Annotated in this window: 96 protein-coding genes, 1 other RNA gene and 2 pseudogenes (1 of these 99 running past the window's edge); 50 read left to right on the forward strand and 49 right to left on the reverse strand. The window is 65.3% G+C overall.

Translation table 11 applies throughout. The annotated features are described in order from the left end of the window. Positions 1-364: 364 nt before the first annotated feature. From EO174_RS10305 to EO174_RS10345, 9 genes are all read left to right on the forward strand, one after another. Entirely contained in the window at positions 365-877 is a 513-nt protein-coding gene (locus EO174_RS10305) for an SgcJ/EcaC family oxidoreductase (RefSeq protein ID WP_115677302.1), read from the forward strand. 287 nt (positions 878-1,164) lie between these two features. Next, positions 1,165-1,788, forward strand: a complete 624-nt coding sequence (locus EO174_RS10310; RefSeq protein ID WP_119127524.1) for an OmpW family outer membrane protein — start codon at positions 1,165-1,167, stop codon at positions 1,786-1,788. 119 nt (positions 1,789-1,907) lie between these two features. Continuing rightward, positions 1,908-2,522 (forward strand): OmpW family outer membrane protein, encoded by a 615-nt coding sequence (locus tag EO174_RS10315; RefSeq protein WP_126944315.1) that lies wholly within the window; start codon positions 1,908-1,910, stop codon positions 2,520-2,522. Then, a complete protein-coding gene (locus EO174_RS10320) occupies positions 2,494-3,426 on the forward strand; it encodes a S1/P1 nuclease (protein WP_241240003.1) in 933 nt (310 codons plus the stop codon). Before EO174_RS10315 ends, EO174_RS10320 begins: the two co-directional genes overlap by 29 nt. A 13-nt stretch (positions 3,427-3,439) precedes the next feature. Continuing rightward, the gene (locus EO174_RS10325; RefSeq protein ID WP_119127986.1) at positions 3,440-4,264 is read left to right on the forward strand and encodes an MBL fold metallo-hydrolase; all 825 of its coding nucleotides are present in this window, start codon (positions 3,440-3,442) and stop codon (positions 4,262-4,264) included. A 75-nt stretch (positions 4,265-4,339) separates the two neighbouring features. Then, on the forward strand, positions 4,340-5,116 hold the full coding sequence (modA, locus tag EO174_RS10330; RefSeq protein ID WP_126944321.1) for a molybdate ABC transporter substrate-binding protein: 777 nt from the start codon (positions 4,340-4,342) through the stop codon (positions 5,114-5,116). Between the two features lie 15 nt (positions 5,117-5,131). Beyond that, positions 5,132-5,818, forward strand: a complete 687-nt coding sequence (gene modB, locus EO174_RS10335) for a molybdate ABC transporter permease subunit (protein WP_172454204.1) — start codon at positions 5,132-5,134, stop codon at positions 5,816-5,818. Next, on the forward strand, positions 5,818-6,432 hold the full coding sequence (gene modC, locus EO174_RS10340) for a molybdenum ABC transporter ATP-binding protein (protein WP_115677306.1): 615 nt from the start codon (positions 5,818-5,820) through the stop codon (positions 6,430-6,432). Before modB ends, modC begins: the two co-directional genes overlap by 1 nt. Before the next feature lie 46 nt (positions 6,433-6,478). Next, entirely contained in the window at positions 6,479-7,036 is a 558-nt protein-coding gene (locus EO174_RS10345; protein ID WP_119127520.1) for a flavin reductase family protein, read from the forward strand. Positions 7,037-7,054: 18 nt separating this feature from the next. Here the strand turns inward: EO174_RS10345 and EO174_RS10350 are convergent, their stop codons facing one another. The 3 genes from EO174_RS10350 to EO174_RS10360 are packed head-to-tail and all read right to left on the reverse strand — an operon-like array spanning position 7,055 to position 9,295. Further along, positions 7,055-7,639, reverse strand: coding sequence for a hypothetical protein (locus EO174_RS10350; RefSeq protein ID WP_126944341.1), 585 nt, complete (start codon positions 7,637-7,639; stop codon positions 7,055-7,057). Next, positions 7,639-8,937 carry a TonB family protein gene (locus EO174_RS10355; protein ID WP_126944344.1) on the reverse strand — a complete coding sequence of 433 codons (1,299 nt, stop codon included), beginning with the start codon at positions 8,935-8,937 and terminating at the stop codon, positions 7,639-7,641. Before EO174_RS10355 ends, EO174_RS10350 begins: the two co-directional genes overlap by 1 nt. Further along, positions 8,927-9,295 carry a BlaI/MecI/CopY family transcriptional regulator gene (locus EO174_RS10360; RefSeq protein WP_164740166.1) on the reverse strand — a complete coding sequence of 123 codons (369 nt, stop codon included), beginning with the start codon at positions 9,293-9,295 and terminating at the stop codon, positions 8,927-8,929. Before EO174_RS10360 ends, EO174_RS10355 begins: the two co-directional genes overlap by 11 nt. A 150-nt stretch (positions 9,296-9,445) precedes the next feature. Between EO174_RS10360 and EO174_RS10365 the strand changes: the two genes are divergently transcribed. The 5 genes from EO174_RS10365 to EO174_RS10385 all read left to right on the forward strand — a co-directional run bounded on the left by EO174_RS10365 (position 9,446) and on the right by EO174_RS10385 (position 17,586). Further along, the gene (locus EO174_RS10365; protein WP_164740167.1) at positions 9,446-11,404 is read left to right on the forward strand and encodes an acetyl-CoA hydrolase/transferase C-terminal domain-containing protein; all 1,959 of its coding nucleotides are present in this window, start codon (positions 9,446-9,448) and stop codon (positions 11,402-11,404) included. Between the two features lie 245 nt (positions 11,405-11,649). Further along, entirely contained in the window at positions 11,650-12,711 is a 1,062-nt protein-coding gene (locus EO174_RS10370; protein WP_126944350.1) for a phosphatidylinositol-specific phospholipase C1-like protein, read from the forward strand. A 136-nt stretch (positions 12,712-12,847) separates the two neighbouring features. Beyond that, positions 12,848-15,562 (forward strand): TonB-dependent receptor, encoded by a 2,715-nt coding sequence (locus tag EO174_RS10375; protein ID WP_126944353.1) that lies wholly within the window; start codon positions 12,848-12,850, stop codon positions 15,560-15,562. Positions 15,563-15,931: 369 nt separating this feature from the next. Beyond that, entirely contained in the window at positions 15,932-16,855 is a 924-nt protein-coding gene (locus EO174_RS10380) for a L,D-transpeptidase (RefSeq protein ID WP_184650477.1), read from the forward strand. Positions 16,856-16,857: 2 nt separating this feature from the next. Continuing rightward, positions 16,858-17,586: a M23 family metallopeptidase gene (locus EO174_RS10385; protein WP_126944359.1), complete on the forward strand. Its 729-nt coding sequence runs from the start codon at positions 16,858-16,860 to the stop codon at positions 17,584-17,586. Between the two features lie 55 nt (positions 17,587-17,641). On the opposite strand, the gene EO174_RS10390 is transcribed toward EO174_RS10385, so the two are convergent. Further along, a complete protein-coding gene (locus tag EO174_RS10390; RefSeq protein WP_126944362.1) occupies positions 17,642-18,403 on the reverse strand; it encodes an SDR family oxidoreductase in 762 nt (253 codons plus the stop codon). A gap of 98 nt (positions 18,404-18,501) precedes the next feature. Between EO174_RS10390 and EO174_RS10395 the strand changes: the two genes are divergently transcribed. Then, positions 18,502-19,479 (forward strand): LysR family transcriptional regulator, encoded by a 978-nt coding sequence (locus EO174_RS10395; protein WP_164740176.1) that lies wholly within the window; start codon positions 18,502-18,504, stop codon positions 19,477-19,479. A 281-nt stretch (positions 19,480-19,760) separates the two neighbouring features. On the opposite strand, the gene fhuE is transcribed toward EO174_RS10395, so the two are convergent. The 14 genes from fhuE to EO174_RS10470 form a co-directional block, all read right to left on the reverse strand. Then, the gene (gene fhuE / locus EO174_RS10400; RefSeq protein ID WP_126944368.1) at positions 19,761-21,953 is read right to left on the reverse strand and encodes a ferric-rhodotorulic acid/ferric-coprogen receptor FhuE; all 2,193 of its coding nucleotides are present in this window, start codon (positions 21,951-21,953) and stop codon (positions 19,761-19,763) included. A gap of 530 nt (positions 21,954-22,483) precedes the next feature. Then, positions 22,484-24,484 (reverse strand): transketolase, encoded by a 2,001-nt coding sequence (gene tkt / locus EO174_RS10405; protein WP_126944371.1) that lies wholly within the window; start codon positions 24,482-24,484, stop codon positions 22,484-22,486. A 239-nt stretch (positions 24,485-24,723) separates the two neighbouring features. Beyond that, positions 24,724-26,004 (reverse strand): dicarboxylate/amino acid:cation symporter, encoded by a 1,281-nt coding sequence (locus EO174_RS10410; RefSeq protein ID WP_206515066.1) that lies wholly within the window; start codon positions 26,002-26,004, stop codon positions 24,724-24,726. Positions 26,005-26,990: 986 nt separating this feature from the next. Beyond that, a complete protein-coding gene (locus tag EO174_RS10420; RefSeq protein WP_126944377.1) occupies positions 26,991-28,724 on the reverse strand; it encodes a BatD family protein in 1,734 nt (577 codons plus the stop codon). Further along, positions 28,721-30,589 carry a tetratricopeptide repeat protein gene (locus EO174_RS10425; protein WP_164740168.1) on the reverse strand — a complete coding sequence of 623 codons (1,869 nt, stop codon included), beginning with the start codon at positions 30,587-30,589 and terminating at the stop codon, positions 28,721-28,723. The genes EO174_RS10420 and EO174_RS10425 overlap by 4 nt, the downstream gene beginning before the upstream one ends. After that, positions 30,586-31,593 carry a VWA domain-containing protein gene (locus tag EO174_RS10430; protein WP_119127495.1) on the reverse strand — a complete coding sequence of 336 codons (1,008 nt, stop codon included), beginning with the start codon at positions 31,591-31,593 and terminating at the stop codon, positions 30,586-30,588. Before EO174_RS10430 ends, EO174_RS10425 begins: the two co-directional genes overlap by 4 nt. Then, positions 31,590-32,051 carry a DUF4381 domain-containing protein gene (locus tag EO174_RS10435; RefSeq protein ID WP_115677317.1) on the reverse strand — a complete coding sequence of 154 codons (462 nt, stop codon included), beginning with the start codon at positions 32,049-32,051 and terminating at the stop codon, positions 31,590-31,592. The genes EO174_RS10430 and EO174_RS10435 overlap by 4 nt, the downstream gene beginning before the upstream one ends. A 2-nt stretch (positions 32,052-32,053) precedes the next feature. Continuing rightward, a complete protein-coding gene (locus EO174_RS10440; protein WP_164740169.1) occupies positions 32,054-33,016 on the reverse strand; it encodes a DUF58 domain-containing protein in 963 nt (320 codons plus the stop codon). Positions 33,017-33,038: 22 nt separating this feature from the next. Next, on the reverse strand, positions 33,039-34,058 hold the full coding sequence (locus EO174_RS10445) for a MoxR family ATPase (RefSeq protein ID WP_104584784.1): 1,020 nt from the start codon (positions 34,056-34,058) through the stop codon (positions 33,039-33,041). Between the two features lie 284 nt (positions 34,059-34,342). Next, a complete protein-coding gene (locus EO174_RS10450; RefSeq protein ID WP_126944386.1) occupies positions 34,343-36,241 on the reverse strand; it encodes a type IV pilus secretin PilQ family protein in 1,899 nt (632 codons plus the stop codon). A gap of 19 nt (positions 36,242-36,260) precedes the next feature. After that, positions 36,261-36,794 carry a pilus assembly protein PilP gene (locus EO174_RS10455; protein ID WP_104584778.1) on the reverse strand — a complete coding sequence of 178 codons (534 nt, stop codon included), beginning with the start codon at positions 36,792-36,794 and terminating at the stop codon, positions 36,261-36,263. Beyond that, positions 36,791-37,456, reverse strand: a complete 666-nt coding sequence (locus EO174_RS10460) for a type 4a pilus biogenesis protein PilO (RefSeq protein WP_104584775.1) — start codon at positions 37,454-37,456, stop codon at positions 36,791-36,793. Before EO174_RS10460 ends, EO174_RS10455 begins: the two co-directional genes overlap by 4 nt. Next, on the reverse strand, positions 37,453-38,220 hold the full coding sequence (locus EO174_RS10465; protein ID WP_104648860.1) for a PilN domain-containing protein: 768 nt from the start codon (positions 38,218-38,220) through the stop codon (positions 37,453-37,455). The genes EO174_RS10460 and EO174_RS10465 overlap by 4 nt, the downstream gene beginning before the upstream one ends. After that, the gene (locus EO174_RS10470; RefSeq protein ID WP_119131024.1) at positions 38,220-39,278 is read right to left on the reverse strand and encodes a pilus assembly protein PilM; all 1,059 of its coding nucleotides are present in this window, start codon (positions 39,276-39,278) and stop codon (positions 38,220-38,222) included. Before EO174_RS10470 ends, EO174_RS10465 begins: the two co-directional genes overlap by 1 nt. A gap of 215 nt (positions 39,279-39,493) precedes the next feature. On the opposite strand from EO174_RS10470, the gene EO174_RS10475 reads away from it, so the two are divergent. Together EO174_RS10475 and EO174_RS10480 are read left to right on the forward strand one after the other, a co-directional pair. Next, a complete protein-coding gene (locus EO174_RS10475) occupies positions 39,494-41,911 on the forward strand; it encodes a penicillin-binding protein 1A (protein ID WP_126944389.1) in 2,418 nt (805 codons plus the stop codon). 228 nt (positions 41,912-42,139) lie between these two features. Continuing rightward, a complete protein-coding gene (locus EO174_RS10480; RefSeq protein WP_126944392.1) occupies positions 42,140-42,790 on the forward strand; it encodes a hypothetical protein in 651 nt (216 codons plus the stop codon). Positions 42,791-42,892: 102 nt separating this feature from the next. Here EO174_RS10480 and EO174_RS10485 read toward each other — a convergent pair whose 3' ends face one another. From EO174_RS10485 to EO174_RS10525, 9 genes are all read right to left on the reverse strand, one after another. Beyond that, positions 42,893-44,182, reverse strand: coding sequence for a citrate synthase (locus EO174_RS10485; RefSeq protein WP_039409911.1), 1,290 nt, complete (start codon positions 44,180-44,182; stop codon positions 42,893-42,895). Between the two features lie 231 nt (positions 44,183-44,413). Then, positions 44,414-44,656, reverse strand: coding sequence for a type B 50S ribosomal protein L31 (locus EO174_RS10490; RefSeq protein WP_024938126.1), 243 nt, complete (start codon positions 44,654-44,656; stop codon positions 44,414-44,416). A 71-nt stretch (positions 44,657-44,727) separates the two neighbouring features. Next, a complete protein-coding gene (locus EO174_RS10495; RefSeq protein WP_119131021.1) occupies positions 44,728-45,666 on the reverse strand; it encodes a nucleoside hydrolase in 939 nt (312 codons plus the stop codon). 159 nt (positions 45,667-45,825) lie between these two features. Next, positions 45,826-47,970, reverse strand: coding sequence for an ATP-dependent DNA helicase RecG (gene recG / locus EO174_RS10500; protein WP_126944395.1), 2,145 nt, complete (start codon positions 47,968-47,970; stop codon positions 45,826-45,828). 29 nt (positions 47,971-47,999) lie between these two features. Further along, the gene (locus EO174_RS10505) at positions 48,000-48,380 is read right to left on the reverse strand and encodes a RidA family protein (RefSeq protein WP_042597620.1); all 381 of its coding nucleotides are present in this window, start codon (positions 48,378-48,380) and stop codon (positions 48,000-48,002) included. Between the two features lie 279 nt (positions 48,381-48,659). After that, positions 48,660-50,831, reverse strand: coding sequence for a bifunctional (p)ppGpp synthetase/guanosine-3',5'-bis(diphosphate) 3'-pyrophosphohydrolase (locus EO174_RS10510; RefSeq protein ID WP_104584756.1), 2,172 nt, complete (start codon positions 50,829-50,831; stop codon positions 48,660-48,662). A gap of 127 nt (positions 50,832-50,958) precedes the next feature. Beyond that, a complete protein-coding gene (rpoZ, locus tag EO174_RS10515) occupies positions 50,959-51,258 on the reverse strand; it encodes a DNA-directed RNA polymerase subunit omega (RefSeq protein WP_002812428.1) in 300 nt (99 codons plus the stop codon). Positions 51,259-51,385: 127 nt separating this feature from the next. After that, the gene (gene gmk, locus EO174_RS10520; RefSeq protein ID WP_104584754.1) at positions 51,386-51,997 is read right to left on the reverse strand and encodes a guanylate kinase; all 612 of its coding nucleotides are present in this window, start codon (positions 51,995-51,997) and stop codon (positions 51,386-51,388) included. A 112-nt stretch (positions 51,998-52,109) separates the two neighbouring features. After that, positions 52,110-52,970, reverse strand: coding sequence for a YicC/YloC family endoribonuclease (locus EO174_RS10525; RefSeq protein WP_024938120.1), 861 nt, complete (start codon positions 52,968-52,970; stop codon positions 52,110-52,112). A 109-nt stretch (positions 52,971-53,079) separates the two neighbouring features. Here EO174_RS10525 and rph point away from each other — a divergent pair, with 109 nt between their 5' ends. The 8 genes from rph (at position 53,080) to EO174_RS10565 (ending at position 60,772) form a co-directional block, all read left to right on the forward strand. Further along, entirely contained in the window at positions 53,080-53,805 is a 726-nt protein-coding gene (gene rph / locus EO174_RS10530) for a ribonuclease PH (protein ID WP_126944398.1), read from the forward strand. Then, positions 53,802-54,194: a VOC family protein gene (locus EO174_RS10535; protein ID WP_126944401.1), complete on the forward strand. Its 393-nt coding sequence runs from the start codon at positions 53,802-53,804 to the stop codon at positions 54,192-54,194. Before rph ends, EO174_RS10535 begins: the two co-directional genes overlap by 4 nt. Continuing rightward, on the forward strand, positions 54,191-54,790 hold the full coding sequence (gene rdgB / locus EO174_RS10540; protein WP_164739757.1) for an RdgB/HAM1 family non-canonical purine NTP pyrophosphatase: 600 nt from the start codon (positions 54,191-54,193) through the stop codon (positions 54,788-54,790). The genes EO174_RS10535 and rdgB overlap by 4 nt, the downstream gene beginning before the upstream one ends. A 16-nt stretch (positions 54,791-54,806) precedes the next feature. Beyond that, entirely contained in the window at positions 54,807-55,964 is a 1,158-nt protein-coding gene (gene hemW / locus EO174_RS10545) for a radical SAM family heme chaperone HemW (protein WP_126944404.1), read from the forward strand. 213 nt (positions 55,965-56,177) lie between these two features. Then, positions 56,178-58,610 (forward strand): DUF1631 domain-containing protein, encoded by a 2,433-nt coding sequence (locus EO174_RS10550; RefSeq protein WP_126944407.1) that lies wholly within the window; start codon positions 56,178-56,180, stop codon positions 58,608-58,610. Next, positions 58,607-58,954, forward strand: coding sequence for a PilZ domain-containing protein (locus EO174_RS10555; RefSeq protein WP_104584744.1), 348 nt, complete (start codon positions 58,607-58,609; stop codon positions 58,952-58,954). Before EO174_RS10550 ends, EO174_RS10555 begins: the two co-directional genes overlap by 4 nt. Positions 58,955-59,019: 65 nt before the next feature. Next, positions 59,020-60,345 carry a Xaa-Pro dipeptidase gene (gene pepQ / locus EO174_RS10560; RefSeq protein ID WP_126944410.1) on the forward strand — a complete coding sequence of 442 codons (1,326 nt, stop codon included), beginning with the start codon at positions 59,020-59,022 and terminating at the stop codon, positions 60,343-60,345. A gap of 28 nt (positions 60,346-60,373) precedes the next feature. After that, positions 60,374-60,772 carry an XVIPCD domain-containing protein gene (locus EO174_RS10565; protein WP_126944413.1) on the forward strand — a complete coding sequence of 133 codons (399 nt, stop codon included), beginning with the start codon at positions 60,374-60,376 and terminating at the stop codon, positions 60,770-60,772. Between the two features lie 159 nt (positions 60,773-60,931). Here the strand turns inward: EO174_RS10565 and EO174_RS10570 are convergent, their stop codons facing one another. Together EO174_RS10570 and EO174_RS10575 are read right to left on the reverse strand one after the other, a co-directional pair. Then, positions 60,932-62,302: an aminopeptidase P N-terminal domain-containing protein gene (locus tag EO174_RS10570; protein WP_104648850.1), complete on the reverse strand. Its 1,371-nt coding sequence runs from the start codon at positions 62,300-62,302 to the stop codon at positions 60,932-60,934. 13 nt (positions 62,303-62,315) lie between these two features. Further along, the gene (locus tag EO174_RS10575; protein WP_024938111.1) at positions 62,316-62,858 is read right to left on the reverse strand and encodes a YecA family protein; all 543 of its coding nucleotides are present in this window, start codon (positions 62,856-62,858) and stop codon (positions 62,316-62,318) included. Between the two features lie 237 nt (positions 62,859-63,095). On the opposite strand from EO174_RS10575, the gene EO174_RS10580 reads away from it, so the two are divergent. From EO174_RS10580 to EO174_RS10615, 8 genes are all read left to right on the forward strand, one after another. Next, the gene (locus tag EO174_RS10580) at positions 63,096-63,317 is read left to right on the forward strand and encodes a TIGR02449 family protein (RefSeq protein WP_024938110.1); all 222 of its coding nucleotides are present in this window, start codon (positions 63,096-63,098) and stop codon (positions 63,315-63,317) included. Next, complete coding sequence (locus EO174_RS10585) at positions 63,314-63,613, forward strand: cell division protein ZapA (RefSeq protein ID WP_104584736.1); 300 nt, start codon at positions 63,314-63,316, stop codon at positions 63,611-63,613. Before EO174_RS10580 ends, EO174_RS10585 begins: the two co-directional genes overlap by 4 nt. Positions 63,614-63,709: 96 nt before the next feature. Further along, a non-coding RNA gene (gene ssrS / locus EO174_RS10590) (6S RNA) lies at positions 63,710-63,894 on the forward strand. A gap of 270 nt (positions 63,895-64,164) precedes the next feature. Then, a complete protein-coding gene (locus EO174_RS10595; protein ID WP_126944416.1) occupies positions 64,165-64,755 on the forward strand; it encodes a 5-formyltetrahydrofolate cyclo-ligase in 591 nt (196 codons plus the stop codon). Then, positions 64,752-65,222, forward strand: coding sequence for an EVE domain-containing protein (locus tag EO174_RS10600; RefSeq protein WP_164740170.1), 471 nt, complete (start codon positions 64,752-64,754; stop codon positions 65,220-65,222). The genes EO174_RS10595 and EO174_RS10600 overlap by 4 nt, the downstream gene beginning before the upstream one ends. Before the next feature lie 97 nt (positions 65,223-65,319). Next, positions 65,320-65,967, forward strand: coding sequence for a ribose-5-phosphate isomerase RpiA (rpiA, locus tag EO174_RS10605; protein WP_104648848.1), 648 nt, complete (start codon positions 65,320-65,322; stop codon positions 65,965-65,967). Positions 65,968-66,130: 163 nt separating this feature from the next. Next, on the forward strand, positions 66,131-66,580 hold the full coding sequence (locus EO174_RS10610; RefSeq protein WP_026064588.1) for a DUF192 domain-containing protein: 450 nt from the start codon (positions 66,131-66,133) through the stop codon (positions 66,578-66,580). Between the two features lie 40 nt (positions 66,581-66,620). Further along, positions 66,621-67,502: a SirB1 family protein gene (locus tag EO174_RS10615; RefSeq protein ID WP_104584728.1), complete on the forward strand. Its 882-nt coding sequence runs from the start codon at positions 66,621-66,623 to the stop codon at positions 67,500-67,502. Between the two features lie 98 nt (positions 67,503-67,600). Here the strand turns inward: EO174_RS10615 and EO174_RS10620 are convergent, their stop codons facing one another. Next, a complete protein-coding gene (locus EO174_RS10620) occupies positions 67,601-67,840 on the reverse strand; it encodes a rubredoxin (RefSeq protein WP_047124717.1) in 240 nt (79 codons plus the stop codon). Between the two features lie 23 nt (positions 67,841-67,863). Here EO174_RS10620 and thiE point away from each other — a divergent pair, with 23 nt between their 5' ends. Further along, positions 67,864-68,487 carry a thiamine phosphate synthase gene (gene thiE, locus EO174_RS10625; protein ID WP_126944419.1) on the forward strand — a complete coding sequence of 208 codons (624 nt, stop codon included), beginning with the start codon at positions 67,864-67,866 and terminating at the stop codon, positions 68,485-68,487. Positions 68,488-69,544: 1,057 nt separating this feature from the next. On the opposite strand, the gene EO174_RS22910 is transcribed toward thiE, so the two are convergent. Continuing rightward, the gene (locus EO174_RS22910) at positions 69,545-72,721 is read right to left on the reverse strand and encodes a TonB-dependent receptor plug domain-containing protein (RefSeq protein WP_164739758.1); all 3,177 of its coding nucleotides are present in this window, start codon (positions 72,719-72,721) and stop codon (positions 69,545-69,547) included. Between the two features lie 307 nt (positions 72,722-73,028). Between EO174_RS22910 and hemL the strand changes: the two genes are divergently transcribed. Both hemL and EO174_RS10650 read left to right on the forward strand, forming a co-directional pair. After that, a complete protein-coding gene (gene hemL, locus EO174_RS10645) occupies positions 73,029-74,318 on the forward strand; it encodes a glutamate-1-semialdehyde 2,1-aminomutase (protein WP_104584063.1) in 1,290 nt (429 codons plus the stop codon). Between the two features lie 487 nt (positions 74,319-74,805). Continuing rightward, the gene (locus tag EO174_RS10650; protein WP_126944425.1) at positions 74,806-77,574 is read left to right on the forward strand and encodes a LuxR C-terminal-related transcriptional regulator; all 2,769 of its coding nucleotides are present in this window, start codon (positions 74,806-74,808) and stop codon (positions 77,572-77,574) included. A 319-nt stretch (positions 77,575-77,893) separates the two neighbouring features. On the opposite strand, the gene azu is transcribed toward EO174_RS10650, so the two are convergent. The 6 genes from azu to EO174_RS10680 form a co-directional block, all read right to left on the reverse strand. Continuing rightward, positions 77,894-78,343 (reverse strand): azurin, encoded by a 450-nt coding sequence (gene azu, locus EO174_RS10655; protein ID WP_126944428.1) that lies wholly within the window; start codon positions 78,341-78,343, stop codon positions 77,894-77,896. Positions 78,344-78,434: 91 nt separating this feature from the next. Then, complete coding sequence (locus EO174_RS10660) at positions 78,435-79,637, reverse strand: pyridoxal phosphate-dependent aminotransferase (protein ID WP_126944431.1); 1,203 nt, start codon at positions 79,635-79,637, stop codon at positions 78,435-78,437. A gap of 30 nt (positions 79,638-79,667) precedes the next feature. After that, the gene (locus EO174_RS10665; RefSeq protein ID WP_126944434.1) at positions 79,668-80,171 is read right to left on the reverse strand and encodes a RidA family protein; all 504 of its coding nucleotides are present in this window, start codon (positions 80,169-80,171) and stop codon (positions 79,668-79,670) included. 32 nt (positions 80,172-80,203) lie between these two features. Next, complete coding sequence (locus EO174_RS10670; protein WP_104584058.1) at positions 80,204-80,629, reverse strand: cytochrome c; 426 nt, start codon at positions 80,627-80,629, stop codon at positions 80,204-80,206. Beyond that, positions 80,626-82,233, reverse strand: a complete 1,608-nt coding sequence (locus tag EO174_RS10675; protein WP_164740178.1) for a flavin monoamine oxidase family protein — start codon at positions 82,231-82,233, stop codon at positions 80,626-80,628. The genes EO174_RS10670 and EO174_RS10675 overlap by 4 nt, the downstream gene beginning before the upstream one ends. 87 nt (positions 82,234-82,320) lie before the next feature. Beyond that, the gene (locus tag EO174_RS10680; RefSeq protein ID WP_184630676.1) at positions 82,321-84,603 is read right to left on the reverse strand and encodes a TonB-dependent receptor; all 2,283 of its coding nucleotides are present in this window, start codon (positions 84,601-84,603) and stop codon (positions 82,321-82,323) included. 296 nt (positions 84,604-84,899) lie between these two features. On the opposite strand from EO174_RS10680, the gene EO174_RS10685 reads away from it, so the two are divergent. Continuing rightward, on the forward strand, positions 84,900-85,517 hold the full coding sequence (locus tag EO174_RS10685; RefSeq protein ID WP_126944440.1) for an HAD-IA family hydrolase: 618 nt from the start codon (positions 84,900-84,902) through the stop codon (positions 85,515-85,517). A 522-nt stretch (positions 85,518-86,039) separates the two neighbouring features. Here EO174_RS10685 and EO174_RS10690 read toward each other — a convergent pair. Beyond that, positions 86,040-87,266 (reverse strand): acetylornithine transaminase, encoded by a 1,227-nt coding sequence (locus tag EO174_RS10690; RefSeq protein ID WP_126944443.1) that lies wholly within the window; start codon positions 87,264-87,266, stop codon positions 86,040-86,042. Between the two features lie 72 nt (positions 87,267-87,338). Between EO174_RS10690 and EO174_RS10695 the strand changes: the two genes are divergently transcribed. Next, complete coding sequence (locus EO174_RS10695; protein ID WP_104584053.1) at positions 87,339-88,211, forward strand: ion transporter; 873 nt, start codon at positions 87,339-87,341, stop codon at positions 88,209-88,211. A gap of 586 nt (positions 88,212-88,797) precedes the next feature. Here EO174_RS10695 and EO174_RS10705 read toward each other — a convergent pair. From EO174_RS10705 to EO174_RS10720, 4 genes are all read right to left on the reverse strand, one after another. Further along, positions 88,798-89,739 (reverse strand): YiiG family protein, encoded by a 942-nt coding sequence (locus tag EO174_RS10705; protein WP_241240004.1) that lies wholly within the window; start codon positions 89,737-89,739, stop codon positions 88,798-88,800. 109 nt (positions 89,740-89,848) lie between these two features. Next, entirely contained in the window at positions 89,849-90,838 is a 990-nt protein-coding gene (locus EO174_RS10710; protein ID WP_126944452.1) for a YiiG family protein, read from the reverse strand. 218 nt (positions 90,839-91,056) lie between these two features. Next, positions 91,057-91,872 carry an NAD(P)-dependent oxidoreductase gene (locus tag EO174_RS10715; protein WP_104584049.1) on the reverse strand — a complete coding sequence of 272 codons (816 nt, stop codon included), beginning with the start codon at positions 91,870-91,872 and terminating at the stop codon, positions 91,057-91,059. Between the two features lie 178 nt (positions 91,873-92,050). Beyond that, positions 92,051-92,710, reverse strand: a complete 660-nt coding sequence (locus tag EO174_RS10720; RefSeq protein WP_115677351.1) for a serine/threonine-protein kinase — start codon at positions 92,708-92,710, stop codon at positions 92,051-92,053. Positions 92,711-92,853: 143 nt separating this feature from the next. On the opposite strand from EO174_RS10720, the gene EO174_RS10725 reads away from it, so the two are divergent. After that, entirely contained in the window at positions 92,854-94,941 is a 2,088-nt protein-coding gene (locus tag EO174_RS10725; protein WP_126944455.1) for a bifunctional DedA family/phosphatase PAP2 family protein, read from the forward strand. Between the two features lie 226 nt (positions 94,942-95,167). Here the strand turns inward: EO174_RS10725 and EO174_RS10730 are convergent, their stop codons facing one another. From EO174_RS10730 to EO174_RS10745, 4 genes are all read right to left on the reverse strand, one after another. Next, positions 95,168-96,052 carry a bestrophin family ion channel gene (locus EO174_RS10730; RefSeq protein WP_126944458.1) on the reverse strand — a complete coding sequence of 295 codons (885 nt, stop codon included), beginning with the start codon at positions 96,050-96,052 and terminating at the stop codon, positions 95,168-95,170. 144 nt (positions 96,053-96,196) lie between these two features. Further along, positions 96,197-96,793, reverse strand: coding sequence for an LON peptidase substrate-binding domain-containing protein (locus EO174_RS10735; RefSeq protein WP_104584045.1), 597 nt, complete (start codon positions 96,791-96,793; stop codon positions 96,197-96,199). Further along, positions 96,790-98,160 (reverse strand): UDP-N-acetylmuramate:L-alanyl-gamma-D-glutamyl-meso-diaminopimelate ligase, encoded by a 1,371-nt coding sequence (gene mpl, locus EO174_RS10740; protein WP_206515067.1) that lies wholly within the window; start codon positions 98,158-98,160, stop codon positions 96,790-96,792. The genes EO174_RS10735 and mpl overlap by 4 nt, the downstream gene beginning before the upstream one ends. Positions 98,161-98,508: 348 nt before the next feature. Further along, positions 98,509-99,072 (reverse strand): adenylate kinase, encoded by a 564-nt coding sequence (locus tag EO174_RS10745; protein WP_104648828.1) that lies wholly within the window; start codon positions 99,070-99,072, stop codon positions 98,509-98,511. Positions 99,073-99,229: 157 nt separating this feature from the next. Between EO174_RS10745 and EO174_RS10750 the strand changes: the two genes are divergently transcribed. The 8 genes and pseudogenes from EO174_RS10750 (at position 99,230) to EO174_RS10785 (ending at position 106,923) form a co-directional block, all read left to right on the forward strand. Beyond that, entirely contained in the window at positions 99,230-100,486 is a 1,257-nt protein-coding gene (locus EO174_RS10750) for a 6-phosphofructokinase (protein ID WP_126944464.1), read from the forward strand. A 561-nt stretch (positions 100,487-101,047) separates the two neighbouring features. Then, a complete protein-coding gene (locus EO174_RS10755) occupies positions 101,048-101,803 on the forward strand; it encodes a hypothetical protein (RefSeq protein ID WP_126944467.1) in 756 nt (251 codons plus the stop codon). A 50-nt stretch (positions 101,804-101,853) separates the two neighbouring features. Beyond that, complete coding sequence (locus tag EO174_RS10760; RefSeq protein WP_126944470.1) at positions 101,854-102,969, forward strand: type IV secretion system protein; 1,116 nt, start codon at positions 101,854-101,856, stop codon at positions 102,967-102,969. A 69-nt stretch (positions 102,970-103,038) separates the two neighbouring features. Further along, entirely contained in the window at positions 103,039-103,539 is a 501-nt protein-coding gene (locus tag EO174_RS10765) for a DUF4189 domain-containing protein (RefSeq protein ID WP_126944473.1), read from the forward strand. 534 nt (positions 103,540-104,073) lie between these two features. Continuing rightward, positions 104,074-104,658, forward strand: a complete 585-nt coding sequence (locus tag EO174_RS10770) for a hypothetical protein (RefSeq protein ID WP_119127975.1) — start codon at positions 104,074-104,076, stop codon at positions 104,656-104,658. Further along, a complete protein-coding gene (locus EO174_RS10775; protein WP_119127420.1) occupies positions 104,655-106,001 on the forward strand; it encodes a hypothetical protein in 1,347 nt (448 codons plus the stop codon). Before EO174_RS10770 ends, EO174_RS10775 begins: the two co-directional genes overlap by 4 nt. A 92-nt stretch (positions 106,002-106,093) precedes the next feature. Further along, positions 106,094-106,210 (forward strand): annotated as a pseudogene (locus EO174_RS22915) (Type IV secretion system protein virB6); the annotation flags it as partial. A 140-nt stretch (positions 106,211-106,350) separates the two neighbouring features. Continuing rightward, a pseudogene (locus EO174_RS10785) lies at positions 106,351-106,923 on the forward strand (hypothetical protein). A 354-nt stretch (positions 106,924-107,277) separates the two neighbouring features. Here EO174_RS10785 and EO174_RS10790 read toward each other — a convergent pair. Next, entirely contained in the window at positions 107,278-107,799 is a 522-nt protein-coding gene (locus EO174_RS10790; protein ID WP_119127417.1) for a hypothetical protein, read from the reverse strand. 248 nt (positions 107,800-108,047) lie between these two features. On the opposite strand from EO174_RS10790, the gene EO174_RS10795 reads away from it, so the two are divergent. Then, entirely contained in the window at positions 108,048-110,075 is a 2,028-nt protein-coding gene (locus EO174_RS10795) for a sodium-translocating pyrophosphatase (RefSeq protein WP_126944479.1), read from the forward strand. A gap of 272 nt (positions 110,076-110,347) precedes the next feature. On the opposite strand, the gene EO174_RS10800 is transcribed toward EO174_RS10795, so the two are convergent. Next, complete coding sequence (locus tag EO174_RS10800; protein ID WP_119127413.1) at positions 110,348-110,836, reverse strand: hypothetical protein; 489 nt, start codon at positions 110,834-110,836, stop codon at positions 110,348-110,350. A 198-nt stretch (positions 110,837-111,034) separates the two neighbouring features. Here EO174_RS10800 and ppa point away from each other — a divergent pair, with 198 nt between their 5' ends. Beyond that, a complete protein-coding gene (gene ppa / locus EO174_RS10805; RefSeq protein ID WP_002804918.1) occupies positions 111,035-111,571 on the forward strand; it encodes an inorganic diphosphatase in 537 nt (178 codons plus the stop codon). A 113-nt stretch (positions 111,572-111,684) separates the two neighbouring features. After that, positions 111,685-112,833: an HDOD domain-containing protein gene (locus EO174_RS10810; protein WP_164739760.1), complete on the forward strand. Its 1,149-nt coding sequence runs from the start codon at positions 111,685-111,687 to the stop codon at positions 112,831-112,833. A gap of 341 nt (positions 112,834-113,174) precedes the next feature. On the opposite strand, the gene EO174_RS10815 is transcribed toward EO174_RS10810, so the two are convergent. After that, positions 113,175-115,343, reverse strand: partial view of a TonB-dependent receptor gene (locus EO174_RS10815; protein ID WP_164739257.1) — the 3' portion only. Its footprint extends 720 nt past the window's final position; only the last 2,169 of its 2,889 coding nucleotides appear in the window; its start codon lies off the right edge, out of view; the stop codon is at positions 113,175-113,177.

Here is a 115,343-nt window from a genome sequence, read left to right on the forward strand (position 1 = left end):
GGGGATTGGGGAATCGGGAATCGGGAATCGGGAATCGGGAATCGGGAATCGAAAGGTGGGCACGCTGTGTGGGTGGCGTCAATCGACAAGGTGATGGGCTCGGCGCTGCAAGCACGACGCGGTATGGGCTGACGCCTGCCTGACTTGAGGGCCCGTGACGATCTGAGGTGCGGCACGAACGCGGCAATCGGGAATACGCTTTTTTCTTGGATATTTCCAATTTATTTCAATTACTTAAGTTCCACATCGATACGCTGAAAGGCGTATCGATGCATATGCCGAACAGCAGCATTTCGGCGCTCCGTGGATTTCGATACTGGCCGTGCCTGCTGAGGCACCCATCCATCACAACGGAGATTCCCCCATGCGTCGCACCTTTCTCTCTCTGGTCCTGGCACTGGCCGCCACCCCGGCGCTGGCTGGCGGCGTGATGCACTACACCGACAAGGCCACCTTGCCCACCGATGGCGAAGCGCGCGAAGTCGCTGCGCTGTTCGACACCTGGAACGCGGCGCTGGCCACTGGCAACCCGCACAAGGTGGCCGATCTGTACGCGCCGGACGGTGTGTTGTTGCCGACCGTGTCCAACGAGGTGCGCGCCTCGCGCGCGCAGATCGAAAAATACTTCGCGATGTTCCTGACCAAGAAGCCGCAGGGCGTCGTCAACTACCGCACCGTGCGCGTGCTCGATGACGACAGCGCAGTGGATGCCGGCGTCTATACCTTCACGCTGACCGACAAGGACGGCAAGAAGAGCAAGGTGCAGGCGCGTTACACCTTCGTGTACGAAAAGCGCGACGACAAGTGGCTGATCATCAACCACCACAGCTCGGCGATGCCGGAAGTGGATGCGCCCAAGCTCGCCAAGGCCAGGTAAGTGCGCGATCCCTGCCGCCATCCGCTCGCTGCCGGCTCCCCCGCGCATGCAGGCGTCGGAGTTCCTTCCCCGCCGCCGCTGGCGTCAGGCGCCTGGCATCGCAGCGCAGAAGCGATGCGCCGGTGCGATCACCGGCACGGCGCAGATCGCTGCTGCCGGTGCCTGTCCCTGCTCACCTCCGCGCATGACCTGTCGCGGCAGCGCGCGCAGCGATTGATCAGGATCAAGGCATCCATCGGGCAAAGCCCCAAGACTTCTTCCATCCTCTGCACACAACGGGAATTTCCATGCGCATGCGCTCTACCCTTCTGCTCGCCGGCCTGGCCGCCGCCTTCGCCAGCGTCCCCGCACTGGCTCAATCCAAAGGCGACTGGACCGTTGCCGTCGGTGCCCACCAGGTCGCTCCCAAATCCGATAACGGCCGCCTGGTCGGCGGTACGCTCGAAGCGGACGTCGGCAAGGACATCAAGCCCACCTTCACTGCGGAATACTTCATTGCCGACAACCTGGGCATCGAAGTACTGGCTGCGCTGCCGTTCGAGCACGACATCGCGCTGCGCGGCCTGGGACGTGTCGCCAGCACCAAGCATCTGCCGCCGGTGATTTCGCTGCAGTACCACTTCAACAGCCAGGGCAAGCTCTCGCCGTTCGTTGGCGCGGGTATCAACTACACCCGTTTCTTCAGCACCGACACGCGTGGCGCGCTGGCCGGCAGCGAACTGGAACTGGACGACTCCTGGGGCCTGGCCCTGCACGCAGGCGTGGACTACAAGCTCAGCGAGCGCGGCGCACTGCGGGTGAACCTGCGCTGGATCGACATCGATACCGAAGCGCGCCTCGACGGCAGCCGCATCGGCACGGTCAACATCGACCCGCTGGTCTACGGCCTGGCCTACGTGCACCGGTTCTGAGCCCGGCAGCGTGCGCGATGCATCTCTGGCACACTTGGCGTCCAGGGACGTGAATCCACCGCCGGAGTTGCGGACAGGTTGGCCACGTCGACCGCCTGTCCGACCTATCCGGGGATTCCATGAGCATGCTGATCCGTACCGCCCTCGCCATCGCACTGGCCGCCTCGGCCGCATCTGCCCTTGCACAATCGGCCGGCCACTGGACCACGGGCTACGGCGCCGGCTATGTCTCGCCCAAGTCCGACAGCGGCAGCTTCGGCGGCACGCGTGCCGAGATCAAGGGCGCCCCGACGCTGTCGTTCACCTACGAATACTTCCTGCGCAACAACCTCGGCATCGAGGTGCATGCCGCGGTGGCGGGCAAGCACGATCTGGAGCTTGAGGGCGTCGGCAAGGTGGGCAGCTACTGGTCGGTACCGCCGAGCGTGCTGTTGCAGTACCACATCAACGGCTACGGCACGGTGTCGCCGTTCGTGGGTGTCGGCATCAACTACACCACGTTTGTCGGCGAGGACGTCGATGACGCCTTCGGCAACGGCGATCTGCGCTTCGACGATTCGGTGGGCGCCACCGCACATATCGGTGTGGACTACATCTTCAACGAGCGCAGCGGCCTGCGCGTGGATGCGCGCTGGACCGATTCGCGCAGCAATGTCGATTTCAATGGCAGCCGGCTGGGCAAGGCGCGGATCGATCCGCTGACCTATGGCGTGTCGTACCTGGTCTATTTCTAAGCCTGCCGCAGACGCCGCGCTGAGCCGTGGCTGTGGTCGGACCGGGACGGCCATCAAACCGTCCCGGACCGATGCGTACAATTGCCGGATGAAGACCTTCTCCCCTCGCCTCCTCCTTCTTGCCGCAACCGTTGCCGCGGCATTCCAGCCCATCAGCGCCTTCGCCTGGGGGCCGCAAGGCCACCGCCTGGTGGCGCGCATTGCCGAGACCGAGCTGAGCCCGCAGGCGCGGGCACAAGTGGCGCAATTGCTGAAAGGCGACGCCAATCCGACACTGGCCGGTGTCGCCACCTGGGCCGACGAATTGCGCGAGCACGATCCGGACCTGGGCAAGCGCTCCGGCCCGTGGCATTACGTCAATCTCGGCGAGCACGACTGTACGTACGAGCCGCCGCGCGACTGCCCGGACGGCAACTGCGTGATCGCCGCGCTGGATCGGCAGACCGCGCTGCTTGCCGACCGCAGCCAGCCCCTGGACGTGCGTCGGCAGGCCCTGAAGTTCGTGGTGCATTTTGTCGGCGACATCCACCAGCCGATGCATGCCGGCTACGCGCACGACAAGGGCGGCAATGCATTCCAGCTGCAGGTCGCTGGCAAGGGCAGCAACCTGCATGCGCTATGGGACAGCGGCATGCTCAACGACCGCCAGCTTGATGACGACGCGTATCTGCAACGCCTGCTGGCGTTGCCGGCGACCGCGGCAACATCGCCGGTGCTGCCACCCCCGGCCGCGGCCTGGGCGCAGGCCTCCTGCAGGATCGCGATCACGCTCGGCGTCTATCCGGACAAGCACGTGTTGCCGGACGACTACATCGCGACCTATCGTCCGGTTGCCGAGACCCAATTGCGCGAGGCTGGCGACCGACTGGCCGCCGTGCTCAACGCGGCGCTGGCCACGCCCTGAGATGGAGACGCCGATGCAGCCCGAGGTGCTTGCGTTCTTCCACGCCGACAGCAACACCTTCACCTATGTGGCCGCCGACGCGGCGACCGGGGCGGCAGCGGTGATCGACCCGGCGCTGGACTATGCGGCCGACAGCGGCGCGGTCGGCACGCGCGCCGCGCAGGCGATCGTCGATGCCATCGCCCACCGCGGCTGGCAGGTGCAGTGGCTGCTGGAAACCCATGCGCATGCCGATCACCTGTCTGCCGCGCAGTGGCTGAAACAGCACTGGCCGCAGGCACGCATCGGCATCGGCGACGGCATCCGGGACGTGCAGCAGACGCTCGCGCCACGCTATGCGCTGCCGGAGGACTTCCGTGCCGATGGCTCGCAGTTCGATCACCTGTTCGCCGATGACGAGCGCTTCGCCCTGGGCAGGCTGCAGGTGCGTGTCATCGCGGTGCCCGGGCATACCAGCGACAGCATCGCGTATCTGATCGGCGATGCGCTGTTCCCCGGCGATTCGTTGTTCATGCCCGACGCCGGCACCGCGCGCTGCGATTTCCCCGGTGGCGATGCACGGCAACTGTTTGCCTCGATCCAGCGCATGTACGCGCTGCCGGAGGACACGCGCGTGTTCGTCTGCCATGACTACGGCCCGGGCGGCCGCGACGTGGCCTACCAGACCAGCATCGGCGAACAGCGGCGCAGCAATATCCATGTGCGCGATGGCGTGGAGGTCGATGCGTTCGTGGCGCAGCGCCAGGCCCGCGATGCCACGCTGCCCGAGCCCAGGCTGATCCGGCCGGCATTGCAGACCAATCTGCAGGCCGGCCGCTGTGACGGGGTGGTTCGCTGACGCGTCAGCGTGGCCGCCACGCGGCGCATCGCGCGCAGCCGCTATGATCGGTGCCTGACCCTGCTGGAGCCCCCCATGCGCACGATCGGTTTTTGGCAGCGCGCGTTCTGCGTGCTGATGCTTGCCCTGCCCGTCCAGGCCATGGCGCAGACCGCGCCGGTGACGGTGTTTGCTGCGGCAAGCCTGAAGGAATCCATGGACGAGGCCGCGGCCGCCTACCAGAAGGCGACCGGCACGCCCGTGCGCGTCTCCTATGCCGCCAGCTCTGCACTGGCACGCCAGATCGAGCAAGGCGCACCGGCAGACGTGTTCTTTTCGGCCGACCTGGAATGGATGGACTATCTGCAGCAGCGCGGCCTGGTGCTGCCGGCGCAGCGTCACAACCTGCTCGGCAATACCCTGGTGCTGATCGCCCCGGCCAGCAGCAGGCTGCGCGTGGATCCGCGCCAGCCGGGCGCGATTGCCAGGGCGCTCGGCGAGCGCGGTCGGCTGGCGGTGGGCCAGACCAACAGCGTGCCGGCCGGCAAGTATGCCGCCGCAGCGCTGCGCAAGCTCGGCCACTGGGACGGCGTGAGCAATCGCCTGGCCGAGTCGGAAAGCGTGCGCGCCGCGTTGATGCTGGTCTCGCGCGGGGAGGCGCCGCTGGGCATCGTGTACGGCTCGGATGCACGCGCCGACCCCAAGGTCCGCGTGGTTGCCACCTTCCCCGACGATAGCCACGAGGCCATCGTGTATCCGGTTGCCGCGTTGAAGAACAGCAGCAATGCCGGCACCGCCGCGTTCGTGCAGTGGCTGGGCAGCAAGCCGGCCGGGGCGATCTTCGTGCGCCGTGGTTTTTCGTTGCAGGATTGAGGCGCGCCGTTGTCGATGTTCACCCCGCAGGAGCTGACCGCGATCGGCCTGAGTCTCAAGGTCGCCATCGTTGCGGCCATCGCCAGCCTGCCGCCGGGCATCGCCTGCGGCTGGCTGCTGGCGCGGCGGCGCTTCCCGGGCAAGGCGCTGCTGGACGCCCTGCTGCATTTGCCGCTGGTGATGCCACCGGTGGTGACCGGCTACGCGCTGCTGGTGGTGCTGGGCACGCAGGGGCCGGTCGGCAGCTGGCTGCTGGAGCACCTCGGCATCCAGTTCGCATTCCGCTGGACCGGTGCGGCGCTGGCATGCGCGGTGATGGGGTTCCCGTTGATGGTGCGCGCGATCCGCCTGTCCATCGAAGCGACCGATCGTCGCCTGGAAGCGGCCGCCGCCACGCTCGGCGCGGGCCCGTGGCGGGTGTTCTTCAGCATCACCTTGCCGTTGGCCTGGCCTGGCCTGGTGGCCGGCATGGTGCTGGCGTTCGCCAAGGCCCTGGGCGAATTCGGCGCGACCATCACCTTCGTGTCCAATATCCCTGGCGAAACCCAGACCTTGTCGTCGGCCATCTACGGGCTGATGCAGGTGCCGGGCATGGAATCGGGCGTGTGGCGGCTGGCCGGCGTTGCCTTGGCGATCTCGCTGGCGGCGCTGCTGCTGTCCGAGTGGCTGGTGCGCAGACCGCATCCACGCGAGGACGGCTGATGCTCGATATCGACCTGCACCTGCAGCGCGGCAATTTCCAACGGCATGTCCACATCCAGGACCAGGCCCGTGTGGTGGCCCTGGTCGGCCCCTCCGGCGCGGGCAAGAGCACGGTGCTCAACGCAATCGCCGGGCTGGTGCGGCCGCAGGCCGGGCATATCCGCATCGACGGGCGCTGCCTGTACGACGCCCGGCAAGGCGTGGACCTGCCCACGCACAAGCGCAGGATCGGCTACGTGTTTCAGGATGCGCGGCTGTTTCCGCATCTGGATGTGCGCCGCAACCTGCGTTATGGCCGGCACGCCCGAGGCGCGGCGCCATTCGGCTTCGACGACGTGGTGGCACTGCTGGGTATCGCGCCCTTGCTGCAACGCCGGCCGCGCAACCTCTCCGGGGGCGAAGCGCAGCGTGTGGCGATCGGCCGCGCCTTGTTGTCGCAACCGGCGATCCTGCTGTTCGACGAGCCCTTGTCGGCGCTGGATCAGGCGCGCCGCGAAGAACTGATTCCCTACCTGCAGCGCGTGCGCGACGAGATCCGCCTGCCGATGTTGTACGTCAGCCACAATCCCGATGAAGTGCAGCGCATCGCCGATAGCGTGCATGTGCTGGAATGAGCGCATCGGCACCGTCGATCGCCACATCCAATCAGCTGGTGTGTCCATGAAACAGTATCGGAAACATGCATTCCCGGTGGAGCAGGTGCGCCGCTTCCTCGAACCCGGGCCGGTGGTGCTGGTGAGCTCGGCCCACAAGGGCCAACGCGACATCATGACCATGGGCTGGCATATGGTGCTGGAGTTTTCGCCCTCGCTGATTGCCTGCTGCATCGCTCCCGGCAACCACAGTTTCGAACTGGTCCGGCGCAGCAAACAATGCGTGATCAATCTGCCGACCGCCGAGCTGCTCGACACCGTGATCGGCATTGGCAACAGCAGCGGTGCCCAGATCGACAAGTTCGACCACTTCGGGCTGACTGCCGTCCCCGGCCAACAGGTCGCGGCGCCAGCCATCGCCGAGTGCTACGCCAGTTTCGAATGCCGCCTGCACGATGGTCGGCAGATCAACCGCCACGCCCTCTTCGTCTGGGAAGTGGTGAGCGCGCAGGTGGCCAGGCGGCCTGCGCTGCCCAGGACGGTGCATTACCGCGGCGATGGCCGCTTCATGCTGTCCGGCAAAGAAGTCTCGCGGCGGCGCCTTTTCGCACCTGAAATGCTCTGATGACAGCGATGCGCATGCTCATTGCGCCACCTTGCCCTGCCGCACGCTGACCTTGCCCTGCCGTACTTCGAAGGTGAACGCGAACGACAGCGTCACCGGTACCGGTTCCTCGCTGATCGCGCCGCTGCAGTCGTCAAGCGCCGCCGGCTGCGCCACGCCGGCGGCAAACGTGCACAGGGCGGCCGGCACGAACCGCCATTGCTGCACCGTGGTACGCACCGCCTGCAGCAGATCGGCGTTGTCCGGCAGCAGACCGGCCGCGCATTCGTCGCGATCGGACATGGGGGCGACGCGCTGCACCGCGCCGTCGGCGGCCAGGATCACATGCGCGCATACGGTGGTCGGCGGCAGGGTCTGCCGTGGCGAGTCGGCCGGCAGCACCGGCGCATCGCTGCGCAGTGCGCGCGGCATCCGGAAACGCTGTGCCGGCGCCAGCGTGTAAGACCGGATGGATGAGGCGCCGTCACCGCCCGACTGCGCGCTCAGCATGCGCTGGTCCACCGAATCTTCGCGCTGGCTGCGCTGCTGTTCCTGCACGCCCTGCGTTGCACATGCGCCGAGCGACAGCGCCAGGGCTGCAGTGCATATCGGAGTAAATCGCATCACGGCTTCTCCTGCATTGCGCAGCCTGCCGAGGCACAACCGGCAAGACGGCTGGACGCTGGTGCATCCGGGCGCGCTGCGCCGGCATCGGCAGCCGTGGACGTTTGCTCCGGCGCATCCAGTTCGAACTTCACCGGCACGCGCACCGTGGAAGCAATCGCCCTGCCATGTGCAGACGCAGGTGTCAGCCGCCACTGACGCGCTGCCTCCAGCACCGCTTGATCGAACACACCGGCCGGGCTGCTCTGCACGACGGCAATCTGCTCCGGTATGCCGCCCGGGCTGACCTGGATCTGCAGTTCGACAAAACCTTCGATGCCCTTGTCGACCGCGGCTGCCGGATACCTCGGCGGTTGCATCGTGGAAAAATCCACCGCGTTGCCCGCCGCCAGCGCCGGCTGTGCCGGCAACGCAATGCGCGCCGGCTGCACGGCCCAGGCAGCGGTGCTGATCGTCGCCGCCAGCAGCAGCACCATCACCACGCGCCAGTGCGCATGCCCGGCAGCTGCGGGTAAACCGCGCAGTGCCGCGATCCGTTGCGCCAACGGAGGCGACGCAGCCCAATGACAGGCCAGTTGCGTGCAACCGGCATCAAGCTGGGTCTTGAGCATGGCCTTGGCGTAACTGCGGCGCTTGCCCGGATGTTGCGCCAGCACGGCCGCATCGCAGGCCAGCTCCTGATCCAGCCGGAACGCACGCCAGGCCAGATGCATCAGCGGGTTGAACCAGCCGATGCAGAGCATCAGCGCTGCCAGCAGATTCGCATGCAGATCGCCGCGCCGCAGATGCATGCGCTCATGCGCCAGGATCAGCGCACGCTCATCGGCGTCGTAGCGCACGCTGAAATCCGCCGGTACCACGATGCGCGGACGCCAGAGTCCCAGCGATGCGGGAAGGCCGACATCGTGCGTGGCCGACCAGAGCCGGTGGTCGAGCCGATGCAACGGCCCCAGGCGGCGCAGGAAGCGCCGTTGCCGCGTCCACACTCCGAACGCCATCACCACCGCGCCGCCCAGCCACGCTGCCGCCAGCCAGCATGCCCACGCCTGACCTTGGCCCTGCACGCTGGACAGCGCCGGCAGGGCAGTCAGCGCCGGTAACCTCGGCACCGCCACGCCGAGAGACGGGCCTGGCAACACGGCCGCCACCAGGGCCAGCGGGACGCAGGACCAGATCGCATACGCCGCGGTGGCACCCGACAGCTTGCGCAGCGGGCGACGCAGGAACAGGCAGACCAGCAGCGCGACGGTGATGTACAGCGTCGCCCGCGACACCAGGACCCAGGCCTCAGGGTTCATCGTCCAGCTCCTTGATCAGTTGTTTCAGCTCCGCGATATCGGACGCGCTGAGTATTCCGCGCTCGCTGAAATGCGCCACCAGTGGCGCCACCCGCCCACCGAACAGGCGTTGCAGCAATCCCTCGCTCTGCTGCTGCACCCACTGCTCGCGCGTCAGCACCGGCGAGTAGAGATAGCGCCGCCCATCTTTCACCGCGCGGATGGCGCCCTTGCCAAGCAGGCGGTTGAGCAGGGTCTTCACCGTCGGCTCGGCCCAGTTGCTGTGGGCAGCCAGCGCGGCGACCACGTCGTCGGCGCTGCGCGGCGCCGCATCCCAGAGCACCTGCATCACCACTGCTTCGGCTTCGCTGATCGGCATGCGATTACATCCGTAATTTTTATCGATTACGCATGTAAAACTTTGGCCTGTCAAGCCCGTCCCAACAGCCTTGCGGCAACGGGTGCATCAACCCGGCCTTGTCGGCAGTCCGGGTAACCACCCCGCCATCGCCTCGGCTACCCTGCACCGATGACTGACCACCTGACCGACCTGCCCAGCGCTGTTGCGCACATCCTGCAACGCCTCGACGGCCCGCTGCGTGTCGGCGCGCCGCTGGGCATCGGCAAGCCGCACCGGCTATTGAACGCGCTATATGCGCAGCTCAAGCACACGCCCACGCGGCCACTGGCGCTGTATACCGCGTTGTCGCTCAACCCGCCCAAGCCGGGCACGGGGCTGGAGGCGCGCTTTGCGGCCCCGTTCATCGCGCGCCATTTCGGCGAGGACTTCCCGCGCCTTGCCTATGTCGATGACATGCTGCGCGATGCACTGCCGGCGCATGTGCAGGTGGAAGAGTTCTACATGCAGTCCGGCGGGCTGCTGCACTCCACCCAGGCGCAGGCCGACTACACCAGTCTCAACTACACCCACGCTGCTGCCGCAGTGGCGCAGCGCGCACCGAACCTGATCGTGCAGAAAGTAGCGCGCGAACCGGGCGGCACGCGGCTGTCGTTGTCGTGCAACAACGACATCACCCAGGACACGCTGGATGCGGTGCAGGCACTTGGCCTGCCGCGCCCCATGCTGGTGGCGGAAGTGGACACGCAACTGCCGTGGATCGGTGGCACCGCGGCGGTGGAGGAGGCCTTCTTCGACCTGGTCATCGACCTGCCCGGTCCGTCGCCGCGCCTGTTCGGCCTGCCCAGGCAACCGGTGAACAGCGTCGACTACGCCATCGGTCTGTATGCCAGCACGCTGGTCCGCGATGGCGGCACCTTGCAGATCGGCATCGGCACCCTGGCCGATGCGCTGAGCCATGCCTTGGTCTTGCGACACACCGACAACGCCACCTATCGGCGTGTGCTGCATGCGCTGGACCCGGAACTGGAACAACACCCTGCCGTGCGCGCCAGCGGTGGCCTGGCGCCGTTCGAGACCGGCCTGTATGGCTGCAGCGAAATGCTCAATGAAGGTTTCAAGCAGCTCGTGGATTGCGGCGTGATCCGCCGCAAGGTGCACGATGATCTGCCGCTGATGCAGCGCATCGCCGACGGTGGCGCCGACGCGGCCGATCACGCGCGCCTGGCACGCGAAGGCGAGTTTCTGCACGGCGCGTTCTATCTCGGCTCGCCGGATTTCTACCGCTGGCTGCGCGATCTGGACGCGGACACGCGCGATGCCATCGGCATGCGCCGCATCAGCCAGATCAACCAGCTGTATGGCGGCAACGAAACGCTGGAGCGCCTGCAACGCCGCGATGCGCGCTTCTTCAACTCCTGCATGATGGCCACCGCGCTCGGCGCGGCGGTGTCCGACGGGCTGGAAGATGGCCGTGTGGTCTCCGGTGTCGGCGGCCAATACAACTTCGTGGCGATGGCGCATGCCTTGCCGCAGGCGCGCAGCGCGTTGATGCTGCGGGCCACGCGCGATGCCGGTGCGCACGCAGCGAGCAATGTGCGCTGGAACTACGGGCACACCACCATCCCGCGCCATCTGCGCGACCTGTACATCACCGAGTACGGCATCGCCGACCTGCGCCACCAGACCGACCAGGACTGCGTGTTGGCGATGGCCGGCATCTGCGATGCACGCTTCCAGGACGCATTGCTGGCGAGCGCCAAGGCATCGCGCAAGCTACGTGGCAACCCTGCATTGCCTGCGCGTGCACGACGCAACACGCCGCAGGCGCTGGAACAGGCGCTGGCGCCGTTCCGTCGCGATGGCAGCCTGCCCGACTACCCGCTCGGCAGCGACTTCAGCGAGGTCGAGCAGCGCGTGCTGTGCGCCCTGACCTGGCTCAAACGCGCAACGGTTGGCAACAGCGCCAAGCTGATGACCCTCTGCCGCGCACTGCTGTCACGCGATACCGCCGATGCAAGCGGTGCCGCCGCTCTGCAGCGGATGGCACTGGATGCACCACGCAGCAGTGCCGAGCGCGTGCAGGCACGGCTGCTGGCATATGCCTTGCGGAAAACCGCAGTGCACTGAGCCGTCCGTGTCGCGAGACGCGAGGCCATGGCGCGTTTTCCGCAATATGACGCACGACGGCAACACGGCGGAAAGCCTTGCGTCAGATTTGGCCTCGATGATGGCGGGTACCTTCTTTCCGGCCTGGCTGCATGCGCTTGCTCCCCGCTGTTTCGGCGTTGAATCCACGCAATGACCGCAGAACGAAGCCATCGCGTGCGAAGCGAAGCAACATACGCAACGCTGCATGTCTTGGCTTGCTGCTGATGGCCGGCGCGACCGCGCACGCCGCTCCCCGCCTCACCGACCTGCAATACATCGGCAGCCATAACAGCTACCACGCCGGCTTCGCCCCCAGCGAAGCGACGCTGCTGCAACAACTGAGTCCGGAGCTGTTCGCGGCGCTGGATTACCGCCATCCGCCGCTGACCCAACAACTGGACGATGGTGTCCGGCAACTCGAACTGGATGTCTTCGCCGACGCCAACGGCGGCCTCTACGCGCACCCGGCCATCGTCGCGCAGCTCGCCAAGGCCGGCTTGCCACCCGCAGCGCCAAGCGCACCGGCCGGGGTCATGGACAAACCGGGCTTCAAGGTCATGCATGTGCAGGATGTGGACCAGCGCAGTACCTGCCAGCCGTTGATCGCCTGCCTGCAGGAAGTGCGCGCGTGGTCGATGCAGCATCCCGGGCATGTTCCGATCTTCATCCTGCTGGAAACCAAGCAGGCGCTGATGCAACTGGCCTTTCCGACCGTGCAGCCGGAGCCGTTCGATGCGGCGGCGATGGATGCATTGGATGCCGAACTGCGCTCGGTGTTTCGACCCGGCGAGTACCTCAGCCCCGATCAGGTGCGTGGCAGCGCAGCCACGCTCAACGCCGCGGTGCGCACGCACGGCTGGCCGTCGTTGGACCAGGCACGCGGCAAGGTGGTGTTCCTGCTGGACCAACGTGCGGCCGGCGCGAGCTACCTGCCCGGGCATCCGTCGCTGCGCGGGCGTGTGTGCTTCACCAATGCCGTGCCTGGCCACGACGATGCCGCGTTCACCGAACTCAACGACGGCCCCGCCGAGACGATCACCCAGCTGGTGAAAGCCGGCTATCTGGTACGCGCGCGGACCGACGCAGACCTGAAGGAAGCGCTGCGACACGACACCACCCGCCGCGACCGCATGCTGGCCAGTGGCGCGCAGTTGCTCAGCACCGACTTCCCCGCACACGAGCCGGCCGGCAACGGTTATGTGGTGCGTTTCGACGGCGATGCCGTCGCACGCTGCAATCCGCAGCTGGCGCAGGCGCGCTGCACGGGCGTCGACCTCAGGCATTGAGTCGCGATCGCGATCGTCGTCGCAATCCCGGCCCCAAGCACAGCGCTGTCGCAAAGGAAGGCGTCGGCGACGCACGCCCGTACCCGCGTCACGAGGGCCGGGCACCCCACGTTCTCCAACCACGCGAGCCAACTGCATGCAGCCCCCCCGCACCATCCATCGCCTGACCTGCGCCATCGCGCTGGCGCTGTCAGCCCCTGCGTTTGCCGAGACGCCGGAGCCCGCCACCACCACGCTGGATTCGGTGAACGTGCAGGCCAAGCACGCCGCCACACCGGGATCGCTCAACGAACAGCGCCTGTCCAGCAGCGTCAACAGCGTGATGAGCAAGCAGCAGATCGATGCGATCCCCTCGGGCGGCATCGCCGATGTGGTCTCGCATATGCCGGGCCTGTCGGCATACAGCGACATGCATCTGGGCCAGGCCACCACCGGCGAAAACGCCTACGTCAGCATTCGCGGCATGGACGCCAGCTACAACGCCTACACGCTCAACGGCTTCGGCATGCCGGAAACCGATTCGTCGACACGTGCGATCTCCTTGAACATGCTGGCGCCGTTCGGCATCCAGTCGGTGCAGGTGTCCAAATCCCCCACGCCCGACATGCCCGGCGATTCGATCGGCGGCGCGATCGACATGCGCACGCCCAATGCCTTCGACTTCGGCCAGGATCTCTACGCCAAGAGCACCGCGCAGGGCCAGTTCAACGCGCTGGCTTCGAAGCTGGGCGGCAAGCACACCGGCGGCACCTTCCAGCAGGAGCTGGCCTGGAAATTCGGCGATGGCCATGCCTTCGGCCTCTACGCATCGGCGTATTACGGCAAGAACAACAACATGGCGCAGGCGCCGGCGCCCAATAGCAAATACCTGCCGGCCGATCCCGCATTGGCCGCTGCAACCGACCTGCGCGATGTCGGGCCGTTGATCAGCACCCGCTACAAGTACAGCCTCTACACCAGCCAGATCGAGCGCTACGGCGGCAATCTCTCGCTGGATTGGCAAGGCGACAACAGCGCGCTGTATGCGCGTGCCATCTACGGCAGCTACGGCGTCACCGGACAACAGGACCAATCCAGCGCGCGCCTGGAAACCTATCGCAACCAGCCCACCGCGGTGCGCGGCGGCTATTTCAACACGCACGATATCGACGAAAAACTGGCGACGCTGCAGCTGGGAGGCCAGACCACGCTGGAGCGCTTGCGCTTCGACTACGGCAGCTCGGTCGGTCGCGGCACCCGCAGCCGTCCGGACTACGTGTCGGCCAGTCTGTATGGCTTTACGCCCGGCAGCTTCGCCTTCGATCTCAGTAACCCGCGCTATCCCAGCATCGCGCCGAGCACGCCTGCCCTGCAGGACTTCTTCTACAACCTGGATTCCTCGTTGTTGTGGAAGGTGCAGGGGCATGACGCCGGCAGCCACGACAACCGCATCAACGCGCACACCGATATCACCTACCAGGCCGATGGCGATGTGCTGGACAGCGTCAAGCTCGGCCTGTCTGCCGACCACTCCGATCGCGGCGCCTACGATCACCCGTTCTTCCACAAGGACGGCAACTTCGTCACCAACGGGCCTTACTTTGGTGGTCCCAACTACGCCTTCCCCACCGCCGGCGGGCCAGCGCTGAGCGCGATCCCGGGCCGCGTCACCTATAACGCCTTCGATGGCCGCTACGCCGGCCCGTTCAAGCTGCTGGACCGCAACTGGATGCTCGCGCAGGCACTGCCCTACAAGTACGTCAACGATCCCAACGGCGCCGGTGTCTATACCGCCAACGACTACAACGCCAACACCACCTCCAGCACCGAGGCGATCTATTCCGGTTATGCGATGGCCGCGCTGCATGTGGGCTCGGTGAGCGTGCTGCCCGGCGTGCGCTACGAGCTGACACGCTATTCGGCACAATCGTGGCAGTCCAGCGGCGACGGCAGCACCGGCAGCTTCGTCGGCACCGGCAGCACCTACGGACAGGTGTTGCCGGGCATCAGCGTCAACTATCGCCCGGATGATCTCACCGTCTACCGCGCCTCGTTGCGCCGCAGTTTCAGCCGCCCGGCATTCGGCCTGATTTCCGGCGAAACGGTGTACACCATCGACGACACCCAGCAGGTGGTGGGCATCTCCAAGCCCAACCCCGACCTGCATCCGAGCAAGGCCGACAACGCCGATCTCTCTGCCGAATTCTACGACCACAGCGGCGGCGTGCTCAGCGCATCGACCTATTACAAGCGCATCACCGGCTTCATCTACACCTCGCAATCGGCCACCAGCAACGACAACACGCTGGGCGGGCTGGTACCGACCGGCACCACCTTCGAAAACGGCGTGCCGGTGACCATGCCGCAGAACGGCGGCACCGCAACCCTCTACGGACTGGAGCTGGCAGCGAACAAACGCCTGCAGGGACTGCCGGGACTGTGGAGCAACGTTGGCGTCAGCGCCAACCTCACGCTGCAGCACAGCCAGGCGGACAGCAAACGCAGCGATCAACCGGAAAAGACCTGGCTGCCGCGTGCACCCGAGCGCATCTACAACCTGGATCTGTTCTACGACGATACGCATCTGCGCACCGACCTGAGCTACAACTACACCGGTCTGCAATTGCTTGGGCTGACCAGCGACCGGCTCAACTATTACCTGCAACCGGTCAAATCGCTGGACTTCACTGCGACCTATCACCTGCCGCACCATGTCGATGTGGGGGTGTCGGCCAAGAACCTGCTCAATGCCGCCACGTTCTACGAAACCCAGGGCAGGTCCAAGCGCTACATGGCCTACGACCCCGGTGCCGACGGCGCCTATGTGCAGACCGGACGGGTGTACATGCTGACCTTGGGCTACACCTACTGACGGCGGATCGGCGGACAGCTGCGGCGCGATGTCTGCCGCTGCAGGGACCGGGTTTGCACTGCTCTCGAATCGATCGCCTGACTGACACCCGGGCGATCGATTGCTGCATCGTGCACGACGCACGCCATCGCCCGGGAAGAAACCCAGCCAGGCGGACGCATCGCATCGACAGCTGCGCGGAAGAGAAATCACAGATATCCACGCACGCTTCGCATCGGAACTGCGTCGTCAGTCAGTCCCGGTGCAGCCATTTCACACAGACCACGCAGGCGGCTCGGGCAAGGTGCGCGCATGCCTCTTTCGGACCTGCTCATGCCACCACGCATCCACGCTCGCGCCTGCTTGCTCGCCCTTGCTCTGGGCACCTCCCTGTCCGCACTGGCGCAAGCGCCGCAGCCCGCCGCCGCACCTGCCCCGGCAGCAACGCCCGCTGCGACCGTCGTGCCGACTGGTCCGCGCTCGGATCTGCATGCACAGGTGTTGCTGGATCGCGCACATTTCTCGCCGGGACAGATCGATGGCGAGCGTGGCTCCAATCAACAGCGCGCCGTGTCGGGATTTCAGGCTGCGCACAAGATCAAGGTGACCGGCGAGCTGGATGACGCCACCTGGCAGGCCTTGCAGGCCGACAGCACGCCGGCGCTGGTGCAATACACGCTCACCGATGCCGATGTGGCCGGACCGTTCCAGCCGATTCCGAAGGGACCGGCCGAACAGGCCAAGCTGACGTCACTGGGCTATACCTCTGTGGACGAGGCGCTGGGCGAACGGTTCCATGCCGCGCCGGAGCTGCTGCGCCAACTCAACCCCGGCGTGGACTTGAACAAGGCCGGCGGCGTGATCCAGGTGCCGAACATCGACGGTGTCCCGCCGTTGGCCAAGCCGGCCAAGCTGGTGGTCGACAAGTCCGAATCGACGCTGCGCCTGTTCGATGCCGACGGTAAGGTATACGCGCAGTTCCCGGTGTCTTCCGGCAGCAAGCACGATCCGCTGCCGATCGGCCGCTGGAAGGTGCTGGGCGTCGCGCGCGATCCGGTGTTCAAGTACAACCCCAAGCTGTTCTGGGACGCGAAGAAGGGGGACCAGAAGGCCACCCTGCCCTCCGGCCCGAACAATCCGGTTGGCCGCGTGTGGATCGATCTGTCCAAACCGCATTACGGCCTGCATGGCACGCCGGAACCGGGCCATGTCGGCAAGACCGAATCGCATGGCTGCGTGCGCCTGACCAACTGGGACGTGGTCAACCTGGCCAGCGTGGTTGGCCCGTCCATGCCGGTGGTGATGCAGGAGTAAGCATGAAACTGCTGATGATGCTGGTAGTGGGCGTCTTGCTCGGTGCGGCCGGCTATTGGTGGCTGGAACGCGAGGCCCCGCAGGCGGCGGTGGCACCCACTTCTGCCACTGCGTCTGCGGTGGCAGCGCAGGCCCAAACGGCAGGCGCCGGGCCGGCGGCATCCTCCGCTGCTGCTCCGGCTGCCGCTGCTCCCGCCGTTGCCGCGTCGCCCTCCACCGGAACGGCAGGTGCGGCAGACGCACCAACCGTGGCGGCATCCGCACCCTCGCCTGACGCTGCAAGTGCAGACAGCGGCCTGCTGATTCCGGTGCAAGGCATCAGCAGCGGCCAGCTGCAGAATACGTTTACCGACGCACGCAGCGAAGGCCGCGTGCACGACGCCATCGACATTCTTGCGCCGACCGGCACGCCGGTGATTGCGGTGGCAGACGGTACGGTCGAGAAACTGTTCAACAGCGAACGCGGCGGCCTGACCATCTATCAATTCGACCCGGCCGGGACGTACTGCTACTACTATGCGCACCTGGAGCGCTATGCCGACGGTCTGGCGGAAAAGCAGTCGATCAGGCGCGGCCAGATCATCGGCTACGTCGGCAGCACCGGCAATGCCGATCCTGCCGCGCCGCATCTGCACTTCGAGATCCATCGCCTGGGACCGGAAAAACAATGGTGGAAGGGAGAGGTCTTGAATCCCTATCCCGTGTTGCATGGCGATCAACCCCTGCAGTGATGCACGACGTGGCGATGCAGTCAGAGGCCTGCGCGTGATGCGCAGGCCTTCGCATTCAGATCAACATCCCGCCCGATACCTCGATGCGCTGCGCATTGATCCACCCCGTCCCCGGCGCAAGTAACGCAGCAACCACCGGCCCGATATCGTCCGGCAGTCCTGGCCGTCCCAGCGCCGTGACCGACGACACCATCGCGTTGACCTGGGCGTTATCGCGCACGGTCCCGCCGTTGAAGTCCGTTTCGATCGCGCCCGGCGCCAGCGTATTGGCACGAATGCCACGCGCCCCCAGTTCCTTGGCCAGATAACGGGTGAACACTTCCACGCCGCCTTTCATCATCGCGTAAGCCGATGCACCGGGCAGCGCGAAGCGTGCCAGGCCACTGGACACATTGAGGATGCGTCCGCCATCGGCGATCAGCGGCAACAGCGCCTGGGTCAGGAAATACGGCCCCTTGAGATGGAGGTTGACCAGTGCGTCGAACTGCGCCGGGGTGGTGTCGGCGATGGCCGCATGCAACCCGGCGCCCGCGTTGTTGACCAGCGCATCGAACTGCGTGCGATCCCAACCGGCCAGCACCTGCTTCAACTGCGCGGCGAATGCCGCAAACGACGCGGTGTCGGCAACATCCAGCGGCAATGCCTGCGCGCGGCGGCCGAGCTGGTGGATCTGCGCGACCACCGCAGCCGCCTCATCTGCCTGGCTGCGGTAGGTCAGCACGATATCGCTGCCGTCTGCAGCGAGCGCAAGCGCGGCATTGCGGCCCAGGCCGCGGCTGCCGCCGGTAATCAGGGTGATCGGTGTGGTGGTCGACATGGATGGACTCCGGTGCGTGTTGCATGCGATGTGGAGCGATCAACAAACCAGCCGTGACCGCGAGATGGGCGTGACAGCGCCTGACCGTGCCAAGACTATTGCGCTTGCCATGCCGCATAAATCGGTCCAACCTGATTGCACCGTTCAAGAACCTCGACCAATCGATGGACACCCTGGAGTCGCTGCGCGCCTTCCTGCGCGTGGCCGAGCTCGGCAGCTTTACGCGTGCCGCCGACACGCTGGGGCTACCCAAAGCCAGCGTCTCCACCGCCGTACAGCGGCTCGAGGCCTCGCTCGGCACGCAACTCCTGCATCGCACGACGCGCCGCGTGCAACTCACCGGCGACGGCACCGCGTTCTACCAGCGCAGCCGCGACCTGCTCGACGACATGGACGAGTTGCAGAGCATGTTTCAGCGCGAACGCAGCCAGCTGCGTGGGCGCCTGCGGGTGGATATGTCCTCCGGCATCGCGCGCACATTCGCGATTCCCGCATTGCCCGGGTTCCTGGCGCAGCACCCGCAGCTGGAAGTGGAAATCAGCGGCACTGACCGGCGCGTGGATGTGGTGCGCGAAGGCTTCGATTGCGTGGTGCGCGTAGGCACGCTCGAAGACACCAACCTGGTCGCACGGCCGCTCGGCGCGTTTCGCATCATTAGCTGCGCCAGTGCCGGCTACCTCGCACGACGGGGCATGCCGCAGCGCCTGGACGAGCTGGCACACCACGACCTGGTGCATTACGTGCCGACACTGGGCCAGCGCTCGCCCGGCTTCGAGTACCACGACGGACACGCCTACCAGCTGCTGCCGATGCGCGGGCCGGTCACGGTCAACAACGGCGATGCCTATCTCGCTGCGGCATTGGCGGGCCTGGGCATCATCCAGGCGCCGGCCAGCCCGCTGCGTCCGTATCTGGACAGCGGCGCGCTGATCGAAGTGCTTGCCGACCTTGCACCGGAACCGATGCCGGTCACGCTGCTCTACGCGCAGCGTCGCCATCTGCCGCAACGCGTGCGTGCGTTCATGGACTGGGTTGCAGAGGTGATGGCGCCGCATCTGGAGCCGTTGCAGCCCTAGCCCGCCGTGGATGCGATTGCGGCACGTCGGCGCGCATGCGCGTGTGGAAGCGGCCCTGCAGCACGCCGACGCCGGCGGGACAGGCCATCAGCGCCTTGCGCACCAGATCGATTCCACTGAAGCACACCAATCCCCGCATGCAGCGCAGGCAATGCAATACGCGCAACAGACCTAGGATCGGCCCGCAGGCTACAGACAAGAAAACAGGCACCTGTTGCGAGGTGCCTGCATCGTTGCAGTGGCAGGCCAGGCGCTGAAAGCGCGCCCGGCCTGGTCAGCGATCAGAACGTGTAGTTGAAGGTCAGCATGCCGTTGCGCGATGCGCCCCATGCGCCATAGCCACCGTTGAACTGCGCGTAGTAACGCTTGTCGAGCAGGTTGTCGACGTTGAGCTGCACCGAGAACTGCGGCGACAGCCGGTAGCGCGCGAAGGCGCTGACCAGTGCGTAGGCGCCTTGCTGGAAGGTGCCGTAGGCCGGATCCACGTAGTACGAGCGGTTCTGCCAGTTGACGCCGCCGCCCACGGTCAGATCGCTCCACGCACCCTGCGGGGTGTAGCTGTTGAACAGCTTGAGGGTGGTGCGCGGCAGATGCGTGTTGATCGAGGTGCCGTTGTCATCGCGGGCGGTGTAGTGCGAGGCGCCGAAGGTGGTGTTCCAGCCCTCGGTCACCCGCCCGGACACCTCGAAATCGAAGCCTTCGCTGACCACGCCGTTGGCGGCCTCATATGCAAATTCGCTGCTACCGGGGACGAAGCCGCCGGTGGCCACGCCCAGGTTGTCCTGCTCGATACGGAACACCGCCAGCGAGGCATTGAGCCTGTCGTCGAACCACGCGGCCTTGACGCCAGCCTCGTAGCCCTTGCCGCTCAACGGATCCAGGTAGCCGCCATTGGCATCGCGCAGCGTCTGCGGATTGAAGATTTCGGTGTAGCTGACGTAGGTCGACCACACGTCGTTGATATCGTAGACCAGGCCGGCGTACGGGGTGACTTCAGTCTGGGTGTCGGAGAACGGCACCAGGCGTTGCGTGGTCGAATCGAAGTTGCGGCCATCGATCTGCCAATCGGTATAGCGCGCACCCACCAGCAGCGTCAGCGGATCTGCCAGCGAGAAGCGTGCAGCCACATAGGCGGCCTTCTGCTTGATGGTGCCGTCGCTCTGCACCGTGCGTGGGCTCCAGTTGGGTTCCGGGTACGCGCCGGTCCAGCCGAAGTAGCTGTCAAGTGCCGCCGGGAAATCGAAGGTGCCGTTGTTGACGTACTCGCGGCGGTTGTAGCTGGCACCGGCGACCAGCTGATGCTCGCGGCCGAACAGCTGGAACGGGCCTTCGGCATAGACGTCGGCACCATCGGCCTTGCGCTCGGTCAGGTAGTTGCCCGAGTACGGCACCACGCCGCCGCCGGTGGCACGGTCGAACCCGAAGATCGTATAGAACGGATAGAACAGGTGATTGGCCGCTTCGGTCTTCTCGTGGCTCAGATTGGCCTTGAGGGTCCAACCGTTGTCGAAGCTCTGCTGCAGGCTGGCGAAGGTGCGCTGCAGGCGCGTGTCCCAGAACGTCCAGTCGGTCGCCGGGTTGAACGAACGATCGTAGCTCGTGCGGGTGCCATCGCTGTAGAACAGCGGGAAGCCGCCCCAGGTGACATCGTCCGATTCCTTCTTCTGGTACTCGTAACCCACGCTCAGCAAGGTGCTGTCGGTGAGGTCGGCGTCGATGATGGCCGAGCCGATCTTCTTGCGCAGGTTGTAGCGGTCCATGTCCGACTCGCCGTCCTGGTACACGCCGATCACCCGTGCGCGCACGTTGCCGCTGGGGCTGAGCGGCACGGTGACATCGGCCACGCTGCGGGTCTTGTTGAAATCGCCGCCACCCACCGACACTGTGCCGGTGAAGTCGCGGCTGAGCGCATGCTTGCGCACCAGGTTGATCGAGGCCGACGGATTGCCCGAGCCGGTGAGCAGGCCGGTGGCGCCACGCACCACTTCGACGCGGTCGTACAGCGCCACGTCCAGCGCCGAGTCACCGTAGCTCCAGGCCTGCTCCATGTAGGCCGGGATGCCGTCGAACTGGTAGTTGTCGATGTAGAAGCCGCGTGCGTAGAACTCCAGCCGCTCGCTGTCGCTCTGCGCCACCGAGATGCCGGTGACATTGTTGAGCACGTCGGTGATGCTCTGCAGGTTCTGGTCGTCCATGCGGTCGCGGGTGATCACGGTCACCGACTGCGGAATCTCCCGCAACGACAGGTCCATGCGCGTGCCGGCGGTGGTCTTCTCCACCGTGTAGCCCTTGGCCTGTTCCCCCTGCACGATCAGCCGGTCCAGCGTGGTGACCTCGGCATCGGGGGCGGCAGCAGGCGTCTCGGCCAGCACCTGACCGGCGGCCATGGTGCACAGCGCGGCCAGCAGCGCGCGCGGCAGGACATGGCGACGCGCGCCCACGGAAGCAAGACGCAATTCGGTACTACGGATCATCGGGGACTCCAACGCAGACGGGTCAGACCACGCGCTGCGAAGACGCCGCGCCGGCAACAGGGGGGAGGAACGCTGTGCCGGACCACCGGCAGCGCGCCATTTTAATGGGAATGATTCACATTTTAAACAGCCGGATTGACATTTTTTTAGCATCGGCTTGACACAAGCGAGCGCTACCTGGCTGTGGGGCCCGCAGATCAATCTGCATCCCCGCCGTCCGCCATCGCCATAGCAATAGCAATCCACCAGCGCAGACCGGATCCGGCCGTCCCGAAGGAGAGCAACACGACCTGTTTCGATGGACTGTCTGCCCAGACCAGGCAACCTCGTGCTACCACGCATCGGGCACGATCCCAATCCGCCGATGCGGGATGCGCAGTTACAGGCGCTGACAAGGATCGCGCATCAGCGCTGGCCGACGACGCGCACTGACGCGTGCAATGGGTCCGTTGCACGATGCCCCCCTTCGCGCACGAGCCCCACAAAAAAAGCCGGCTTTCGCCGGCTTTCTTCAGGCAATACGCAAGGCCTTACAGCGCCTTGGCCGCCGCAACCACATGCTCGGCCGTGATCTTGAAGTACGCGTACAGCTGATCCGCCGGTGCCGAGGCGCCGAAGGTATCGATGCCGACCACGTCGCCATCCAGGCCCACGTACTTGCGCCAGAAACCGGTCACGCCCGCTTCCACCGCCACGCGCTTGCGCACCGCATTCGGCAGCACCGACTCGCGATAGGCCGCATCCTGGCGATCGAATACATCGGTCGACGGCATCGACACCACGCGCGTCTTCAGGCCGGCCGCGTCCAGGGTCTGCTTGGCTTCCACCGCCAGCCCGACTTCCGACCCGGTGGCGATCAGGATCACGTCGGGCGTACCGCCTTCGGCATCGGCCAGCACATAGCCACCGCGTTCGATCAGCTTGAGCTGCTCGTCGCTGCGCGGCTGGTGCTGCAGGTTCTGGCGGCTGAACACCAGGCAGCTCGGGCCGTCCTTGCGGGTGATGGCGGCCTTCCAGCTCACCGCCGACTCCACCGCATCGCCCGGGCGCCACACATCGTTGTTGGGGATGTAGCGCAGCGAGGCCAGGTGTTCCACCGGCTGATGGGTCGGGCCGTCTTCGCCCAGGCCGATCGAGTCGTGCGTGTACACATGGATGGCGTGGGCCGGATTCAGCGCACTCATGCGCACGCCGTTGCGGGCGTAATCGCTGAACACCAGGAAGGTGGCGTCGAACGGAATGAAGCCGCCGTGCAGCGCCAGGCCGTTGGCAATGGCGGTCATGCCGAACTCGCGCACGCCGTAGTAGACGTAGTTGGCATTCGGGTCATCGGTGGCCACCGACTTGCTGGCCTTCCACAAGGTCAGGTTGGAATGCGCCAGATCGGCCGAGCCGCCGATCAGTTCCGGCAGCAACGGCGCGAACGCTTCGATCGCCAGCTGCGAGGCCTTGCGCGAGGCGATGGTCTGGCCGTCCTGCTGTGCCTTGGCGATATAGGCATCGGCCTGGGCGATGAAGTCGGCCGGCAGCTCGGCATGCGAGCGGCGGGTCAGCTCGGCAGCTTCGGCCGCATACTGCTTGCCGTACTTGTCGAACAGCTGCTCCCACTCGGCCTGACGCAGCGTGCCGGTGCCGTTGGCGCGCCAGCCAGCATAGATCTCCTCGGGAATCTCGAACGGGCCGTACGGCCATTCCAGCGCCTTGCGTGCGCCCTCGAGTTCTTCCTTGCCCAGCGGTGCGCCATGCGAGGATTCCTTGCCGGCCTTGCTCGGCGCACCGAAGCCGATCTTGGTGCGGCAGCAGATCAGCGTGGGCTTGTCGGTATTGCCCAGCGCAGTCTCGATGGCGGCCTTGATCTTCTCGGCGTCATGTCCGTCCACATCGCGGATCACATGCCAGCCATAGGCCTCGAAACGCTCCGGGGTGTTGTCGCTGAACCAGCCGGCGGTGTTGCCGTCGATGGAGATCTGGTTGTTGTCCCAGAACGCGACCAGCTTGCCCAGGCCCCAGGTGCCGGCCAGCGAGGCGGCTTCGTGGGAAATGCCTTCCATCATGCAGCCATCGCCCATGAACACCCAGGTGCGGTGGTCGACGATTTCCAGCTCCGGGCGGTTGTAGCGCTGCGCCAGCAACTTTTCGGCCAGCGCGAACCCGACCGCATTGGCAAAGCCCTGCCCGAGCGGACCGGTGGTGGTCTCCACCCCGGGGGTTTCGCTGCGCTCGGGATGGCCAGCGGTTTTGCTGTGCAGCTGGCGGAACTGCTTGAGCTGCTCGATCGGCAGGTCGTAGCCGGACAGGTGCAGCAGCGCGTACTGCAGCATCGAGCCGTGGCCGTTGGACAGCACGAAACGGTCGCGGTTGAACCACTGCGGGTTGTTCGGGTTGTGCCGGAAGAAATCGTTCCACAGCACTTCGGCAATATCGGCCATGCCCATCGGCATGCCGGGATGGCCGGATTTGGCGGCTTCGACCGCATCGGCGGCGAGAAAACGGATGGCGTTGGCCAGCTGGCGGCGGGTGGGCTGGGTCATGGGCGTCTATGGAAGCGGAGGGGAACACCGCTGGAAGCGGAGACGCTTATTCTCCCACAGAGCGCGTTAGGGGGATGGGGAGTCGGGAATGGAGAATTGGGAATGGGGAATCGGATGCAGTGTTGCAGGTTGGCCGCTATCGCTGCTCGCACCGCAACTCTCCCCCCGGTGTGGCATGACCTCCCATTACACGTACCGATCGCAACAGCCGGCTTTACCCATTCCCGATTCCCAATTCCCTATTCCTCGCCCTTGGCGACCAGGGTCGTCAGCGCCAGATCGCCGGTCACGTTCAGCGCCGTCCGGCACATATCCAGGAAGTGATTGACGCCCAGGATCATGCCGATGCCGACCGGGTTGACCCCGACCATCGCGCAGATCAACGCCACCACCGGCAGCGAGCCGGAGGGCACGCCGGCGGTGCCGATGCCGCCCAGGATGCACACCAGCATCACCATGAACTGCTGGCCCAGGCTCAAGTCCACGTTGAAGAACTGCGCCAGGAAGATCACCGTCACCCCTTCGAACAAGGCGGTGCCGTTCTGGTTGGCAGTCGCGCCCACGGTCAGCACGAAGCGCGACACCCGCGGCGGCAGGCCCATCTCGTCGGCCACGCGCAGGGCGGTCGGCAGGGTGGCGTTGCTGGAGGCGGTGGAGAAGGCCATCATCGTGGCCTCCTGGGTCTGCCGGAAGAAGCCGATCGGCGAGCGCCCGGCGAACTTCACCGCCAGCCCGTAGCTGACCACCATGTGCAGGCCCAGCGCCAGCACCACCACGCCCACGTAAGCGCCCAGACGGATCAACAGATCGAAGCCGAACAGCGCGGCCAGGTTGAACATGAAACAGGCCACCGCATACGGCGCCAGCCGGATCACCAGGCCGATCAGGGTCATCGAGATTTCGAAGATGCCTTCGATGCCGCGCTTGAGCGTGGCCACTTTTTCATCGGCGGTCAGCACCATGCCCACGCCGAACATCACCGCAAAGAACATCAGCGACAGGATCGCACCGTTGCTGGACGCCGCAGCGATCACGTTGCTGGGCACGATCGACAGCAGCATGTCCATGCCCTGCGGCTGGGTGCCGGAGCTGGAGATGATTTCGCGGGTGCGCTCAGCGTTCTGCTGGATCAACTGGTTGGCCAGCTGCGGATCCACGCCCGCACCAGGCTTGAGCACATTGACCAACACCAGCCCCAGCAACACCGCCACGCCGGACAACACGATGGTGTAACCCAGGGTGCGCCACCCCACCCGCCCGAGCGCGCGGATGTCGCCCATTTCGGAAATGCCCATCACCAATGCCGAAAACAGCAACGGCACGATCAGCATGAAGATCAGATTGAGGAAGATCTGCGAGAACGGAGTGGTGACGTACCTGGTCACCATACGCACCCAGTCGGCATCGCTGCCGGCCAGGTAGTAGACCGCCAGACCCAGCAGCAGACCGACGGCGAAGCCAATGCCCATCTTCCAATGCAGGGGCAGGCCCAGGCGGCGCGCGGCGGGGGATGCAGTCATCTGGTCAGGCCTTGATCTGGACACAAGCCCCGGAGCTTAACAAACGCCATCGACGCGGCCACCTACCCGGCCGGCCGCCATGCGCCCCCCCGAGGGTAGGTATTCCTCACGACATCCGGTGATGCAGCCGTTGGAGCGGGCGAGGCCCCTGCGACCAGCCCGCGGATCAGCCGTGCTGCAAGTGCTCTGTCCGCAGTGCCTAGGCCTCATCGGGACGCAATGTAGAGCAACGAATCCATAGGCCCAGGGCGTCATCTAGTCGCGACAGGATGCGTGAATCAAAAGCCCGGTGAATCGAGGGCGCGGTGCCCTCATCGCACCAGGAAGTTAGTCGGCCGCTTTATTGAAAGCGTTTCGCTCGGCTTGCGCGGGGAACTGGTCGGACGCAACGTGATTCGAACAACGCACGCCATGCCCTGCTTGTAACTGCGCACACCGACCATCTGAACTGATCATTGCCCGCCTACCGTCGCGGGACCTTACGCGGCATGGATGCCGCGTAAGAGCCTACAAGGACGTACTTGCGGCGTGTCCCGCGATGGTGGGCGGGCAATGGCCCCGCAGCCAACTCGCAGTGTCGAGGGCGCGGGTGCCCTCACCAGACAATTGGTCGGGGCTCATCTAAAAAGCTGTCTGTCGTGCGGCAAGCATCGGACGTGGTGTCGACGCTTCATGTCGAACGAGGTGCATCCAGCACCGCTCTTCCATGCACACAGACCAACTCGACAGGTCCTTGCCCGCCTACCGTCGCGGGACCTTACGCGGCATGGATGCCGCGTAAGAGCTTACAAGGACGTACTTGCAGCGTGTCCCGCGATGGTGGGCGGGCAAGGGCCCTGCAGCCACGCCGCAGACCAAACGCCTTGCCTTGAAAAACGCCTTGCTTTAAGCAGCACAGTCAAAGAACCGCAGTCAGCGCGTCAAAACGAGGTGCAGCACGCCGGCTAACCAAGATCTGTCCACCGCTGCCGATGCAGCGACACCGATCAAGGCGCCGGCGGATACAGCGGCGCCAATACCTCCGGCTCCGCAGCGGTGGCGTGCCGCCAACGCGGCCCCTTGGCGAAGGCCTCACGCAATGCCGAACGTGCACTGCCCACGTCACCATCGCCGCCCCAGCGAGCGCGCTGCATCTGCGCCACCGCCGCGCGCTGCGCCGGGTCGCTCAACGCGGCCAGCACGCTGTCGATGTCGGCAACGCCGGCCATGCCACATAGCACCGCGGCCACATCGTCCATGCCGCCGGTGTCGAGCGCGCGTCGCAATTCGGCCACACCGTGGGTCACACGCCGGCCGGGCGCAGCTGCATCGCCGGCATTGAGCACCGGCGCGCCGTGCGAACCGCCGCGACGCCGTGACAGGGCCCACACCAGGGTGGCAATCCACAGCAGCGCAAAACCCATCGCCGCAGCGATCCAGCCCCACGGCCGTTGCGTGGCCGCCGATTGCTGCAGGCTCAGCGTGCTGGCTGCAGGCGTGGTCGCAGGGTTCTCCGGTGACGAATTGGCTGACGGCGCAGGTGCCGGCGCCGCAAACGCACCGGTACCGGCCGCCACATCCAGCGTCAGATCCGGCAGCGAGGCCGTCTTGGCCGCCGCCGCGCCCACATCCCACCATGCCACCTGCAAGCCGGGCACCACCAGCGGACCGGCGCGGTTGGGCACGATCGAATAGCGGCGGGTCAGCCGCAGCTGCGGCGAGCCATCCACGAAGCGTTCTTCGTACTGCGCCGGCTCGGCAAACACCTGCGCGTCGGGCACGCTCGGGGTCGGCAAATCGGGGAACTGCGCCTGGGTGGCGCCGCGCGCGCTGGCCTCCACCACGATCTGCGCCGCTTCGCCGGCGGTGGCGCGCTGCGGCGTGGTCGTATATCGCAGCTGCAGGCTGCGCAACGGCAACCACGGCTGCGGCGCATTGGCCGGTTGTGCACGGACCTGCAGCGGGATGCTGGCGCTGCGCGCGCTCAGCTCGCCATTGCCGCGACCGAAGTAATCGTCGAAGAAGCCCCCGACCGACCGACCGTTGAAGCGCGCCGACGGCAACACCAGGCGACCGCTGCGCTCGGGCACCAGCAGGTAACGTCGTTCGACCACGTTGTATTGACGATTGTTGAGCACCTTGACCGAACTGACGTCATCGCCGATGCGCTGCAGCGATGCACCATCGGGCGCTTCCAGATCCAGCTCGCCGGACGCCAGCTGCGTGGCGAAATACAGCCGCACCACCACGCCCACACTTTGCTGCACATAGGGCTGCGGATCGTCCACCTGCGTCTGGACAAACGCATCCTCATTGCCTTGCGCCGCAGCTGCTGCGCCGGGCGCGCTGCTGCCGGCATCGCTTGCCGAAGCGCCCACCTGCAACCGCAACGGTTCGGTGCGCTCGTTACCGACGCGGATCGCCGGCACGATCAGCTCGCCGCTCTTGCGCGGCGTCAGCACCACACCGAACAGTGCGCGCACCGTCACCGACCCATTGGTCACCTGCATCTGCTGGTTGGCGCTCTTGGCCCCCAGGGTGAAGTCGTTGCGCAAGGGCGTGTAATCCGGATCGACACCGCGTTGATCGGTTTCGATGTTCAACATCACCACGTCGCCGGCATTGGCGCTGTCGCGGTCCAGCCACGCGCGCGTGACGGCGCCCACCGGTGCACAGGTGAGCAGCATCACGCCGGTCAACATGCCGATCGCCGCGCGGCGCAAATGGTGTGTGCCGATCATCGTCCGTCCCGTTGCCTGCGTTCGTGTTCCAGCCTGAATTTGGTGCGCAACAAACTGCCCGGATCATCCGGCACCCGCCGCAGCCAGGCATCCACCGCCTGGCGCTGTTCGCGTTGCTCCGGCGTCTCATCCGCCGCCGCTGCGGCGGCCTGCTTGCCGTCCGCAGCGGCGCTCTTGTCACCGGCCTGCGCCATCGCATGCTGCATCTTTTGCCGCTGCGCGGCATCGGCCTGCTGCTGCGCCTTGGCATCGGCCGATTGTGGCGCTGCGTCCTGCTTGCTCTGCTCGCCCTGGCCGTTTTTGGACTGCTGGTTCTGCGAGGCTGCGTCCTGCGGCGTCTGCGCAGACGGCTGGTCCTTGCCATCCTGCTTGCCTTGCGAATCCTGCTTGCCTTGCCCGTCCTGGCCAGGCGTCGGGTCGTCCTGCGCGTTCTTCCCGGACTGATTCTGGCCGGCGCTGTTCTTGTCGGCGTGCTTCTGGTCCTTGGACTGGCCCTTGCCGTCCTGGCCCTTGCCGTCCTGGTCTTTCCCATCCTTGTTGTTCTGCTGCTGACGCTTGCGCGCCGCATCCACCGCCGCACGATTGGCGATGGCGTCGGGCTGATCCGGGTGTTGCTTGAGCGCGCGATCGTAAGCCGCAATCGCTTCGTCGTACTGGCCCTGCCTGGCCAGCGCATTGCCGAGGTTGTACAGCCCCTCATCGGTGGGCACCTCCTCGAATGCTTTTTGTGCCGCGGCGAAATCGCCCTTGCGATAGGCCTGCACGCCGGCATCCAGGCGTTGCTGCTGCACCTGGTCGGCGCGTTGCCACAAGGTACCCTCGGCAGCATGTGCGGGCTGGGCCAACGGCAACACGCACACCAGGGCCAGGACCGCCACAACCGCACGCCGCCGGAACGCCAGCAGTGTCAGCAGCATCACCGGCAACAGCAGCCAGTAACCTTCGTCCAGCCAGGTCTTGCCGCCAGTGGATTCGGCGGTTTCATCGGCCAGCGGCTGTTGCGCCGGATCGAGCACGCCCAGCGCACGCAGGTCCGCATCGTCGGCAGTGATACGCGCATAGCGACCACCGCCCTGCCCGGCAAGGTCGCGCAGGCTGCCCTCATCCAGCCGTGTCTGCGCAATCTCACCGGTCATGGTGCGATAGGCGGCGCCGCGCTCGCTCCCCACGCCGAGCGCAGACACGCTGAATCCACGCGAGCGCGCCAGCCGCGCAGAACTCGAGGCCGCACGGTCGGCACTGTCGCTGACCAGCAGGATCTCGCCTTGCTTGAAGCCGGCCTGCAGCAGCAACTGCGTGGCCGCATCGATTGCCGCATCGGCGCGCTTGCCGTCCACCGGCATCACCGATGGCGACAGCGCATCCAGGAACAACGCCACGTTGGCCGTGTCATCGGTCAACGGTGCAACGGTGAAGCTCTCGCCCGCATAGACCAGCAGTGCGACTTCGCCACCGGCCCGCTTGCGCAACAACGTGGCCAACTTGGCACGCGCCTGCAGCAGGCGCGAGGGCGGCAAATCGTTGGCAGTGATGCTGGACGACAGGTCCAGCGCCACCACCAACGGCATGCTGGAGTGATACACCGGCCGCTCGGTCTGCCGCCAGCTCGGCCCGGTCATCGCCAGCACCGCCAGCGTATAGGTCAGCGCAGCCAGCACGAATCCCAGCCATCCACGCCGGCTGCCGGACACCAGCAGGGTCGGCAGCAGGTGTGCATCCACACTTTGCCGCCAGACATCGGCATCGCGTCGACGCAGCTGCCACAGCACCGCCGCCGGCACGATCGCCAGCAGCGCCCAGAGCAGACGCGGGCGCAACAGATGCAGCGACTGCAGCCAGCCAGCCAGTTCGGTCAGCGCGTTCATCGCCATCTCCGCGGCAACACGTAGGCCAGCAGCGCGATCACGATCGCAGCACCCAACGGCCAGTAGTAACGTTCCACGCGCGGCTGCACCGACGGGCCGAGCGCCTTGACCGGTTCCAGCCGATCCAGCTCGGCATAGATGCCGGCCAGCTCTTCGGTATCGCGCGCACGGAAGAAGCGCCCACCGGTTTGCGCGGCGATCTTGCGCAAGCCGTCTTCGTCGATATCGTCATTGCCCGTGGCCGGAATCGGCACACCGAACAACGAATAGCCGCCATTGCCGCCAAAGGCAATCGTGTGCACCCGCACGCCCTGGGCCTTGGCAAGCTCGGCGGCCTTGAGCGGATTGAGCACGCCTGCGGTGTTGACACCATCGGTGAGCAACACCACCACGCGCTGGCCCTGCTTCTGCTCGCGCAGCCGCTTGACCGACAATGCGATCGCATCGCCGATCGCCGTTTCGCGCCCGGCCAATCCCACCACGCTGTCGGCCAGCTGGTCGCGCACGGAGGTCAGGTCGGCGGTCAACGGCGTCAACGCGTACGCCCGCTGACCAAATACCAGCAGACCGACCCGGTCGCCGTCGCGACGATCCAGAAAGTCCGACAACACCGCCTTGGCGGCGGTCAGGCGGTCCACCACCTTGCCGCCGAGCACCATGTCCGGCTCGCTCATGCTGCCGGACAGATCCACCGCCAGCATCATCTGGCGTGCCTCGCGCGGCGGCTGGATCACATCGCCCAATTGTTGCGGGCGCGCCAGCGCAGCGCACAGGAAGAACCAGCCCAGCCACGCCAGCCAGCGCGGCACCCGCAGCACCGGTGCACTCTTAGCCTGCGCGACCGCCTGCAATTGGTCGGCGTAAGGCACGCGCAGTGCCGCCGTATCGGCGCGGCGCTGCGGCCAGAACCACATCAGCAACGGCAGCGGCATCAACCACCATGCCCACGGCCATGCGCAGTGCGCCAGCGCATCCTGCCATTGCGACCACTGCAGCCAGTTCATCGCCGGCCTCGCATCAAACCCAGAAAGCGCTGCCGTGCCAGTGCCTGCACCGTATCCAGATCGGTCACCGTCGGCGTACGTTGAAAACCACCGTCCAGCAGCGCGCGACCCGGTCCCTGCGAAAAGGCCCGCGTCTTACTTTTGCGCCCATCCAGAAACTGCAGCCATGCCTCGCCCTGCAGGCGGTCGGCCTGCGCATCGACGCTGCGCGCTGCGCGCCGCAGTAATATCGACAACGCTGCCAGGCGCTGTGCGGAAGTCGTTGCGCGCTGCAGTTCGGCATCGAATGCCGCCAGCCACAGACGCTGCCGCTGACGGCGGCGCCACCACCACCAGCCGACCGTGCCAAGCACCAGCACCACCGCCGTAATCACCAGCCACCAGCCCGGCGCCAGCGGCCACCACGACGGTGACGGCGGCAGATGGACATCGCGCAGCGGCAGCGATTGCGGTGCCATCGTCACAGGCTCCGCGCGGCAGCGCCGCCGCCCAGCCAGGCATCGCTGGCATCGTCGGTGGACAGGCGATGCAGGCGCACACCGCGTGCCTGCAAGACCGAGGTCAACTGCTCCAGCGGCGCCACGAATTCGGCCTGCCAGCGCGCCCGTCCGGCCTGCGAGGACAGATCGATCGCAATACGCTCGCCGCGCACATCGAAGCTCAGTGCGCGGGCCGGTGGCGCCAGCTCCAGGGGGTCGACCAGCACGATCACCACCACCTCGTGATGCAGGGCCAGCCCCGACCAGCGCGTGGCAGAAATCCTGCTGGCGCTGCGCGCATCGGCCAGCACGGTCAGCCGCGCGCCCGGGCGCAGTAGCCGCGCGGCATGGTCCAGCGCCACCTCCAGGCCCGCGTCGCCGGACGGCGGCTGCGCATACCAGCGCGCCAAGGCATCCAGTACCGGCAATACGCCGCGTTGCCCCGAGCGCGGCGCAATCGGCGCCTCGCTGGCAGTGCCGCGCAGGGCGGCGATGCGGTCGCCCTGCCGCTGCGCCAGCCACGCCGCAACCGCACCGGCACGTGCGGCCTGCACCGATTTGTAGCGCACCCGCGTGCCGAAGAAGAGTGCCGGCGAGGTATCGGCCACAATCAGACTCAAGCGTTCGCGCTCGGCCTGAAACAATTTCGTATGCGCACGCCCGGTACGCGCAGTGACGCGCCAGTCGATATGCCGCGCATCGTCACCCGCCACGTACTCGCGCGACTCGGCGTATTCCATCCCGCGCCCGCGCGTTGCCGCGGGCACCGGCCCGACCAGTCCATGGCGGCCACGCCCCGGCTGCCCGCGATGGACCGTGGTGCCGCGCAGCGCGATCAACTCCGCCAGCGTCGGCCGCAGTCCATCGCCGGCGATCGACGACGGCGCGGTGACAGGGGAAGAAGACGGCATCGAAGACATCGGATTCTGGTCAGAGGACGGCATACCTCAGCGACACGCTACCCGATCAGGGCAGCGGAATCTTTTCCAGCAGGGCGGCGACCAGGCGTTCGCCATCCCAGCCTTCGGCAGTGGCCTCGTAGCTGGGCAGCACGCGATGACGCAGCACGTCCGGGGCGATTGCGCGGATATCGTCCGGGGTCACGTAGTCGCGCCCGGCCAGCCATGCACGCGCACGTGCGCAGCGCTCCAGCGCGATCGACCCACGCGGGCTCGCGCCCCAGGCGATCCGCCGCGCCAATGCCGGGTCGTAGCGCTGGGCATCGCGCGACGCGAGCACGATCTCGATCAGGTAGCGCTCCAGCTGCGGAGCCAGATGCACGTCCAGCACGACACGCCGCGCGGCAAAGACATCTTCCAGCGGGATCTTGTCGGGCACCGTTTCATGCTTTTCCAGGGTATCGCGCGCGGCTTCACGTGCCAGACGCAGGATCTCGGCCTCGGCATCGGCCTGTGGATAGCCGATACGGACATGCATCAGGAAGCGATCCAGCTGCGCCTCGGGCAACGGGAAGGTGCCCTCCTGCTCGATCGGGTTCTGCGTTGCCATCACCAGGAACAGCTGCGGCAGCGCATAGGTGTGCCGCCCGACGGTAACCTGGCGCTCGCCCATCGCTTCCAGCAGCGCCGACTGCACCTTGGCCGGTGCTCGATTGATCTCGTCGGCCAGCAGGATCGGATGGAAGATCGGCCCGGGCATGAACTCGAACCGGCTGTCCTGCGGCCGCCAGATCTCGGTGCCGGTCAGATCAGAAGGCAGCAGATCCGGGGTGAACTGCACCCGCGCAAAATCGGCTTCCAGCCGCGAGGCCAGTGCACGGATCGCGGTGGTCTTGGCCAGACCCGGTGCGCCCTCGACCAGCAAATGCCCATCGGCCAGCAAGGCGATCAGCAAGCGTTCGACCAGCGCAGACTGGCCCACGATGCGCTGCGTCAGCGACTCGCGCAGCAAGGTGAATTGACGATGCAACCGGTCCTCGGCGGGCGCGGCAGCGGCTTCGGGGGGCAAGAGCGGCGGTGCGTTCATAGGCCCAGTGTGACCGATTCGAGCGCGATTGGTTCACTGAACGGCTTTGAGTTGTTCACTGAGTGAACCCAAGTATGACGCGCGTCACCCGCATCGCGACTTGGCAGGGAGGCAAGCTAATTGAACCAAAAGCCAGGACAGCAATAAGCTCTCGGGCCTGTTCAAGCTTGAGATCGCAGTAGCTATTTATAGCCGGAGCACGGCAAATCGCGCGCAATGGACAACTACCCACATCCAACACCGAAAAAAAGGCCGCTTTCGCAGCCTTTTATATTTATGCTATCTCAGGGAGTAGCGCTCGCCACACGCAGTACCTTTGGAGTTACGAAAACCAACAATTCGGCCTTCTCCTTGCTTCGCCCACGCTTCTTAAACAAATTTCCAAGGAACGGAATGTCGCCCAAGAATGGAACCTTTGCAATGCTCTCACGATCGGTAAACTCATAAACGCCACCAATGACTACAGTCTCGCCATCCCCAACCAGAACAGCAGTATTAACTTCGCGCCTATTTATTTCAGGGACCGTACCATAGCCCTGAAGCACGATGAACCTGGCAACTTCATCTTTTTTCACATTCATGTTCAAAAACACACGATTATCATTAGTGATCGTAGGTGTAACCTTGAGCTCTAACAACACTTCCTTGAATTGAACATTTGCCTGTGCCTGACCGCCATTGCTCGAGCCACTGATTGTCACATAACCGATTTCACGCCCCTGTTTAATCACGCCCTCACGCTGATTCGCTGTCACGATCCGAGGATTGGAAACAACCTCACCGCGTCCCTCTTCCTGCATTGCCGACAACTCCATGTCGAGAGCAAAGTTCCGCCCCAGCAAGGTGTAAGCAATTGAACCTGCAGTGCTAGTAGTGAATGTCCCAGCAGGCAGATTAAAGTTCAGTCCCGCAGGAACGTTATGTAATCCATTGTTAATAATAGATACATTATTCGTTGTGCTACCGCTGATAACGCTAGTGTTGTCGCCATACTGACGACGCCCGGCGATACCAAAGCGCGCCCCCAAGTCACGGGCAAATGTATCGGTCGCGATCACGATACGGCTCTCGATCAACACCTGATCCACTGGCCTATCGATATGCGAAATCAGCTCGCGCATCTGCGCAACCTTCTTCGGAATATCGCTGATCATCAAAGTATTGGTGCGCTCATCAGCAACCAGACGACCACGCGGTGACAAAAATCCGTTGTCTTGTTGCCCAGCACCGCCGCCACCGCCCTGACCGCCACCACCGCCACCAATCCCCTTGGCCTCCGTCAGCGCCTTGAAGATCACAGCCGCGTTGTGGTAATTGATCTGCACGTAATCGGTGATCAGATCCTCGCGATTCTCGATCGCGATGCGGGCGTCTTCCTTATCCTGCTCGAACTTGGCCAGCTCAGGCTGCGGGGCGACCCACACCACGCCGCCGTCGCGGCGCTTGTCCAGGCCCTTGGCGCGCAGCACGATGTCCAGCGCCTGGTCCCACGGCACGTTCATCAGCCGCAGCGTGACATTGCCCTGCACGGTGTCGGAGGCGACGATGTTGAGGTTGGATTCCTCGGCGATCAGCTGCAGCACGGTGCGTACCGGCACGTCCTGGAAGTTGAACGTCACCGGGCGGCCGCTGTAACCGCGCGCGGCGATCTGCGCCGCTGCCTGGGTGACGGCTGCGGCGCTGACGCCACCGACCGCGGGCTGGCCCTTGCGCGGAGTGATTTCGACCACGTATTCGTTGCCGGTCTGGTAGGCCAGCGAATCGAACGCGCCCTTGGTCGACAGCACCAGCTGCGAACCCGAGCCGGACGGCTTGACCTCGACACGTTGCACTGGCGTTGCGAAATCGGTGACGTTGAGTGGGCGCTGCAGTTCGGCGGGCAACCGCGCGTTGCTGATGTCGACCAGCACGTTGTCGCCCTGCGTACGCAGGTCCGGGCTGGCGCCCTGGCCGTCGAACTGCAGGATCAGACGACCCGTGCCATCCTCGCCCCGTTTGAAATCGATCTTGGACACCGCCAGGCTCGCCGGAGCGGTCCTGGCCGGATCCTGCGCGGGCTGCTTCAGTGCCGCCGCCGCGACCGCGCCACCACTCGCCAGCGCCAGCGCGAACCCCAACGCGCAGGCCCGAAGTGCCACGTGGCGTCGAACCGGACGCAGCCGCTGGGCATTGGAAAACGTCATCGTGCTATCCCCTATCACTTTATTGATCATCCAGCGCGAGCGCGGCCGGCCGTTCAAGCCATCCACCCGCACCGTCCGGCACAAGTTCAATCAGCTCGATGCGGTCTTCGTAGACCCCGGTGACCCGGCCATCGCTCTGTCCCAGATACACACCCGGCCGTACCCGGTAGGTCACCTTGTCCGGTGCCATGACCAGGGCGACCAGGCCCGCGCCGCCACCAATGGTCCCCACCATGTCGAGGGCGTCGAGCGGATAGGCTTCCAGCGGCTCCTTGCGCCGGTTCGGATCCGGACGCGTGCCATTGCCGCCTTCGGCACTGACCCAGGCATCGCTGAACGGGTCGCGCATCGACTGCGCCGCATATTCGAACGTCTCGAACTGCTGCATCACCGGCAATGGCTCCAACGGCGGCGCCGGACGTGCGCGCACCTCGGCAACCCAGGCTTCCAGATTCGGCGCATCGCCCGGGGTGCTGGTCACACCGCGCGTACACGCCGGCAATACAGCCATTAGCGCCACGCAGGACAGGATCTTGAGCAGTCTCATGGTCATTGGCCGCCCTTCTTCGCAGCGTCGGCCGCTGCCTTCTCCTGCTCGGCCATTTCCTCATCGTCCAGATAACGATAGGTCTTGACCGTGCCGGACAGTTCCAGCGCCCCGCGCGGCGTGATGCCGGCCTTGGGATCCTTCGGCTTGAGGTTGATGTCGTGCATGGTCAGGATCACCACGCGCGGCAGCGACGCCACGCCGCTGACGAAGGCACCGAACTGGTGGTAACTGCCCACCATGCGCAAGGCGATCGGCTTTTCGGCGTAGAACTCCTTCGGCGACTCCGGACCCGGCTGGAACAACTCGTTGGACAGGCCGCTGGACAACGCGGTCTGCGAGATGTCGATGATCAGATCCGGCATTTCGGTCTTGCTGGGCAGCTGGCGCAGCATCTGCTGCAGCACCTGCTCCATCTGCGCGAGCTGCTGCTTGAGCGGCTCCAGATTCACCGCACGGCCCTGCTGGGTCTCGAACTCGGTGCGCAGCTGCGTTTCGGTGCCTTCCAGGCTTTCGAGTTCATCGCGCTTGCCGCTGATCAGCAGGAACCAGGCCAGCACCATGATGAACAGGCCGACCACCACGCAGAACACGATGCGTGCCTGCTGCGGCCAGCCGCCGATGTTGTTGAAATCCAGATCGCTGAGCTTGAATGCTTTCTTACTCATGACGCCGCCCCCTCCTGCGGCCGATTGGCTGGCACCGGCGCTGGCTGCACAGGCGCAGCGGCCGGCGGCGTGGCAGGTGCAGGCGCTGCAGGTGTCGCCGCTGGCGCGCCCGCGGGTGCGGTCCCGGCCGGCGTTGCGCCCGGCGCTTGCGCGTCGACCGGTGCGGTGCCGTTCTTGTCAGCCTCGTTCGGATTGGCCAGCTTGACCTTGAGCGTGAATACGTACGGCAGCGCCGTGGTGTCCGTCGCAGATGCGGCAGGCTGCCCGGTCTTGTCCTGGCTCTTGGCCTCGATGATCGACAGGTCCGGATTGGTCATCCAGCCCGAGCCTTCCAGGTTGCGCATGTAGGCACTGACGCGCGCATTGGACTGCGAGCGACCTTCCAGGGTGAGGATGTCGCCGTCCTGCTTGATGTTGGTCAAGGCCACGCCATCGGGAATGGTGCGCACCAGCGAGTCGAACAGGTGCACCATCTGCGAGCGATTGGCCTGTAGTTCCTCGATCACCTTCTTGCGGGCGAGCAGACGGTCCTTTTTCTTGTCGAGCTCCTTGATCTCTTCGTTCTGCGCCTTGACCTTGTCGATTTCGGTGGTCAGGAACGCATTGCGCTCGGTCTGGCCGCTAATCTGCGCGTCGTAGTAGAACCAGATCAGTGCAGACAGCAGCACTCCGCCCAGCGCGGCGAAGCCCAGCATCGAATAGAACTCGCGCTCGCGCGCCTTCCGGCGCTCGGCGCGCCAGGGCAATAGATTGATTCTTGCCATCAGTCAAAGCTCCTCAGGGCCAGGCCGGTGGCAATCATCAATGCAGGTGCATCCAGCGCCAGCGCATGGGCCTGGACCTTCGGGCCCAGCGTCATCTGCGCAAGCGGGTTGGCGACCACGGTGGTCACGCCGAGCTGCTCTTCCACCATCTCCGGCAGGCGCGACAGCGCCGCGCAACCACCGGCCAACACGATGCAGTCGACGCGATTGAATTCGCTGCCTGCGTAGAAGAACTGCAGCAAACGGCTGATCTGCTGCACCGTCGCCTCCTTGAACGGCTCCAGCACTTCGACCTCGTAGCTTTCCGGCAAACCGCCCTGACGCTTGGCCAGGCCGGCTTCTTCGTAGGTCAGCCCGTACCGGCGCATCACCTCGTCGGTGAGCTGCTTGCCGCCGAACACCTGCTCGCGGCTATACAGGCTGCGACCGGCGCGCAGCACGCTCAACGTGGTCATGGTCGCGCCGATGTCCACCAGCGCCACCACCGCATCGGCAGCCACCGGCAGCTCGCTGGCGACCAGGGCAAAGGCGTTCTCGACCGCGAAGGCCTCCACGTCCATGACCTTGGCGACCAGGCCACCCAGTTCCAGCGCGGACTGGCGCAGTTCCACATTCTCCGAACGCGAGGCCGCCAGCAGCACCTGGACCATGTCCGGGCTGTTGGGCATCGGGCCGAGCACCTCGAAGTCGAGATTCACTTCCTCGATCGGGTACGGGATGTAATTGGTGGCTTCCAGTTCGACCTGCGCTTCCAGATCGCTGTCGTCCAGATCGGCCGGCATCGGGATCAGCTTGGTGATCACCGCCGACCCGGCCACCGCGGCTGCGGCATTCTTGGCCTTGCTGCCGGAACGGTTGATGGCGCGGCGGATGGCCTCGCCCACCGCCTCGACTTCGACGATGTTCTTTTCCACGACCGCATTCGGCGGCAACGGCTCTACGGCGTAATGTTCCACGCGGAAACGATTCCCGCTGCGCGACAGCTGCAGGAGCTTGACCGCAGTGGAACTGATATCGACACCAATAAGTGGCGACTGACTCTTGGGTAGAAGCCCCACGGAAACTCCCCTGCCGATGGGCACTTGGACGCAGTCTGCGCCCTCGTATTAATAATCAAATTTTAACAGTAGACAAGCCCTTCACGCGCGAGGCAATGGCCCCGCGACCGTGACCCCAGTGCTGTCTGCTGCGATCCCCAGAGTTCGGCCCCAGCCAAACCCGGCGTCATCTATACTCTGTGACCAAGAAATCTGCAATCGGAATCTCTCTCAACATGCCCCGTATTCGTCGTTGGCTGGGCTGGATCCTGGCCGCGTTCGTGGTGCTCGCCCTGCTTGGCGCTATTGCTGCCGGCGGCCTGTATTACGCCGTTTCCTCCAAGCTGCCGGACGTGCAGTCGCTCAAGCAGGTCGAACTGCAGGAGCCGATGTATGTCTACTCCAGCGATGGCCGCCTGATGGCCGTCTATGGCGAGACCCGGCGCTATCCCATCCAGATGAAGGACGTGCCGCTGCGCCTGAAGCAGGCCTTCCTGGCCACCGAGGATGCGCGCTTCTACGAGCACGGCGGCGTGGATTACAAGGGCATCGCCCGCGCGGTGTGGCTGCTGGCCAGCACCGACGCCAAGCGGGTGCCGGGTGGTTCGACCATCACCCAGCAGGTGGCGCGGCAGTTCTTCCTCAGTTCCGAGTACAGCTACACCCGCAAGCTGGCCGAGATCCTGCTGGCACGCAAGATCGAAAGTGAGCTGAGCAAGGACGAGATCTTCGAGCTGTATCTCAACAAGAGCTTCTTCGGCAACCGCGCCTACGGCGTGGGTGCTGCGGCCGAGTACTACTACGGCAAGAAGATGAGCGAACTGAGCCTGGACGAGATGGCCTCGCTGGCCGGTATCCCCAAGTTCCCGTCCAGCGGCAACCCGATCAGCAATCCGGAGCGTGCCCAGGAACGTCGCGATTACTACGTGCTGCAACGCATGGCCGACCTGGGCTTTGTCAGCCAGGCCGAAGCCAATGCGGCCAAGGCGGTGCCGATGCACGCCAAGCCGCATGAGCCGCCGGTCGAGGTCTACGCCCCGTACGTGGCCGAGCTGGTGCGCCAGGAAATGATCGCCAAGTACGGCGGCGATGTGCTCAACAAGGGTTACCACGTCACCACCACCATCGATGCCACACTGCAGACCGGCGCCGATGCAGCGGTTGCCGACGGCCTGCGCCTGTACGACCACCGGCATGGCTGGCATGGCGTCGAACAGCATTTCGATGTCCCCGCCGACGCGGATGCAGCGGCACTGGCCAAGCATCTGTCCGGCGTGTTCACCCAGGGCGGCCTGCGCGCGGTGATCGTGGCGCGCACCAATGCCGACGGCGGCGTGACCGTCGTGCAGAGTGACAAGACCGAGCTGACCCTGCCGGCCAGCGCCAGCCGCTGGACCAACAAGACCCCGGCCAAGTTGCTGACGCGCGGCGACCTGACCCGCATCCGCGCCGGCGAAAAAGACGGCGAATGGATCATCGACCAATTGCCGCGCGGCCAGGCCGCGCTGGTGTCGCTGGATGCCAACAGCGGTGCGCTGCGCGCGCTGGTCGGCGGTTTCAGCTTCGCCGGCAACAAGTTCAACCGTGCCACCCAGGCACGCCGTCAGCCGGGCTCCAGCTTCAAGCCGTTCGTGTATGCGGCTGCGTTCGAAAAGGGCTTCAACCCCGCCTCGATCGTGCTCGATGCCCCGGTGGTGTTCCGCGACCGCCGCGGCAAGACCTGGTCGCCGCAGAACGACGGCGGCGGCTTCCGCGGCCCGATGCGGCTGCGCGAGGCGTTGGTGCAATCGCGCAACCTGGTGTCGGTACGCCTGCTGGACGCGATCAGCGTCGATTTCGCACGTAAATACATCAGCCAGTTCGGCTTCCAGGAGGCCGAGCTGCCGCCCAACCTGTCGATGTCACTGGGTACCGCGTCGCTGACGCCATTGTCGGTCGCGCGTGGCTATGCGGTGTTCGCCAACGGCGGCTCGCGCGTGGACACCTGGATCGTGGACGAGGTCAAGGACCGCGACGGCAATGTCGTCTTCAAGGAAGTGCCGGCAGTGGCCTGCCGTACCTGCGCGTTGCAGGGCGGCAATGTCGCACCAGTGAGCCAGGTGGTGGACGGTTTCAACTTCGGCGCCCCGGCGCTGCCCAAGTCGATCGAGCCGACCACGGCCACGCCGGCGGAGACCGCCCCGGCAGCCACTGCCGAAACCAAGATCGCGCCGCGCGCCATCGACGAGCGCACTGCCTACCAGCTGGTGTCGATGATGCGCGACGTGGTCCAGCGCGGCACCGGCACCGCGGCCAAGGTACTGGGGCGCGAGGACGTCGGCGGCAAGACCGGCTCGACCAACGATCACCGTGACGCCTGGTTCTCCGGCTTCGGCGGTCCCTATGCCACCACGGTGTGGGTGGGCCGCGACGACTTCCGCTCGCTCGGCTATCGCGAATACGGCGGCAAGGCCGCATTGCCGATCTGGATCGAGTACATGCGCGTGGCCCTGAAAGACAAGCCGATCGCCGCCAACGACCCGCCCGACGGCATGACCCAGGCCACCATCAATGGCGCGGTGGAATGGGTGAAGAACGAGGACCTGGATCGCCTGCAGGATTACGACTACGGCCTGCAGGAGCAGCAGGACGAGAAGGCGTTCGATATTTTCTGAGTGCCGGGAATCGGGAATCGGGAATCGGGAATCGAGAATGGGGAATCGGAACGGCGCAGGCCGGCCGATTCCCTGGGTTCGGCACGTAGCGGCAGCGATGGTGCAACGCATGCCAGCGCGTGCTTGCGGTCATCGAGCACGGTCCATCGGGCCTGCGCCCTGTGACCTTCGCCACACCGTCATGCCGCTGTTGTAGAGTCGAACCAGGTTCATGAGGGGAGCCCGGTCATGCATCACGCGCGCGAACACGCCGATACGCGAACCCGAGAACGGCGCCACCGCCTGGCGCACGAAGCGGCCCGGTTGATGGCCGAAGGCGGCATCCGCGATTTTCATCAGGCCAAGCTCAAGGCGGCCAGCCGGCTGGGCATCCACGACGACGCATCGCTGCCGCGCAATCGCGAGATCGAAGACGCCCTGCGCGAGCACCAACGCCTGTTCGCCGGACCTGCGCACGGGCTGCGCTTGCGCCGGCGCCGCGAAGCGGCGTTGCGCGCGCTGGAGTTTCTCGGCCCGTTCCAGCCGCGCCTGGCCGGCCCGGTGCTCGATGGCACGGCCGACGCCAATGCGCCGGTGCAGTTGCAGCTGCACAGCGACGATGCCGATGCCGTGCAGCGGTTTCTGGAAGAACACCGCATTCCTGCCGAATTGCGGACGCGCCGGCTGCGCCTGGACCGCGAGCGGACTGGCGAGTTTCCAGTCTGGTTGTTCAGTGCCGAAGAACTGACCTTCGACCTGACCGTGCTGCCGTACGACGCCCTACGCCAGGCGCCGTTGTCGCAGCTGGACGAAAAGCCGATGCAGCGCGCCTCGGCCGCCCAGCTGCGTCAGTTGTTGGCAGAAGAGGACGGTGGCGACGCCCTGCCGCGCACGCGCTGATCGCAGCGCGCCATGACGCGTGACCACTGACCACAACGCCAACCCGCAAAAGCAAACGCCCCGCAATGCGGGGCGTTCGTTCAAGCAGACAACCGCAAGCGTTTAGCGCTTGGCGCTGTCGGTGTAATCGCGCTTGTCGTAGCCGGTGTAGATCTGGCGCGGACGGCCGATCTTCATTTCCGGGTCGACCTGCTGCTCCAGCCAATGCGACACCCAGCCGGCGGTGCGTGCAATGGCGAACATCACGGTGAACATCTCCACCGGAATATTCAGCGCCTTGTAGATCAGGCCGGAATAGAAGTCGACGTTCGGGTACAGCTTGCGCTGCACGAAATAGTCGTCCTTCAGCGCGGCTTCTTCCAGCTTCAACGCCACTTCCAGCAGCGGATCGTTGACGCCCAGCTCGCCCAGCACCTTGTGGGTCATCTCGCGGATGATCTTGGCGCGTGGGTCGAAGTTCTTGTAGACGCGGTGACCGAAGCCCATCAAACGGAACGAGGAGTTCTTGTCCTTGGCCTTGGCCACGGCGGACTCGACGTTGTCGGCGGTGCCGATCTCTTCCAGCATCTTCAGCACGGCTTCGTTGGCGCCGCCGTGTGCCGGGCCCCACAGCGCGGTGATGCCCGCTGCGACCGAGGCGTACGGATTGGCACCGGTCGAACCGACCAGCCGCACGGTCGAGGTCGAGGCGTTCTGCTCGTGATCGGCATGCAGGATGAACAGCAGATCCAGCGCCTTGGCCACCACCGGATTGATCTCCAGCGGCTCGCTCGGCACTTCGAACATCATGTGCAGGAAGCGGTCGACGTAGTTGAGGTTGTTGCGCGGGTAGCGGATCGGCCAGCCGATCGAATAGCGGTACGCGGCAGCAGCCAGGGTCGGCACCTTGGCGATCAGACGGATGGCGGCCTGACGGCGCTGCTCCGGATCGTTGAGGTCCAGGGTGTCGTGATAGAACGCCGACAGCGAGGCGACCGAACCGGCCAGCATGGCCATCGGATGGGCGTCATGGCGGAAACCACCGAGGAAGTTCTTCAGCGACTCGTGCATCATCGTGTGATGCGTCACTTCGTGGTCGAACTTCTTGAACTCGTCCGCGGTCGGCAGCTCGCCGTTCATCAGCAGGTACGAGACTTCGAGGAAGCTGGACTTCTCGGCCAACTGTTCGATCGGGTAGCCGCGATACAGCAACACGCCGTTGTCGCCATCGATGTAGGTGATGGCCGACTTGCAGCTGGCGGTGGCGGTGAAGCCCGAGTCGTAGGTGAACAGACCGGTTTCTTTGGTCAGCTTTGAGATATCGACGCAATCATTGCCAAGCGTGGGCTTGAGAACCGGCAGAACGACCGACTTGTCGCCGGCGTTGAGCGTGACCTGATCAAGATCGGACACTGTGTACGCTCCTTCAGTGGAAGGCGCCTGTCACCGGATGGGCAGGCACGTGATGGAAGTCCAGGGCATCGCCCCGGATCACATCATTATCGCACAGCAGCATTTTGGCCGTCGCTTGGACAGAAGTCGTAGACGCCCCTGCCGAAGGCGTGAAAACGAAGTTGCCAAGGCCCCAAAAAAACAACGGCCGCGCAATGCGCGGCCGCTGCCGGTACAGCCCGTCCTGCAAGCTCAGCGCGCGTAGCGCTTCTGGAACTTGTCGATCCGGCCGCCGGTGTCGATCACCTTGTGCTTGCCGGTATAGAACGGGTGCGATGCCGAGGAGATATCCACCTTGATCAGCGGGTATTCCTGGCCGTCTTCCCACTTCACGGTCTCTTTCGAGCTCATGGTGGAACGGGTCAGAATCTTGAAATCGGACGTCACGTCGTGGAAGACGACGTCGTTGTAGCTGGGATGAACGTTATCTTTCATGGACTTGGCGCCGGGCTGCCTGGATAAGCCGGGCATTATAGCGGCATCCAGACGCTCGGCGCAAGATCACCCTAACCCGCCGCCAGCGCCGCCCCGACCAGACCGTAGAACTGCCGGCGGTCGTACTCCAGCAGCAGGTTGGCATTGTCGGGCGCGCCACCCTGCCGGTTCCAGTCCACCAGGGTCATCCCGCGGGTATGCGTACCGGTCAGCTCGACATGGACCGGACGCTGCTCCAGCCGCTGGGCACCTTCCGGGTGCAGCGCGAACGCCATCGCCAGTGCGTCGGCGGCGTACCAGTACTCGCCGCGGCTGTCTTCGGACCACAGGCGGGTCTTGCGCGAGATTTCCTCGTAGAACCGCGCCTGCGCCGAATCGGCCGCCAGCCATTGCTCGACATCGCGATGCAGCAGGCCGTGGGCGATGGTGGCTTCCCAGTCGGCCACGTCGAACTGTGGAAAGCCGCGGAACACGATGTGCGCCGCTTCCGGGTCGAAGCCGATATTGAATTCGGCCGCCGCGGTGATGTTGCCGTGCCCGGTCAGCGCCCCGCCCATCACCACCAGCCGCGCCACCCGCTGCGGCAAGGTCGGATCCAGCGTCAGCGCCAGCGCCAGATTGGTCAGCGGACCGAGCGCCACCAGCAGCAGCTCGCCAGCGTATTCGTGCGACAGGCGCAGGATGGCCAGCGCGGCGTGCTCGGTCTCGGCAGTACGCCTGGCCGGCGCCAGGCCGACATCGCCGAAACCGTCGATGCCATGCACATGCGCCGCGTCCACCGACGGATGCAGCAGCGGCTGCGGGCAGCCCGCGTAGACCGGCACATCCTCACGCCCGGCAATCTCGCAAACCTTCAAGGCATTGCGCACGGTGTGCTCCAGGCCGACGTTGCCGGCGGCGATGGTCAGGCCAACGACCTCATGCCGGGGGTCGTTGAAGGCCATCAGCAAGGCCAGCGCGTCGTCCACGCCCGGGTCGGTGTCGATCAGCAGCGGTATCTTTTTGGTCATGGGATTGGAGATTCGGGATTCGGGATTCGTTGCCGCATCTTCGCAAGGATCAGCGAGGCGCGCGAATCACCGGGACGCCAAGGCGGCAGCAGCCTTGCCTTTACGATTCCCGATTCCCCAATCCCGATTCCCGATTCCCGATTCCCCAATCCCCGCCGCTCAAGCCGCGGCGTAGCGCACCGCGCTGCCGATCCAGCGCGCGACCACACGGTCGGCAATCTCCGGCGCGTCGGCCAGCAGCCGCTCGGCAAGCACCTGCACGCGCGGCAGCAACCCGGCATCGCGGGTGAGATCGGCGATGCGGAAGCTGGCCAGGCCGGTCTGGCGGGTGCCCAGCAATTCGCCGGGGCCGCGCAGCTCCAGATCCTTTTCCGCGATCACGAAGCCGTCGTTGGTCTGGCGCATGGTTTCCAGGCGTTGCCGCGCCATCATCGATAGCGGCGCCTGATACAGCAGCACGCAACTGGACGCGGCCGCGCCGCGCCCGACCCGGCCGCGCAACTGGTGCAACTGCGCCAGGCCCAGGCGCTCGGCGTTTTCGATGATCATCAGTGAGGCGTTGGGCACGTCCACGCCGACCTCGATCACCGTGGTGGCGACCAGCAGGTCGGTGCGGCCCTGCTTGAAATCCAGCATGGCTTTCTGTTTTTCGGCCGCTTTCATGCGCCCGTGCACCAGCGCCACACGCACCCCGGGCAACTGCGCGGACAGGGCTTGGAAGGTGACCTCCGCCGCCTGCGCTTCGATCCTTGGCGGGCCGCTGGGCGCGTCCTTGCCGGGCTCCTCGCTTTCTTCGATCAGGGTGCAGACCCAGTAGGCCTGACGCCCTTCGGCGCAGGCGGCGCGGATGCGCTCGACCAGCTCCGGCCGACGCTCGGCACTGAGCACGATGGTCTGCACCGGCGTGCGCCCGGGCGGGAGTTCGTCGATCGCCGAAACATCCAGGTCCGCATAGGTGGACATCGCCAGGGTGCGCGGAATCGGCGTGGCGGTCATCACCAACTGATGCGGCACGCTGCCGGCAGCTGCGCCCTTGTCGCGCAAGGCCAGGCGCTGATGCACGCCGAAGCGGTGCTGCTCGTCGATGATGGCCAGCGCCAGATCGTGGAAGACCACCGCGTCCTGCATCAAGGCATGCGTGCCGACCACCACCTGCGCCTGGCCGGAGGCCACCTCGGCCATCGCCGCGGCGCGCGCCTTGCCGGTGACCTTGCCGGCCAGCCAGACGATGCGCACGCCCAGCGGTTCCAGCCAGCCACGCAGATTGGTGAGGTGCTGCTCGGCCAGCAGCTCGGTCGGCGCGGCCAGTGCGACCTGCTTGCCCTGCTCCACCGCCAGCATCGCCGCCAATGCCGCAACCACGGTCTTGCCGCTGCCGACATCGCCCTGCACCAGCCGCAGCATCGGCGATGGCTTGGCCAGGTCGCGGGCAATCTGTGCGAACACGCGCTGCTGCGCGCCGGTGAGCTGGAACGGCAATGCCGCACGCAGTTGCTGCACCAGGGTGCCGTTGCCCGGCAGCAGCGGCGCGCGGAAGCGCTGCAGGGCGATGCGCTGGCGGCGCAGGCTGAGCTGATGCGCCAGCAGTTCTTCGATCGCCAGACGCTGCTGGGCCGGATGCCCACCGGCGAGCAGTTGCTGCGGGTCGGTGTTCACCGGCGGGCGATGCATGGTCAGCAGCGCGGCGCGCAGCGAGGGCAGTTGTTGGTCCTGCAACCAGTGCGGCGGCAGTAGTTCCAGCGCGGCCTCTTCCGGCAACCGCTCCAGCGCCTGGCCGATGAACTTGCGCAGCGTGGCCGGGCCCACGCCTTCCAGGACCGGATAGACCGGGTCCAGGCTGTCACCCAGCACGGCATCCTCGCCAGGTGCCAGCACACGGTAGCTGGGATGCACGATTTCCCAGCCATTCTGTCCCGGCTTGGGCGTGCCGAACACCCGCAACCGCGTGCCCGGTGCGAACTGCGCCACCTGCGCGGCGCGGAAATGGAAGAAGCGCAGCACCACGCTGCCGTGCGACTCGTCCGAGACCGCCACGCGCAACACCGGGCGAAAGCGGAAGCCGCGCTCCACCGCGTCCACGCGCCCCTCGATCTGCGCCGGCACACCGCTCTGCAACTGCGCGATCGTGGTCAGCCGCGTGCGGTCCTCGTAGCGCAAGGGCAGATGCAGCCACAGATCCTGCAGCGTCAAAATGCCGCGCGCAGCAAATTTCTCGACCACTTTCGGGCCGACGCCGGGCAGGCTGGCAAGCGAGGCCTGGCCTGCGACGGCCAGGCGCGGGGTGAGGGTCGCTGCGCGCGGCACGGCAGGGCGCTCGGGTCAGCCGAGCTGGATCAGTCGAGCACCATCACCGCATCGACCTCGAAGCCGGCGCCCTTGGGCAGGCCGGAGACCTCGATGGTCGAACGCGCGGGGAACGGCGCCTGGAAATACTCCTGCATCACCGCATTGACGGCGGCGAACTGGCCAAGATCGGTGAGGTACAGGCCCAGTCGCACGATCCTGTCCAGCGAGCCGCCGGCCGCCTCCGCAACTGCCTTGAGGTTGTCGAACGCGCGGCGTGCCTGCGCGCCGATGTCGCCAGGCACGATCTCGCCGGTGGCCGGGTCCAGCGGGATCTGCCCGGAGAAATACACGGTGTTGCCGGCGCGCACGGCCTGGGAATACGGACCGATGGCGGCAGGCGCCTGATCGGTATGGATGATCTGGGACATGGAAGCTCCACTGCAAAAGTGTGTGCTGCAGTTTAGGCGTTTGTGCGGATTTGCTCGACTGTTGCGCACGATCTTGTTGCCACGCATCTTGCGAAGATCGCCAGGCACCGTGCTGGCGTACCGGACAGATCGCGCTGCACGGGCGGCGTGGAGCCTGACCGAGCACGCGCGCGGCGCTCGCCACCTGTCGCCGCGGCAGACCTGAGACCCGGCGTCGGCGCATCAATGCACGCTATTGCGCAGGCGGCCTCAGCGCCGCCTCTCGACAGGACCTGGCCGCTACTGCCGCCCCACGCTCTGCACCACATGCAGGCGCCTCAACCGGCGCATCACTTCGGCCAGATGGCGGCGGTCGCGGACCTGGATGTTGAAGCGCAGCACCGCGGCGTTGAAATCGCGGTCCAGGTAATCCACCCGCTCGATATTGGACTGGCTTTGCGCGATCGCCGCGGCCAGCTGGGCCAGCACGCCGGTGCGGTTTTCCACCTCGACGATCAGGGCGGTGTCGTAGTCGCCACTGACGCTGGAATCCCAGTCGATCGGCACCCAGCGCTCGGGCGACTTGCGCAGCTCGGCCAGGTTCGGGCAATCCAGGCGGTGCACCACGATGCCCTTGCCGGCGGTGTGGTAGCCCATGATTTCGTCGCCGGGAATCGGCTGGCAACAGTTGGCGAAGCTGATCACGCCACGCTCGCTGCCGTCGATCAGGATCTTTTCGTGCGAATGCTTGGAGTGGCCGCCACCGCGCAATTCGGCGTAGGCCATCAGCGCCTGCGCGGCCTGGGTCGGCATCCAGTTGCCCAGCGCCACATCGGCCAGCAGCGCTTCCAGGCGTGGATAGCGATGCTCGGTGAGGAAGGCATCCAGGCGCCCCTTGGGCAAGCGTTCCAGCGAGCTGTCCATCGCTTCCAGCGCGCGATCGAGCATGCGGTGGCCGAGCTGCACGGCATCTTCGTGTTCGAGTTGCTTGAGCTGGTGGCGGATCGCGGTACGCGCCTTGCTGCTGACCACGAACTCCAGCCACTGCGGCTTGGGCGTGGCCGAGCGCGCGGTGATGATCTCCACCGCCTGGCCGCTGACCAACTTGGTACGCAGCGGCACCAGTTTCTTGTCCACCCGCGAGGCGACCGCGCGGTTGCCCACGTCGGTGTGCACCGCATAGGCGAAATCCAGCGCGGTGGAGTTGCGCGGCAACGCCAGGATCTTGCCCTTGGGCGTGAACAGGTAGACCTCGTCCGGGAACAGGTCGACCTTGACGTTATCCAGGAACTCCAGCGACGAGCCTGCGGCGCGCTGCGAATCGATCAGCTCCACGATCCAGTCGTGCGCACGGCTCTGCGCGCTGTTGGGCGAGGCCGAGCCGACCTTGTAGGTCCAGTGCGCGGCCACGCCGCGTTCGGCGATCAGGTCCATCTCCTCGGTGCGGATCTGCACCTCGATCGGCGAGCCGTACGGGCCGAACAACACGGTGTGCAGCGACTGATAGCCGTTGGCCTTGGGAATGGCGATGAAATCGCGGAAGCGCCCGTCCAGCGGCTTGAAGGTGGCATGCACTGCGCCCAGCGCGTGATAGCAGTCGGCCACCGAGCGCACCACCAGGCGGAAGCCGAACACATCCATCACCTGGTCGAAGGACTTGTTCTCTTCGTGCATCTTGGAATAGATGCTCCAGGGCGTCTTGATGCGGCTGACCAGGCGATGTTCCAGCCCTTCCTTGGCCAGCCGCTGCGACAGCTGCACTTCCACCTGCGCCATCGATTCGCGCCGCACCACCGGCTGGCTGCGGATATGTTTTTCGATGATGGCGTGACGCCACGGATACAGCGCGCGGAAGCCCAGGTTCTGCAGCTCGGACTTGATCAGGCTCATGCCCAGGCGCTGGGCGATCGGCGCGTAGATCTCCAGCGTTTCGCGCGCGATGCGGCCGCGCGCTTCGCTGCTCTGCGCGCCCAGGGTGCGCATGTTGTGCAGGCGGTCGGCCAGCTTGATCATGATCACGCGCAGGTCGCGCGACATCGCCAGCAGCATTTTGCGGAAGCTTTCGGCCGCCGCCTCCTGGCGATCGCGGAACTTGAGCTTGTCCAGCTTGGTGACGCCATCGACCAGCTCGGCCACCGCCTCGCCGAATTCCGAGGCCAGCTCTTCGCGGGTCAGCGGGGTGTCTTCGATGGTGTCGTGCAGGATCGCGGCGATCAGCGATTCCATGTCCAGGCCGAGCTCGGCGAGCACGCCGGCCACCGCGACCGGATGGGTGATGTAGGGCTCGCCCGACTTGCGGGTCTGGCCGGCATGCGCGCTGGCGCCCACTTCCCAGGCACGGCGCAGGATCGGCAGCTGCTCCTTGGGAAGGTAGCTGGCCGCGCGTTCGAGGTGCAGGACGTAGTCGGGGATGGCCTGGTCGGAAGACGGAGACGTCACGACGGTCGCCTGGGCAGTGGGGCCTGGGTTCATGCCGGAAGACTATGCCAGCAACGCAGTCACGGCAAACGTTTGCACGCTGCACGCAGCAACGCGGGCCTGAAACGGAAACAGCCCGCACGTGGCGGGCTGTTCAGATCGATCACAGCGATGCGGACGATCAATCGTCGTTCTTGGACATGTCTTCGTCGGCGACGACTTCGGCAGCGGCCCATTCCAGCGCTTCGCGCTCGGCACGCTCGCGCTCGGCCTTCTCGACCTCGTCGATCAGTGCGTTGTCGATCCGGCGTGCGGCGATTTCGCGCAGTGCCATCACGGTGGGCTTGTCGCTGGCGTCGGCATTTTCAATCAACGGCTGCACGCCGTTGGCGAGCTGACGGGCGCGCTTGGACGCCATCATGACCAGCTCGAAACGGTTGTTCACGACTTCCAGGCAATCTTCTACGGTAATGCGGGCCATGCGGGCTCCCGGCGACCAGCAACGGCCGCGCATCGAATGAGGGAAAGGGGGCGGAGTGTACGCCCCGGCCGCCGTCACGGCAACCTGGGCCTATTCAGTTTCCTTTGGAATCAGGGGTTTGAGCCGCTCAGTCCAGCAGGGCCCGGATCAGCTCCGCATGCCGCTGCTGTTGCGCCTGCCGGCGCAGCCGGCTGGCGGTGAAGATCGCGCACATCTCCGAGACAGCCGTCTCGAACGTCTCGTTGATGATGACGTAATCGAATTCCTCGAAGTGCAGCATCTCTTCGCGGGCGGCAGCCAGGCGCTGCGCCATCACGTCCTCGCTGTCCTGGCCGCGCTTGCGCATGCGCTCGTCCAGCGCCTGGCGCGACGGCGGCAGGATGAACACGCTGACCGCGTCGGGCACCTTCTGGCGCACCTGGCGCGCGCCCTGCCAGTCGATCTCCAGCAACACGTCGTGCCCGGCGGCCAGCTGGGGCTCCACCGATTGGCGCGCGGTGCCCTTCCAGTCGCCGTGCACCAGCGCATACTCGAAGAAGTCGCCCGCCTCGATCATGCCCTGGAACTCGTCGGCGGAGACGAAATGGTAGTGCTCGGCATGCCGCTCGCCCGGCCGCGGCGCGCGCGAGGTGAACGAGATCGACAAGGCGATCTTGGGATCACGCGCCAGGGTGGCGTTGACGATGCTGCTCTTGCCGGCGCCGGAAGGGGCCGCAACGATATAGAGAGTGCCGCGCATTTTAGGGAATAGGGAGTCGGGAATAGGGAATGGGGCACCGCGCCAAGCAAGCAGGCCAAGGGTGAATCGTACCTGCTTTGACGATTCCCCATTCCCGATTGCCTATTCCCGGCTATTCGATGTTCTGCACCTGCTCGCGGATCTGGTCGATCAGCACCTTCAGATCCACGGCGGCGTTGGAGGTGCGGCTGTCCACCGACTTGGAGCCGAGCGTATTGGCTTCGCGGTTGAATTCCTGCAGCAGGAAATCCAGGCGGCGGCCGACCGGCTCGCGCTGCCGGAGCACGCGGCGGATCTCGGCGATGTGGCTGGACAGGCGGTCGAGCTCTTCGTCCACGTCCAGCTTCTGCAGCCACAGCACCAGTTCCTGTTCGGCGCGGCCCGGGTCCACCGGATGCGGCAGATCGGCCAGGCGCGCGGCCAGCTTGGCGCGCTGACCTTCGCGGATGACGGGAATCAGCGTGCGCACCTCGGCGGCGATGCGTTCGATCGCATCGACCCGTTCGCTGATCGCGTCGGCCAGCTTGCCGCCTTCGCGCTCGCGCGCGGCCACGAAGCTGTCCACCACCTCGTCCAGCAATGCCAGGGCCTGGGCCTGCAACGCCGGTGCGTCCACGTCCTGCACCTGCAGCACCCCGGGCAGCTGCAGCAGATCGGTGAAACCGACCTGCAGCTTGGGGAACATCCCGTCAAGGCGGGTGGCCAGGGCGCCCAGTTCCTGCAGCAGCGATTCGTTGACGGCCAGGGTCTGCGCGTTGTCCGGCGCGCGCAGGCGCAGCGCCAGATCCAGCTTGCCGCGGCTGTTTTTCGCCGCCACGCGCTCGCGCAGCAGCGGCTCCAGCGCACGCAGTTCTTCGGGCAGGCGCACGCCCACTTCCAGAAACCGATGGTTGACCGAGCGCAGCTCGCAACCGAGCGTGCCCCAGGGCGTGATGCGTTCGCCACCCGCAAACGCGGTCATGCTTCGAATCATCGTCAGTCCCGTACCTTCAAAGCGCGAATGGTACCCTAGCGGCCCGCGCTGGCTGACCGCCCCGCCACGCGCCGCCCCAGACCCACCTCCCGACTTCCGGACTCATCGCATGACCTTTTCCCGTCCCAGCGGCCGCATGGCCGACCAACTGCGCCCGGTGCGCATCGAACGCGCCTTCACCCGTCACGCCGAAGGCTCGGTGCTGGTCAGCTTCGGCGACACCCGCGTGCTGTGCACCGCCAGCGTGGAAAACCGCGTGCCCGGGTTCCTGCGCGGCAAGGGCGAAGGCTGGGTGACCGCCGAATACGGCATGCTGCCGCGCTCCACCCATACCCGGTCCGATCGCGAAGCCGCGCGCGGCAAGCAGGGCGGGCGCACGCTGGAAATCCAGCGCCTGATCGGCCGCGCACTGCGCGCCTGCGTGGATCGCAATGCCCTGGGCGAACGCACCATCACCCTGGACTGCGACGTGCTGCAGGCCGATGGCGGCACCCGCACCGCCGCGATCACCGGCGCCTACGTGGCGCTGGCCGATGCGGTGAACCTGCTGCTCAAGCGCGGCGACATCAAGAAGCATCCGCTGATCGGCGCCGTGGCCGCGGTCTCGGTGGGCATCTATCGCGGCGAGCCGGTGCTGGATCTGGATTACCCCGAAGACAGCGACTGCGACACCGACATGAATGTGGTGATGAACGACGGCGGCGGCTTCATCGAGCTGCAGGGCACCGCCGAAGGCCACGCCTTCCGCCGCGACGAACTCAACGCGCTGCTCGCCCTCGCCGAACAAGGCATGAGCGAGCTGTTCGCCCTGCAACGCGCTGCGCTGGCCGGATGAGCCGACGCATTGCCCTGACCACCTTGCTGGTCGCCGACTACGATGCGGCGATCGCCTGGTACACCGGCGCGCTGGGTTTCCAGGTGTTGCAGGACCGCCCGCTGGACGATGGCAAGCGCTGGGTGGTGATCGGCCCGGGCGGCGCACAGGATGCCGCGCTGCTGCTCGCGCAGCCGGGCGACGACGCCCAGCGCGCGCGCATCGGCGACCAGACCGGTGGGCGGGTGGATCATTTTCTCTACACCGACGACTTCTGGCGCGACCACGCGGCAATGCAGGCGTTCGGCGTGCAATTCCTGGAAACCCCGCGCGAGGAACCGTACGGCACGGTCGTGGTGTTCCGCGACCTGTACGGCACCAAGTGGGACCTGCTGGAGCCCAAGCAATGAAACACCTGGTCCTGGCCAGCGGCAACGCCGGCAAGCTGGAAGAACTGCGCGCCATGCTCGCCGACCTGCCGCTGCGCATCGTCGCGCAAGGCGAACTCGGCGTGGAAGACGTACCGGAAACCGGCCTGACCTTCGTCGAGAACGCCTTGATCAAGGCACGCCATGCCAGCGCCGTCACCGGCCTGCCCGCCCTGGCCGACGACTCCGGCCTGATCGTCGATGCGCTCGGCGGCGCACCCGGCCTGTACAGCGCGCGCTACGCCGGCAGCCCGACCGATGCACAGGCCAACAACGCCAAGTTGCTCGATGCCCTGCGTGAGGTGCCGGCCGAGCGCCGCAGCGCGCGGTTCTACGCGGTGATCGTGCTGCTGCGTCACCCGGAAGATCCGCAGCCGCTGATCGCCGAAGGCAGCTGGGAAGGGGTGATCACCACCGAACCGCGCGGCACGGGCGGCTTCGGCTACAACCCGGTGTTTCTGGATCCGGTGCATGGCCTGACCGCTGCGGAAATGGATACCGCGTTGAAGAACCGGCTGAGTCACCGTGCGGTGGCATTGGCCACGTTGCAGCACAAGCTGCACGCCCTGTCGCTGTGAACCATGGCCTGATGCAGTGCCCGACCTGATTCCACCGCCGCTGTCGCTGTACGTGCACCTGCCCTGGTGCGTGCGCAAGTGCCCGTACTGCGACTTCAATTCGCATGCGGCCAAGGGCGTGCTGCCGTTCGAAGACTATGTGGATGCGTTGATCCGCGACCTGGATGCGGACCTGCCGCTGGTGTGGGGGCGCGTGGTGCATTCGGTGTTCTTCGGCGGCGGCACCCCGAGCCTGTTCCCGCCCGAGGCGATCGACCGCTTCCTGCAGGCCGCCGCCGCGCGGCTGCGCTTTGCGCCGAATCTGGAAATCACCCTGGAAACCAATCCAGGCACCGCCGAGCATGGCCGCTTCGATGGCTATCGCGCCGCCGGGGTGAACCGCCTGAGCTTCGGTGTGCAGACCTTCGACGATGTGGCGCTGCAGCGGCTGGGTCGCATCCACGACAGTGCCCAGGCCGAGCGTGCAATCGCGCTGGCGCAGGATGCCGGCTACGACAATTTCAACATCGACCTGATGTATGCATTGCCCGAGCAGACCCTGGCGCAGGCCGAGCGCGATCTCGAACGCGCGTTCGCGTTGCAGCCCACCCATTTGTCGCATTACCAGCTCACGCTGGAGCCGAACACGGTGTTCTTCGCGCGGCCGCCCAAGGGCATTCCCGACGACGATACGGCCTGGGATATCCAGGAACATTGCCAGCGCCTGCTGGCCGAGGCCGGCTACGCGCAGTACGAGGTGAGCGCCTACGCCAGGCCCGGGCGGCAGTGCGCGCACAACCTCAATTACTGGCGTTTCGGCGATTATCTGGGCATCGGCGCCGGCGCGCACGGCAAGATCAGCTCCGGTGCCGAACAGCATGTGCTGCGACGCTGGAAGCACAAGCACCCGCAGAGTTACCTGGCCAGCGCCGGCAGTACGGCATCGATCGGCGGCGACGAGATCGTGCCGCGCGAGCGGCTGCCGTTCGAATACATGCTCAACCTGTTGCGCCTGCACGAGGGCTTCGCGCTGCGCGACTTCGAAGTCTCCACCGGGCTGGCGGCGTCGGTCATCGAGCTGCCGGTGGCGCGCGCGATTGCGCAAGGCTGGATGACCAAGCAGGACGGACGCGTGGTGCCGACCGAGCTGGGCCGCCGCTTCACCAATGACGTGGTCGAACTGTTTCTGGCCTGATCGCAGCGCGGCACAGCAGCCAGCACGCCGCGCCATGATCGGTAGCGCACGCGACAGCACTGGCGCGCAGATCCAGCGAGTCGTGCCATGCGCGCCGTCCGCGTCAGAGTGGCGACCGGATCTGGCCAGGCACGTTTCGCGGCCCCTGCGGTCGCTGACCGGTGGAAAAACATGCTACATAACGCACGCCTCGCACCGAGCCCGCCTTCACGGATGTCCACTCCCGCCTTTTCCCTGCAGCACACGCCCAGCGGCCCGATCGCCGATGCGCCGGTTTCCGTGCGCGGGCGGCGCTTGCTTGCCGCGCTACACGCGCATTGCGTGCAGGCGCTCAGCGGGCCGCTGCGGCTGACCGTCGTGGAGCTGGAACGTGAGCTGCTGCATCAGGCCGAGCATGCACGCAGCAGCCAGATCCAGGCCGAAGCCTATGCGCAGATGCGCGGCCTGCGCGATCACATCGATCTGTTTCCGCAGGCGTTCTTGCAGCAGCTGGCGCAGGACCTGGCCACGCTGCGCGATCGCCCGTCACTGACGCCGGCAGCCGACGCATCAGCGCAAGCGCATCCGCAGATGCTCACCCTGGTGGAAGACACCGATATCGACCGCGATATCGTGCTCAGCGAGATTGCGCGCCGCGAGACCTCCCGGCGCGCCGATGCGCTGCAATTGCTGGCGCAGCGATTGGCGGTGATCGGCGCGGTGCCCGAATTCGAACTGGAAGCCGTGCCGCTGGGCCCGTACGCCGTGTGCCGCGTGCTGCGCCAGTGCGGCCAAACGCTGGGATTGAGCCTGGATGGGCAGCTGACGCTCTACCGCGTGTTCGAGCGTCAGGTGATCGAACGGTTGAACGATCTGTACGAGCGTGCCAACGGCGCACTCGCGCAGGAAGGCATCCTGCCGGGACTGATCTATCACCCCTATCTGGTCAAACCCACCCAGGTGCAGACCCGGCGCGCCACGCCTGCATCAGCCACCGCAGCTATGGATGCTGCGGCCATCAGTGGGCGCGCGATGCCGCCGCGCGGCGGGCGACCTGCAACCGGCTGGAGCGGGCAGTCCGCACCGACACCATGGCAGAGCGCCTTGCTGGATCCGCCCGCTGTTCCGATGACACTGGCAACGGCCACCTACGGTGAGCAGGCGACACCAGCACTGGGCGATGCGGTGCTGGCGCTGGGCGGCCTGATGGCGTCGGCGCGGCAGTCGCAGGCGGCCGGCGAGGTCGGCGCAGCGGCGACTCAAGACGCTGCACAGCACGGCGCAGCGCCTGCGACAGGCGCGCTGGCAACACCTGAGAAAGCATCGGCCCAGCGTGCCTCCACGGCCGTGCCCAAAGCCGCCCTCGGCGACGCACTGGCCAGCCTGCAGGGCGCGCTGGCGGCGCAGGCGGCGGCATCGCCGCAGCCTGCCGGCATCGATGCGGTGCAGCGCCAGGTGCTGGCGTTGCTGCGGGCCCAACACGGCCCCGAGGCTGCGCTGTCGCCGCAGGACACCGACACCTTCGATCTGCTCGGCCTGCTCTACGCGCAGATGCAACGCGAGGTCCGCCCGCAGACCCCGGCACAGGCCCTGCTCGCCAAATTGCAGGTCCCGGTGGTGCGCGCGGCGTTGGCCGATACGCATTTCTTCGTGCGCGACCAGCACCCGGTGCGCGAATTGCTCAACACCGTAGCCGAGTCCGGCGCGGTCTGGCTGGGCGAGGACGATGTCGACCCGCAACTGCTGCACAAGCTGGGCAGCGCGGTGGACAGGATCGTCGCCGACTATCAGGGCGACGAGGCCGTGTTCGCCGCGGCCAATGACGAGATCCAGACGCATCTGCGCACGCTGGCCCGCAAGGCCGAGGTCGCCGAACGGCGCCATGTGGATGCGGCGCGCGGCAAGGAGCGGCTGGAGTCGGCCAAGCAGCAGGCCGAGGCGCGCATCGAGCAACTGTGCGAGCAGAGCGCCCCGCCACGCTTCGTGCAGGCGCTGCTGCGTCAGGCCTGGTCGGACGTGCTGACGCTGACGCTGCTGCGCCAGGGCGAGCAGTCGCCCGAATGGGACGAGCGTCAGGCGCTGACCACCCGCATTGCCGAAGTCACCTGCCGCAGCAAGGGGCAACCCGCCGACATCGCGCTCGGCACCGAGATCGACACCGCGCTGCTGCAGGTTGGCTACCACCACGATGAAGCGGCGGCGATCGCGCGGCGCCTGTCCACGCCCGGTGGCGAGGACGAGATGACCTCGCGCACCGAACTCACTGCCAGGCTCAAGACGCGCACGCGGCTGGGTGACCAGGGCGACAGCGCGCCGCGCAGGGACATCGCCACCGCGCGTTCGCCAGCCGAGGAGGCGTGCTACGTGCACCTGCGCAGCCTGCCGTTCGGCAGCTGGTTCGAATTCGTCATCAACCAGCAGGGCGACCTGCGCCGGCAACGGCTGTCCTGGTATAGCCCGATGACCGACAACGCGCTGTTCGTCAATCAGCGCGGACAGAAGGTCGGCGAGCACTCGCTCGATGGCCTGTCGCGGCTGATGGCCGGTGGCCAGGCACGCCTGCTGGTCGAAGAGAAATCGCGCCTGATCGACCGCGCCTGGCATGCCACCGTGCGCACGCTGCGCAGCCTGGCCGGCCAGTCGCCCGCTGCCGAGGCCACCCGATGATCCAGGACACCCGCCGCGCACCGCGCCGCCAGCCGTCGGACCTGGTACCGGTGACCGACATGCTCAGCGAGGCGCAGATCGGCCGGGTGGGCAATGTCTCGGAAACCGGCATGCTGCTGCTGGCCTCGGTTCCGCTGCAGGACGATGCCCTGTATCAGTTGCGCTTCAGCCTGCCCGAGCGCATCGGCCGCGCCACCGAGATCGACGTCGGCGTGCATCTGTTGTGGACCGAAGCCGCGCACGCACCCGGACAGGCCTGGGCCGGCTTCCGCTTCCTGACCATGTCCGAGCCGCATCGCCAACGCCTGCGCGCCTGGATCGCCGAAGAACACATGCTGGGCTGAAGGACAGCATCACCACGATTACGGCAAAATCGCGCCCTGTCTTTGCATTGCCGATCGAGTCCCGCATGCCCCAGCCGTCCTTGAGCCACCTGTATTCCGACCACCTGCGCACGCTGACCGCGCGCGCCGACGAGGCGCTGCAACGCGGCGGCTTCGACCACCTGGTCGTGCCCAGCGGCAGCCTGCATTACCAGGTGTTCGACGACCGCGATTACCCGTACGCGGTCAATCCGCAGTTCAAGGCCTGGGTGCCGCTGACGCGGGTGCCCGACAGCTGGCTGGTCTACACCCCGGGCAAGCGCCCGACGCTGATCTTCTGCCAGCCATTGGACTATTGGCATGTGGTGCCCGACGCCCCCAGTGGCTGGTGGGTCGAACACTGCGACATCCACATCATCCGCACCCCGGACCAGGCAGTGGCGCTGCTGCCCAGGCAGATCGAACGTTGCGCCATCCTGGGCGAGGCGCAGAGCGCGCTCGGTGCCTATGTGCCGAACAACCCGCAGCCGGTGCTCGATTACCTGGACTATCAGCGCGCCTTCAAGACGCCCTACGAACTGGCCTTGCTGCGCATCGCCCAGCAACTGGCGGTACGCGGCCATCGTGCGGCCGAAGCGGCCTTCCGCGCCGGCCAAAGCGAATTCGGCATCCACATGGCCTATTGTGCCGCCGTCGGCCAGGACGCCACCGAGCTGCCGTACGGCAACATCATCGCGCTCAACGAACACGGTGCAGTGCTGCACTACACCGAGCTCGGCCAGCAGCCGCCGCAGCCGCTGCGCAGCCTCCTGATCGATGCCGGCGCGTCGGCCTACGGCTATGCCAGCGACATCACCCGCACCTATGCCGCCGACCCCGGCAGCGAATTCCAGGCGCTGATCGATGCGGTCGATGCCGCGCAGATCCGTATGGGCCAGAACGTGCGCGCCGGGGTGGATTACAGGCAACTGCATGTGGATGCGCACCTGGCCTTGATGGGCATCCTCAAGGACTTCGGCATCCTCACCGTGTCGCCGGAAGCTGCGCTCGCCACCGGCGTCAGCGCCGCGTTCTTCCCGCACGGCCTGGGCCATCTGATCGGCCTGCAGGTGCATGACGTGGCCGGTTTTGCGGCCAGTGACCGCGGCGGGCGCATCGAACGCCCGGATGGCCACCCTTATCTGCGCCTGACCCGCGTGCTGGAACCGGGCATGGTGGTCACCATCGAACCGGGCGTGTACTTCATCGACATGCTGCTGGACGAAGTGAAGAAAAACGGCCACGCCGCCAGCATCGACTGGGCACGCGTTGCGCAGTTCACACCCTACGGCGGCATCCGCATCGAAGACGAGGTGGTATGCACCGATGGCGCCCCTGAAAACCTGACCCGCCCGGTGTTTGCCGCCCCCTGAGTCATTTTGCACAGCACGGAGCATTGCCATGCACGATCCACGTCAACCCTCGCATCCCGACCACCCGATGTACCAGCAGATCCAGCGCGGCGTGCATGCAATCGATGCGGCACATGGACGCGCACCCGACCAGACCAGTGACCGGCTCAGCGCAGCGCTGCTGCCACTGGCCAAGGAAGGCGGCCTGTCGCGCGTGGACCACGTGCTGATGAGCGAGGCCAACCACCGCGGCGTGCACGGCGGCGAAAACGTCTTCGTGGTGCAGGGCGATCCGGCCAACCCGGCGCATCTGCGCGCGCACATGAAGACCGAGCAGGCATTGCGCACGCCGGAAGAGCAGTCGTTCGCGCGCGCGCAGCAGATTTCCGCATCGAGCGAACAGGTCCAGCAGCCCGAGCGCACCCAGACACCGCAGCTCAGTCAATAGCACGGCCTCGCAACAGACGGCCCGGCGCGGCATGCCTGTGCGGCGCCGGGCAGAGCGTGTCTTGAGTAACAACAACGCCGGCGCAATCGCACGCGCCGGGCAATCGGAACACCACCTGCAGCGCGCGCGTTGCATTGCAGCGCAATGCAACGATCCGCGTCAGGTCCGCTCACCATCGGTGTTGCCGCGCCCTGCACCCAACGCGTCGCGATCCGCCATCTCCGCTTCGATCTCCTCGGCGCTGCGTGCCAAGGCATCGGTCAGCACCCGATGGCCGTCGGCGGTGATCAGCACATTGTCTTCGGTGCGGATGCCGATGCCGCGCCACCTGGCCTCCACCGTGGTGTCGTCGGCGGAGATATAGAGCCCCGGCTCGATGGTGAACACCATGCCGGGCTCGAGCAGACGCGAGTCGCCGGCCAGCCGGTAGTCACCCACATCGTGCACATCCAGCCCCAGCCAGTGGCCGGTCTTGTGGCGATAGAAGCGTTTGTAATGGCCATCGGCGATGTTGCGCTCCAGCTTGCCCTTGAGCAGGCCCAGCTGCAGCAGTCCTTCGGTCAGGGTCTGCACCGCGGCCAGATGCCCGGCTTCGTAGGCCACGCCGGGGCGCGCCTGTGCAAGTGCGGCAGCCTGCGCCGCGCCGACCAGATCATGCAGCGCGCGTTGCGCGGGGGTGAAACGGCCGTTGACCGGGAAGGTGCGGGTGATATCGGCCGCGTAGCCGCGGTATTCGGCACCGGCATCGATCAGCACCAGCTCGCCATCGCGGCTGCGCGCATTGTTGGCGCGGTAGTGCAGCACGCAGGCATTGCTGCCGGTGCCGACGATGCTGCCGTACGCCGGCCACGCATCGGCGGCGCGAAACGCGCGCTCCACCTCGGCCTGCAGTTCGTACTCATGCATGCCCGGCCGCGCCATCCGCATGGCGGCGCGATGGGCGCGCACGCTGATGTCGGCGGCGTGTTGCATCAACGCGATCTCGTCGCGCGACTTGAACAGCCGCTGCTCGTGCAGCAGATGCCCGAGCTCGAGGAATTCGTGCGGCGGCTGCGCGCCGTGGCGCACCTGCTCGCGCACGCGCTTGAGCCAGCCGATCAGCTTGAGATCGAAATCCACGTCGCGCCCGAAGTGGTAATAGACGCGGCTGCGCCCCTCCAGCAGGCCCGGCAGGATCTCGTCGACATCGTCGATGGGATACGCATCGTCCATGCCGTAGCGCTCCACCGCGCCTTCCTGGCCCTCGCGCGGGCCATCCCAGGCTTCGCGCTCGGCATCGCGCTCGCGGCAGAACAGGATCGCCTCGCCATGCTTGCGGCCCGGCACCAGCACCAGCACCGCCTCCGGCTCGGGAAAGCCGCTCAGGTACCAGAAATCCGAATCCTGCCGGTACGGGTAGTGGGTGTCGTGGCTGCGCACCCGCTCGGGTGCGGCCGGCAGGATCAGGATGGCCTGATCGCCGGCCATCTGCATCAGTTGCTTGCGCCGACGCGCGTACTCGGCCGCGCCGATCCCGGTGAGCTTCTTCATGGCGCAGACGCGGTTAGTTCAACCGTTGGCGGAAGCGCGGCCCCATGACGCAGTCGCCATGCAGCAACAGCACCGCCACGCGCACGAACTCTTCGATCTCGGCCAGGGCGGTGTCGTCCTCATCGGCCGCATCGAAATCGTCGCTGGACGCCTGCGCCAGCCGCGCCAGGTCCTGCAGTGCCTCTTCGCCCTCTTCGGTCAGTGCCGGGCGCTGCTGCGCCGCCAGGCCGAAGCCGCCCAGAAAGGCGCGACACCAGTCGAACAAGGCATCGGTACGCGCCGCCAGCGGTGCACCGTCGTCGATCAACAGCAGCTCGAAGGCGAAATCGCGGTCTTCCAGCTGCGCCACCGTGGCCTGACGCATCTGGTCCAGCGCCCCTCCCTGCCTGGGCGCCACCTGCGCGGTGTCGGCCAGGATGCGCGCCAGCCAGTCGCCGCTGTCGGCACCCCCGCCGGAAAGCCACCCGCACAATCCACCATGCAACTCCGCTGCGGAGGAAGCCAGCTCCAGCTGGCGACTTTCGTTTTGCACGGCGGTTACATCGGGCAGATCCATCGGGTCATCCAGGCTGAGAACGGAAGGTACCGGCACGGGCGCCGGCGATGTGACTCCCCAGTGTATCAAGGCACCCTGCATCGGCCGCCAGCGGTACGTTCCATGCAGCGTTCCACGCACATGACGCCGGCTGGGGCGCGGCCCGTGGCAGCCCTTGTCGGGATTGGCCCGACGGCAGGTGAGCGGGCGGCAACCGGGCGCTTGACCGGCGCGCGCGCGCGCCCCTATCGTGAGCAGATGGACAACGCCGCTGCCCTCGCCCAGATCCGCGCACTTGCCGCCCGTGTGGAGGCCCTGGTCGAGCGTAGCCAGCGGTTGACTGACGAGAACCGCAGCCTGCGCCATCAGCAGGAACAGCTGATCGGCGAGCGCGCGCAGCTGCTGACCAAGAACGAGCAGGCGCGCTCGCGCGTGGAAGCGATGATCGTCCGCCTGAAATCCCTGGAGCAGCACACGTGAGCACCAACGAGCCGGTCAGCGTGCGCATCCTGGATCGTGAATACACGGTTGGCGTCACTGCCGAGGAACGCGAGAGCCTCACCGCCGCGGCGCGCCTGCTGGATCTGCGCATGCGCGAGATTCGTGGCAGCAATCGCATGGCGGCGGTAGATCGCGTGGCGGTGTTGGCCGCACTCAATCTGGCGCACGAATTGCAACAGCTGCGCGAGCAGCAAGCGCTCTACGACCGTGAATTGGCCAATACGCTGGACAGCTTGAATCGTCGCCTGGACAGCGTCTCCGACACACCGCGTTGAGGTGCGGTTCGCACTGTCGTCGCAAATATGAACTTTCAATTGCGCCGGCCGACGAATGGGCTAGCCATCGCGCAACAGAGGTCTATACTTCACCTGCGTTCTCTGCTGTAAACGACAGCGTGCAAAACATTCGCCTTGTCCCTTAATTACGACCACGGGGGCGCGACGAAGCCGGGAGTGCAAGTCCGCCTTGTAGCGGGAAGCCCGATGGCCTCACAACGTCCCCACTTGAACCCCGGGTTCAAGGTCGTTTCGCCCGCATCGTTCACGGCGGAGAATGCAAATCTGAAACGGCGCCTTCGGGCGCCGTTTCTTTTTGTGTGCCTGAAACATCCGGCATGTGCACGCAGCGTGGCCACGCCACTGCTGCGATCACTGCGCCCGGACATGATGCGCGCATGCGCGACGCGCAACCCAGCCACCGCTTCACGCGCATGCGCTCAGCGACAGGCCAGAGCCGTGCAGGAGCTGGAAATCCGTCGACACACACGCACTAGGCAGGCGCATCCACGCCATCGACAATACCGGCCCGCCTATCGCTGCGAGACACCATGACCGACAACCGAGACGCCTTGCGCCAGCAGTTGCGCGCGCTGCGCCGCAGCCTGCCGGCGACGCAGCGACTGGCAGCCGCCGATGCGCTGGCCGAGCGCCTGCTGGCGCTGCCGTTTGCGCCGCAGACCGGTGCGGTGGCCGGGTACTGGGCGATGGATGGCGAAATCGCGCTGCACCGTTGGCAACTGAGTCTGCCGGCCGGCGTGCGTTACTGCCTGCCGGTGCTGGACGGGCGCGTGTTGCGCTTTGCGCCGTGGCGGCCGGGCCAGGGCCTGGTCAGCAATCGCTACGGCATCCCCGAGCCTGACGTGGAACGCGCCGACCTGCTGGCAGCCGAGGAGATGGCGCTGGTGGTCACGCCGCTGACCGGTTTCGATGCGCAGTGCCGGCGGCTGGGCATGGGGGGCGGCTGGTATGATCGCAGCTTCGCGTTCCGGCATCGCCAGACGCCGCCGCCCTGGCTGGTCGGCGCCGGCTTCGCCGCGCAGCAGTTGCCCACCTTGCCCACCGAATCCTGGGACGTGGCAGTGGATGCGATCTGCACCGAACACGCCACCTTCCTGAAGGACGACGCCGTTTCCGTATGACTGCCCGCAAGCGCTACTGGTTGATGAAGTCCGAGCCGGACACGTTTTCCATCGATGATCTGGAGCGTGTCGGCACCGAGCCATGGAACGGCGTGCGCAATTACCAGGCACGCAACTTCATGCGCGACGGCATGCATGTCGGCGACGGAGTGTTCTTCTACCACTCCAACTGCAAGGTCCCGGGCATCGTGGGCATCGCCAAGGTTGCCAGCGACGCGTATCCGGACGAGACCCAGTTCGATCCCAAGTCCGACTACCACGACCCCAAGGCCACCCGCGAAGATCCGCGCTGGATGCTGGTGGACGTGGCCTTCGAACGCAAACTCAAGCGCACGATCGCACTGGACGAGATCAAGCAGCAGGCCGATGCGCTGGGTGAAGGCTTCCCGCTGATCGCCCGCGGCAACCGCCTGTCGATCCTGCCGGTGACCGCCGCGCAGTGGAAATTGCTGCTGGCGATGGAATAGCCGGGATTGGGGATTGGGGATTGGCCCATTGCCCGCCCGCGTTGCACCGCTTTGACGAATCCCGAATCCCCAATCACTAATCCCGAGCTCTTAACCCATGTCCGAAGCAAAACGCCTGGCCGCCGAAAAAGCGATCGATTACGTGGAAGACGGCATGATCGTCGGCGTCGGTACCGGCTCGACGGTGGCCTACTTCATCGATGCCCTGGGCCGCATCAGCCATCGCATCAAGGGCGCGGTGTCCAGCTCCGAGCAGAGCAGCGCGCAACTCCGGCGCCATGGCATCGAGGTGCTGGACCTCAACCACACCGGCAATCTGTCGCTGTATGTGGATGGCGCCGACGAGTGCGACCCGAACCGCTGCCTGATCAAGGGCGGCGGCGCTGCGTTGACGCGCGAGAAGATCATCGCCGAGGCCAGCGAACGCTTTATCTGCATCGTCGACCCGAGCAAGCAGGTGCCGGTGCTGGGCAAGTTCCCGCTGCCGGTGGAAGTGATTCCGATGGCACGCAGCCTGGTGGCCCGGCAGATCCTGGCGCTCACCGGCGGCCAGCCGGTATGGCGCGATGGCGTGGTCACCGATAACGGCAACGTGGTGCTGGACGTGCACAACCTGCAGATCACCGACCCGGTGGCGCTGGAGCGCAGCGTGAACCAGATCCCCGGCGTGGTCTGCGTGGGCCTGTTCGCGCGTCGCCCGGCCGATGTGGTGATCGTCGGCGGCGAGCCGCCACGGGTGATCTGAGCGATTGCACACGGGCACGCGCACACGCATTTCCGGCCCGAATTGCGAAGTAATGGCGAGCGGGCCCTGATCGCACGCAATGATCCGCTCAACGCGCCACAGCCGCTTGACGCACGCGGCCGCTTGGCAGATGGTGCGGCATCCCCGTCCGCTGGTATGCCGTATGCGCCGTCTTCGCCTCCTCGCCCTTGCGTCCTTGATCCTGCTCGGCGGCTGCGCCAGCAGCGGCGGTAGCTGGGTGGAATTGGCCGGTACCCGCTACCAGGTGGAGCTGGCGCAGAACGATGCCGATCGCGCCAAGGGCCTGATGTTTCGCGATGCGATGGCGGACGATCACGGCATGCTGTTCGTCCACGACCGCCAGGAACCGCTGGCGTACTGGATGAAGAACACCAAGATCGCGCTGGACATCCTGTATTTCGACGATGAGCGCCGGCTGGTCTCGCAGCAGCGCGACGTGCCGCCCTGCTCGGCCGGCGACGCCTGCCCGCCCTACCCCAGCAAGCGCCCGGCCCGTTACGTGCTGGAACTCAACGCCGGCCAGGCCGCCAGGATCAACCTGCAGGACGGCGCCACATTGACCCTGAGCCCGGACATCCCAAAGCTCAAGTAAATCTCACACCGCAGGCCCTTGCTGTCAGGAAGTACCGGACTTGAACCACGCGCCAGTTGCCGACACTCTTGGCAGCATGGTCGACATGCTCCCACTTCCCCATTGGACCGCACTCGCCAGCCTGGACGACGACGCCGTGCCGTTGATGTCCACCGCGCTGCTGATCGCGCGCGACGAGTATCCGCAGCTGGACGCCGAGCTGTACGACACGCTGGTGCAAAGCCACGTCGAGCATCTGCGCCGCGAGGTGGAGGCGATCGACCTGTGGCCGCTGAAGATGGCCGCGGTCAATCGTTATCTGTTCGACGAGCTGGGCTATTCGGGCAATCACGACGAGTACTACGACCCGCGCAACAGCTACCTCAACCAGGTCTTCGAGCGTCGCCTGGGCAACCCGATCTCGCTGGCGATGGTGCAGATCGAAGTCGCGCGCCGGCTGGGCATTCCGCTGGCGGGCGTGTCGTTTCCCGGGCATTTCCTGGTGCGTTTGCCGGTGGACGACGGCGTGCTGGTCATGGACCCGTTCAACGGCGGCCGCCCGCTGGGCGTGGACGAGCTGCGCGAGCGTGCGCGCCCACATCTGGGGGGCGAGATTCCCGACGACCGCGCCCTGGCGCAGATCCTCGACCCCGCGCCGCACCGCGCGATCCTGATCCGTATCCTGCGCAATCTGCACGGCGTCTACGCCGATGCCGAGCACTGGGACCGCGCCGCGCGCAGCGCCGACCGCATCCTGAAGCTGGTGCCGGACCAGCCCGAGGCGTTACGCGATCGCGGCATGGCCTATCTGCATCTGGGCCACCGCAACGGCGCACGCCACGACTTATCGCGCTACCTGCAGCTCAATCCCGGTGCGCAGGATGCGACCAATCTGCATGAGCACCTGGTCGAACTGAGCAGTCAGCGCGCGCGCGCGCACTGAAACCACAGCTTGCCGCGTCGTCATCAGCGCCCGCCCGAATGGAGGCAGGCGATGTTGTGGCGCGCAAAGCGCACCAATCCAGCTGAACGGGCAGCGCCTCAGTCGATCTCGACCATCTCGAAGTCGTCCTTGGTCACGCCGCAATCGGGGCAGGTCCAGGTGTCGGGAACGTCCTGCCAGGCGGTGCCCGGGGCGATGCCTTCTTCGGGGATGCCGTCGGCCTCGTGGTAGAGAAACCCGCAGACGACGCACATCCAGGTGCGGTAGGTGGTCGTGGATGTCTCGCTCATCGGATAATCGCGGTCACGCAACGGTGGGACTGCATTGTCCCATCCCACCCACCGCTTCCGGAAGCGCTGCCATGCCCGACCTGCACAACGCCCGCGGCGTCTACCTCATCACACCCGACGAGCCCGACACCGCGCGCCTGCTCGCGCGCACCTTGCCGCTGCTGCCCGCTGTCGCCTGGCTGCAGTACCGCAACAAGCAGGCCAGCGCGGCGCTGCGCCTGGAACAGGCCAGTGCGCTGCACGAGGCCTGCGCCGCGCATGCCGTGCCGTTGATCATCAACGACGATGCGCTGCTGGCATTGCAGGTGGGCGCGCAGGGCGTGCACCTGGGCGAAGACGATGGCGAGGTGGCGGCCGCGCGTGCGCTGTTGGGCGAACAGGCCATCATCGGAGTGTCGTGCTATGACGAGATCGCGCGTGCGTACGCAGCGGTCGCGGCCGGTGCCAGCTACGTGGCCTTCGGTGCGTTCTTCCCCACCACCACCAAGGTGACCACACGTCGCGCAACGCCTGCGTTGCTACAGCAAGCTGGAGCGCTGGGAGTGCCACGGGTGGCGATTGGCGGCATCGCGGCTGCGCAGGTGCCCGCGTTGGTGGCTGCGGGCGCCGAGTTGATTGCGGTGGTCAGCGGCGTCTATGCCGCGCCGGATCCGCTCGCGGCAGTGCAGGCCTATCGGGCCGGGTTTGCACGGTAGCGTGGCTGGCAGGTAACAGACAACAGATAACAGAAGTTACCGGCGACACGCGCACGCGAAGACACAAGAAACCGGGATTCGAGTCGAAGCGTCGTTTATCAGATGCAGTCACAAGCCGAGTGCGTCGAGTGCGCGGCGCCCTCACCGCTCGCGGGACACGCCGTGCATCCGTCCCTGGAGGCTCCGTGGCGGCATCCATGCCGCCAAGAGTCCCGCAATCGGTGAGGACACCGCACCAGGCAATTGGTCGGCGCTCTTGTGAAAAGCTGTCTCTCGTGCGGTATGCATTAAGACGTGAAGCCGTTGCCACGATCCAACGAGGCGCATCCAGCACCACTCTTACCGCACACCGACCATCTCGATTGGTCCTTGCCCGCTCACCGTCGCGGGACCCTGAGCGGCATGGATGCCGCGCCAGAGCCTACATGGACGTACTTGCGGCGCGTCCCGCGATGGTGGGCGGGCAAGGGCCGTGCAGCCAACTCGCAGCGTCGTGTTCGCGGTGCCCTCACCGCTCGCGGGACGCGCCGTGCATCCGTCCCTGGAGGCTGCGTGGCGGCATCCAGGCCGCCAGGAGTCCCGCAATCGGCGAGGACACCGCACCAGGCAATTGGTCGGTGATCAGGCAAACCCTGCGTGTTGCGAGACCTGCATTGAGACGCGGAGAAAGTTGGGCGCTTATTTAAAAGCTTGCCTGTTGCTCGAACTGCGATGGGGATTTTCGGACGCGACGTGGTCCAAACAATGCACGCCCAGCCCTGCTCGCAACCACGCACACCGACCATCTCAACAGGTCCTTGCCCGCCCACCGTCGCGGGACCTTACGCGGCATGGATGCCGCGTAAGAGCTTACAGGGACGTACTTGCAGCGTGTCCCGCGACGGTGGGCGGGCAAGGGCCCTGCAGCCAAGCCGCAGATCAACCGCTCTACACCTGCCGCGCGTCGTACGTCAGATGATTGAAGCTGCTTGAGCGCCATCATCCAAACGCCAAAAACAAGGCAGCGACGCGTGCCATCACGCGTCGCTGCCGGCGCTAACCTTATTACCTGCCTCGATCAGAAGTCGTAGCTCAATGTCACCCGGCCCGAGCGCGGTGCCTGATAGGCCACGACCTGGTCCCAGAGCGGATTGGTGGTGTTGTCGGGCAGCTGCGAGAACGGATAGATGTTGGTTGCAGTCTGCTCGTTGGTGATGTTGAACACGTCGAAACGCAGTGCCAGCTTGCCGGCGGCGAATGCCGGCTTGTAGGTCACGCCCATGTCGAGCTGCGCGATCCAGCCCAGCCGTCCCTGCGAGCCGGGAGGTGATGCCACGCCGGTGCCGGTTTCCGGGTTGTAGCAGTAGTGGTAAGGACCGCCGGTGATCGCGCTGCCACCGTAGCCAGCCGGATCGGTGCCGGTGTAGTTGTCGCCGTAGTAGTTGCCCAGGCAATTGTGTGGTGCGCCCGAGATCAGGCTGAAGTTGGCCGACGCACCCCATTGCGGAGTGAACTGGTAGAAGCCGAACAACTTGAGCTGATGGCGGTGATCGTTGGATTGATCGCCGTTGAAGTGTTCCATCAGCGCCGCGTGGTCCCAGCTCTGCGTGGTGGAGACCGAGGCCTGGCCCTGGTAGCTGCCCAAGGCGCCGCCGGTGCGCCACAGGTCCGAACGCACCTGGCCTTCGGTGGTGCCGTAGCTATGCGACCAGACGTAGTTGACCTTGGCGTACCACTTGCCGTCGAACGGACGTTCCAGGTTGAACTCGACTGCCGAGTAGTTGCGCTTGAACTTCGGGAAACCCGCCGCTTCGCGGCTCACCGATACCTCATGGAACTGGCCATCGGTACCGATCACGCCCCAGGTATTGGTCTGGCCGGGATTGATCAGCGATGCACCGGCAACCTGCGAGAAATCGATGGTCACGCCCTGCGCGGCGGCGGCGGCGATCAATGCGGTATTGGAGACGTCGTAGTTCTGATCGTCGATACCCGCATTGAGGCGGCGATGCGTGCCGCGCACGCCCAGCACCCAGCCGGTCTCCAGCTGCTTGGTGAAACCGAGGATGACTTCGTCCTGGTTCTCGCCCTCGATGTCCTTGACCACTGCAGTGCGCACATCGGCGATGCGGCCGAAGCGCGAGTTGGCCGACACCGCCGACCCCAGCTGCTGCGCCAGGACCGGCGTGCCATCGGCATTGATGCCGCTATAGGTGAAGTAGGTATCGGTGGTGGTGGCCGGGGTGAACAGGCTCACTGCCGACAGCGGCAGGCCAAGGTAATAACGGCCGACGTTGCCGAACACCTTCAGGCTGGAATCGCCGTTGACGTCCCAGCTGAAGCCCAGGCGCGGCGCCCAGGCGTTATCCACTTCGATGTACGGGTCGCCAAACGGGGTGTAGTTGGTGAACTCGTCCTTGCGCAGGCCGATGCTCAACAACAGGTTGTCGGTGACCTGCCACTTGTCTTCGATGTAGTAGGCGCGCTGCTTGGCCTCGTAGGAGTACAGGCTGGTGTTGATGTTGCGCACCACGTAGTAGCCGCTGGACCCATTGACCGGATCGACCAGGCCCGGGCTCGGCGCGCCGATGCCGCCGGCTTCGTTGGCCGACTGGCTGACCAGTCCGCCCGTCCGCACGCCATTGGGATCGTTGGTCTGGCCGTAGGTCCACGCAAAGCCGGGGCCGGACAGCACCGAACCCACATCGATACCTTCGGACTTCTGGTTGTCGATACCGAAGTTGAGCGTGTGGTGGCCGATGCGCCATTCCAGATTCAGGCGCTGATTGTCTTTCTTGTATTCGCGGTCCGGTGAACTGACCGAGGTGACCAGCTGATTGCCGATGCGCGGAGTGCCGCCGGTGTAGGCCGGATTCTGAAGCGCGGCGCTGTTGATGACCGGGCCGCCGGCCGCGTCGTAGTTGAAGGGCGTCAGCTCGTCGGGCGTCTTCATCTTGCCGTACAGCGCGGTCACGGTGAGGTTGTCGCTGAGATAGCCGGTGTACTTGCCGGTGAACAAGGTCGGGCCGGTCTTCCAGGTGGATTCGTCGGTGAAATAGCTGCCGCGCTGGCGATTGACATAGTCGTAGCGGTAGATCGACCCGTTGGTCTCCGCCTCGTCGCTGGCGCCGGTCACCTCGATCAGGTGGTTGTCGGTGATGTTCCAGTCCACCTTGGCGTACCAGCGTTTCTGCTTGTAGTCGTAATCGGTGAGGCCGCCGGTGCGTCCGTTGTCGGTGTCGCGATTGGTGCCGACGCGTACGCCGTCCGAATCCACCTGCTCGGCAGCCAGGAAGAAGAACAGCTTGTCCTGGATGATCGGTCCGCCGACATAGGCGCTGTAGGTGGTCTGGTTGGCTTCGGCCTCGCTGGCCGGCTGGTACAGGCCATTGGCCGCGCGCGCATAGCGATAGGCGGCGTTGTTGATCGTGCTGCCCTGGCTGTCCGGGCGCCAGTAGATATCGCGCTGGTTGGCACGCAGGCCATTGGGTTCCCAGATGACGGCGGCGCCGAACTTCCACTCGTTGGTGCCGCGCTTGCCGATCTGGTTGATCACGCCGCCATTGGCGCGGCCGTACTGCGCGCCATAGCCGCCGGTGAAGATTTCCTGCTGGTCGATGGCGCCGTACGGCAGGGTCAGACCACCCAGGTTGTTGCTGATGGTGGTGGTGTTGAAACCATTGAGGTAATAGGCGTTTTCGCTGGCGGCCGAGCCGCCGAAGCTGGGCAGCGAGCCACCGAGCGGGCCATTATCGAAGCCGCCGCTGTTGACCACCACGCCCGGTGCGAGCAAAGCGATCGCCTCGGCGGTGCGGCCCAGCGGCAGCTGCTGCAGCTGCTCGGCGGTGACCACGGTGCGGGTGTCCACGCTGCTGACGTCGATGGTGGTCAGGCCCGCGGCGGTGACGGTGACGCTGTCCAGGGTCTGCATGCCGCTCCCCGAAGCGGCAGCGAACGAGACGTCGGTGTTGGCGCCGACGGTGATCGCGACGTTTTCGCGGGTTTCCACCACCGCGCCATCGCGCTTGACCGTGACCTTGTAGGTGCCCAGCGGCAGATTGCCGGCGGTGTACCGGCCGCGTGCATCCACCGGCACTTCGCGGCTGAAACCGCTGTTGTTTTCCACCAGCACGCTGGTGCCGCTGCTCTGTCCCACGCTGCCGACGATGCTGCCGCTGGTGGACTGCGCGTGGACGCTCCCCATGGCCACGACCAGCGCCAACGCCAAGGCACGCTTCTGGATACTACGGTTCATGTTTTCTCCCCAAGTCTGGAACTGTCGGCAACGCGACAAAAATGAACGGCGCCAATGGCTACCGGAATCACACTCTCTGAACATCTGCCGCAGCAGACCAATGACCACCGGTCATTTGCTCATGCCAAACCGTCGATACCCTTGCGTTCGATCATAGGCAGCCGGATCGCCCTACCCGTGCGCTCCGACGGGTAGGCAGGCATCTGGTGGGTAGGCGGACGGGGGCCGCAAGCCTGACAATGGCGGATGCGCCGCCCGCAGTCGGGCAGCGCCGCCCCCAATCGGTGCCACTCAAGGATCTGCGCGCATGAACCACACCCGCTCCCACGCCCTGTTCGCCCAGGCGCAGACGCTGCTGCCCGGCGGCGTCAACTCACCGGTGCGTGCATTCAAGTCGGTCGGCGGCGAGCCGTTCTTCGTGGCACGCGCCGATGGCCCGTATCTGTATGACGTGGACGACAACCGCTACATCGATTACGTGGGCTCGTGGGGGCCGATGATTGCCGGCCACAATCACCCCGCGGTACGCGAAGCGGTGGAGCGCGCGATCCGCGATGGCCTGTCGTTCGGCGCGCCGTGTGCGGCCGAGGTCACCATGGCCGAGACGATCCATCGGCTGGTGCCGTCCTGCGAGATGGTGCGCATGGTCAATTCCGGCACCGAAGCCACGCTGTCGGCGGTGCGCCTGGCGCGCGGCGCCACCGGGCGCAGCCGCATCATCAAGTTCGAGGGCTGTTATCACGGCCATGGCGACTCGTTCCTGGTCAAGGCCGGCAGCGGCATGCTGACCCTGGGCGTACCGACCTCGCCGGGCGTGCCGCCCGGCCTGAGCGAGCTGACCGCCACCCTCTCCTTCAACGACTTCGAAGGCGCCACCGCCATGTTCGACGAGATCGGCGCCGACGTGGCCGCGGTGATCATCGAGCCGGTGGTCGGCAACGCCAACTGCATTCCGCCGCAGGCCGGTTACCTGCAGCACCTGCGCACGCTGTGCACGCGGCACGGCGCGCTGCTGATCTTCGACGAGGTGATGACCGGTTTCCGCGTCGCGCTGGGCGGTGCGCAGGCGCACTACGGAGTGACCCCGGACCTGAGCACCTTCGGCAAGATCATCGGCGGCGGCATGCCGGTGGGCGCCTACGGTGGCCGGCGCGACTTGATGGAGCAGATCGCGCCGGCCGGCCCGATCTACCAGGCCGGCACCTTGTCGGGTAACCCGGTGGCGATGGCGGCCGGCCTGGCAATGCTGGAGCTGGTGCAGGAGCCGGGCTTCCACGCCCGCCTGAGCGAGGCCACCAGCGTGTTGTGCGAGGGACTGGAAGATGCCGCGCGCGCCGCCGGCGTTGCCGTCACCACCAACCAGGTCGGCGGCATGTTCGGCTTGTTCTTCACCGACGACATCGTGGAGAGCTACGCGCAAGCCACCGCCTGCGACATCACCACCTTCAACCGTTTCTTCCACGCGATGCTGCAGCGGGGCGTGTATCTGGCGCCGTCGGCGTACGAGGCCGGCTTCATGTCCAGCGCGCACGATGCGGCGGTGATCGATGCCACGCTGGCCGCCGCGCGCGAGGCGTTTGCGGAAGTGGCGCACTGAGGCATCCAGGCGTTGCGTTGCCGGCGACGGGCCCGGCAACGCTGACCTTTGTGGTGCGTTGAAGGCGAGGTGTCATCGCCTGCGTCGCGGTGGCTGCTGGTGACGCTGGCCGCGCAAGACGCCGGGCATCGGTGCGGGCCTGAGACGCCTGTTTAGGCCCGCGCCGACGCTGAACAGACGCGGCGCCGGCGCTGCAGCCGGCTCGATGGCGTCCAGACGGGCCCGGCCGTTCCTAGCAATGGCGCACACCCTGCGCCACCGCAGGCTCCATTCAGGCGGCGGCGTAGCGACAGGCTTTGCTTTTGTCTTGTGGCTGTCATACCTTTCTGAAAGGTGTCCATGGACGGGCATGGGTGGGGACCCTCGAAGCAGCCGATGGACGTTGTCGCCGGTCACGGTGACGCCTGTGCATCGCCGCTGTTTCATCACGATCTGCAGCGTGTCGAGCCGGCGCGCTGCCGACGCTTGCCAGGGCCGCCCTCGCCTCATGCTCAAGCCTGTTGCGTTGCTCACGCCGCGCCCCTCACCGCCGCGCGATTCCGCTGTTCCCGATTGGCTGCTCGCCAGCAAGCTGGAGCCGCCGCTGCCGCGTCCCGGAGCGGTGGTGCGCAGCACCTTGCTGGCGGCGCTGGATCAGGCGCAAGCCCGGCCGCTCACCCTGCTGCTGGCGCCGCCCGGATTCGGCAAGACCACACTGCTGGCGCAGTGGCATGCGCAGCTGCGCGCGCGCGACCACGCCGTGGCCTGGCTGTCGCTGGACGAAGAGGACACCGATGCCGCGCGCTTCCTTGGCCACCTGGCGTTGGCGCTCCAGCACGCAGGCGCCGATCCGGCACTGTGTGCGGCGGTGCTGCACAACCGCGACCAGGATCCGCGCGAGGCGGTGACGGTGCTGCTCCGCGCGCTACGCACGGCGCCCCGGCGCATCAGCATGATCCTCGACGATTACGACCGGCTCGGCAGCGGCATCGTCGACGAGCTGGTGCTGCGCCTGGTCGAACACGGCGGCGGACGTCTGCACCTGTTGCTGGCGACCCGGCGCGTACCGGCACTGCCGCTGGCGCGGCTGGACCTGCAGGCGCAGCTCAGCCGTCTCGGCAGCGCGCAGCTGGCACTGGATGAGCCCGAAGCGCAAGCGTTGCTGGGCCCCCAGGTGCCGGCGCCGGTCGTGGACGAATTGCTGCGCTACACCGAAGGCTGGCCGGTGGCGCTGCATCTGGCGCGCTTGTGGCTGGAAGGCGGTGCGCAGCGTCAACAGGAGGTGGCCGCGCGCTTCTCCGGCCGCAGCGCGCAGATCGCCGCGTATCTGACCGAGCAGGTGGTCAACGACCTGGATGCCGACACGCGCGACCTACTGTTGCGGACCAGCCCCCTGGAGCGCGTCAACGCAGCGCTGGCCGATGCGGTGCGTCAGCGTGACGACAGCGGCCGGTTGCTGGCGCGGCTGGAACATTTCCACGGCCTGCTGGTGCCCATGGATGGCGAGCGCGAGTGGTTCCGCTATCACCCCTTGTTTGCCGACTTCCTGCAGCAACTGCTCGATCGCGAACACCCCGGCCAGGCCGCGCAACTGCATCAACGGGCCGCACGCTGGTTTGGCGATCATCGGTACCTGGCCGACGCGGTGCGGCACGCATCGCGTGCCGATTGCGGCGACCTGGCCGCCAGCTACATCGCGCGCGCCGGTACCTGGCAACTAGTGCTGACCCACGGCACGCACGCGGTACGCGCACTGCTGCGGCATTTCGAACACCGCACCATCCGCGACACCCCGGCGCTGAATCTCACCCAGGCACATCTGCACGCGAAGCTCGGCGAATTCAGCCATGCGCGCCTGCTGCTGGAACGCTTCCGCGACTTTCCGGCTGCGCTGCGCGAGCCCCTGCAACGCGACTACACGGTGGTGGTGGCGCTGTTGCGCGATCGCCTCGACGAGATCTGCGGCAATCCGCATGGTCTGACCCAGATCGCCGCGCAAGCCTCCGCGCTGGACGAGGACGACCACCTGGGCCGCGGCATGCTGCTGTGCATCTGTGCCACCACCGCCATTGCGCAGGGTGCCTTTGCAACTGCCGAACGCTACGCACTGAACGCACGCGATGCGATGCAGCGCGGCGGCAGCGAACCAGGCGCGGGCCAGGCGCTGCTGGCGCTGGGCCAGAGTTTTTTCTATCGCGGACAGCTCGGTGACGCCGAAGCCTGTTACCGGCAGGCCCTGCACTGGTGCGCCCGCTCCCCGCAGCTGGATCGCGTGCTGGAGGCCGCCGGCCAGTGCCTGCTCGCACAACTGCACTACGAACGCGGCCACCACGACGACGCGGCCGACCTGCTGCATCCGGCACTGGAATTGCTGGAACAGCACGACGGCGGCATGGACGTGCTGGCCGCCGCCTACGACACCGCGCTGGGATTGGAGCGTGTGCGCGACCACAGCGGGCGTAGTGCCTTGGCGCTGCTCGAACACGTCGAGCAGATCGCGCACGGGCGCAAGCTGACGCGCCTGTCGGAACTGGCTGCAGCATGGCGTTTGATGCTGTTGCTGGAGCATCCGGGCAATGCCGCCATCGATGTGCTGATCGCACGCACCGGCGGCGAATCCGGATTGGCGCATACGCTGCGATCGCCCCACCGCTGGCGCGATCGCGCGGCGATGGGCTTTGCGCTGGCACGCTGGCATCGGCTGGCCGGACGCAGCAGCGCCGCGCTGACCATCCTGGGCCAGATCGAACAGGCCTGTCTGGCCAACGACAACCTGTGCCACCTCGCGCGCACCCGCGCGCGTATCGCCCTGGTGCTGCAGCAACGCGGCGAACTGGTCGCGGCGCTACCGCACCTGTATAGCGCGCTCGACCATGTGGCACTGACGCAAAGCTGGCAGGCGATCGTCGAACTCGGCCTGCCGGCCAAGGCGATGCTGCGCTCGCTGCGCCAGCACGACCCGCATACCGTCGGCGGCACCACACGCGCACTCACCATCCAGGCCCTGCTCGAACGCCTCAGCGGCGACGAAGACCCGGCCGGCGACATCTTCAGCGAGCGCGAGCTGGAAGTGCTCGCGCAACTGGCACGTGGGTATTCCAACAAGCAGATCGCACGTTGTTTGCATCTGTCGGAAAACACCGTCAAGTTCCATTTGAAGAATCTCTATCGCAAGCTGGATGCTCGCAGCCGCGAAAGCGCGCTGGCGCAGGCCTTGCAACGCGGGTTGTTGCGCGCAGCCGATCCACCAGGCAATTCGGAAACGGTGCCGGGCTGACCTCCAGTGGCGGGCGCCAGCGACGGCGCTGACGCGCGGCAAGACGCCACTTCGGGCGGCCGGAGGCGGTGATGATACCTGCACGCGGCGGCAAGCTGGTCTATCTCGGCATCCAGAAGCGGCCCGGTCACGACAACACATGGAGCCTGCCACAACAGCGCGCCTTCCTTTAAGCGCAGTTCTCCGCGCACCGTCTACGACGGTCGCTGGCGCTGCCGTCCGCTCCGCCCACGATTGCCTGGAGCACGCGGCGTGACCGCGTGCCAGCTCCCTCGCCTATCGCTCCTGCCGCGGCCACGCGCCTGCGGCAGCTGATACCTCACCTGAAACTCAGCGTGCCCTTCATCATCGCCCAGTGGCCGGGGAACGAGCAGAAGAAGGTGTAGTCGCCGCCCTTGCTCAACTTGCTGGTGGCAAAGCTCACCGTGGTGCTCTCGCCGCCGCCGATGACCTTGGTGTGTGCGATCACGCGCGCGTCGGCCTTGGGCAGATAACTGTCGGCGATGGTGGAGCGTACGCCGGCATTGGCCACTGCCTGGAAGTCGGCGGACTTGGTCAGCACCCAGTTGTGGCCCATCACCGTGGCGGCCATCTTGCCGGAGTGCTTGAGCGTCAGGTCCACCTGCGTGCAGTCGGGTGCCAGCTTGATCGCGCTCTGGTCGAACTTCATCTGGTCGTTGCCGGTGATGGTCACCGCGCAGGTGCGCGCCCATGCCGACGGCGCCAGCAGCACCAATCCAATCACGGCAACTGTCGAAAACACTTTCAAAGGAACACTCCTGCAATAAGGGATGCGCGACGCCCAGCGCGCCTGGTCACACCAGCGCATCTGCAAGCGCCGATGTTGCCAGAGTAACGCCTCATGCGTAGCGGAAAAAAGCATCCATCGGATCATGCACATCGGCCGTGGCCTCCGACAGCGGCAGCGGGCCGCGCTTGCCGGCAATCACCTGCACGAAGGCCTGCTTGAAGCGCGCCATCTCCGCATCGGTGCCGACGGTGATCCGCGACCAGGTCGGCCACACCGGCCAGCTGCGTCCGATGAACACGCCATGGGTGGCCATGTCGTCCTTGAAGCCGGCGGCCGGCCGCTTCACGTCGACCATGAAGCAGTTGCTCTCCGAGGTGGTACAGGCATAGCCCTGCTTGGCGAGAAACGCCATCACGTCCTTGCGTGTGGCCGCGGTACGTGCGCGCCGCTGCGGCACCAGTGCGGGATCGCGCAGGCTGGCCAGGCCTGCGGCAGCCGCGGTCACCGGCAGGCTGTTGACGCTGTAGAACATCAGCTTGGCCAGCAGGTCCGGGCGTGCGGCCGCGTAGCCCAGGCGGATGCCGGCCATGCCATAGAGTTTGGAGAAGGTGCGCAGCACCACCACGTCTTCGCCCGCGGCAACCATGTCGACCACGCTGCTGGTGCTCTGCGCAAAGTGGATATAGGCCTCGTCGACCACCAGCACGCTGCCCTTGGGCTTGTGCGCCAGTGCATAGTCCAGGTCCTTGCGCGCGGTGACCGAGCCGGTGGGGTTGTTGGGATTGCAGATGTAGATCACGCCGGGGCTGGCGTCGGCGGCGCACATCGCCTGCACATCGTGCGAAAAGTCCTTGCGCAACGGCACCTTGATCAGTTTTGCGCCATTGCGGCTGGCGGCACGCCAACCGGATTCGTAGGTGGGATCGGCGGTGACGAGCGCGGCGCTGGGCGAGGTGAACGCCAGCATCGTGTAGTCCAGCGGTTCGGTGGAACCGGCATAGGCCATCAGGTGGTTGACCGGCAGCTTGAGCTCGGCGGCCAGGGTCTCCATCAATTCCATCTGCACATCGCGCAGGTAGCGTCCACCTTGCGGCGCGATCTGCGCGATGGCCTTGACCGCAGCAGCCGACGGGCCATCGGGAAACTCGTTGGAGCCGATCATCACCGGCGACAACGCACCGGCCGCTGTCGGCGCGATCGCGGCGGAGCGTTCGGCGGCACCGGCCAGCAGCGGCAGCGCACTCGCACCGGCGGCGCCGGCAAACAGCGCGGAGTCGCGGAGAAACATGCGGCGCGAAAGAGCAGTTTTCATGACAACCTCCAGCAGGACGACAGCACGGATTCAAGGACGAACGGCGACCACTTCGATTTCCACCCGATACAACGGATTGCCGAGCGCGGCGATCTGGAAGGCCGAGCGCGCCGGCAGATTGGGCTGCTCCTTGGTGCCGAAGAACTGGCGGTACCCTTCCATGAAACCGTTGAAATCCATCTTGCCGCCCATGGCCGGATCACCGACCAGAAACACCTGCATCTTCACCACATCGCCCATGCCCAGGCCGAGCGTCGCGAGTTGCTGCTTGATCTGGTTCAACACGCTCACCGTCTGCGCCTTGGTGTCGCCATAGGCGGCGATCGAGTCCTTGGCCGCACTGGCATCCACCACCGCCGGCACCTTGCCACTGACGTAGACGGTGGCCTTGCCGGCGGGAATCTCCACGGCAGCAGCAATGGGAAAATCGCTGTTGGGTATCTTGTGGCGGACCACGTCGGCCGCATGCGCAGCGGCGAGGCCTGCAGACCACAGCAGGGCAGCAGTGAGAACGGTGGTCACTGGACGGAACATGGCAACTCCTTGCATGAGAAAGAAAGGGAGAATCAGTGGCGCAGCAATTTGACGTCGTCGACGGTGACGCGCTCGGCGTGATCGTTGCCGAAGTGCGTGCGCACATAACTCACCACCTCGGCCACCTGGCGGTCGTTGAGCATCGCGCCGAAGCCGGGCATGCCCGCATGGCCGTCGAGCACCATCATGGTGACGTAGGGGCCGGCGGCCAGCTTGGGGTTGCCGGCAAGCGCGGGATATTCGCCCGCGCCCTGCGCACCGCGCCCGCCCGGCATGTGGCAGCCCTGGCAGATCGCCTGATAGACGTCCTGGCCGGATGCCTTGGCAAAGCCCTGCTGCGGAAACAGCTGGGTGGCATCGGAGCTCTGCGCCCGCGCGTCGTATGTGCCTGGCGGCACCAGCAACGCAGCCATCGCAACGACAAAGCTGGCCGCGGCCAACCGTGATAACAGGCTCATGCGCGACCTCCTCCGGCCAGCACTTTGCGATGCAGACGGCCCACGACGTCGTGCGCGGACAAGATCGCGCCTTCCTGCCAGGCCGGGATATAGGAGACGTGTTCACCGGCCAGCGCCAGGCGCCCGTCGATCTGGCACAGCGGCGTGTAGTGTTCGGCACGCGCCTGCTCGCTCCACATGCCGAAGCAGCCGTGCGTGAACGGCACGCGGTGCCAGCCGACCGAAATGCCGTTCTCGAACTCGCGCGGATACTGCGGATGCAGCTGCGTGCCGTATTCGACCGTCTTGCGCACGCGCTGCTCCGGGGACATCGAGGTGAACTGGTAAGCATCCAGTCCCCACACATACGCACCGAGCAGCACGCCCTTGCCGGGGCTGTGATAGTTGGTGCTGGGATAGCTGATCAGGGTGATCGGCAGATCGGTGTAGCTGATGCCGCCGTAGATGGCTTCGTCCTCTTCCCAGAAGCGGCGCTTGAATTGCAGGCCCACTTTCACCGATGCCGCATACGGCACCTGGCCGATCGCGGTGGTCATCGCGTCACTGGCGGTGACCGGAATGCGGCTGAGCACCGACAACGGAATCGTGCAGATGCACCAATCGGCGCTGGCGATGCGTTCTTCGCCGCCGTGTGCCGCGTCCTGCCAGGACACCCGCACACCGTTGCCATCCTGATCGATCCTGGTGACCTTGGCGTTGTAGGTGATGGCATCGCCGAGCCGGGACGCGAATGCCTTGCCGATCTGGTCCATGCCGCCCACCGGCTGGAACATGGTGGTCTGCATTTCGTAGTTGTTGCCGGCCGCCAGCGTGGTCCACAGACGCGAGTGCAGCACGTCCTGCACGCTGAAGGGATCGGAGAACTCCGGCTTGCCCGACAGGCCGCCGCCGGGATACCGCGCGAAACCGCGCCGCTCGCTGCTGTCCTTGCCCTTGACGTAGCCGAACTTCTGGTCGAGCGCGCCCCAGGTGCGCAAGGATTCCAGCAGCACTTCCTGGTCTTCGCGGCTCACGGTGGTGTCCAGCGCCTGCTGCTGGGTGCACTTGGCCAGCAACTCGGACACGTGGCCCTTGTAATCGGCATCGATGGCGCGAAAGCGCTGCGGTTTGCCGCCGAAGCCATGCTGGCTGTGCAACAGCGCGTTGTAGTTGACCTGGTTGAACGCCTCCAGGGCCACACCGAATTGTTTGCAGTAACCCAGCACCGCCTTGTGGTGATGCGGAATGCGCCACGGCCCCGGATTGAGGTACAGCCCGTCGTCGAACTGGCAATGTTGCATCGCCCCGCCGAGTTCGGTGTAACGGTCGCCGCCGCGCAGCGTCCAGTTACGCCCGCCGGGGCGGTCGTTGTATTCCAGCAACTGCACGCGGTACCCCGCCTTGCGCAGTTCGAAGGCCGCCGCCATGCCGGCCAGCCCCGCCCCCAGGATCAGCACCGAGGCGCCCTTCGGGTCGCCATCCAGCTGCAGCGGTCCCTTGAAATCGGATTCGGCCGCCATGCCCAGGCTGCTCATCGCCTGATACATCATCGCGCCGCCAGCGGTCATGCCGATGCGCGCCAGCAGTTGCCGCCGTGTCATCGCCCCAGAGTGATTGCCTTGCATCAACGCATAGTCCTTGCATGTCATGAATCGAGTCCGACGGACACCACCGATGGCGCGGCCGGCAACGCTGCCGGCCGCATCACTGCCTCAGAATTTGTAGGCCAGGCTGGCGAACAGCTGGCGCGGTGCGATCAACTGGTACGAACCGGAACTTTCGTTCGGGAACACCGCGCCGATCGCATCGTCCTTGTCGAACAGGTTGTAGACCGACAACTGCAGCCGCCCACCGGCCAGAAACCCGGCATCCTCGCCCTGATAGCCGACGCTGCCGTTGACGATGAAGGTGGCATCGACCTGGTCGGTATTGAGCGTGTCGCCGTAGCGCTTGCCGGTGTATTTGGTGTCGAGGTTGGCGAAGAAATGCTCGCCTTCCCAACCGCCGTTGAGGCTGAACATCACCTTGGGCGAGTCCGGCACTTCGTTGCCTTCCACCTGCACCAGGCTGCCGCTGACCGGGCCGAAATAGTTGTCCTGGAACTCGGACTTGTTCCAGGTCAGCGATGCCCCCAGCCGCCAGCCCGGTGCCGGCTTCCACATGCCGGACACTTCCGCCCCGTAGGTCTGCACGTCGCCGACGTTGGCGTAGACGGTGGGCGCAACCACCAGCGGGTCCGGATCGGTCAGCGCGATGATGCGGTTCTCGTAATCGATCTTGTAGGCGGCGATGTAGCCGCTCCACTGGCTGGATTCGGCGCGGATGCCGATATCGATATTGGTGGATTCCTCCGGCGCGATATCCGGATTGAATGCACCCGAGGTCAGCGCCAGCCGTGGCGCCGAGCTGAAGTTTTCAGCGTAGTTGGCGAACACCTGCACGCCCTCGGCAAGCTGGAAGCTGGCGCCGACCTGGGGCTGGAACCAGTCGCTGTTCTTGATGGTGACGTCGCGGCGCACGCCGACATTGAAGTCATCGAGATTGGCGATGCCGTTGTAATCGCGTTTGACATCCAGCCCCTTGGCGCCGAATTCCATGGTGAGCCGGTCATCGAGCAGGCGCAGCGTGTCCTTGATGTAAAGCTGCTTCACCTCGGTGGAGAAGTGATTGTCGTAATAGACCACGATCGGCAGCGAGCCCTTCAGCAGCGCGCCGGTGGCCGGGTCCAGGTTGTACAGCGGGCGCACCTGATCGAAGTCGTAGTTTTCGTACCACGCGCCGACTTCGAGCTTGTTGTGCTCGGTCTCCCATGACACTGCACTGGTTACGCCGTAGCGATCGCCGCCCATGATTTCCTCGCGCCGGGTCATCGCACCGACGCGGATGACATTGCCGTTGGCATCGACGATCTGCGGGTCGTTGATGGCGATATCGGTGCGACCCGGCGTGCCGGCGATGGCGTCGTTGTACAGGCCGGTGGCCGTGCTCGGTGGCGTGCCGCCGACGCCATAACCATGCTTGTTTTCGTAGTAGCCGGTGAAGGTGACACCGATCGCATCGTTGAACAGGAAATCGCCGTGCAGGCTGAGCAGCGAATCGCGGCGGCCGTTCTGCCATTCGCTGTAATGCTCGGCATCCACTTCCGGATTGCCGGTGATGCGTTCATGCAGATCCCACGACACCGACCCGTCGGAGTTGTACGACTGCACGTCGTAGTCCTTGCGGTTGTTGTAGATCCAGCCCAGGGTCAGGCTGCCCACGTCCCAGGCCTGGCGGATCTTGGCTTCGAAGTGATCGCTCTTCTGCGTGGCCGGCTCCATGTCCCACACCCCGCCCTGCGTGCGCGAGGCAGACAGATACGCGCTGGGGCCGCCGTCCCACCAATCCGGCGTATCCAGGCGCACGAAGCTGCGCACCAGATCGTCCGAGCCGATGGTCTGGGTGAGGTTGCCGCTCCAGCTGTCGCCGCCCTTCGGTGGCAGGCTGGTGTAACGGATCGCGCCGCCCAGTGCGTGGTACGAAGGCTGGGTGACATCGCCGGAGCCGGCCGACACGGTGACGTCGAGCAGGTTCTCGCTGGACACGTAACGGGTGATCGGGCCGCCTTCGCGGGTGTCGAAGGTTTCGATCGGGATGCCGTCCAGGGTCACGCCGATCTGGTTGGCGGAAAAGCCGCGGATGGTCATCGAGTCGCCGAACTCGTACAGCCCGAACGGATCGGTGGTCTGGACATTCACGCCCGGCAGGCTCGCCAGCAGCTGCTGCGGTGCCACGCCGGGCACCTGTGCCTGGATGTCGTCGACGGAGATGGAGGCGGTGGTGCGCGTGGAGCCGGTGCCGACCACGCTGACCGCGTCCAGCGTGCGTGCTTCCTGTGCCAGGACCGGCAGGCTGTGTGCGCCAGCCAGCACCAAGGTCATCGAAGCCAGCGTGCGACCACGCGTGGCGGTGGTGAGAATGGCGGCAACCGACGCCGCCAGTTGATCGGTGTTCAAGCGCTTGCGCATGCAATCGACCCCCTGGATGGTGTGACGTGCTGAGTGACCGGGCCCGCTCCCCAAGACCGGCTGACACCGCGGATGCGGCATGCATCGACCATACCCAGCACAGTTCCGCTGCACGCGCCGCGCGGAGGGTAGGGGCGGCGCGGGTGGGTAGGTAGCGACCGGATTCAAAGATCTGAATAGGGACTGCCCCACCCACCTGCCGGCATCCGGACATACCAGGTTTTGCGCACTTGCCATGCCGCGCCGAATCGACAACGCTGCGCAGCCGCATCCCGAGTCCACCCATGCCGCCTGCCGCACCGTCCCTGTTACTGCTCGATTTCGACGGCGTGCTGGCCAGCTATTCGCGGCCGCGTCGTCTGGCTGCGCTTGCCAGTGCGGCGGGATGCACGCCGCAACGTGTGCAACAGGTCTTGTTCGAGCAGGGCCTGGAGCGCGCCTACGATGCCGGCGTGATCGACACGTCGGCCTATCTGGCGCAGCTCGGCGAGGGGCTTGGCTGCGTGATCGATCGCGCCACCTGGATCGATGCGCGCGTGGCGGCATGCCGCGCCGAGCCGGCCGTAGTGGCGCAGGCACTGGCGGTGTCGGCAACGACCGCGGTGGCGGTGCTCACCAACAACGGGCCGTTGATGGCGGAAGCGATCGAGCGGATCGTGCCAGCGCTGTTTCCGCTATTGCAGGACCGCGTGCTGTGCAGCGGCGCCCTCGGCGGCCGCAAGCCGGAGCTGCCGGTGTATCAGCGCGCGCTCGCCCGGCTCGATGCGGCCGCGTCACGCACGTTGTTTGTCGACGACCTGTTCGTCAACGTGCGCGGCGCGCGTGCCGCCGGCCTGCATGCGGACACGGTGCGCGATGCGCGCGGCTTGCGGCGGGTGTTGAAGCGGTATGGGCTGGGGTGAAGGGCCGGGATTGGGGATTGGGGATTGGGTATTGGGAATCGGGAATCGGGAATCGGGAATCGGGAATCGTTGAGCATCGCGGAACACCTGTCACTCTCTCGGGGTGACGCAAGACGCTGCTCGCAGCATTGAACGCGTCGGCGTCCACGATCAGGGACAGCGTTGGCGCCTTGAGTCGGTGTCGGGTTAACGACGAACGCAGAAGCGAGCCCCTCTCCCGTCGGGAGAGGGGTTGGGGTGAGGGTACGGTAGAGCGATAAAACTCAAACCTCCATGCCCCCCCGCCGTTATCCAATCGCTGCCGCAAGAGGGCTGCACCGCGCGATACGCAATCCGCATCAGCTACGCACCGCTGTCTTCATGCAGATCCTGCAACAGCCGCGCAGGTACCTGCGGCAACAACGCCACGTGCCCTGACAGGGCCTGGCGCAAATCGGGAAACACAACGACCTGCGCCTCCTCCCCAACCGCGCTCGCCGGCACAGCGCCGGTCGCGATGGCGCAAGGAAGCGCAGAGGTCGATCACTTCTGCGCGGCGTACTCGGCAACGGCCAGGCGCAGGCGCGCCAGGCCATCGGCCAACTCGGCATCGGTCAGATTCAGTGCCGGCACGAAGCGCAGCACATCCGGCCCCGCCTGCAACAGCAACACGCCATGGTTGGCGGCGAAATCCAGGATCGCGCCGGCCTGCCCGGCATGCGCCGGCGCCAGTACCGCGCCCAGCATCAGGCCGCGTCCGCGGATCTGCGTGAACAGGCCGAACTCGGCGTTGAGCGCCTCCAGGCCGGCGCGCAGGGCCGCCGATTGACGCTCCACATTCTCGGCGATCTGCGGCGAAGCCAGCTTGCGCAGCGCCACCCGCGCCACCGCCGCGGCCAGCGGATTACCGCCGAAGGTGGTGCCATGCGCGCCGAACTGCATGATCTCGGCCACCTTCGGGCCGGCCAGCATTGCGCCGATCGGGAAGCCGCCACCCAGCGCCTTGGCCAGCGTCACGATGTCCGGCGTCACCTGCTCCTGCCAATGCGCGAACAGCGTGCCGGTACGGCCCATGCCGCACTGGATCTCGTCCAGCACCAGTAGTGCATCGTGCTGGTCGCACAGCGCGCGCACGCGGCTCAGGAAACCCGGCGCGGCCGGCATCACCCCGCCCTCGCCCTGGATCGGCTCGACCATCACCGCGGCCACATCGCCCGAGGCCATGGCCGCCTCCAGCGCCGCCACGTCGTTGAAGTCCACATAGCGAAACCCGCCGGGCAGCGGCTCGTAGCCTTCCTGGTACTTGGGCTGCGCGGTCGCGGTGACCGCGGCCAGGGTGCGCCCGTGGAAGCTGCCGCGGAAGGTCACGATGACGCGCTTGTCGGCGGGGCGGCCGTGACTGCTGGCCCACTTGCGTACCAGCTTGATCGCCGCCTCGTTGGCCTCGGTCCCCGAGTTGCACAGGAACACCTTGTGCGCGAAGCGCGAAGCGGTCACCAGCTCTTCGGCCAGCTGCAGCGGCGGTGCGCTGAAGAACACGTTGCTGGTGTGCCACAGCTTGCCGGCCTGTTCGGTCAGCGCGGCCATCAGATCCGGATCGTTGTGCCCCAGCCCGTTGACCGCGATGCCGGCGGACAGATCCACATACTCGCGGCCCTGGTCGTCCCACACGCGACTGCCCTGGCCACGCTCCAGCACCACCTGGCGCGGGCGGTACACCGGCAGGTAGTAATGCGCGAGGGACAGGGGCGAATCGGCAGCGGTGCTCATGATGGTGGGTCGCAGAAGCGGAGGGAGAACGCGCATTCTCGCGCATTCGCCGGCCTGCGGCACAATGCGCGGATGCGCCCTTTCTCCGATCCCCAGCTCACTCCCGCCACCGACCACGGCTGGCGCCGGCAATGGTTCGACATCATCTACCGGCACGACACCCGTCCGTCGCGCAATTTCGACCTGATGCTGGTGGTGGCGATCCTCACCAGCGTGATGGTGATCATGATCGACAGCGTGCCGCGCATCCATTCGCATTCGGCGCACTGGCTGGTGCCGCTGGAATGGGCGTTCACGGTCCTGTTCACGGTCGAATACGGGTTGCGCCTGGCGGTGGTGCGGCGCCCGCTGCATTACGCGCTCAGCGTGTGGGGCGTGATCGATCTGCTGTCGATCCTGCCCAGCTACCTGTCGTTCTTCGTGCCGGGTGCGCAGACGCTGCTGGTGGTACGCGTGCTGCGCATCCTGCGCCTGTTCCGCATCCTCAAGCTCACCCGCTACATCGAGGAAAGCGGGCAACTGGTGGACGCGCTCTGGCGCAGCCGGCGCAAGGTGCTGGTATTCCTGTTCAGCGTGCTCACCATCACCGTGATTGCCGGCGCCACGATGTATGTGATCGAAGGCCCGCAACACGGGTTCACCAGCATCCCGACCAGCATGTACTGGGCCATCGTGACCATGGCCACGGTGGGCTTCGGCGACCTGGTGCCGCAGACCACGCTGGGCCGCTTCGTCACCTCGGCCCTGATCCTGATCGGCTACAGCATCATCGCCGTGCCCACCGGCATCTACACCGCCGAACTGGCCAGCACACTGCGCGAAGGCGGCCACGCCGGCAAGCGCGATACCCGCAACTGCCCGCGGTGCGGGCTGGAAGGCCACGCGCCGGATGCACGTTATTGCCGGCAATGTGCCGAGCCGCTGCCGGAGAGTTCCAACGGCTGACGCGGTGCTGCGGACTTGACGCGACGACTGCGGCCACCGATCAGTGGCCGCAGATAGAGCAACTGATACGGCCTAGTAGATCAGCCGTAGCGCCGATGATCTGCGACTTTGCTGCAGGCCCTTGCCCGCCCATCCTCTCGGGACACGCCGCAAGTACGTCCATGTAGGCTCTGGCGCGGCATCCATGCCGCTCAGGGTCCCGCGACGGTGAGCGGGCAAGGACCAGTCGAGACGATCGGTGTGCGGGTGCAAGCAGAGCATGACGTGCGCGTTTTTATAAGAGCACGCCTAATTAGTAATCCAAGACACGCCGAGTAATGAGCAGGCTTTCAATGAAGCAACCTTGAAACTTCCAGGTGCGGTGTCCTCGCCGGTTGCGGGACCGTGTGGCGGCATGGATGCCGCCACCGAGCCCCCAGGGACGGGTTCACGGCGTGTCCCGCAGGCGGTGAGGGCACCGCGCCCTCGACCATTTTTGCTTGAGACCATCTAACGACGCTGAAGGTCAGAATTTCAGCATCTTTGAGGCTGGCACAGTCATCTGTTCGATGCGCTTACGCAACGCGACACAGATGTGTGCGCAGCATCAATGCGACATGCGATTGCTCATGTCGATCAGGTCGTTGTAGCTGGCCAGCACGGCCTGGCGCGTGCCGCCCGGGGGGAGCGAGCCACTTTCCAGCAGCATCTGCTCGCTCTTGTTCAATGGTGTCTTGGTGCGGATACGCTCGACCAGTCGTCCCGACTCGCGCGCCAGCTTGTCGGCGGAACGTTCCATGTGACCCCACATCGCATCGCCCTGGCCGACCTTGGCCTTCTGCGCCTCTTCCAGAATGCCCTGGTAGCGTGCGAGCTGGGCTTGCGCTGCGGCAAGATCCGGCGTGTCGCTGTCGAGCACCTGCACCAGCTGTTTGCCTTCGCCGATGATCTTCAGGTGATACCAGGAGGCACTGCGGCCCTCTTCCTTTTCGATCGCATCGATCTGCGCCTGGCGACGCATGTCTTCGTTGCGTTCGAGTGCGGCATTCATGGCTTCGCCGGCTTCGAAGAACGCGTGATAGGCCTGCATCAACGGCGCGTGCAGCGCCTTCATGCCCTTGCCGTCATCGCGCAGATAATCCTCGCGGTCGTAGTAGCGCACCGCTTCGCCGATACGCTCGTTGAGCGTGGTGAAGCGTTCCTGATAGGTCTTGGCCACCGGATCGAGCTGGGGGTTGGCGGGCGTTTGCGCCAACGCCGCGGTCATCGGCGCCCCGCATTCGTCCACGTGATGCGACAGCACCGTGCCCGGTGCATGGATACCGCTCTCCTTGCCGGTCGGGCCGGCCTCGGGGTCCTGCATCCAGCCGATGTATTGCTGGTAGCTCTCATGGATCGGCTGCTCGACACCGTTGAAGCACGTGATGTAGGCATTGATCTTGTCGGCGCCTTCCACCGCGGCGGCGGGCGCGTCTTTCTGGCAGCCGGCAAGCAGTGCGGCGAACGCGATCGCCGCGGCGAGCGGCGCATAACGAAGTTGATGGGTCATCTGGCGTTCCATTGATAGGTTGAAGAAGGTGGCGCCGCAGCGTGCGGCCGAAAGGCATCCGGCGCAGCCGGTCGCCCGGCACGCGCGCGATGGCTGGAAACAGCAGTGATTACTGACGATTGCTTTGGAACACCAGCGCGTTGTAGGTGTTGAGTAACTTGCGCGGCGAGCCTTCGGGCGCCAGCGAGGGGCTATCCAGCCAGCCCTGCTCCATCTTGCTGTAAGGCGTTTTTTCGACCACACGCTTCACCCGCGCCTTGGCTTGTCTGCGGAAGGTTTCTGCAGCGGTTTCAAAGCTGTTCCAGTCCAGCTTGCCCGGCTCCTGGTCGGCCACCTTGGCGTGCGCTTCATCGGAGAGGCGGTTGAAGCCGTCCAGCAGCGCGTTGGCACGCGTCACGTCGAACTGTTCCTCTTCCAGTGCATCGGCGATCTGCTTGGCGTCGAGCATCATCGCCAGCCGGTAGTACTCGCGCGTGCGGCCTTCGCCCTGCTCCAGCGTCTTGAGTTTTTCGCGTTGCGCCGCGTCGTTTTGCACGTCCAGTTCGGCGCTGAAGGCGGCGCTGGCATCGGCGTAGGTGGACAGTGCCTCCATCAGCTGCGGGTGCAGCTGCTTGCCCTTGGCAAACTGGTCGTCCTCGTAATCCTGGCGGGTGTAGTAATCGGCCACTGCGTGACTGATCGGCTGCAGTGCCTTCAATGCCGCGCGATAGTCGCCTGCTGCCTTGTCCAGCGCCGGCAGCGCTGGCTTCGCCGCAGCGGCCGCGCTGACCGGTGCGTCGCACTGCTGCATGTCGCCATCGTCGATATCGTACGGGCCGGTCATGCCGGACTCGTCACCGGTCGGGCCGGCGAACGGGTCCTGCATCCAGCCGGTGTAGTACCTGGCGCCGGCGTGCACCTTCGCGTTGACGCGGTTGAAGCAGTCGATATAGGCGCCGAGCTTGGCGGTCACGCCTTGCAGGGAATCCAGCTGTCTTCCCGTCGTTTTGGTATCGGCACTGTCGGCACCGGTTGCAGGCTGCTGCGACTTGCCGCCACAGGCGGCCACCAGGGCGGACACGCAGACCGCCAGAACAAGCACACGAAACTTCGGAGACACGCGCGGTACATCCTTGTTGGAAACGTTTTCAACTACACACGATAGCAAACCCGACTGTGAACTGGGTGTGCTCGCCCCAGGTCCGGCCGCAGCCAGGCCTCCACGGCGCGACTGCTGGTGGGCCGCACCCACGCCTTGAAGCGCGGCAGCTGCGCGCGTCGAGGCCCGGTCGCGCTCCGTCTCCCGCCTACGAGCGCGGGCCGCGATGTTGGCCGCGCTCAGTCGAGAAACAGATCCGGCAACAGCGCACGCGACGGGTCGACCGCATAACCACTCAGGTCGGTGATGCCGGCCTGGGCCAGGACATCGTCGTCGATCAGGAACTGGCCATGGAATCCAGCCGCCTTGCGCGTCAGCACCGCATGCGCCGCGTCGGCCATGATCTCCGGCCGGCGACACGCGGCCGCGTCCACGCCGTCGATCATGTTGATCGCATCGGTGGCGATCACGGTGCGCGGCCACAGCGCATTGATCGCCACGCCTTGCGGGCCGAACTCGGCTGCCAGCCCCAGGGTCACCAGGCTCATGCCCATCTTTGCCAGGGTGTAGCCGGTATGCGCGCCCCACCACGCCGGGTTCAAGGACGGTGGCGGCGCCAGCGTGAGGATGTGCGGATTGGGCGCCTGCAACAGATGCGGCAGGCACGCCTGTGCGCACAGAAAACTGCCGCGTGCGTTGACCTGCTGCATCAGATCGAAGCGCTTCATCGGCGTGTCCAACGCACCACGCAACCAGATCGCACTGGCATTGTTGACCAGGATATCGATACCGCCGAAGGCATCGACCGTGGCGGCCACGGCCGCACGCACCTGGTCGTCGTCGCGGATATCGCATTTGAGTGCCAGCGCCTGCCCACCGGCCGCCGTCACCGCCGCGGCCGCGCTATGGATGGTGCCGGGCAACTTGGGGTTGGCCACCGCCGATTTGGCCGCAATCGCCACATTGGCCCCATCCCGCGCCGCCCGCAACGCAATCGCCAAGCCAATCCCGCGCGAGGCACCGGTGATGAAGAGGGTTTTGCCGTTTAGGGTCATGGGATTGGGGATTTGGGATTGGGGATTCGCAAAAGCTTATAACCCGCGCAAGAACGGTGCGGGATTTGAGCTTTCGGATTCGCAACAGCGTGTCGCCTCATCCCTCGCATCGACCAACCCACAGCCCAAGCCATGCGCCGTTGCGAATCCCCAATCCCAACTCCCCAATCCCGGCACTTCAGGGCTTCGGCCCCTGCCCCTCGTTGTCTTCCCAGTGCAGCACGCGGCGGGTCACGAAGCGATAGACCGGTTTGCCGGTGGCGAACCACAGCTTGCGTACCCAGGAGGTGCGCTTGAGCACGCGGCGTTCCACCGGGGTGATCGCAGCCGGGCAATACATGCGCTTGTGCTTGAGCAGGTGGCGCAGGTCTTCGCGGGCAAGCAGGCGCATCCAGCGCGCACGGGGATTGCCGCGTACCGCCAGCTGGAAATCGATCACCGCCGGGCTGCCGTCGTCCTGCACCAGCCAGTTGGCCTCCTTGGCCAGATCGTTATGCGCCACGCCGCGCCGATGCAACTGCTGCAACAACCTGCGCGCGCAGCGGAAGTAGGCCAGATCGCCACGCGGCGGGCGCCGGTACATCGCATCGCCGGCCAGATAGCTGCGATCCAGATGGCGCCCGTCCCAGCGCAACAGCCGCGGCGTGCGTGGCAAGCCATCCAGCTGGCGCAGGGCCAACGCTTCGCGCCGCGCCAGCCACCAGGCCACTCCGCGCAACAGCCACGGCGCCACGCTCAGGTCGCGCCGCACGAACAGGCGGTCGGCCTCGCGGATCAACAGGATGCGCCCGAAGGTATCGGACTTCAGCGGCAGATTGGCGGCGGGATCGTCACTCATCCCCCATTGTAGGCGGGGCGCCCGCATCGCCACAGCGCGCGTTGCCCCTGCGGTCTTGTCCGCTCGCAACCTGAGGTGAAGCGGCCGGGCCGATGTGATGACGGCGAAGTCACCTCGTCGCCATGCCCACCTATAATCGTGGGATGAATTCATGGATCGACGCCACGCTGGAGTGGATCGGACACCACCCCACCCTGGCTGGCGTGGCGATCTTTGCCATTGCATTTTCCGATGCGGTGATCGTGCTCGGCGCCATCGTGCCGGCGCTGCCGTTGCTGTTCGCCATCGGCGTGCTGATCGGGCTGGGCCAGATCAACGGGCCGTATGCGGTGGCCTGCGCCGCCCTTGGCGCCTTCGCCGGCGATACGCTGAGCTTCTGGGTCGGCCACCGGTGGGGTCACCAGTTGCACACCTACTGGCCGTTCCGCCGCTACCCGCAGTTGCTGGAGCGTGGCGAGCTGCTGTTTCGGCGCAATGCCTTCAAGAGCATCCTGATCGCCCGTTACGTGGGCGCGGTGCGGCCGTTCGTGCCGGCCATTGCCGGCATGTCGCACATGCCGTTCAAGCGCTATCTGGTCGCCAGCGGCCTGGCCTGCATCTCGTGGGCGCTGCTGTTCCTGGTGCCCGGCTGGGTGCTGGGCACCGCCTACGACGCGGTGGCCGCGGTGGCCGGCCGCCTGTTCGTGGTGGTTACCTTGCTGGCTGCAGTGATCGGCCTGGCCTGGGCGATGGTGCTGTACTCCTACCGCTGGTCGGCCGGCCATCTGGATGCCCTGCTGGCGCGGTTGCTGGAGTGGTCGCATCGGCATCCGGTCCTGGGTAACTGGTCGGTCAGCGTGTTCGACCCGCGCCGCCGCGAGTCGGTGCCGCTCGCGATGATGGCGTTGATGCTGTTGCTGCTGGGCTGGGGCTGGTTCGTGTTGCTGATGGTGGTGCTGGCGCATGGCGAGCCGCTGCGCGTGGACCTGGCCGTGCACGATCTGATGCTGGCGCTGCGCAACCCGCTGGCCGACTACCCGATGGTGGCGCTGGCCTCGCTGGGCGACTGGCAGGTGCTGCTGCCGGCGATCGCGGCGGCCATGGGCTACCTGGCCTGGCGGCGCCGCTGGATGGCGGTGACGCATTGGGTGATCGCGCTGGCCTTCGGCCTGGCGTTGACCCAGTTGCTGGGCGCCACCGTGCAGGTGGTGCGCCCGCCGGCGGCCAGCAGCGGTTTCGGGTTTCCGTCGGTGGCGGTCACCATGGCCACGATCGGCTTTGGTTTCTTCGCGCTGCTGATCGCGCGGGAGCTGCCGGGCCGCCGCCGGGTGTGGCCGTATCTGGTCAGTGGCGCGATGGTGTCGCTGATCGGCTTCGCGCGCCTGTACCTGGGCGCACACTGGCTCAGCGACGTGGTCGGCGGCATGCTGTTCGGCATCTTCTGGCTGCTGGTGCTGGGCATCGCCTATCGCCGTCGGGCCACCCGTGCGTTCTGGGTCAAGCCGGTCTCGTGGATCTTCTACGGTGTGTTCCTGACCTGCGCGATCGTGTTCGCGCCGCGCAATCTGGACACCAAACTGGCCAAGTTCGAACCGCCGCCGCCGTTGCTGATGGAATTGCCCGCCGATGACTGGTGGAACGGCCAGTGGCGCCTGCTGCCCGCACGCCGCAACGAATTCGACGACGATCAGCGCTGGCCGCTGGACGTGCAGCTAGCCGGCCCGCTGGCACCGCTGCAGCGCCAGCTGGAAGCACGCGGCTGGCGGGTGCAACCGCAGGCCGGCTGGGAACAGGCGCTGCATCTGCTGGATGTCAGCGGCCGCCCGGACGAGGTGCCGATTCTGCCGGCCACGCTGGACACGCAGGTCGAAGCCCTGCTGATGGTGCGTCACGCGGCGCCCGGCCATGTGCATGTGTTGCGCCTGTGGCCGGCGGCCGCGCGCCTGCAGCCCGGCGCTCAGCCGCTATGGGTGGGCAGCACCCAGACCCTGCGCTACAGCCGGCACTTCAGCCTGATCGGCCTGTGGTACCCGCTGCGCGGGGTCGACCCGGCACTGAGCGCGTTGCGCCAGGCACTGGACCCCCTGCCGCATCGCCTGGAACAGCGTCGACGCTCGCAGGTGCCCGTGATCCTGATCGACAGCAGGTCGGAAAATGTGTTGCGGCCGGAGGACAAAGACAACGCTGCACCGCAGGCGGAAAACACCGCATCCCACCCGGCGGCATCGGCGTCGTCACACCAGCGCCGTTGATCGATCGGGCTACAGCGGCGATCGGCCAGCGACCGCGCGCGCAGTACTGGAGATAAGAGCTACTTGCAGGGTGTCCCGCGCTGGTAGGCGGGCAAAGGGCCCCTGCAGCCAAGCCGCAGGTCAGCCGCTCTACAACCGACGCATCCGCACCGTTCGTTTACCTGAAAGCTTGCGCTTCAGCGCCGTTTGGATGCGCACAAGCCGCATTGGTCGAGGCGCGATGCACTCACCACAACACGCCATCCACCGGCTGCATCGGTTCCGGCGCCGGTTCTCCGACTGCCTGCAACGCGTCGATTTCCACCGTGCGGCACATGCTGTCCAGCGGCAGGTCGTGGATGGTATTGGCGAACGGGTCGACCAGTTCGTCGCCGATCTTGAGCACCGCCAGGAACATCAGGCCAGCCACGGTCGACCCCACCGGCGTTGCGTATTGCAGCGTCTCCACCAGGCCGATCGGCAGCAGGACGCAGAACAGCCGGGTAAACAGGTTTGGATAGAACCGGTACTGATACGGTAACGGCGTATTCTTCAGCCGCTCCATGCCGCCCTGCGCGTTGGCGATATCCACCAGGATGCGTTCGACACTGGCTTGTTGAATGCTGTCGATCCAGCCATCGCGACGTGCCTGCTCGACGTTGCGTCCGGTGGCGTCGAGCAGGCCGTTGGCGACATTGGTGCGCGTGATCACCGCGGCCACTTCGTCGGCCTGCAGGCGCGGCTCCAGCGCCATCGCCACCGGGAGCCGCCGTAGCTGGCACCGCAACGCATTGACGTAGGCGATCTGGCGCAACGCAATGCTGCGGCCCAGCGCTGCCGCTTCCGGCGCGGACAGGATGCTGATGCTCAAACGCACCAGATTGCGCGATGCATTGATCATCTGGCCCCACAGCACCCGCCCTTCCCACCAGCGCTGGTAGGTCGAGTTGGCACGAAAGCCCAGGAACAAGGCCAAGGCCGAACCGAAGATGGTCAACGGCAATGCAGGCGCGCGGAACGGCAGCACGTAGTAGATGATCGTGATCAACACGTCCCATACGAACAACACCGCCAGGGTCCGCCAGACCTGACTGAATACATCCGCCACACGCGGTTTGACATCGATGATCAAGGCACACTCCGTGGATCGATAACGAGTGACGCCAATGCGCGCATCCACTGCAGGGATGCCATCGGGAGCGCACTCAAGCGTGGCGAGTGTGCCGTTGCAAGGGTGCAAGCGCGGTGATGGGTCACGCGCGCCGTTGTCTTAGTGTCACGGCATCCAGGCGAGCAACTGGTCCAGGCGCCGGTGCGGATCGTCCTGCTGCAACAGCGACAGACGCTGCTGCTCGGTCAATGGCAGTAGTTCGGCCAGCCGCCAGCCGACCCATGCCGCCTGGTCCAGCAGCTCAGGCCCGGCGGAGGCAAATTCGCCACCGACCTGTTCGAGCAGGCGCTCGAGCACGGTTGCCAGCAGGCCATGCTCGGGGCGCAATTCGTCGTCGCTGTCGGGTTCGCACCAGCTCACCTCGCCGACCACCAGCCCGTTGTCGCGGATGCGCGAACGCCGTACATGAAAGCGACGCGTGCCGCGCAGGCGCAACACCAGCACGCCGTCGGCGCCGACATCGAAATCCTCGATACGCACTTCGGTGCCGAATGCAGCCGGCGTTGCCGGCACGCCGACCTCGGTGCCATCCAGGATCAGGCACACACCGAAGCTGCTGCCCGTGCGGCCGCTCTCGCGCACCAGATCCAGATAGCGGCGCTCGAACACGCGCAGGCCCATCGCCGCACCCGGCAACAGCACGCTGTGCAACGGAAACAATGGCAGGGCGCTGGTGTCGGCGGTGGTCGTGAGGTCGGTCATCGGGGCAATTGCGCCAGAAAGCGACGCGGCGCGCCATCGAAACCGCCATTGGACATGAACACTACATGGTCGCCCGGCTGCGCAATCTCGCCCAGGGTCTGCAGCAGTGCTTCCACGTCATGCGCCACATGCGCATCACCGCGCACCTGCGCGATGATCGGTGCGGCATCCCAGGCCAGTTCGGGCCGATGCAGGAACACCACTGCATCGGCATCGCGCAACGACGGCGCCAACGCCTGCGCATGCGCGCCCGCCCGCATCGAATTGCTGCGCGGCTCCATCGCCACCAGCACGCGCGCCGCGCCGACCTTCGCACGCAGGCCCTGCAAGGTGGTCGCGATCGCGGTGGGGTGATGGGCGAAGTCGTCGTACACGGTGATGTCGCCTGCCTGCCCCAGCAGCTCCAACCGCCGCTTGACGCTCTGAAAGCGCGCCAGCGCCGGCATCACCGTCGCCGGATCCACGCCCACCGCATGCACGGCCGCCAATGCTGCCAACCCATTGAGCACGTTATGCCGCCCGACCAGCGGCCACTGCACCTGGCCGATCTCCACCCCACGCTGCAGCACCGCGAACGCGCTGCCGTCTGCGGCGATCAAGCGTGCGCTCCAGTCGAGCGCCGCATCGAAACCGAAGCGCTCCACCGGCGTCCAGCAGCCCATCGCCAGCACCTCGGCCAGGCGCGCATCCTCGCCGTTGACGATCAGCCGCCCGCGCGCCGGCACCGTGCGCACCAGATGGTGGAACTGGCGCTGGATCGCGGCCACGTCCGGAAAGATATCGGCGTGGTCGTACTCGAGGTTGTTGAGGATCGCCACCAGCGGCCGGTAGTGCACGAACTTGCTGCGCTTGTCGAAAAAGGCGGTGTCGTATTCGTCGGCTTCCACCACGAACTCGCGCCCCTGGCCCAGCCGGGCCGACACGCCGAAGTCTTCGGCCACGCCACCGATCAGAAAACCCGGTGCGCGCCCGGCGGCGTCCAGCAGATAGCTCAGGATGGTGGTGGTGGTGGTCTTGCCGTGGGTGCCGGCAACGGCCAGGGTGTCGCGGCCCGGCAACACCTGCTCGGCCAGCCACTGCGCACCGGAGCTGTAGCGACGGCCCGCGTCGAGCACCGCTTCCACCGCCGGGTTGCCGCGCGACAAGGCATTGCCGATGACGACATCGCTTGCATCTGCCGAGATATTGGACGGCGCGTAGCCTTGTGCCAGCGCGATGCCAAGGGTTTCCAGCTGGGTGGACATCGGCGGATAGATGGCCTGGTCACTGCCCTCTACCTGCCAGCCCAGTTCGCGCGCAAGGGCGGCGACACCGCCCATGAAGGTCCCGGCAATGCCGAGGATATGGAGTTTGGTCATGGGCCGCATTGTCGCCGATCGCCGGAGTTGCGGGCCATTCCACGCAACCGCCGACCGTATTGTCAGGAAACCCCTACCGCATTGTCAGGAATTTCCCGATATGAGAACTGCGTCACATCCATCGCTATGCTGAACGCCAGTCGCAGCACCCCTTTGGTCCTACTCCCCAAGAGGCCAAATCCCCAGGGAGCTCATGCTGTGGGGCTCTGAGCAAGCTCATTACTGGCGTTATTCTGCCCCGGTCGTCTTGTACGCCCGGGGTTTTTCTTTTGCGCAATCAATGGGTTGTGACGCCACGCCGGCGGCCAGCGCGCATCTGTGCGGGCCAGGCGTACTGCCCGGCCCACCCAACCCGGCTCAGCGACCGAGCGCGGTGCCGATACGCTCCAGCACTTCATCCAGCGTGCCCACCCCGTCCACGCGTGCCAGCTTGCCGCGCTGTTCGTAGAAACCGATCACCGGCGCCGTGGAGTCGGTATAGACCTGCAGGCGCTTGCGCACCGACTCGGGATTGTCGTCCTCGCGGCCCTCGGCCTTGGCGCGGCCGGCAATGCGCTCGACCAGCAATTCGCTGGCCACATCCAGCTGCACCACCGCATCCAGCGGCTGACCGATCTTGCCGAGCAGGTCGTCCAGCGCATTGGCCTGCGCCACGTTGCGCGGATAGCCGTCGAGAATGAAGCCCTTGGCGACATCGGCCTGACCGAGCCGCGCCTCCAGCATGCCGAGCAGGATCTCGTCGGAAACCAGATCGCCGCGTGCCATCACTTCCTTGGCCTTCAGACCCAGCGGTGAGCCGGCGGCCACTTCGGCGCGCAGCAGATCGCCGGTGGAAATATGCGGGATCCCAAACTTGTCTTTGAGACGTGTCGCCTGGGTGCCCTTGCCCGAACCGGGCGGTCCCAACAGAACCAATCGCATCAGTGGACTCCACTTTCGAATAAAAACGCGTTGCGGTTGGCGGCGTTAGACTCAGGTCTTCGCCAGCGCTGACCGTATGGTCGTGCAGCTTACCGCATCCGGGGAATGTCCCGGCACTGTCCCCTGCGCCATCTCCCATGTAAGGAGCCCGTCCCCTATGTCCACTGGCAACTTGCTGTACGCCCAATCCGGCGGCGTCACTGCCGTCATCAACGCCACCGCCGCCGGTGTGATCACCGAGGCACGCGCGCGCAAGATCAAGGTACTGGCCGCACGCAACGGCATCCTGGGCGCCTTGCGCGAGGAGCTGATCGACACCTCGAAGGAGTCTGCCGCCACGATCGCCGCACTGGCGCAGACTCCGGGCGGCGCGTTCGGCTCGTGCCGCTACAAGCTCAAGTCGCTGGAAGAAGACAGTGCCAAATACGAGCGCCTGCTCGAGGTGCTGCGCGCGCACGACGTGCGCTGGTTCCTCTACAACGGCGGCAACGACTCGGCCGACACCGCGTGGAAGGTCTCGCAGCTGGCCAAGGCCTATGGTTACCCGCTGCACTGCATCGGCGTGCCCAAGACCATCGACAACGATCTGGCGGTGACCGACACCTGCCCCGGCTTCGGCTCGGCGGCCAAGTACACCGCGGTGTCGGTCCGCGAGGCCGCACTGGATGTCGCCGCCATGGCCGACACCTCCACCAAGGTCTTCATCTATGAGGCGATGGGCCGCCACGCCGGCTGGCTGGCCGCCGCCGCAGGCCTGGCCGGCCAGGGCCCGGACGATGCACCGCAGATCATCCTGCTGCCCGAGCGTGCCTACGACCAGGCCGCCTTCCTGGCCAAGGTCAAGCAGGTGGTGAACAAGGTGGGCTGGTGCGTGGTGGTCGCCAGCGAAGGCATCCAGGACGCGCAGAGCCGTTTCGTCGCCGATGCCGGCGGCGCGACCGACTCGTTCGGCCATGCGCAACTCGGCGGCGTGGCCTCGTTCCTGGCCGCGCAGGTCAAGCAGGAACTCGGCTACAAGGTGCACTGGACGCTGCCCGATTACCTGCAGCGTTCCGCACGCCACCTGGCCTCCAAGACCGACTGGGAACAGGCCCAGGCCGCGGGCAAGGCGGCAGTGCAATACGCCCTCAAGGGCATGAACGCGGTGATCCCGGTGATCGAACGCGTCAGCGACGCGCCGTACCGCTGGAAGATCGTGCCCGCCCCGCTGCACAAGGTGGCCAACCACGAAAAGAAGATGCCGCCCAGCTTCCTGCGCAAGGACGGCTTCGGCATCACCGAGCGCGCCCGCCGCTATTTCGCCCCGCTGATCAAGGGCGAGGCGCCGCTGGCCTACGGCAGCGACGGCCTGCCGAAGTACGTGACGCTGAAGAATGTGGCGGTGGCGAAGAAATTGCCGGTGTGGGAGGGCTGACAGGGGGAGCATAGCCTCCAGCCCGGGCGCCCGCGGCACCGCTGGCGCTTCGGCGGCGCAGGGGTGCAACCGACTCCGGCTGTTGAAGCCAAGGGCGTGTGTGGATTGCCGTCCGATCCGGTTGAGTCCGTGCCGCACCCGCTGCCTACTGACCGGGGCTGGCAAAGGAAAGGGCTACGCAGGCAAATGCCGCGATCGACTGTAGGGATTTTCCTACACAAACGGGCAGAGCAAGCCGGGCCGCGCCCGGACGGCTCCCCCCAGGAGTACAGCCTGACCTCATTAGTAGAATTTTGGTTAAGTGTGTGCCACAGTTCGCACCAAACCTGCCTCATCGCGCATAAGGATCATGGCCCAGCAGGCAATCATCCCCCAACGCCCCAAGGCGGCAGTCCCTGTCGCAGGGCGCTGTGTGCCGAGGAAGCGGCCTCACTCATTCGCAACGAGCCGATCATCTATAAAGCCAGCGCTGTCTGCTGACCAAGTATGCGGCCGTCACCTCTGTCCGCTGCCACTGTTCCCGCTACCCAATCTATACCGAAAAGATCGACGAGACTCGCCATGACCGTACGTTCCCTCCGCCATCCGATTTCCCGCCTTGCCGCCGGCCTGCTGCTCAGCATCGGGCTGTGTGCAGGGTCTGCCAACGCGCAGGTGGTCGTTACCAACCCTACGGGTATGGCAAAGGACCTCAAGGAATATGCGGAACAAGCCAAGCGATGGACCGAGACGATCAAGCAGTATCAACAGCAGCTGCAGCATTACCAGCAGCAGCTCATCAAGTTGCAGCGCCTGCAGTTCAATGAGCCCCAACTGGAAAACAACTTTGTCTTGCGCGATTTGAGTCATGGACTGGACGCTTACTGCCCCGGCGCTTCCGGCATTGCGGGCGTTTTTGAAAAAATGGTGCCGATTTCATTGGGTTCGCTTACTGGCAACGATTTGCAGAAAACGCAAAACGAAATTTGCAAGCAAATTGTGGTAGCACAAAACTCGCAGTACAACGAGGCGATTTTGATGATCCAGCGCCTTGTGGAACGCTCCAGAGACTTCGAACGTGTGCAACGCCAGCGCGATGGAGGGGGAGACAAGCAGGGTGCGCTCGCTGCGAACGACAACGAAGTTCAGCGTTATGCGGCACGCAACGCGATGGAACTCAGCCACTGGGAAGCCAGGATGAAGGCCTATGACATTTACATCGCAGGCCTCAAGAGTGACCAGACTCTGCTGGCCAAGCGGGCGCTAGAAGGTGACAAGGGCGACATCCTCGGACAGGTCATCCAGGCAGCTGCTTTAAAGATTGCGCTGTCCAAGTAAATGAATTAGCAGGCAACCAAAGCCTCATTACGGTACATAGGCAGACAGCAATGAACGTTTTTTTTCAGGGCGGGATGAACTGGTTGCAGCCGCTGGCGGACGCCAACCTCGGCGACTTCGTTTTCTTCAAACTGGTCAGCGATTATTTCAACCAGGAAATCCAGGAGTTCGGCCTCGATTTAATGAAGGAAACCATGAAGTGGGTCAGCACGATCGCGCTGACGGTAACCACGCTCTGGATCCTGATTCTGGGCTATCGTATCGCCACCGGGCAATCGCGCGAGAGTGCGATGGCCACCATGATCAAGGCGGCCAAAGTCGCCATCATCATCAGCGTGGCCTCGGTGGTCGGGGCCAACGGGGCCATGCTGCACCAGACGATGACCCAGAACCTGGACAAGGAAATCCACGGTCTGTTCACCGGTGACGACGACAGCACCGCTGAGGATGCCATCGACGACAACCTGGCCTACACCCAGATCGCCTTGGCGGCGCTGGATGCCGTCCGGGTGGATGCCAGCGAGCCGGAGATGCTGGAGAAAAAAGGCAGGGCCGTGATGCTGGCGGGCTTCGGCACCGCTAGCCCACCGATGGCCGCTGGCGCGATGCTGCTGCTGTTCAAGTTCACCATGGCCTTCTTGATCGGCGTCGGGCCGATCTTCATCCTGGCGCTGGTCTTCGACCAGACCAAGGACCTGTTCAAGAAGTGGCTGTTCTACCTCATCGGCACCTTGTTCTCGATGGCTATGCTGTCGGTGGTCACGGCCATGGTGCTTAAGTTCACCGCGAAGGTGGCCGCGGCCTACTGGGCGGTCAAGTTCATAAAATTCGGCGATGCCGAAGGCTTGTCCAGCCAGGCCCTGCAGCAAGGCGGCATCGGCCTGATCATGACCATGCTCATCGTCACCGTCCCCACCATCGCCGCCGCCCTATGGCAGGGCAATATGGGCACGTTCATGGCCTACTCCGCGTTCAACAACACAGCAGCGCCAGGCCCCCAGGGGCAGCCGGCTGGGTCGTATATACCACAGCAGGTAGCGAAGAGCGAAGAAAGGTCAGCAGCGACTAATTCATCGCTCCACTCTCAGGCGACCAGAGTAACCCAGACGGCACCAGCCCAACTGACGCAACCAGCCGGATCACGCGGACAAGCTGGTCAGGAATGATGATCTGAGTACCTGATCGAATCTCGACATAAAAAATGGCTTTTTTTAATACTTACAGGCGACATTGCCATGAGATTTCTTTTTCCGCTATTTTTTTTCCTCTTATTTCTTCCAACAATCGCTATTGCTCAGGGTTGTCCTCCAGGGCAATATCAAATCGGCGGACAAGGTGCTGTTGGGTGCGCACCGATGCAAGGAAATTCAGTTCAGCAGGAAGCACGTCCTAGCGGGAAATGGATAAAGACATGGGGGGCAATTGCAAGCGACGGAGCAGACGATTTGGGTGTGTCTACAGGGCGACTAAAAAAATCAGAAGCAGAGCAAGAAGCAATCGGAAATTGCCAAAACACCAGCAATAATAAATGTTATATAATTCACTCCTATAAAAACCAATGCGCAGCGGTTGCTGAACCAAGCAGACTAGGCCGCATTGAGCGAGCTTCTTCAAACGGGCCATCCATCGAGATAGCGAGCAGAGATGCGCTAAGTCTCTGCCAAAAAAGAAATTCCGGTGATGATTGCAAGGTCATCTACAAAGAATGTTCGGAGCCTATTTTCAAACAATATTGATTACAGGACGCTACAATAAATAATTGCAATTAAAACATAGCTATTAGGAAAATTTTTGCACCATTTCGCAACCACTCACTTCTGAGTCCAAATGTATGGCGCTCGTTATGAGTGGCCCATACTGCAACAACGATTGTTGCACCTTTTGCATGCGGGAGTATAAATCTATTATTGGCTTCCAGTCGCCATGCACTGATGTATGTACGGCCAGCAAGCCGCCCGAAGAAACCAACCGCTTACTGCATAATAATTGGTGACTGGTGTATCCATGGCTTTGTCGCTTTGCAAGGCATGACCAGTTCGTCTGTAATGCGTTGATCGACGGCTTGGCTTTTGAGCCTCTGCTGACCCTGTCACATCGGATTGGCGCGCTGGCGCGATGCCAGCATTGGCGCGGATCTCCGAATTCGCGTCTAAACTGCGTATCTTCATTGCGCAATGTCCGCATGCAGCAGAAGCATCTCCATGACCCCCAAAATTATCGGCCGCTTTGCTTTCCTCCTCGTGCCCTTCTTTTTTGCAGGATGCAAGCCCATGAATGCCCCCGGCGAACCTTCGTCTCCCTACAACGTCGACACCGATCCGGTCTATCAGAAGAACCCGCATCCAGTGCAGGCGTATCGCATCACCATGATGATTGAAGATGCGCCAGGGCCCTTTGACTGGATCTCAGGCACGGCGTTTTACGAAATGACCAACCGCGATGCCTGCACGCCTTTTGATCGTTCGCTGGGCATGTCGACAAAGCAAAAAGAGGATGCAATTCCCATACACTTCGAGAAGCGTGATGCATCCACCTATGTGGCGACGATCTATGCCGATGGCATGGTCGATGCAGACTACTACGGCAAGGGCATGTGCGTATTTGAACTCAATGGAGTTGGCATCTCATTGAAAGCCACTGGAAAGAAAGAGGAAACACGATTTCAGCCAGTCCTCTTTAAGAGCGAGATTCATAGCTCAGCACCCAAGATCACCTATTTCTGGAAAGGTCGTTACCCCAAGGAAGATATGGAAAACTTCCCGGATGGCGGTCGACTTTCTGTCGATCAATTCAATGATGACGCGCGAAACAACATCTTCAAAGTCACCTTGACTGCAGAGAGGGTTCAGTTATGAGCCTCACAAGCCAGCAATATGCAGCGCTTTCGAAGGATGTTTACGACCGCCCCAAGGAAGTCGGAGCAAACAGCAGCCCAGTAGATATTGGCGGAATTTCTTATCGCCGCCTGGAGTATGCCGATAGCGCATCCGGCTACCAGGGCATCATTTATCAACGGATCGACACAAACGAAATCATCGTTGCTCATCGAGGAACAGAATTCGAGCGTCAACCAAAACAAGATGGTGCCCACGCGGATGGTGGCATGGTTGCAGCACGTCATAACCGCCAGGTGGAGGATGCGCTTGAACTGACACAACACGCGTTCGCTTATGCGCAAAAAATAGGCAAGGATGGAGCGGCCCCGGCAGTCACCGTCACCGGCCACTCGCTTGGCGGCGACTTGGCGCAGGTCACGGCACATCACTACGGCCTAAAGGGCGAGACCTTCAACGCCTACGGCGCCGTCAGCCTAGACCGGCGCATCCCCGAAGGCGGCACCGATGTATTCAATCATGTGATGGCTGGCGATGCAGTCAGTGCTGCAAGCAAGCACTACGGTCAGGTGAGGGTCTATGCCTCGTCCCGAGAGATCGCCTTGCTGGAAAAGGCTGGCTACGAAAATACCCATGGCGTGTTGGATGCGCGAAATCCAGCTGTAGCCATCCCGCTCGGTGACTCACACCGCATCCATAACTTCCTCCCGGTGGATTGCAAAGGCAATCCGGATCGCTCGGTGCTGGAAGATCCCAAATCTCTGCAGTTGGCGCAGCAATATGCGCCGATGATCGACAAGTACCGTGCTGATGTGGCACTGCTGCGGAGCGGCCTGACTCTGGCATCGCGCCACCTGCAGTCCATGAGCGTGGTCGATGGCATCAATCACCTGCGCGGCACGCTGGCCCCCGGTGCCGGTGCAGCGGAGATGGCAGCCGAGCGTTGGAGGGAAACGCAGCAGCGCATGGAGCGCGAAGACAAGCCAGTCTATGTAGCCCCTGGCTGGAAGCTGCCGCTCGGCACTACTCCCGAGCGCTGCGTAGATCCGGGCGCGCCGGCTCTGTCCAATGATCCGTTGTACCGTTCCATCCACAGCAAGTTGCCACAAGGCACGTCCGACGCCGTAGCCCTGCATGCCACTGTGGAAGCCAAGCGCGCAGGCATCGTCAACGTCGACCAGCTGCGCAGCGTGACGGTGCAAGACGGCAATGCCTGGATCGTCGGTAACACGCCGGGCTTCCGGGCCAAGATCGATCTGGCAGCCGAAGTACCACCTGTGCAGGAAAGTTTGCGCCAGTCACAGGCTTTGGATACGCAGCGATCGCAGGAGATTTCCCAGCTCTCGCCTGCGCGTGTACTCTGAGAACTATTGTCCTTGCAGCAGAGCGCACGATGCGTATGCAAGCAACCACTGCAGGTACTGGCTTTAATCCCTGCGCCAGCTCTGAGACAGGCGGCCTGGAGTTGATGAGCCGTGCCATGAAATGGGTCAGCACGATTGCGCTGACGGTAACCACGCTCTGGATCCTGATTCTGGACTACCGCATCGCCACCGGGCAATCGCGCGTCAGCGTTGGTTTCAGCTTGGCAGTTTAACCGATAATCCGGCTCTTGAACTCTTACGAACTTCCAAACTCGTGTTATCGAGCTAGCGTAGCGTCAAAAGTAGCGCCCCCAAATGCGTGTCAAAGCTGCGTATCTTCTATCGCGCAATGTGTGCATCGTCAAAAACTGACGCGACGACCAGCGATCCGGTCTACCGAAAAACCCCGCATCCGACGCAGGCGTATCGCATCACTTTGAAAATGAAGATGCGCCAGGGCCGCTTGACTGGATCTCGGGTACGGCTTTACCAGATGACCAACCACAAGCAATGCACGCCAATCGAGCCCATCGCTGGTGTGGGGAGCAAGCCTGATGAGGACGGCATCCCCATCCACCTTGAGAAGCGCTATGCATCCACATACGTCACGACGATCTACGCCGATGGCATGGATGATGCGGACTACTATGTCAAGGGAGTCTGCCGATGGGAACTCACCAGCATAGATGTTTCGTTAAAGGCTACCGGGAAACACGAAGAAACCAGGTTTCAGCCAGGCTTATACAAAGATAAATTATGGAGCGGCATTCCGGCTACGACCTATTTCTGGTCAGGTGGGTATCCCGAAGATGAGATGAGCAACTACCCCGACTCGGGCCACTCAGACCCAAGTCAATTCAAGGAAGATTTGCGCAAGCAGTTGTTCAAGGTGACTTTGTTAGCCAGAAAGGACGCACCATGAAAATTCACACCAGAAGCAGAATGTAAAACTGTTTATACAGCCTACTCTGAACCAGTTTACAAAGAAATTGGCCTTTGCGCATATTCTTAAATAGTAAGGTAATATTTACATTAATTTCATCCGTGCGTCAGGCCTTGGGAAACGAAAACCCCGTTTCCCGGATGTCGCAGCAGATGACAGGTGCGCACGCCTGCGGCGTCAGCGGCACCTATTAATTGTAAGCGGCTGACAAAAGCGACAGGCATCTGCCAGGTGAATGCGTATGGCGGGTACTGGGCATGCAAGTTATGTATGCGACTCGCGAACACCAGCCGCATCCACCTGACGGCTGTGAAGCAGGCCTCCTCGCAGCGCCTATTGACAGGCCTTGCCTTCCATCGTCTGCTGCGCAGCAAACATCGGCACCTGCGGGATCTTTCCTGCAGCGGCCTGTTGCTTCGCATCCTCCAGGTAGATGCGCGACTGGCCTTGGCCATCGAGCTGCGGCTTGGCCTCCACCGGCTTGCGCCAGACGCGCACCACCGCCTGCTGCGCGGGGCAGGCTGCGCTGGGGACGCGGATCACATCGTTGAAGATCCAGCCAGACGCGACGCTGGGCGCGGCCTTGGCGAAATCCACGAAGCGTGCACGCGGCTGGCAGGTGGGACTGCTGCGCACCACCGACAACGTATACGGCTGCGCGGCATTGCCGGTGAACACGCCTTCCAGGCGCGCGCAGGCCTCGGGAATCTGGCGCAGGGTGTGCACGGCGCCGACCGCTTGCGCGGTGCCGGCTGGACGCTGCTTCAATTCCGGCGTCGGTTCGGCAGCGAGCGCTTGGGCGCTGAGCAAGACTGCAGCGATCGTCACGGCATATTTTGCGGCATGGTTCGACATCGTCACTCCTGGATCGGCTCGATCACGTTGGCCGCAGGCTGTCATGCCGCAACTGAACGACGCGCCAAAGCCGCAGTGGTGGCAGCGGCGCAAGCCGCGGCGCATACTCGCCCGCAATCCGGCCACCTGAACATCGCGACGCGCATTACGGTCCCCATGGCCGTCGAGTCCGTATTCGCCACTCCACTCGCTGCGTGCATCGCCCTTGGTTCGTCCGACCGGACGACATCCATTCTCTGGGAGGGGTCATGCTGGAACACTACGGGTTACTACTTGCGCTGGGCTGTGCAGTCCTGGCAATCGTCTATGGCGGTATGTCGGCACGCTGGGTGATCGCGCAGCCGAGCGGCAATGCACGCATGCAGGAGATCGCCGCCGCAATCCAGGAAGGCGCACGCGCGTATCTCAATCGGCAATACCTCACCATTTCGATTGCCGGCGGCGTGCTGTTCGTCCTGGTCGGGCTGTTTCTAAGCTGGTACACCGCCGTCGGGTTTGCGATCGGCGCGGTGCTGTCGGGGCTGGCCGGCTATATCGGCATGAACGTGTCGGTCCGTGCCAACGTCCGTACGGCCGAGGCCGCGCGGCATGGCATCGGCCCTGCGATGGATGTGGCGTTCCGTGGCGGTGCCATCACCGGCATGCTGGTGGTCGGCCTGGGATTGCTCGGTGTCGCCGGTTACTACGCGCTGTTGCAAGCGGTGGGACTGCCGCTGGAGCGCAACCTGCATGCGCTGGTGGGGCTGGCATTCGGCTCGTCGCTGATTTCGATCTTCGCGCGCCTGGGTGGCGGTATTTTCACCAAGGGTGCGGACGTGGGCGCGGACCTGGTGGGCAAGGTGGAAGCCGGTATCCCCGAGGACGATCCACGCAACCCGGCGGTGATCGCCGACAACGTGGGCGACAATGTCGGCGACTGCGCCGGCATGGCGGCGGATCTGTTCGAAACCTATGCAGTCACCGTGATCGCCACGATGCTGCTGGGCAGCCTGACGCTGGCCGAAACAGGGCCGCAGGCGGTGCTGTACCCGCTGGTGCTGGGTGGTGTCTCCATCATCGCTTCGATCGTGGGCGCCTCGCTCGTCAAGGTCAAAGCAGGCGGCTCGATCATGGGCGCGCTCTACAAGGGCGTGATCGTCTCCGGCGTGCTGGCCGCACTGGCCTACTGGCCGATCACCCAGTCGCTGATGCGCGACAACACGCATGGCGCCACCGCGTTGTATGCGTGCGCCTTGATCGGCCTGGTGCTCACCGGCCTGATCGTCTGGATCACCGAGTACTACACCGGCACCCAGTACAAGCCGGTGCAGCACGTTGCCGCAGCAAGCACCACCGGCCACGGCACCAACATCATTGCCGGGCTTGGCGTCTCGATGAAATCCACTGCGTTGCCGGTCATTGCGGTGTGCGCGGCAATCTGGGGCGCGTTTCATTTTGGCGGCTTGTACGGCATCGCGACCGCAGCGACTGCAATGCTGTCGATGGCCGGCATGATCGTGGCGCTGGATGCGTACGGGCCGATTACCGACAACGCCGGCGGCATCGCCGAAATGGCCGAGTTGCCGCCGGAAGTACGCAACATCACCGATCCGCTGGATGCGGTGGGAAACACCACCAAGGCGGTCACCAAGGGCTATGCGATCGGCTCGGCCGCGCTGGCCGCGCTGGTGCTGTTTGCCGACTACACGCACAACCTGCAGGCGGCCAATCCCGGCCAGGTATTCGCCTTCGACCTGTCCGACCACACCGTGATCATCGGTTTGTTGATCGGCGGCTTGATCCCGTATCTGTTCGGTGCGATGGCGATGGAAGCAGTGGGACGCGCGGCAGGCGCGGTGGTGGAAGAAGTGCGTCGCCAGTTCCGCGAGATCCCCGGGATCATGGCCGGCACCGCCAGGCCCCAATACGACCGCGCGGTCGACATGCTGACCCGCTCGGCGATCCGCGAAATGATCCTGCCCTCGCTACTGCCGGTGGTGGTACCGGTGGTGGTCGGGCTACTGCTGGGGCCACGGGCACTGGGCGGATTGTTGATTGGCACGATCGTGACCGGCCTGTTCCTGGCGATTTCGATGACCACCGGCGGCGGAGCCTGGGACAACGCCAAAAAGTACATCGAAGACGGCCACTTCGGCGGCAAGGGCAGCGAGGCGCACAAGGCCGCCATCACCGGCGACACGGTAGGCGACCCGTACAAGGACACCGCCGGGCCGGCGATCAATCCGCTGATCAAGATCATCAACATCGTGGCCTTGCTGCTGGTACCGCTGCTTTGAGGGCGACGTGCCGCAAGCCGCGGGCTGACCGAAGGTGACGGAGCGGGACCCGGAACGTGCCAACGCACGCCCCGGGTCCCTACGCCACGCCAGGCCCGACGACTGCCTGCGGTGCTTACCTGACCACCGCGGACAAGCCCATTGGCCTGCCGCGTGCGATGTTGGCGTGCTGCATAGCTCGATCGCCAAAGCCGCGCCTGCCCCGGTGCTGCCCGGACGCAGTCACTGCACCAGGCAGCCCGCAGCGCAACAGCCTGCGGTGCGGCATGTACTCAAAGGCAACCGATCAGGCCGTCATAGATCGGCGGCGCGCCGCCGGGCAGTGGCTCGAACAGCGGATTATTCACCGACAGGGTGCGATACATCTCGTCCAGGCGCGTCCCGGCCTTCAGTGGCGCCGTGCAGCGCCAGACCCGGCTGTCCGAGCGCAGATACCCGCTTTGGGGGTCGACGCTGACCTCGCTGGCGCCGAAGGTCCAGATGCAGCTGCGCACCACCCCGCTCACCCGATGCACCGAGCAACGGAAGCGCAGCGGCTGGTAGTCGCTGAATTCGCCGCCGCAAAAGGTATCGCCGCAGATCTGGTCGAAGTCGTGCTCCAGGCGCTGTTCCAGATCGACAAAGGCCTCCCAGCCCTCGCCGTTGGCGGGCCAGTCAACCGCGTCGACGAAGACCGGCGGTGACGCAGGCGTCGCCGCACCAGCGAGCTGGGCGGCACCGCAGAGCAGCAGCACAACAAGCAAACGCACGAGCTTGAACATGGCAGTTCCCGAGCAGTGGAGGAGCCTGCAGCGTGCGCCGCGCCGCGCGCCGCGTGGATCGGAGAGCTCCCCGGGATGAATGCGGGCTATGCCGCATGTGGCGGTCAGAACATTGCCCATTCAGTGTCGCTGCACCGCAACAGCCGAACGCGTAGAATCGCGCTCCACACACTAGATGACGTCTCGGGAGTTACGCGCATGGGTCTTGAACTGGTCACCTCCGGCAAGAATCTGCCGGAAGAAATCAACGTCGTCATCGAAATTCCAAAGGATTCGGAGCCGGTCAAGTACGAAGTGGACAAGGCCAGCGGCGCGATCTTCGTCGACCGCATCCTGTCCACCCCGATGCGTTACCCCTGCAACTACGGCTATGTGCCCAACACCCTGTGTGGCGACGGCGACCCGGCCGACGTGCTGGTGGTGCTGCCGCTGCCGTTGGTGCCCGGCTCGGTGGTGCGTTGCCGTCCGGTCGGCGTGCTGCGCATGAGCGATGAGGCCGGTAGCGACGAGAAGATCCTGGCGGTGCCGATCGAGAAGATCTTCTCCGGCTACGCGCATATCGAGGATATCGACCAGGTGTCCAGCCACTGGATGGAGCGCATCGGTCATTTCTTCGAGCATTACAAGGACTTGGAGAAGGGCAAGTGGGTCAAGCTGGATGGTTGGGGCGGCGCGGCCGAGGCCAAGCGCATCCTGGTGGAGTCGGTGGAACGCTATAATTCCGACGCACCCTGATTCAACGACCGTGATGCAGCCCCGCAACCGCGGGGCGATCGGGATCACGCTTTTGGCGTGATCCCGGTGACCGCCAGCGGCAGATTGGGTACATTGCCGACAGCGTTTGGCCGGTGTCTGCCACCGGTGACTCTTGGGGAAGTGTCTTGCGTATTCTGTTTGTTGGGGACGAAGCCAGTCTTCCGTCCGAACTGAGCGACTACGTCGCTGATCTGGGTGATCAATGGCAGGTGCAGCAGGTGGCCGATGGTAATTCGGCCATTGAAGCGGCTGCGTTGTCGCCGTTCGATGCGGTCATCGTCGCCCCCGTCTTGCCCGATCTTACTTCCGCCACGCTGCTGGGGCAGATCCGTACACTGCGGCCGGACACCATCCGCATCGCCTTGATCGATGCCCGGGATGGCCAGCGCACGCCGCCGGCGCGCATCATTGGCGTGGCGCACCGCTTCCTGCCGATGCCGCTGGCCCCGGAAGTCCTGCTTGAAGCCATCACCAGCCTGGAAGAACTGCGCGATCTGCTCAGCAATCCGCGTCTGCGCGCTGCGATCGGCCGGATCGAAAAACTGCCGTCGCCACCGCACCTGTATCTGAGCCTGATGCATGCCCTGGAAGAGGACGAAGGCACCGATGCGGCCGATATCGCCAAGCTGATCGCCGGCGATCCGGCGATTGCGGCCAAGGTACTGCAGCTGTGCAATTCGGCCTTCTTCTCCGGCGGCCGCAGCATCACCGATCTGCGCACGGCAGTGACCCGCCTGGGCGTGGCCACGCTGCGCGACCTGGTCCTGGCCAGCGAAGTGTTCTCGGTGCAGACCCTGACCCCGGCCGAGCGCAACGCGATGCAGCGCCGCGCCCTGCTCTCTTCGCGCCTGGCGGCCAAGGTGTTGCCGCCGACCAGCGCAGAACTCGGCTCCACCGCCGCGCTGCTGGCTGACATCGGCCTACTGCTGCCCGGTGTGCGCGACGAGCGCGAACCGGCGCTGGAAGGCGGTGACGATCGCCTGGGCCACACCGAGGCCGGCGCGTACCTGCTCGGCCTGTGGGGCCTGCCGATGCCGATCATCGAAGCGGTGGCCTTCCATCGCCACCCGCAGCGCTCCAGCCTGCGCAGTTTCTGGGTGACCGGCGCGGTGCATGTGGCGACCGCATTGGCCAGCGGCGAAACCGTGGACGAAGAGTACCTGTCCAAGGTCGGCGTGCTCACCCGCCTGCCGGCCTGGCGCGAACAGGCCGATACCTTGCTGGGGCTTGCCGAGGCCTGAGAGCAGCACCAGGTTGATGCAACAGGAAAGGCGCGACGTGGTCGCGCCTTTTTCTTTGGCGTTTGCGAAACGCCCACGCAGACATGGCGCAATGCGATTTGTCTGCGCACGCATCGCGGCGCTTGCGATCTGCACAGATATCGCAACATGACGCGCGCGGCGACGTGCAGCAAACCATCAAGCACGCTTGTCATCCCAGCGCGCGCAGCAGCTGATCAGGCAAGCAGGGACACAACGCACATGGCAGCAATAATGTTTGCCAGGCCTTGTTCCTTACTCGATCTCCGGAAACAAAAAAAACGGGCCTTTCGGCCCGTTTTTTCTTTACGACACTTCGATGATCAGAAGCGCTGGTTGTACTGCACAAACAGGAAGCGGTCGTAGTCGAGCATCGGATCGATCGCAGCGGTGCTGCTGTTGGTGATCGAGTAGGTGATCGGCGGCTGCTTGTTCCAGATGTTGCGGGCACCAACGGTCACGCTGCCATCCCACGGAGCCTGCCAGGTAACCGAGACGTCCTGGTAGGAGATCGAGCCCTTCTTGTTGGAACCGGTGCCACCGGCCCAGCCCGGATTCGGCGTCTGGTAGTTCGGGTTGTTGCACTCGATGCCTGCGGCTGCATCCCAGCAGTAATCACGGAAACCGCCGTAGTAGCGCAGGTTCCAGTTGGCCGACAATGCACCCAGCGACCAGTCCAGACCCAAGGTGGCACGCACGCGCGGGAAGTTCCAGTAGCCAGCCGAGTTGGCCCATTCGGCGCCTGCTTCGGCCTGCGACTTGTAGGTCGCCAGGTAGTTGGTGTCCAGGTTGACGGCGAACTTGCCGTAGGCGGTTTCGGGCATGCGGTAACGCACGCCGAAGTTGTAGCCTTCGGTTTCCAGACGACCCAGGTTGACGTTGCCGCGGCTCAGCGTGGTGACCTGGCCGGTGACCGCATCGCGGCCGTAGTCGGCACAGTAGCTGGCCAGGCTATTGAGGTAGCAGTTGTTCAACACATCATTGGCCGTCAGCGACGTAATGATGTTGGAGATCGAAATGCGGTACCAGTCAAGCGAGAAGTCCAGGCCCTGCACCCAATGCGGGCTGTACACCATGCCCACGGTGCGGGTGATGCTGTATTCCGGCTCGAGCTCGTCGTTACCCACGCCCGAGTTGAACGGCGCGTTGCCCTGCACGTCGCGACGCGTCACCGGGTTGCCCGCGGTATCGGTCTGACGGAAACCTGCCGGCAGGCCTTCCCCGGCGCAGCGTGCTGCCACGCCTGCATTGCCCAGCGAGCCGAAGGTCGCATCGCACGGATCGGTGAAGGTATCGAACGTCTGCGAACCGCCGCCGAAGGTGTCCGACAGCGTCGGCGCACGGAAACCGGTGCCGTAGGTACCACGCACCAGCAGGTCGTCGATCGGCTTCCAGGTGAAGCTGAACTTGCTGTTGGTGGTGTTGCCGAAGCGGCTGTAGTTGCTGTAACGCGCGGCCACGTCGAACGACAGTTCCTTGGCGCCCGGCAGATCCTTCAACACCGGGATCAGCAGCTCCAGGTAGGCTTCGTTGGTCTGGTAGCGACCTTCGGTTGCCTGTGCAGCCAGGTCGGTGGTGTAACCGGCGCTGGACAGCTGATCCGGATAGTCGTAACCGCTGATTTCGCGGTGTTCGACGCCTGCGGCGAAGCCCAGTTCACCAGCCGGCAGGTCGAACAGGCCGCCGGTGACGTTGGCGGTCCACTGCTTGCTCAGGCTCTGCTGCGTGGACTGACCCAGCGCATTGATGTACTGCAGCGCGTTGGGCGTGGAGGCCGACGGGCCGCCCAGGATGTTGAACGGGGTGCACTGGCCCAGCGCATTGCTGGTACCCAGCGCGATCGGGGCCGCTGCGGTACCGCACTGCACCTGACCCTGCGCATTGAGGAACGACGGGCCCAGTGCCTTCTGCAGCGCCAGCAGGTTGATGTTGCCGCGCGAAACCTGCGTCACATCGTACTTGTTGTAGTTGAAGCCCACGTCCCAGTTCCAGCCGTGGCTGCCAACGTCGAACACGCCTTCCAGCGCCGCATCGAAGTGCAGGGTCTTGACGTTGCTTTCGGTGGTGCGCGGCAGTTCAACCGTACGACGGAACCAGCTGTTGATGTCCTGGCCGATCGGGTTGTAGTAGCTGGCACCGCTGATCGCCACCGGGAACTGCGGCTGCGAAGAAGCCTGCAGCGGGTAGCCGGCAATCTGACGGTTCGAGTCGCGCTCGGAGTACATCGCCGTAGACTTGAAGGTGATGCTGTCGGTGATGTTGTAGCTGCCGGTGGTGAAGATCGACTTGTTGCGGCTGGACTGCTGCAACATCATCTGGTCGACGGAGTTGTAGTAGTCGTCGGTGGTGATGTCGTTGTGGTAGTTGGCGATGTTGCGCGAATCGGCGCCCACGCCACGGCCGTCGAACGAACCGGTGTGGTTGAGGATGTAGGTGTCGCCATTAGCGGTGAAGCGGCCCCACGGACCGGTCGCGCTCAGGCTGTCTTCGAT

This window comes from Xanthomonas sp. BRIP62418 (genome assembly GCF_003993495.1).
Taxonomy (GTDB): domain Bacteria; phylum Pseudomonadota; class Gammaproteobacteria; order Xanthomonadales; family Xanthomonadaceae; genus Xanthomonas; species Xanthomonas euroxanthea.

Excerpts from the sequence above, each read along its gene's own strand:
- ppa (WP_002804918.1), top strand. The coding sequence starts at position 111,035 with ATGGGTCTTGAACTGGTCACCTCCGGCAAGAATCTGCCGGAAGAAATC.
- modC (WP_115677306.1), top strand. The coding sequence starts at position 5,818 with ATGCTCGATATCGACCTGCACCTGCAGCGCGGCAATTTCCAACGGCAT.
- EO174_RS10775 (WP_119127420.1), top strand. The coding sequence starts at position 104,655 with ATGAGCCTCACAAGCCAGCAATATGCAGCGCTTTCGAAGGATGTTTAC.
- EO174_RS10580 (WP_024938110.1), top strand. The coding sequence starts at position 63,096 with ATGGACAACGCCGCTGCCCTCGCCCAGATCCGCGCACTTGCCGCCCGT.
- EO174_RS10450 (WP_126944386.1), bottom strand. The coding sequence starts at position 36,241 with ATGACGTTTTCCAATGCCCAGCGGCTGCGTCCGGTTCGACGCCACGTG.
- rpiA (WP_104648848.1), top strand. The coding sequence starts at position 65,320 with ATGTCCGAAGCAAAACGCCTGGCCGCCGAAAAAGCGATCGATTACGTG.
- EO174_RS10465 (WP_104648860.1), bottom strand. The coding sequence starts at position 38,220 with ATGGCAAGAATCAATCTATTGCCCTGGCGCGCCGAGCGCCGGAAGGCG.
- EO174_RS10750 (WP_126944464.1), top strand. The coding sequence starts at position 99,230 with ATGTCCACTGGCAACTTGCTGTACGCCCAATCCGGCGGCGTCACTGCC.
- EO174_RS10800 (WP_119127413.1), bottom strand. The coding sequence starts at position 110,836 with ATGTTCAAGCTCGTGCGTTTGCTTGTTGTGCTGCTGCTCTGCGGTGCC.
- EO174_RS10410 (WP_206515066.1), bottom strand. The coding sequence starts at position 26,004 with ATGACTGCATCCCCCGCCGCGCGCCGCCTGGGCCTGCCCCTGCATTGG.
- EO174_RS10755 (WP_126944467.1), top strand. The coding sequence starts at position 101,048 with ATGACCGTACGTTCCCTCCGCCATCCGATTTCCCGCCTTGCCGCCGGC.
- EO174_RS10770 (WP_119127975.1), top strand. The coding sequence starts at position 104,074 with ATGAATGCCCCCGGCGAACCTTCGTCTCCCTACAACGTCGACACCGAT.
- EO174_RS10695 (WP_104584053.1), top strand. The coding sequence starts at position 87,339 with ATGCGCCCTTTCTCCGATCCCCAGCTCACTCCCGCCACCGACCACGGC.
- EO174_RS10535 (WP_126944401.1), top strand. The coding sequence starts at position 53,802 with ATGAGCCGACGCATTGCCCTGACCACCTTGCTGGTCGCCGACTACGAT.
- gmk (WP_104584754.1), bottom strand. The coding sequence starts at position 51,997 with ATGCGCGGCACTCTCTATATCGTTGCGGCCCCTTCCGGCGCCGGCAAG.
- mpl (WP_206515067.1), bottom strand. The coding sequence starts at position 98,160 with ATGCGGCCCATGACCAAACTCCATATCCTCGGCATTGCCGGGACCTTC.
- EO174_RS10370 (WP_126944350.1), top strand. The coding sequence starts at position 11,650 with ATGGCCGGCGCGACCGCGCACGCCGCTCCCCGCCTCACCGACCTGCAA.
- EO174_RS10610 (WP_026064588.1), top strand. The coding sequence starts at position 66,131 with ATGCGCCGTCTTCGCCTCCTCGCCCTTGCGTCCTTGATCCTGCTCGGC.
- EO174_RS10440 (WP_164740169.1), bottom strand. The coding sequence starts at position 33,016 with ATGCCGTCCTCTGACCAGAATCCGATGTCTTCGATGCCGTCTTCTTCC.
- EO174_RS10795 (WP_126944479.1), top strand. The coding sequence starts at position 108,048 with ATGCTGGAACACTACGGGTTACTACTTGCGCTGGGCTGTGCAGTCCTG.
- EO174_RS10505 (WP_042597620.1), bottom strand. The coding sequence starts at position 48,380 with ATGTCCCAGATCATCCATACCGATCAGGCGCCTGCCGCCATCGGTCCG.
- EO174_RS10510 (WP_104584756.1), bottom strand. The coding sequence starts at position 50,831 with ATGAACCCAGGCCCCACTGCCCAGGCGACCGTCGTGACGTCTCCGTCT.
- pepQ (WP_126944410.1), top strand. The coding sequence starts at position 59,020 with ATGCCCCAGCCGTCCTTGAGCCACCTGTATTCCGACCACCTGCGCACG.
- EO174_RS10705 (WP_241240004.1), bottom strand. The coding sequence starts at position 89,739 with ATGACCCATCAACTTCGTTATGCGCCGCTCGCCGCGGCGATCGCGTTC.
- EO174_RS10720 (WP_115677351.1), bottom strand. The coding sequence starts at position 92,710 with ATGAGTGACGATCCCGCCGCCAATCTGCCGCTGAAGTCCGATACCTTC.
- EO174_RS10765 (WP_126944473.1), top strand. The coding sequence starts at position 103,039 with ATGAGATTTCTTTTTCCGCTATTTTTTTTCCTCTTATTTCTTCCAACA.
- EO174_RS10350 (WP_126944341.1), bottom strand. The coding sequence starts at position 7,639 with ATGCGATTTACTCCGATATGCACTGCAGCCCTGGCGCTGTCGCTCGGC.
- EO174_RS10345 (WP_119127520.1), top strand. The coding sequence starts at position 6,479 with ATGAAACAGTATCGGAAACATGCATTCCCGGTGGAGCAGGTGCGCCGC.
- EO174_RS10425 (WP_164740168.1), bottom strand. The coding sequence starts at position 30,589 with ATGAACGCGCTGACCGAACTGGCTGGCTGGCTGCAGTCGCTGCATCTG.
- rph (WP_126944398.1), top strand. The coding sequence starts at position 53,080 with ATGACCTTTTCCCGTCCCAGCGGCCGCATGGCCGACCAACTGCGCCCG.
- EO174_RS10690 (WP_126944443.1), bottom strand. The coding sequence starts at position 87,266 with ATGAGCACCGCTGCCGATTCGCCCCTGTCCCTCGCGCATTACTACCTG.
- EO174_RS10375 (WP_126944353.1), top strand. The coding sequence starts at position 12,848 with ATGCAGCCCCCCCGCACCATCCATCGCCTGACCTGCGCCATCGCGCTG.
- EO174_RS10325 (WP_119127986.1), top strand. The coding sequence starts at position 3,440 with ATGCAGCCCGAGGTGCTTGCGTTCTTCCACGCCGACAGCAACACCTTC.
- EO174_RS10445 (WP_104584784.1), bottom strand. The coding sequence starts at position 34,058 with ATGAACGCACCGCCGCTCTTGCCCCCCGAAGCCGCTGCCGCGCCCGCC.
- EO174_RS10490 (WP_024938126.1), bottom strand. The coding sequence starts at position 44,656 with ATGAAAGATAACGTTCATCCCAGCTACAACGACGTCGTCTTCCACGAC.
- EO174_RS10575 (WP_024938111.1), bottom strand. The coding sequence starts at position 62,858 with ATGGATCTGCCCGATGTAACCGCCGTGCAAAACGAAAGTCGCCAGCTG.
- EO174_RS10310 (WP_119127524.1), top strand. The coding sequence starts at position 1,165 with ATGCGCATGCGCTCTACCCTTCTGCTCGCCGGCCTGGCCGCCGCCTTC.
- EO174_RS10315 (WP_126944315.1), top strand. The coding sequence starts at position 1,908 with ATGAGCATGCTGATCCGTACCGCCCTCGCCATCGCACTGGCCGCCTCG.
- EO174_RS10675 (WP_164740178.1), bottom strand. The coding sequence starts at position 82,233 with ATGCAAGGCAATCACTCTGGGGCGATGACACGGCGGCAACTGCTGGCG.
- EO174_RS10570 (WP_104648850.1), bottom strand. The coding sequence starts at position 62,302 with ATGAAGAAGCTCACCGGGATCGGCGCGGCCGAGTACGCGCGTCGGCGC.
- EO174_RS10760 (WP_126944470.1), top strand. The coding sequence starts at position 101,854 with ATGAACGTTTTTTTTCAGGGCGGGATGAACTGGTTGCAGCCGCTGGCG.
- EO174_RS10305 (WP_115677302.1), top strand. The coding sequence starts at position 365 with ATGCGTCGCACCTTTCTCTCTCTGGTCCTGGCACTGGCCGCCACCCCG.
- EO174_RS10435 (WP_115677317.1), bottom strand. The coding sequence starts at position 32,051 with ATGGCACCGCAATCGCTGCCGCTGCGCGATGTCCATCTGCCGCCGTCA.
- EO174_RS10455 (WP_104584778.1), bottom strand. The coding sequence starts at position 36,794 with ATGACCATGAGACTGCTCAAGATCCTGTCCTGCGTGGCGCTAATGGCT.
- EO174_RS10685 (WP_126944440.1), top strand. The coding sequence starts at position 84,900 with ATGCCGCCTGCCGCACCGTCCCTGTTACTGCTCGATTTCGACGGCGTG.
- EO174_RS10430 (WP_119127495.1), bottom strand. The coding sequence starts at position 31,593 with ATGAACTGGCTGCAGTGGTCGCAATGGCAGGATGCGCTGGCGCACTGC.
- EO174_RS10790 (WP_119127417.1), bottom strand. The coding sequence starts at position 107,799 with ATGTCGAACCATGCCGCAAAATATGCCGTGACGATCGCTGCAGTCTTG.
- EO174_RS10355 (WP_126944344.1), bottom strand. The coding sequence starts at position 8,937 with ATGAACCCTGAGGCCTGGGTCCTGGTGTCGCGGGCGACGCTGTACATC.
- EO174_RS22910 (WP_164739758.1), bottom strand. The coding sequence starts at position 72,721 with ATGAACCGTAGTATCCAGAAGCGTGCCTTGGCGTTGGCGCTGGTCGTG.
- thiE (WP_126944419.1), top strand. The coding sequence starts at position 67,864 with ATGCCCGACCTGCACAACGCCCGCGGCGTCTACCTCATCACACCCGAC.
- EO174_RS10320 (WP_241240003.1), top strand. The coding sequence starts at position 2,494 with ATGGCGTGTCGTACCTGGTCTATTTCTAAGCCTGCCGCAGACGCCGCG.
- EO174_RS10525 (WP_024938120.1), bottom strand. The coding sequence starts at position 52,970 with ATGATTCGAAGCATGACCGCGTTTGCGGGTGGCGAACGCATCACGCCC.
- EO174_RS10420 (WP_126944377.1), bottom strand. The coding sequence starts at position 28,724 with ATGATCGGCACACACCATTTGCGCCGCGCGGCGATCGGCATGTTGACC.
- EO174_RS10360 (WP_164740166.1), bottom strand. The coding sequence starts at position 9,295 with ATGCCGATCAGCGAAGCCGAAGCAGTGGTGATGCAGGTGCTCTGGGAT.
- EO174_RS10475 (WP_126944389.1), top strand. The coding sequence starts at position 39,494 with ATGCCCCGTATTCGTCGTTGGCTGGGCTGGATCCTGGCCGCGTTCGTG.
- EO174_RS10600 (WP_164740170.1), top strand. The coding sequence starts at position 64,752 with ATGACTGCCCGCAAGCGCTACTGGTTGATGAAGTCCGAGCCGGACACG.
- rdgB (WP_164739757.1), top strand. The coding sequence starts at position 54,191 with ATGAAACACCTGGTCCTGGCCAGCGGCAACGCCGGCAAGCTGGAAGAA.
- EO174_RS10735 (WP_104584045.1), bottom strand. The coding sequence starts at position 96,793 with ATGACCGACCTCACGACCACCGCCGACACCAGCGCCCTGCCATTGTTT.
- EO174_RS10550 (WP_126944407.1), top strand. The coding sequence starts at position 56,178 with ATGTCCACTCCCGCCTTTTCCCTGCAGCACACGCCCAGCGGCCCGATC.
- EO174_RS10745 (WP_104648828.1), bottom strand. The coding sequence starts at position 99,072 with ATGCGATTGGTTCTGTTGGGACCGCCCGGTTCGGGCAAGGGCACCCAG.
- EO174_RS10365 (WP_164740167.1), top strand. The coding sequence starts at position 9,446 with ATGACTGACCACCTGACCGACCTGCCCAGCGCTGTTGCGCACATCCTG.
- fhuE (WP_126944368.1), bottom strand. The coding sequence starts at position 21,953 with ATGATCCGTAGTACCGAATTGCGTCTTGCTTCCGTGGGCGCGCGTCGC.
- EO174_RS10715 (WP_104584049.1), bottom strand. The coding sequence starts at position 91,872 with ATGACCCTAAACGGCAAAACCCTCTTCATCACCGGTGCCTCGCGCGGG.
- EO174_RS10650 (WP_126944425.1), top strand. The coding sequence starts at position 74,806 with ATGCTCAAGCCTGTTGCGTTGCTCACGCCGCGCCCCTCACCGCCGCGC.
- EO174_RS10480 (WP_126944392.1), top strand. The coding sequence starts at position 42,140 with ATGCATCACGCGCGCGAACACGCCGATACGCGAACCCGAGAACGGCGC.
- rpoZ (WP_002812428.1), bottom strand. The coding sequence starts at position 51,258 with ATGGCCCGCATTACCGTAGAAGATTGCCTGGAAGTCGTGAACAACCGT.
- EO174_RS10555 (WP_104584744.1), top strand. The coding sequence starts at position 58,607 with ATGATCCAGGACACCCGCCGCGCACCGCGCCGCCAGCCGTCGGACCTG.
- modB (WP_172454204.1), top strand. The coding sequence starts at position 5,132 with ATGTTCACCCCGCAGGAGCTGACCGCGATCGGCCTGAGTCTCAAGGTC.
- EO174_RS10565 (WP_126944413.1), top strand. The coding sequence starts at position 60,374 with ATGCACGATCCACGTCAACCCTCGCATCCCGACCACCCGATGTACCAG.
- hemL (WP_104584063.1), top strand. The coding sequence starts at position 73,029 with ATGAACCACACCCGCTCCCACGCCCTGTTCGCCCAGGCGCAGACGCTG.
- EO174_RS10670 (WP_104584058.1), bottom strand. The coding sequence starts at position 80,629 with ATGAGCCTGTTATCACGGTTGGCCGCGGCCAGCTTTGTCGTTGCGATG.
- EO174_RS10665 (WP_126944434.1), bottom strand. The coding sequence starts at position 80,171 with ATGTTCCGTCCAGTGACCACCGTTCTCACTGCTGCCCTGCTGTGGTCT.
- EO174_RS10390 (WP_126944362.1), bottom strand. The coding sequence starts at position 18,403 with ATGTCGACCACCACACCGATCACCCTGATTACCGGCGGCAGCCGCGGC.
- EO174_RS10460 (WP_104584775.1), bottom strand. The coding sequence starts at position 37,456 with ATGAGTAAGAAAGCATTCAAGCTCAGCGATCTGGATTTCAACAACATC.
- tkt (WP_126944371.1), bottom strand. The coding sequence starts at position 24,484 with ATGACCCAGCCCACCCGCCGCCAGCTGGCCAACGCCATCCGTTTTCTC.
- EO174_RS10495 (WP_119131021.1), bottom strand. The coding sequence starts at position 45,666 with ATGACCAAAAAGATACCGCTGCTGATCGACACCGACCCGGGCGTGGAC.
- EO174_RS10725 (WP_126944455.1), top strand. The coding sequence starts at position 92,854 with ATGAATTCATGGATCGACGCCACGCTGGAGTGGATCGGACACCACCCC.
- EO174_RS10385 (WP_126944359.1), top strand. The coding sequence starts at position 16,858 with ATGAAACTGCTGATGATGCTGGTAGTGGGCGTCTTGCTCGGTGCGGCC.
- EO174_RS10660 (WP_126944431.1), bottom strand. The coding sequence starts at position 79,637 with ATGAAAACTGCTCTTTCGCGCCGCATGTTTCTCCGCGACTCCGCGCTG.
- EO174_RS10595 (WP_126944416.1), top strand. The coding sequence starts at position 64,165 with ATGACCGACAACCGAGACGCCTTGCGCCAGCAGTTGCGCGCGCTGCGC.
- modA (WP_126944321.1), top strand. The coding sequence starts at position 4,340 with ATGCGCACGATCGGTTTTTGGCAGCGCGCGTTCTGCGTGCTGATGCTT.